Source organism: Flavobacterium aquidurense, assembly GCF_002217195.1.
In the GTDB taxonomy this organism is placed as follows: domain Bacteria; phylum Bacteroidota; class Bacteroidia; order Flavobacteriales; family Flavobacteriaceae; genus Flavobacterium; species Flavobacterium frigidimaris.
Window position 1 is genome coordinate 1 of the sequence record NZ_MUGR01000043.1, and the last position, 115,343, is coordinate 115,343.

Consider the following 115,343-nt stretch of genomic DNA (forward strand, 5'->3'; position numbering starts at 1 on the left):
TTGTTTTGAGACGGCTCCTTCTTTGTTGTCTTTTTTTATCATTCGTTGCCTTCAACGGATTTTAGCCCGTCACCAATGTGTATTTATCGCACCAGTTTGTCATTTCGAGTAACGAGAAATCCTTGCAAGTAGCTCCGTTCCTAATAGTCAATCTTTGTAGAGTTTCTTGCGAGGATTTCTCGTTACTCGAAATGACAAGATTGTCAGGAAATTCAATTTTAAATAAAAAAGCTATCCAAAAATATTTTTCGGATAGCTTTTTTTATTTCTTATAAAAATTATTGTGATCAATATAGTCCCAGACTTTAGGAGGTAAAAGTGGTTGAATATTTTTTCCTTCCTTAATGCTGTTTCGGATAAAAGTAGAAGAAATCTCAACAATTGGCGCATCAATAATATGAACCTTAGGATGCGATTTTAATTCAATATTTTCTTCTCCTTCAGAAATTCTCGGATAAACATAAATGTCATAGTGTTCCAAAAGAACTTCATAGTTTTTCCATTTATGCAGTGTTTTCAGATTGTCTTCACCCATAATCAGTGAAAAATCATGCGTTGGGTACTTTTCATGCAAATGAACCAAAGTATTTACCGTATAATTAGGCTGAGGTAATTTGAACTCAATGTCTGAAGGATTAATTTTTGGATAATCTTCTGTAGCCAGGTAAACCATTTCTAATCGTTGATGATCGTCTAATAATGTAGCTTTCTTTTTTAACGGATTATGCGGCGTAACAACCATCCAAATCTGATCTAAATCGGCAAACTCCGCCATATGATTGGCAATAATTAAGTGGCCAACATGAATGGGATTATACGTTCCGAAATAAAGGCCTATCTTCATAAAAGAGATTTTTTCATAATTCAAATAGTAATTGTTCTATTTAATTATGCTGTGGTATTAAAAAATAGCTTAGTAACGATTCTTTTTTGAAATCAAATAATCAATAGAGAATTTACCGCTTCCGGTAACCAAAAGAAGCACATAAAACAGTAAATACAGAATTCCCATTTCTTTTACATCGATTGGGTCAGCACCATGAATAACAAATACAGCAACCAGCATTGTAATTATTAAGGGCAGAGTGGCTAATCTTGTGGCTAAACCAATGAAAAGAAAAAAGGAGCACACTACTTCTGCAAAAACTGCAAGAGTTAAAGAAGCTGTTTTTCCTACTCCAAGCGGGTCAGGAAATTGAATTTCACCTCCTGCTAAAAGCATGTTCAGTTTAGATAATCCGTGAGAAATCATTAAGGTTGCAATAGCTATTCTAATGACAAGAATGATGATACTCAGGTAATTTTCGTTTCTTTTTATTTCAAATAAATTAATCATAATACAAATATTAATAGCAGTTTACATCCAATGCTAACGATTGTTTTTGTAAAATAGTATTGTTTATGGGGTCTTTAATCCTTATTTACGAAAGCTTTTACCAATTGATACGCTTCTTCTTTTGCTGTATCTAAATCGTAATTTTTGATAATTGTATCAAATTGTGGCGCAGTCGCTAATTCAACAGAGGCTTTTGCAATTCGCATATTGATTTTGTCATCACTTTCAGTAGAACGTTCTTTTAATCTGCGTTTCAATTCATCTACACTCGGAGGTTTTACAAAAACAGCCAAAGTCTGATCCGGAAATTTGTGTTTGATACGCAATCCGCCGGCAACATCAATGTCAAAAATCACGTTTTTGCCCAAAGCCCAGATGCGTTCAATTTCCGATTTTAAAGTACCGTAAAAATTATCGCGGTACACTTCTTCCCATTCCAGGAAATTTTCGGCTTTAATGTGTTTTTTGAATTCTTCCAGCGAAATAAAATAATAATCTTTTCCGTGTTCCTCTTCTCCGCGTGGGTCGCGTGAAGCCGCTGAGATTGAAAATTCTAAATTTAAATCCTCTTTCCCAAGTAAGTGTCTTACTATAGTTGTTTTTCCTGATCCGGATGGTGCAGAGAAAACAATTAATTTTCCTTTGTTCATTAATTTATGCTTTAGGCTTTAAGCAGTACGCTTTAAGCTTTATTCGTTTCGTTTTTCTGCCTATAGCCTATAGCTTAAAGCGTATTGCGTTTACAACACATTCAAAACCTGTTCCTTGATCTTTTCCAATTCATCTTTCATCATCACCACCAATTTCTGCATTTGAGCATGATTCGATTTAGAACCCATAGTATTGATCTCGCGACCCATTTCCTGAGTAATAAAACCTAATTTACGACCATTGGCTTCAGTGCCTTTTATAGTTTCTAAGAAATAATCTAAATGGTTCGTTAAACGCACTTTCTCCTCAGTAATATCCAGTTTTTCTAAATAATAAATCAATTCCTGTTCGAAACGATTTTCATCCACATTTACTTTCAATTCAGAAATTGCAGTCTGCAAACGGTCTTTGATAGCCTGAACGCGTTCCGGATCAAGAGCCAAAGCATCATTCATATATTGACGGATATTTCCAATTCTTAAGTTGAATTCTTTCTCAAGAGATTCACCTTCGTCTTTTCTAAAGGTTAAAATGTTTTGTAATGCCTCTTCAATGATTACCTGAATTTGTTCCCAATCGTTTTCATCGATTTCCTCGCGTTCCGTTTTTAGCGTATCAGGCATACGAACCGCCATTTTCATTAATTCAGTTTCATCGGCATCAGGATAGACCTCCTTTAGCTGAGCAATGTAGTTTTTTACAACAGGTACATTTACTTTAGTCGAAGTCTGTTCAGACGTACTTTCGATGTAAATTCCGAAATCAATCTTTCCTCTTTCTAATTTTGTAGAAATCTGAGTTCTTAAACCTAATTCCATTTCGCGATAAAGCGACGGCATTCTTACGTTCAGATCGAGACCTTTACTATTTAAGGATTTTACTTCAACGGTAATTTTTTTTGTAGGCAATTGCAAAGAAGCTTTGCCAAACCCTGTCATAGATTGTATCATATAATTGAGTATAAAGGCGCAAAGATAAATAAAACTTTGCTGTGTTGCGCTGTAATTCGCTAATCTGTTTTATGCTGAACGACTTAAAGTTTTTTTGCCACGAATTTCACGAATTTACACGAATTTAATTAGTGCGAATTCATTATTTCTCTTTTGCCACAGATTAAATGATTTTATAGATTTTACCAATCTGTGTGAATCTTTTTAATCTGTGGCAACTTTTAAGCTCAACAAATAATTCGTGTAAATTCGTGAAATTCGTGGCTAACTTTTTATTTTTCTAAAGCTTTCGTCACTTGCAATGTCACAGGTTGTGTATTACCAATGTAAATTTTCTCATCAATAATAAAAACCGGACGACTGATAAACGTATAATGTTCTAAAATGTATTTTTTGTAATCGTCTTCCGTTAAAGACTTATTTTTTAAATCCATCGATTTATATAATTGTGCTTTTTTGCTGAACAAAGCTTCGTAACTTCCTGCAAGCTTATGCATTTCCTCCAGTTCTGCTTCAGTAATAGGATTTTGTTTGATGTCGTGAAAAACCAGATTATTGTCTTTAGGCAAACTTTTAATAATTTTTCGACACGTATCGCACGAGGCTAGGTAATATACTTTATTCATTGTTTTTAATTTAAGAGACTACAAAGAAAATTCATTTAAAACTGAAAAATGCCTAATTTTAGAAAAAAAAATAAAATTATGAATTCAGTTTTTGAAGTACAAAAAACTATTAGAGCAATTCTGTCGAAGGTTTTAGATCATCATTCATTAGAGCAATTGAATAAAATTCCGCAAGGGTTTAGTAATAATTTGATTTGGAATATTGGGCATTGCATATCATCCCAACAAGTTCTAATTTATAAGTTATCCGGTTTGCCAACAATGGCTTCAGATGAATTTATCGCCAAATACAAAAAAGGGACTAAACCAGAAGGTGATGTTTCGCAAGCTGAGGTCGATGAAATCCGAAGATTGCTTTCTGCAACTTTACATCAGACAGAAAAGGATTTCCAGAATGAGGTTTTTGTTGATTATCATGAGTATACTACAAGTCTGGGTTTTACGCTTAAAAATATAAACGGAGCTTTAGATTTTAATAATTTCCATGAAGGAATTCATACCGGAATTATAATGAGTATTAGAAAGTTTGTTTAAAAGAAAATCCCGTCGCGCTATTGCTTGACGGGATTTTTTTATTCTACTATAGTTTCGATTGTTACTTTCATAGCGCCGGCACCTTTGTTTTTGGCGATTTCCATAAAAGCTCTTTTCGATAAGTCAAGTTCTCTTGTTTTTACAAACGGACCACGATCTGTGACTTTAACGATGACAAATTTTCCGTTAGCTTCATTGGTTACTTTTATTCGGGTACCAAATGGCAGTTTTTTGTGTGCTGCGGTATATTTGCTGTTATTGAATTTGATTCCGCTAGCTGTTTTTTTTCCGTTAAATCGGTCTGCGTAGTAAGAAGCGTGGGCATTCTTTTTATAAGGCTTTAATTTTAAACCTTTGTCTGTAAATACAGAATCAACCGGAAGGGCAAGTATGTCTGGTTTTACCATTTTTACTGTATCCAGAATGATTTTTGGTTTAGGTTCTGTTGTTGGTTTTGTTTGACTTATGACATAAGTGAAACAACTTAAAAAGGTTATGGTTAGTGTTGTGAGTATAATGTGTTTTTTACTTCTCATGGGTTATTCTTTTTTCAGACTTGGGGAGTTTGTACAAATAATATGCCGAGATAAAAAAAGCCCTATGATTTTAGGGCTTTAATTGGTTTTTAGAACCATAAGTTCCATGGAATTCTACTTAAAATAAGTAATAATCCTAATCCGTAATAGATAGCAAAAGTTTTAAATTTAGCTTCGCTATTAAGTAATTTTTTATGTTTTGACCATCCAATAGTGATCAGGGCGATCGCTATAAGGTTGATTAACGGGTGTTCTAAGGAAGTAAGTCTTAATTCTGCGTTAGACATTTGTCCAAAAGCGGCTTTCCCTAATGGAGACACAAAATAAAGAATCAAGCCAACTAATAATTGGGTATGCGTTCCGATTAAGGCGAACAATGCAATTTTGCGGTCTTTAGCAGTAAAATCTTTTTTTGATGTTACACCAATGATAGCATTTACAACTGCAACTAATAAAAGTAAAAGTGCTAAATAAGCCCAGCCAGAATGGAATTTTTGTAGAAAATGGTACATAAATTAATTTTTTTGTTGAAACAAATATAGCAAAAAAGGCATAAAAAAAACGGCATTAGACTAAAAGTCAATGCCGTTTTTTGGTATTTATTTAGATTCTAAATATTAGAAATCGTAACGTAGAGTAAAGTTCCATGTTCTTCCAAATCCGAAGAATACTTGATTCACGTTAGCAACCCCATTATAAAGCATTCCGTTTGAAGCGTAAGTTCCTTTTGATCCAACTGGTTGTCCAGTAGCGACAGGAAGATTATCATCAGCAAAAGTATTAGTTCTGGACTCAGCAATGTAAATTTTGTCAAGAACGTTATTTACGTTCAATCTGAAGTTTAAAGATTTGTCTTTGTTTTTACCAGTTAACATTTTGTAAGAGAAACCAGCATCCATCAGTCCGTAAGAAGGCAATTCTAATGCTCCTTTATTAGTTGGAGATGTAAAGTTTACCGGGCTTAATCCAGCATATAAATTACCATTGTAATTGTAATTAGCATCAACAGTTACTCTTGTTACAACTTCGTAAGAAGCTCCTAAAGAGGCAGTCATTTGTGCAGCATCACCTACTTTTACTTTGTCCATGTATACAGTTGCTGCAGTATATCCTGCAACCGGAGTATTGTCTGACTGGTTGTAAGCATTTACAGTAGCATTTCCTTTGTATTCCCAGATTCCGTAAGAGAACATACCTGTAACTTTTAATCTGTCAGTAATGTTTGAGCTACCTTCAAATTCAATTCCAGAGTGAACTTCGTTAAGACCTACATATTCTGTGTAAGTTGAGTTAGCAACAACAGTTGCTGAAGCTGGAAGAGCGTTACCTTTTAAGTATCTGTCATTCCATGTAGTATTGTAAACGTTTACCGTAGCGTTAAAGAATCTTGAACGGAAACCGTAACCAGCTTCAAATCCAGTGATTTTCTCGTTAGTAAGATTAGGGTTTACAGTAGATTTGTTGTTTGGATAAACTGAGTTAAAGAACGGTTGTCTTGAGTAGTATCCAGCATTAACATAAACATTGTTTTTCTCGTTGATGTTGTAGTTAGCTCCACCTTTTACGTTTCCACCTGTAAGGTTTTTGTAAGGAGTAGCTGCTAAAGGATCAGTTGATGTGTAAACAAAATTATCTTCTCTTTTGTATCCTTGTTGTGATATAGCTCCCTGAACGAATGCTGTTAAGTTGTCTTTAGCATATTCTAATTGAGTAAATACACCGTACCATTTTACATTACCAGTACTGTTGAATGAAATTTTCTCATAATCTTTCTTTTGGAAAACATTCCATTGAACATCAGTATCGTAAGTTGTAGTCAGATGTCTACCAGCTGGTTTTTGATCAGCAATAAAATTGTCATAATACTCACCTCCACCTAATAGGTTGTTCAAAACTGTATAGTGGTATCCTTTGTAAGTTCTTCCGTCAAAACCAAAATCTAAAGTCAATGTATTAGATAATTTTTTGTTTAAGTTGATTACTGCACCAAACCAGTCATGAGAGTTGATAGATGAAGTTTGTGAAATACCAGAAGTATTAGTGTTTGTTTGCGGGTTGTAATTATTTACATCTGAACCTGCATTAAAGTAAGAACTGTTTTGGTAAACACCACCAATTTGTTGTCTTTGTTGAAGACCAGTCATTCCTCCAATAGTAACTGGCTGACCAGCATTATAAGCATAGATTTTATCATAGTCTACTAAACCGTCCGGAGTTCTGAAAGCTACAAGGTCATTGTATCCTTTTCCTTTAATTCCTCCAGATGCACTAGCTCCTGCACCACGTCCCATAGAAGCATAAAGAACAGAAGAAAGTTTAGTTGTTTCGTTGATTTTATAATCCCAGTTGAAAGAAGCAACAGGTTTGTGGTAGTAATTTTTTCTGATGTTATATTCAGAACCATTCAAATATCCGTTATCAGCATTGTATCTGATGTTTGGATCACCATTATTACCATATTGTTGGTAAGTAGCAATTGTAGAAGCAGTAGATCTTTGGTTGTGCCATTGTGGAGCACCAGTTACAGTAAGTTGAAAGTCATGTTTACCGCTTTTGTTTGCATATCCTAAAGCTACATAATAGTTAGAACCTTCAAATTGAGTTCCGTTAACGTAACCATCTCCCATTGTTTGAGATAACAAGATAGAAGCAGAAAGACCGTTGTCTAATTTTCCAGTGTTGTATGAACCCTGAATTTTGAAGTTTCTTCCGTTACCAAAACCAGAAGCGAAAGATCCGCCTTCTTTTTTGTCAGAAGATTTTGTTACAATGTTAATAGTTCCTCCAACTGAAGGAGTTGCAAGTTTAGAAGCTCCTAAACCTCTTTGAACCTGCATAGCAGATGTTACATCAGATAAACCTGCCCAGTTACTCCAGTAAACAGAACCGTTTTCCATGTCGTTAACCGGCATACCGTTGATCATAACAGCAATGTTGTTTTGGTTAAAACCACGAATGTTGATTCTTGAATCTCCAAAACCACCACCTGATTTAGTAACATATACTGAAGGAGTGTTTCTTAAGATCTCCGGAAATTCCTGAGTTCCTAATTTTTCCTGAATTTCAGCAGCTTTAATTGTAGAAACTGCTACAGGAGTTTTTCTGTCTTTTGCAATATCGACAACTGTACTTTTTACAACAATTTCGCTTAATTCGTTTGAATTAGAAGTTAAAACGATTGTTCCTAAGTTAGTAGTTGTGCCACCAGATACTGAAAATTTTACAGTTTTGTTTTCGTAACCTAAAAAAGAAATAACGATTTCTCCGGTACTTGTTGTTGCGCTGAGAGTAAATTTACCATCAAAATCTGTAGAAGTAGCAGTTGTAGATCCTTTGATCACTACGTTTGCTCCCGGTAATGAACCACTACCGTCGGTAATCATACCTGTAATTTTTCCTTGAGAAAATGCGGTTGAAACAATCATGAACAATAGTCCAGTGAGTAACCAATTTTTCATTGTCTTCATTTGTTATTTAGTTTATTGTTTTTGGCAAAATTATAACATTTTAATCAGATAGTGTTATCAAAATGTTAAGAAAAATAAGTTTTATCTAATGTGTTGCGCATTAAAATGATTTTTTCTTTTTTTGTTAAATAAAATAACGATTTTTTGAATTTTTGAGCCTATAATTTGTTAAAATCGTAATGATTCATATTGTCTTGTAGTGCTAAACTTGCAATAATCAGTGCTTTAGGGGTATTTCGGGGTATATTTATACGAAAAAACGCCTTAATTTCTGTTAAATCAAGGCGTTTCAGTTTGTTGCGAAAAACTTTTTATTATGTTTTATTTATTCTTCAGGAAGTGATGGAGTAAAAATGAAGTCGAGCTGTCATGATTTTCCACAGTCCTGGTGTTAATTTCATGTAAAATAGAGTTAGCTAATTGTTTTCCTAGTTCAACTCCCCATTGATCAAAGCTAAAAATGTTCCAGATCACACCCTGAACAAAAATTTTGTGTTCGTATAAAGCGATTAATGATCCTAAATTTTTAGGAGTTAATTGCTGAATTAAGATAGTATTCGTTGGTTTATTTCCGGCGAAAACTTTAAATGGCAATAAGTAAGATGCCTTTTCTGCAGCAAGTCCTTGTTTGTCGAATTCAGCCTGAACTTGTGCTGCTGTTTTTCCGTTTAATAAAGCCTCTGTCTGTGCAAAAAAGTTAGACATCAGTTTATCGTGATGATCTTCGTTTCCGTATAATGGTTTTACAAATCCAATAAAATCAGTCGGGATTAATTTCGTTCCCTGGTGAATCAATTGAAAAAAGGCGTGCTGCGAATTGGTTCCCGGTTCTCCCCAGATAATAGTTCCGGTTTGATAGTTGACCGGTTTTCCGTCGCGGCCAACACTTTTTCCGTTGCTTTCCATAGTGGCCTGTTGCAAATAAGGAGCCAGTTTAGATAAATATTGTGTGTAAGGAATCAAAGCTTCGCTTTCAGCACCAAAGAAATTATTGTACCAAACGCTCAATAAAGCTAAGATTACCGGAATGTTTTCGTCGAATTCTGCCGTTTTGAAATGTTCGTCCATTTCGTTGGCACCTTTCAATAAATCATTATAATTATCAAAACCAATTGCAAGACTGATGCTTAAACCAACAGCGCTCCATAAAGAAAATCTTCCTCCAACCCAATCCCACATCGGGAAAACATTGTCCGGATTGATTCCAAATTCAGTTACTTTTTGAATGTTGGTAGAAACTGCCACAAAGTGTTTTGCAATATCTTCCTGAGAAGCTGATTTCAAAAACCATTCTTTAATCGTTTCTGAGTTGGATAAGGTTTCCTGAGTAGTAAAAGTTTTAGAAACAATAAGGAAAAGTGTTGTTTCAGGGTTCAGCTTTTTAATTACTTCATTAACATGGTCACCATCGACATTCGATACAAAATGAAGATTCAGGTGGTTTTTATAAAATTGTAAAGCTTCAACTGCCATAACCGGTCCAAGATCAGAGCCTCCAATTCCGATATTTACTACATCAGTAAAAGTCTTTCCTGTAAAACCTTTTCTTTCTCCCGAAATAACTTCGTGGCTGAATTGTTTGATTTTATTTTTTACTTCATAAACTTCTGGAATTACATTTTCTCCGTCAACTTTTATCACTGCTGATTCCGGTGCACGTAATGCCGTGTGCAAAACTGCTCTGTTTTCGGTCTGGTTGATAATTGCTCCGCCAAAATATTGGGCAATCGCATCCTTTAATCCAATTGAATTGGCTAATTCTAATAAAAGAGAGATGGTTTCCTGGCTGATATTGTTTTTAGAATAATCTACCAAAAAGTCATTCCATTGTAAATTGAATTTTTCAACACGGGTATTATCTTGTTGAAAAAGTTCTTGTATCGTAGTTTCGTGAATTGCGTTATAGTGATTTTGCAGATTTTTCCACGCTTCAGTCCCGGTTGGGTTTGTTGTGTTTAAAGCCATTTTATTTGTTTAATTGAGAATGTGGTTATAAAAAACAAAAATACTGAAATTAGTTTTAATAGGGTATGGGTTCACAATTATATAACAAATAGTTACGAAAACGATTTATGGACTTTTGGTTTTTGATTTTGTGGTTATGATAACAGCGCCATCATTTTCTTTGTCATTATATACGATGCGGCTACTGTTTATGTTTAAAAAATCAAAACTGAGTATTTCGTTTTTTTTGAGAGGTAATAGAATCGTGTCCCGTTCTTTGTTGTATTCAAAAGGAATTCCGTTGATTACAATTAAGGGACATTCGCCAATTTGATCTTTCTTAAAGGCATTGTTGACCAATTCTAATGCGAAATATTTGTTTTCTTCTGTGTCATTTAGAATAAAAGCCTTTGGTTTAGAGCATGCAATTGTTAGTGCTGAAGAAAGTAGTAAAAGAGCTCGTTTCATTAAGAAGTGATTGGGTGGGATATTGTTTTGAAATAACGTTTTTTTTACCAAATCTTCCACCATGGTTTTTTATTAATTTCTATTGTTTTCTTAACAATATCAATCTCTATTCTTTTTAATGGTTCAGTTTTAATTTTAGAATCATCAAAAAATAGTTCTCCAGTATCATTCATTCCAATAGGAGGTTTTGTTCTTTGTTTCCAGCTTTCAGTTTGTAATTCCGGAATTAAATCTAAATCAATTTTATCACTGAATTTTTTTCGTGCTTTTTCTATGATTTCTTCTTCTAAGTTTGAAGTTGAATTTTTTAGAAGTAATAAAGCATTATCGGGAATGTTTAAAAGAAGGACCTGTGTTTTGTTTTGGATTTTATAAACATCCAATACTTTAAAATAAGCAATAGTATCTAATAAAAAGTGACCGATTTTTGCCGAATCAGGATTGAATTTCGATAAATCTTTTGGATGGGCACTTGCAATTAAATACCTTAAATTGCCCGAAAGTCCTCCACCCATAGAAGTCATATCAGTAAAACCTTTTTCCTGAATGATTTGTCCGGTTCTGTAATTTGAAATTAGATCGTCAGAAAGAGTAGTGTCTCTGTAAAATAGTTTTAAGCCAGAAAAAGTTTCATTATAAATTGCTTTAAGACGAGCGTTTTTCATAATTCTTCTATTTTTAGAATTGAATTTTTAATACAAAAATTACAAATTCCCAATACTATCCAGTTCTCTTTTCAGCGGCTCGATTTGTTTCATAAAACGGGTTCTGTCATTTCCTGTCAAAGATTCTCCCGTTGGTAAGTTCAGTCTTAGGGCATCAACCTGAACTCCGTTTTGCCAGAAACGGTAGCAAACGTGTGGTCCGGTTGCTAATCCTGTGCTTCCTACTAATCCAATAGTTTGACCTTGCGTTACTCTTTGTCCTCGTTTTACTAAAATTCTGGACATGTGTAAATATTGAGTAGAGTAAGTTCCGTTGTGTTTTACCTTTACAAAGTTTCCGTTTCCTGCTGTATATCCTGTTGTTTCTACCACTCCCGAAGCAGTTGTTGAAATTGGTGTTCCTGTTGGTGCAGCGTAATCAGTTCCTTTGTGCGCTTTCCAGGTGTGCTGAACCGGATGAAACCTGTTTGCAGTAAATCGGGAAGTGATTCTGCTAAACTTGATTGGTGTTTTCAGGAAAAAGTTTTTCAGTGTTTTTCCCTGATCATCATAATATTCTACTTTTCCGGAAAGGGTGTCTTTTTTAAAGGGGAAAGCATATATTATTTTTCCTTTGTATTCAAAAAATGCCGCTTCCAGGTCTTCAACGCCATCATAGGTTTTGCCATTTATAAAGCGTTCTGTAAAAATTAAACCATAACGGTCTCCCTTTTTTAGTTTGAAGAAGTCAATAGACCATGAGAACACTTTTGTGATTCTGCTCGCTAATGCTGCTTCTACACTTTCGTTGCCTAAAGTTTCAGACAATGAACTTTTTAAAACGCCGCCAATGATTTTGCGTTTTAGAGTAACCGGTTTTACTTTTTTGTAAGCTTTTGCGATACTGTCTCTAAAGTCAACAACGTAATAAGTCAGTGCATCCGGCTGGTAAATAAAAACCTGAAGTTTATTAGTTTTGTTTTTAGAACGAAGAAGAGTGTACGGTTTGTGATATCGAATCGTTCTTACGTTGAAAGAATCCTTGATTTGCTCAACGACATCAAAAATTTTCTTGTCGCCAATATTTTGACGCTGTATAATAGAGCCAAAAGAGTCTCCTTTTTTTATCGTGTCATGAAGAACATTAAAATCAGCATAATTAAATCCAAATTCTACTTTTTTTGCTTTTGGTTTAGTGACTTTAATCTCAACTTTTTCAGCGGTTTTATTACATGAAAATAGTGAGAATAATATAATTATCAGTACGAATGCTTTTTTCAAACTTTTAAATTTTTTCAGGAAATTAAATGGTTGTTTCGTTTCCCCAATTGTACAATTCATCTTCGGTCCACAATTTAGGAAAAAAGATGCGTCTTTGGTATTTTGGGTGCATATATTTTTGCCAGTCACTACCTCCCGTCGCTTCACCATTGCCTTTACCGCTTTCCAGAATATATTTTCTTGCGGTATTCAGATGTTGCATTACCCAGGTAATGTTCACGGTTTTATCATAATGGCGCATAGCCTGAATTAGTTCCTGGTTTTGTTGGTCTTCGATAGGTAATTGCGTGAATTTTTGCCAGATATTTTTGGTTTTAAACGTCGCTATTTGTCTTAAAAACTGACCTTTGTATTTCTTTTCGAATTCCTGAAGTAAATACGATTTTTCTCCTGTCTGATAATCTTTTCCGGCAGCCTGCCAGTACAAATGCTCAAAGCTCGTTTCTAAATCCGTGTTTTCGTCAAAGTTTTCTTTGTATCTGCGATCTGTTAGATTGATTACGTCAGTCGAAGCAAATTCTATTAATCTGTATTGTGCGCTCTGAAAACCACTGGCAGGAGTCAGTGTATTTCTAAATTTCATATATTGATCTACATCCATTCCGTTTTCCATAATGCTGAAAGAATTCGTCAGCATATCAAAATATCGGGTGATTCTTGATAATCTCTCGCTAAAAAAAGCAACCTGAATATTTTCGGCGTCTGCTATCTGGTCAATTTCCCACAGGATCATTTTAAAAATCAATTCGTTTACCTGATGGTACATGATAAAAACCATTTCGTCAGGAAGCGTCGTGCGTTGTGTTTGTAAACTTAAGAGCGCATCAGTTTGAATGTAATCCCAATAAGTAATTGGTTTTGACCAAAGTAATCCTTCTAATTGAACCTCAGTTTTTTGATTTATAGCTTGGAATTTAAGGTCAATTTCTTTTAAAATTGATTCTGAATGATCAGTAGGGTTCATTATTTTTTTACTTTAAATGGATTTTTTAATCCTTTATATTCGTCAAGATCGGCTTTGAGTGATCCCACTGCCAAATCTGCTTTTATTCTAACCGGAACTTTGTTGTCGTCGTCTGTGATCCAGAGTGTTACACTTTCTTTTTCTTTAAAAACTCTTCCTGTTTGTACCAGAGGTTTAAACATCATGGTAGAAACGGTTCCAAATTTAGTTGTAATATCTTGACGGCCTACATATTTTAACTTAAATTTTGTGATTTCGTCGTCAAAAAACATATCAATTGTTACCGCTTCGCCTGGTTTAAGTTTGTCGATAGTAGGATGATTTCTCAGATAGTAAAAAGACGAAATAATGTCCTGAACATTATCCGTTACCATAATTGTTTTTTCGGTTTTACGCTTGTAGTCTTTTACTAAAACCTTGTTGTCGTTTTGGTTAAAAAAACCTTCTTGGTCTTTTGTGTAGCCGCCTTCGTTAATTTTTCGGACATAACGATACGGATTTCCGGTTTGTTTGTCAAAATAACTTTCGTATACATCTTCTACTTTAAAGAAAAATTTTGACATTCCGGTGGTATAACCTTTGCCAACAGCATGAAATACTTTTTTATTGCTTATTGTAGCGTCTTTTATTTCAAGTGTGGCATAACCTGCGTTTACAATTCCGTAGTGAATTCGGAATTTAAAGTATTCCCCAGTGTCAAAAGAATCTTCCTTCTGAGTATCGAAACTAAGGGTCGTGAGAATTAACATGATGAGGATTAATTTTTTCATAGTACAATTTTTACATTTCATTATAAAGATAAAGAAATGCAAATTCTATTCCAAATGTACCAAAACAAAAAAACTCAGTCAAGGAATGACTGAGTTTTTATGCTATTAACTAACCAAAAAACTATAAATTATGAAATTTATATCAATTCAGAAGGAAACCACCCCTTCTTGATTTGCGAGTGCAAAGGTATGTGGAAAGTTTAAAAAATAAATAGCAAAATTCGAGTTTAACATAACATTTGCATAAAAACCATCGTTTTATAGAGAATTTTTCTGCATAATGCAAAAATATTGCGATTTTACAATGTACCTCTCAATTCTTGTTCTCTTTCAATTGACTCAAAAAGGGCTTTAAAGTTCCCTGCGCCGAATCCTTTTGCTCCCATTCGTTGAATAATTTCGAAAAAAAGCGTTGGTCTGTCCTGAACCGGCTTGGTAAATATTTGTAATAAGTACCCATCTTCATCCGCGTCTACCATTATCGCCAGTTTTTCGATTTCATTTATATCTTCTTTCATCATTCCCATGTGTGCGCCCAATCTTTCAGGAATTGCCTGATAGTAGGTATGCGGCGGAGCAGATAAAAATTCGACACCTCTTGATTTTAAATCAGAAACGGTTTTGATAATGTCATCTGTTGCAATGGCAATATGCTGGATTCCCGGTCCGCCATAGAAATCTAAATATTCTTCGATTTGTGATTTTTTCTTGCCTTCTGCCGGTTCATTGATTGGGAATTTAATCCTTCCGTTCCCGTTTGACATTACTTTACTCATCAAAGCCGAATATTCAGTATTGATTTGTTTGTCATCGAAGGATAAGAAATTCACGAATCCCATAACATCTTCGTAAAATTTTACCCAGGTATTCATTTCGTTCCAACCCACATTTCCTACCATGTGATCGATATATTTTAATCCTGTTGGTGCCGGATTATAATCTGATTTCCATTCTTTATAACCCGGTAAGAAAACACCGTTGTAGTTTTTTCTTTCTACAAAAATATGAACGGTTTCTCCGTACGTGTAAATTCCGGAACGAACCACTTCTCCAAATTCATCTGATTCTACTGTTGGTTCCATAAAAGAACGTGCGCCGCGCTTCATAGTTTCTTCATAAGCACTTCTGGCATCTTCAACCCAAAGAGCAGCAACTTTTACTCCGTCACCGTGTTTTTTTAAATGCTCATTTATTGGAGAATCTGCATTCAAAGGGGTCGTTAGAACAATTCTTATTTTGTCTTGTTTCAAAACATAAGAAGCTTTGTCTCTTACTCCTGTTTCTAATCCGGCATAAGCCAATGATTGATAACCAAACGCTGTTTTGTAATAATGTGCCGATTGTTTTGCATTTCCTACGTAGAATTCTACATAATCTGTTCCTAATAAAGGAAGGAAGTCTTGTGCTCCTTCGAAGATTTTTTCTAATCCGTATTCTACTGATTTTACTTCTTTACTCATGATAAGTCCCCTAGCCCCCGAAGGGGGAATTCCTATTAGGGGTAAATAGGATTTTAGTTATAAATATTTTAATCTTAGATTCTTTTTAATCGTGTCAAGAATTTTTAATTCCCCCTTCGGGGGTTAGGGGGCTTCCGTCCAAGACTTATAGTATTGCCCATCATCTAATCCCATTGCTTCTTCTGTAACCATAAGTGGCCTGAAAGTATCAACCATAACAGCTAATTCGTGGGTTTCTTTATGACCAATACTGCGTTCCATTGCGCCAGGCGCCGGACCATGCGGAATTCCTTTTGGGTGTAAAGTGATATGTCCCTGCTCGATATTATTACGGCTCATAAAGTCGCCGTCTACATAATACAGGACTTCGTCTGAATCTATATTGCTGTGATTGTATGGTGCCGGAATTGCTTTCGGGTGATAATCGTAAAGTCTTGGGCAGAAGGAACAAACGACAAAAGTGGCCGTTTCGAAAGTTTGATGTACCGGAGGCGGTTGGTGAACGCGTCCCGTTATTGGTTCGAAATTATGAATCGAAAATCCGTATGGAAAATTGTATCCGTCCCAACCCACAACGTCAAAAGGATGTGTGGCATATACTACTTCGTGAATCATGCCTTCTTTTTTGATTTTAATTAAAAAATCACCTTTTTCGTCGTGTGTTTCCAGTTCATTAGGCAAAATAAAATCACGCTCGCAAAATGGAGAATGTTCTAAATGCTGACCCGACTGGTTTTTGTAACGTTTTGGCGTGTAGAAAGGAGAATACGATTCTACGTAAAAAAGCCTGTTTTCTGTCGTTTCAAAATCTATTTGATAAATAATACCTCTTGGGATAATCAGGTAATCACCATATTCAAAAGGAATGTTCCCTAACATGGTTCTTAGTTTTCCTTTTCCTTTATGAATGAAAAGCATTTCATCGGCATCGGCATTTTTATAGAAATAATTTCGAAGCGATTCTTTTGGTGCGGCAAGTCCAATGATGCAGTCTTTGTTGACTAGCATGGCTTTTCGGCTGTCTAGAAAGTCGTTTTCAGGTTTTAATTCAAAACCTTTAAAAAGTAATGATTTTATGTTTTTTCCGATTGCAATTTTGGGTTCAACGGAATAAGAATTTAAAATTTCTTTAACCTGCGTTGGTCTGTGAACATGATAAGATAGTGAGGAATGTCCGTGAAAACCTTCGGTACCAAATAATTGTTCGTAATAAAAACCTCCGTTAGGCTTTTCGAATTGGGTGTGTCTTTTTTGAGGAAAGTTTCCGAGTTTATGATATAATGGCATGGCTTTTCAATTAGATAATTTGTAAATTAGATAATTCGAAAAATTTGAATTGTGTGAACAGATAATTATATCAATATTGTAATTGACTAATTATCTCAATTCGGTAGTTTTACTCAGGATTTCTCTTGATAAGGAATTGAAGATACTCTAATAAACCTGTCCATTTTGTTTTCATTATAACAAATGTCGTAATTTTTATTGATTTAAATTATATATTATATCAATTATTAACGTTAAAAAAATGCGAAAGATATTTTTTAGTATAAAATAACGGGATCTTTATGAAAGTGCTTTTTTAATGTATTTGTATCAGAATTGGAATCCGATACTGAACCAAGTAAAGCTTTTAGACATTTCCGGAGACCATGATTGTTTGATCTCAATTGGGCCAATTATGGTTTCTAACCCGTAACCAACCGCATATCCTGAATATTTAGGCATTGAAACCCAGTCAACCGTTGTAAAAATATCGTCGCCTAAATTGGCGAAATTAGCTGAAAGGTTGACATGATTCTTTTTGAAAATTTCGTAATCTAAAGTAATGTCGGTTTTAATAAAGCTATTTCCGGCAATACTTAAAAAGTCATATCCGTAGAAATAATTAAAATTATTTATTTTACTGTAACCATAACCTCCTAATATAAAATCGAAAAACGGTACACTGTCACTACCAATATTAAATCCGGCATCAGCTCCAACTTTAATGGTTGCTTTTTTGAATAAAGTTTTGGCAAAAGCGATTTCAGCCTTTGCGATCGAGAAAGGTTTGAATTGTTTCGTGTAATCTGAAGATGCTAAATACGTTTGTACCTCTCCGGAAAAATACAATCCGGAATGCGGATAATATTTATTATCAAAAGAGTCGTATTTCAAATAACCAAAAAGACTTACATAGTTGCTCTTCTCGATAATGTTTTCAGCGTTAGCAAGAGTTGGTGAGTTTATTTTCAGGTATTTATACTCAAGACCACCACCCATTAAAAATTTCTGGACAAAAATCGTTTGGAAATACGCCTGGTTGGTAATGTCCATAAAGTCGACATTAATCAAATTTACATTTGGATTTTCCTGGAATAAATTGCTGATGCTGGTTGTAACATTACGATTGAACTGATTCATTCGGGATCTGAAACCGAAACTAATATTAAAACCATTTTCGACATAATAGTTAAAGTCGTATCTGAAATTATCACCCAGAATAATATCAAGTGACGTAATATCATTTTTCAGGAATGTTTTTTTATGCGTCAGATTCAATAAAATGGCACTTTTGTAAAGTCCGTCATAATGCAATCCCAGTTTTAGATACGTCTGTGTTGGATTTTCTTTCAGGACAAGATCGAGATCGTCCTGGTTTTCGTCCGGTTCTAAACAATAAGAGATTGCACTAAAGTTTTGAGTAGCATTCAGATTGTTGATTCCGGTTTTAAGATCATCGTAGGTAATCGTGCTTCCGGGTTTAAAACGAAGTTTTCCGCGAATGTATTCTCGTGTATAATTGTCCAGTATTTCGCTGTTTATTTTTTTGATTTCTAAGGTGTCAGAAGCAATTTTTAGTTTTGGTTTTTTATAAAAATTGTTTTCGTTTGATAACGTTTTGATTTTTTCGTAAACGGCAAAAGCAGCTTCTTCTCCTTTTCGGATAATTTCTTCTCCTTTGTCAAATGAAATAACGCCATAGTCACGAATGTCTGGTTTGATATAAACATCCGTGTCTTTTATTTTGCTTTTCATTTTATCAATCGACTGCAGATTGGTAATCTGAACTAATATTCGGGTAGCATTTTTAAGGCTTTTTCGACTCAGTAAATCATCCTGAACATCAACACCAATAATAATGTCTGCACCAAGATTACGCACTTCTTTTATAGGATAATTGTTAACCACACCACCATCAACCAATAAATTCCCGTCGATTTCTACAGGCGTAAATAACGAAGGAAATGCGGCACTTGCCATCATGGCCTGGACCAGATTGCCTTTGTTCAGTAAGACTTCTTCGCCGGTTTCGATATTGGTACCAATACATAAAAACGGGGTTGGCAGTTTATTGAAATCGCGTACATGACGTACATTTCGGGTAAGGCTGCTTAATAAATTATAATTGTACATTCCTTTTGAAAGTGCCTCAGGAATTCCCACCCTGAAATTGCTGAAAGGCAAAACAATGGCATACAATTCATCATTTTTTTTACCGTAGAAGTTTTTGGATGAACGCGGAATATAATCATTAATAAGTTCATCAAAATTGGTTCTTTTAAAAATAGAATCAATTTGAGAGGCATTGTAACCAGAAGCATAAAGACCTCCAATGATAGATCCCATACTTGTTCCGCCAATATAGTCGATTTTAATTCCGGCTTCTTCCAGAACCTTCAGAACTCCGATATGTGCAAATCCTTTTGCGCCACCGCCACTTAAAACCAGTCCAATTTTAGGTCTTTTGGCTTCGTCTTGTTTTGCTTTTTCGATATTTTCCTGTGAAAAAATATTTTGTGGATTTAATAATAAAATCGTGAAAAGAGCCAACTGCACACCCCAGATGGAAATGGAAAACTGCGAGTGACAAATTGATATTTTTTCCTGTAAAAAAAGAGCAACTTTAGAGGCTCCTTTTTTTAAAGTAGAAAAAAATCGATTTGACCGAGTATTTGAAATGGACAGCTGGATTTGGTGCATAAAAATAGCTAGTTGGTTTTGTAAAAGTCGACAATTTTTTTGGCTTTTGATGCACCAATGACCTCGGATATTTCTTTTTCGGTGGCCAATTTCAATCTTTTAACACTTTTGAAATGTTGTATTAACGTGAGCATCGTTTTTTCGCCTATTCCTGGTATACTTTCTACAGACGAATTAAGTGCTGCCTTGCTTCGTTTATCGCGATGAAAGGTAATTCCGAATCGGTGCGCTTCGTTTCGCAATTGCTGAATTACCTTTAATGTTTCGGATTTTTTATCGAGATATAACGGGATTGAATCTCCGGGATAAAACAATTCTTCGAGGCGTTTTGCGATCCCGATAATAGCAATTTTGCCCCGTAATTCTAAAGCATCGATACTTTTTAAGGCAGCAGAAAGCTGTCCTTTTCCACCATCAATAATAATAAGCTGTGGCAAAGGCTGGTTCTCGTCTAATAATCTTTTGTAGCGACGGTAAACAATTTCGGTCATTGAAGCAAAATCGTCAGGGCCTTCAACGGTTTTTACGTTAAAATGACGATAATCTTTCTTGCTTGCTTTCCCATCTTTAAAAACCACACAGGCTGCTACGGGATTTGTTCCCTGAATATTCGAGTTATCAAAACATTCTATATGTCGCGGTTCAACCGGCAAACGCAAGTCTTTTTGCATTTGCGCCATGATGCGATTTGTATGTCGGTCCGGATCTACGATCTGCAATTGTTTGAGTTGTTCAATTCTGTAAAACTTAGCATTACGAATCGATAAATCGAGAATCTGTTTTTTATCGCCAAGCTGCGGGACGGTTGTTTTGATGTTTTCGCCCAAATTCATTTCGAACGGAACAATGATTTCTTTTGATAGTAACTGAAAACGTTCGCGAAGTTCTATAATCGCCAGTTCTAATAGTTCTTCGTCCGTTTCGTCCAGTTTTTTCTTCATTTCTAAAGTATGCGAGCGAATAATTGATCCGTGCGAGATCTGAAGAAAGTTGACATAAGCGGCACTTTCGTCAGATACGATCGAAAAGACATCAATATTGGTGATTTTGGGGTTTACAATCGTTGATCGCGATTGATAATTCTCGAGAACTTCTATTTTTTCTTTGATTTTCTGTGCTTCTTCAAAACGTAAATCCTGAGCATATTGGTTCATCAGTCGCTTAAAATCTTTCATACTTTCCTTGAAATTTCCTTTTAGGATTTCGCGGATTGCATCGACTTGTCTTTGGTATTCTTCAAGAGGTTCCAAGCCTTCGCAAGGGCCTTTGCAATTGCCAATATGATATTCGAGACAAACTTTGAATTTGCCGGAATCGATATTTGATTTACTTAAATCATAATTGCAGGTTCGCAAAGGATACAATTCTTTGATTAACTCCAGAATAGTATGTACGGTTTTGAAACTGGTATAAGGTCCAAAATATTCAGAGCCGTCTTTGACCATTCGTCTGGTCGAAAATATTCTCGAAAAAGGTTCTCTTTTAATACAAATCCAGGGATAACTTTTGTCATCGCGCAGTAACACGTTATAACGGGGCTGCAGGGTTTTGATTAAATTGTTTTCTAACAAAAGCGCATCGGTTTCGGTAGGAACGACGATGTGTTTTATGGTTACAATTTTCCGGACCAATACATTTGTTTTGGCCGTATCATGAATTTTATTGAAATAGGAAGAAACCCTTTTTTTTAAATTTTTGGCTTTTCCAACATATAAGATCTTTCCCTCTTTATCATAATACTGATACACACCGGGATTATCCGGCAAGGTTTGAATTTGAAGATCTAAAGACGGTTTTTGCATTCTGTTTTATTTCTGAAGTACCTGAAAAGCATTTTTAAAAAATCGTTCTGATTGTATGAAAAAAGCTTAACACTGATTTAGTTTCAAATTTACGAAATCAAAAGAATAATTTCTATATTTAGATTTTATAATTCTATATGAAAAACAGTACACCCTTGGTTATTTTTGGCGAATCGATTTTGCCGGGAGAAAACAAAACAATAAACGTCGAAATTGCGAGGTTGCACACCACCACAAAACTTAATATTCCGGTTATTGTGCGTCGGTCAAAGATGGAAGGTCCGGTAGTTTTATTCTCTGCAGGAATTCATGGTGACGAGATTAACGGAGTTGAAGTAGTGCGTCAGATTATCAGCAAAAAGATCAATCGTCCTGCAAAGGGAACTATCATTTGCATTCCGATTATCAATATGTATGGTTTTGTGAATAAATCCCGTGAGTTTCCGGACGGAAGAGATTTGAACCGCGTTTTTCCGGGAAGTAAAAAAGGTTCTTTGGCCAGTCGTTTTGCGTATCATATCGTAGCAGAAGTTTTGCCGATCATAGATTATGCAGTCGATTTTCATGCCGGAGGTGCAAGCCGGTTCAATGCGCCGCAAATTAGAATTACCGAGAATAATCCTGAACTGAAAGTTCTGGCGGATGTTTTTAATGCGCCGTTTACGTTATATTCTAAAAATATTAATGGTTCTTTTAGAAATACCTGTGAGAAGGCCAATATAAAAATGCTGCTTTTTGAAGGCGGAAAATCATTAGACATTAATAATGTGATTGCCAATGAAGGTGTAATGGGAGTGAAGCGTTTGCTGCATTACCTGAACATGCTGGATCCGAAACAAGTGGTCGAAAAAGCGCATGATCCTTCTATTTATATTAAAAATTCGGTTTGGCTGCGTGCTAAATGTTCCGGTTTGCTGCACGATTATAATCTGATTGGCAAGTTTGTGACCAAAGGAACTATTTTGGCCATTATTACGGATCCGTTTGGTAAATTTGAGCAAAAAGTAAAAGCACCGCATGACGGATTCGTCATTAACGCTAATCATTCGCCTATAGTTTATGAAGGCGATGCGATTTATCATATGTCTAAAAACAGCCCTGAAAATGCCGACGAATAAAAAAGAATTACGACTGCACTATAAAAATCTTCGCAAAGAACTTTCTCCAGATGCGCTTGAAGAAAAGAGTTTGGCGATAGCCAATAATCTGATTCAATTGCCCATTTGGAATAAAACTTATTATCATGTTTTTTTGCCTATCGAAGAACATAAGGAAGTAAACACAGAATATGTTCTGCATTTGCTTTCCGGAAAAGACAAAGAAATTGTAGTTTCGAAAAGTGATTTTGAAACTCGCGGAATGTCGCATTTTTTATTAACGGATAATACCAGAATCAAAAAAAACGAATACAATATTCCGGAACCTGTAAACGGATTGTCTGTTCCGTCAGCAACTATTGATGTGGTTTTTGTACCCTTACTTGCATTTGATCTTCTGGGAAATCGGGTAGGTTACGGGAAAGGTTTCTACGATAAATTTTTAGCAGAATGTAAACCGGAAACGGTTAAAATAGGACTTTCTTTCTTTGAAGCAGAAGATAAAATAGAAGATGTTTTTGAATCTGATGTGAAACTGGATTACTGCGTGACTTCTCTGAAAATCTATACTTTTTAGTTTCTTACCATATAAGTGGTATAAGAAAATATCAAACGAAGTGGTTTTTAGAGCCATCCTGATAGCGATCGGGCGCAAAGAAATCAGGCCTTTTTTGGGCTGATTTTACGTTCGCGAAGAAAACTTATCTCACTTATTTTTTACCACAAGCTTACACTTTAGTTTAAATGAAACTTATATCACTTATATGGTGAATCGACTTTAGATGAAGCTTATTTTTGATTGAAAAATATTTAACAGGAATCTTGGCATGCAATTTGGATTGCGGGAATTACAGATAATTTTCTTAGTACATCCGGAATGCTAATTATTATTTGAGAAAAAAAAATCATTTACTAATTCCTAAAATTTATTTTAAAATGAAAAATAAACCTTTTTATTTGTTGGCATTCCTATTACTGATTGTGGTGAGTTGTAAAAAACAATATGAAGCCACAGAAGATTATGCCGCAGAAGCTACAGATATGGCAGTTACTGCTACTGATGCAATTCCCGAAGAATACATTTCAGATCCTAATACTGAAAGTTATACAGGGCTTGAAGAAAATCCTTTCGAATCTCCTCAAAAATCTCCGCTTTCTACTTTTTCTATTGATGTCGATAATGCTTCTTATACCAATATCAGACGTTTTATTAATGAAGGGCAACAAGTACCTAAAGATGCGGTTCGCGTTGAAGAGATGGTGAATTTCTTTAAATACAATTATCCACAGCCAGCGGGGCAGCATCCGTTTTCGATCAATACAGAATTAAGTGATGCTCCCTGGAATAAAAACAGTCAGCTGCTAAGGATTGGCTTGCAGGGGAAAAATATCCCGATGACCAATTTACCAGCTTCAAATCTGGTTTTTCTAATAGATGTTTCGGGTTCCATGAGTGAGCAGAACAAACTTCCGTTATTAAAAGAATCCATGAAGATTTTGGTAAAAGAGCTTCGTCCTCAGGATAAGGTTTCGATTGTAGTTTATGCAGGTTCAGCAGGTGTTGTGCTGGAACCAACTTCGGGCGATAATAAGGACGATATTTTAGATGCTTTTGATAATCTAAGTGCCGGCGGAAGTACAGCTGGAGGTGAGGGAATAGAACTGGCTTATAAACTGGCACAGCAAAATTTTATTAAAGAAGGAAATAATAGGGTTATTATAGCCACTGACGGTGATTTTAATGTTGGCGCGTCAACAGATGCCGACATGGAAAAACTAATTGAAGAGAAAAGAAAATCGGGTGTCTTCTTAACGGTTTTAGGATACGGAATGGGGAACTATAAAGACAGTAAAATGGAAATACTGGCTGATAAAGGAAACGGAAATTACGCGTATATTGATAACATTCAGGAAGCAAATCGTTTTCTAGGAAAGGAATTCAAAGGTTCGATGTTTGCGATTGCAAAAGATGTAAAAATTCAAATCGAATTTAATCCCAAACATGTTCAGGCTTACCGATTAATAGGATATGAAAACAGAAAATTAAAAGCAGAAGATTTTAAGAATGATGCTATTGATGCGGGAGAATTAGGAAGCGGTCATACCGTTACTGCTTTGTATGAAATTATTCCGACAGGAGTTGAAAGCAGTTATGTTCCCTCTGACTTAAAATATACAAAAGTTAAAAAAGACGAATCTAATTATAGTGATGAACTGGCGACCATTAAATTTCGATATAAAAAACCTGATGGAGCTACAAGCATCGAAATGGTCAATACAATAGAAAATAAAAAAGTGACACTGGACAAAAGTTCTTCAGATTTTAAGTTCACAACCGCTGTTGCATGGTTTGGATTGAAATTGAGAGATTCAAAGTTTATAAGTAATACTTCGGGTTCTGATATAAAAAGCTTAGCCAAATCAGGAATATCAAATGATGAAGACGGTTATAAAGCAGAGTTCGTAAGACTTGTTAGCGCTGTAAACTAATTTCAAATTCCAAAAAAGAAAATCCCAAATTCCATTGTTGTCATGGAGTTTGGGATTTTTTATTTTAAGGTTTAAAAACGTTTATTTTACTTCTTTAATGGTCGAAGCATCAATCCAGCCTTCAGTTCCGTCTGTTAGTTCGATTTTCTTCCATTGTCCAACAGTTTCCATAACATAGACTTTTGCTCCTTCATGTAGTAATAAAATGGCGGCACCGCCTTTTTGCGGTTCACTGCGAACTTCACTTAATTCAGCAAAAACAATCGCCGGACGATCATTATTATAGTGATCTCTTTCTGTTATTCCGGCAGAGACACTTAATAGTAAAGCGACCAAAAGAACAAACATTCCAATAAAATAAATTCGTTTTGAAAGTGTAAGCTGTGAGAAATAGTATCCAATAAAACTCAATAAAAAGGCAAATGCAATTCCGATAGAAATTTTTGCCCAGGTATTGTAATCAAAAATTCCTGTAAAGTTCTGAATCAGTTTTGCAAAACCTACTTTCGGGATTTCTTTGATTTCATCAATCGTTAGTTTTTTAGCAAATTTCAGGTTGTTTAAAACGTCAGGATCGTGAGGTTTCAGAACCAGCGCTTTCTCATAGTTATAAATTGAAGGCGCCACTTTGTTGAGTTTGTAGTAGGAGTTTCCTAAGTTAAAATACAACTCTGCAGAATGCTGTTTGTCTTCTTTGATAATACTTTCATAAACATCAACAGCCTGCTGGTATTGTCCCTTTTGGTACAATGCATTTCCTTTTTCGAAGCTGCTTTGAGCAAAGAAAACCTGTGAGATTAATAAAAAAAGATATACTATATTTTTCATTTTATTTTTGTTAAACCGTATGGGATTTTAAAATCCGTCGGTTAGATTTTTTAAACTTAGTAAAGAACTTTACGATCTTAAAATCAGCTCAATCTACAAACCTTTTCTTAGCGCACTTTGCGGTAAAATTAGTTTTTGTTAAACAATTTGCTTTTCTAATTCTGAAATGATCAAAACAGCTTTGTCGAAATCCTGTTGAATCGAAGCGCTTGACGCCGGAGCATAACGGGCAAACTCGCAGTTTTCTGTCAAATTAATGAAATTCTGAACAGATTCCGGATTTGCATTTCGGGACAATAATAACTCGCTAATGTTGTCTTTGCTCATTTCTGAGGTTTCGATATGCAGTTTCGCTTTCAGGAAATTGTGCATCGCTTTCTCTAAAGCAATATAAAACAGTTCTTTGTTTTTAAGTTGTCTCTTCGCTTCAGAAAGGTATTTCTTCGCGAGTTTATTATTCATCCTAATTCGGTTTCCTGTCACGTCACCATCGATTGCTTCTTTTCGTTTTTTGCCTAGAACAATAATTGGCAGAATCACGAAAGGCAGGAATAATAAAATATAATACAAATTAGAACCATAAAAATCATTTTTGGCTATTGAAACTAAAATGGTTTTCGGTTTAATATATTTGAATTGTTCTGTTGGCGAAATTACGTTTTTAGTAGCAGTTGGATTTGCTTCAGCCAGCGTTGGGCCATCTAAAACATCTACCATAATCTCAGGTGAAGTTATCGTTTTATAAGACCCCGTATTCAGATCAAAATAAGAAAACTGCATTGCTTTTATTGCATACTTCCCTTTATATTGTGGAACTATAGAATATTTGTCTGTAATTTTTCCTGACATCCCCGAAAGTGAAGTTGTCACTTGTTCATCATGAACCGGATCGTACATTTCTAAAGCATTTGGTACTACAGGTTTTGGCAGGCTAAACAATTTCATGTTTCCGTTTCCTGAAGCACTAACGATTAAATCAAGGCTTTCTCCGCTTTTAAGTGTTGTTTTAGATGGCGTAACGGTAAAGTTAAATCTACCTACAGCGCCACCAAAACCATCTGGTTTGGTCGCTTCCGGAAGTGGTTTTACGTTAATTGTTTTTGCACCCGCTGATACAACCCTGTTATCGTCTGATAAGATCATTTGGCCATACATATCACGACGATTTGAAGGCAATTGTACGCCAATATCCAGTGAAAGCGGTTCGATAGTAAGTCTTCCTGATTTTTGAGGATATAAAATAGTCTTTTTCAGGATAACGAAATAACATCTTTGTCCCTGAAAAGTTCCTTCTTCAGTAGACAATTGTTTGATATCGATATTCTGATTCCAGAAATCGTTGTACTTAGGTTTCGCTAATTCTTTAAAGCCGGTAACATTAATGTTGTTAAAGTATAATTTATAAACCACAGTAATTGGTTCATTCAAATACGGATTTGTTTTTGAAATTTCGGCAATAAGGCTTAGCGTTTCATTTGGCATACCTTGTGGCCTGCTGTTGTCATAAGGATCTCTTTCCTGTGCAACGGCATTTGTAACTACTATTTTTATGGGAGCAGTTTTATAAACCTGCCCATTAAATTCAATCGAAGCTTGTTTGATTGTAAAGGTCCCTTTTTGATTGGGCTGTAAAATATAAGAATAGGCTTTCTGAAAAGAACTTCTTCCGTTTACCCAGGACTGACTTACTTGCTGACTTGGTCCGCCAACAATTCTAAAGCCCTCAAATGAAGGCTGGTCAAAGTTATCGCCATCAACATTCATGATAAAGTCAATGCGTAACCTTTCGTTTACTCCAAGCGTGTTCTTGCTTACTTTGGCTTCAAATTGAACTTGAGCCATAAGCCCTTGAAAAGTGAATAGTAATAGAATTAAATATCTTTTCATTAATTGTTTTTCAGTGTTTTTTACGTTAACTGTATAATCGTTAATTTGAATAATCGCCTCTACAATTAAACAAATTAACGATTATACAAATAAACCAAATTTTACCAGTCTTTCTCTGTTTTTCTAGGATTTCCTTTTACTTTTTGAGCGTTTACTTTATCCTGAATTTTCTTTTCTTCGTTGTTTACGGCATCTAATAAATTTTGAACGCGATCTTTAGAGATTCCTCCGGGCTGTGGTTTTGGTTCTCCTTTATTGTCCGACTTATCATCTTTCTTCGGATCGTCCTTGCCGTCTTTTTTATCCTTGTCTTTATCGCCTTTGTCGTCTTTTTTATCTTTGTCCTTATCCTTGTCTTTATTTTTATCCTTGTCCTTGTCTTTATCTTTGTTTTTATCCTTGTCTTTGTCCTTATCCTTATTTTTGTCTTTGTTTTTATCGTTTTTTGGAGGGTTTTCTTTTAACTTTTGTTTTGCCAGAGCATAATTATAACGTGTTTCATCATCGGTCGGGTCGTTACGCAAAGCTTCTTTATAAGCTTCTACTGCTTGTGTATAATCTTTCTCTTTCATGAAGACATTTCCTAAATTGTGAAATGCCTTATGTTTTTCAGGTCTTGTTTTAGCATTTTTTATCGCTTTTGTGTAGGCGAACTTCGCTTCAGAAACCTGATTTTGTTTGTAAATCGTATTTCCTAAGTTATAAGGAGCAGTGACACGTTTTGGAAATTTTGATTCTGAAATTCTGTAATTGGCTTCAGCATCAACAAATTTATTCTGCTTATATTCTTCATTGGCATCAGGCAATGTCTTGTCTTTCTCCTGAGCTGAAACCGCCAAAGAGAACGTTAGTAAAATATAAAGAAGTAAATTTTTCATTCTAATGTTTTTATTTTTTTTGTTCCGAATTTCTAATCTGAACAATTATTTCTTTTCGTTGAATAAATTCAACTCTTTTATCCAATTTGTTTTTCTTTCTAAAAGGAAGATATCAATAAACAACAGCAAGAAGGCAAAACCAATGAACCATTGAAATTGCGATTGAAAATCGGCCATTTGAGTAGCTTCAAATTCTGTTTTCTGAATGTTGTTTAAGGCATTTTTTACATATTCTAAAACTTCCTTCGTACTTCCGCCATATACATAACCGCCTTTTGTGGCTTTTGCAATGGTTTTTAGTCCTTCCTGATTGAGTTTTGTAATAACCGTTTGTCCGTTTTGATCTTTCTGATAACTTCTGACTACACCATTTTCTTTTAATGGAATGGTAGCTCCTTTTTCAGTTCCGACACCAATGGTAATGATTTTCATTCCTAGTTTGTTGGCTTCTTCAGCTGCCGCCGATGCACCTTCAGAATGATCTTCACCATCAGAAATTAAAATCAGTAATTTGCTGGTTTTGCTCTTTTCATCAAAATAAGTAGCAGATAATCTGATTGCCTCGTCAAGTGATGTTCCTTGTGATGAAACCATGTCCGGAGTCATACTCTGCAGGAACATTTTAGCAACGCTGTAATCGGATGTAATGGGTAAAACAGGAAAAGCACTTCCGGCATATGCTACAATTCCGATTCTGTCACTTCCCAGATTGTTGATGATTTGCGAAACCAATTGTTTGCTTTTCTCTAAACGACTTGGCGCGACATCCTCTGCAAGCATACTTTTAGAAACGTCAACAGCAAAAACAATGTCGATACCTTCACGTTTTACCGTTTCCATTTTAGTTCCAATCTTCGGATTTACCAACCCAATAATCAAACAGGTAAGTGCCAGAAGGATTACGCATAATTTTAATACCGGCTTAAAAACAGAGCGTTCAGGGCTCAGTCTTTTTACCATTTCGAGATCACCAAATTCGCGTTGTTTTTTTCTTTTCCAATACATATTGAAAAAGAAAACACACACCACAATTGGGAGTAGTAATAAAAGGTATAAATATTTTTTTTCGTCTAATTCCATTTTTAGTTCTAGTTTTCAGTCGCAGTTTTCAGTCGCAGTTTCAGCTGTAAACTGTAAACCGTGACTGCGACTAAAATATTATATAAAGCTTCTGTAAACCGTATTTCTTAAACCTACTTCCAACAATAATAAAAAGGCTGCCAATAAAACGAAACCTCTGTATTTTTCGTCATAATCATAGAATTTTAATTCCTGGATTTCGGTAGTTTCTAATTTATTAATAGCATTGTATATTTCGGCTAATTTATCATTACTGGTAGCCCTGAAATAAGTTCCATCGGTTTTACGGGCAATGTTTTTCATTAATTGTTCGTCGATTTCTACTTTTTGCATTTTGTATAAAAATCCTCCGTTTGGTGCGTAAGCGTATGGAGATTCTGCCATTCCGTTTGTACCAATTCCAATTGTGTAGACTTTTATACCATATTGTTTTGCAATATCAGATGCTGTTTCCGGTTCAATAAATCCTGCATTATTAACACCATCTGTCATCAGGATAATAACCCTGCTTTTTGCTTTACTGTCTTTAAGACGGTTTACAGCAGTTGCCAATCCCATTCCAATTCCGGTTCCGTCTTGTAAAACCGTATCGTATTTAATTCCTTTTATGGCTTCAAGAATAATCGCTTTATCACTCGTAACCGGTGTTTTGGTATACGCTTCAGAAGCGTACAGAACCAATCCAACCCTGTCATTAGGCCTTTCTCCAACAAAATCTGCGGCTACTCTTTTTAAAGCTTCCATACGGTTAGGCTTTAAATCTTTTGCCAGCATACTTCCTGAAACGTCAATTGCCAAAACAATATCAATTCCTTTTGTGGTTTTAGTCTGACTGCTGATATCAACAGTTCTGGGTCTTGCCAGTGCAATAATTAAAGAACTTAGCCCTAAAATCCTAAAAACGTATAAAGCAGGTTTTAATTTTGTTAACAGCGATTCGCTGTTTTTGAAACCCTGAGTCGAACTCATTTTTAAGGTAGCCGATTGCTGGTTGCGCTTCCAGAAAAACCAAGCGATTGCAATTGGAATTAATAGAAACAACCAAAAAAATTCTGGATTTAAAAAAGTTATCTTATTCATTAGTTGCTCGCTTTTCTAAGTTCAACAGAATTTAAAATTCTAGTCGTAATATCATTGGCATACGTATCGCCCTCTTCGTGTATAATCAAAATTTGTTGTAATCCCTGATCCTGTTTAAACAGTAAAAGTTCATAATAAGCCTTTGTACTTGTTTTGTCAACAGGGTTTAAGATCGTCATTGTTCCATATCCTTTAACTCCCTGAATGCCTTGGCCTGTCTGGAAATCTTCTTGTTTTACAATAATGTTTTGCCCACCCTGAGATTCAATAACTTTTAGAGAACCCTCTAAAGCTTTTGCTAAATCTATTTCGGTTGGGGTTTTAAATTTACTTGTAGAAACGGTTACAAAGAAATTGTCTACCATACTTCCGTAGGTAAATAACTGCATCTCTTTGATTAAAGCCATTGTTTCTTTTGGAAGCACTTTTTGCGTATCCATTCGTTTAAGAACCTTTGGAGTTTCAATTAAAACACCAGGATTTCCGTATTCACTTTTTACCCATTCGCCTTCTAATAATTCTTTTGATGCATTGCCCAGAACATTATCTTTTACAAATTTGAAACCTTTTGTAGCGATAAAGAATGCAGTTACAGCAATGATTAAAAACAGAACCGTTCCTGCTGCAATGGCAATACGTTTGTTGCGTTTTTTTAATAATAACAGCTTAATCTGTTTTTGCTTTTGCGCCTCATTCAATAATTGATCTTCTTCTTCAGCCGGAACTTCCGTTGGGATTGCATTGTCAAGTGTCAGGATTACTTTCTGGATTTTATTTCGATCTTCGGTAATTTCAAATTCAAGAGGTTTAGATTTCGCAAATTTCACCAAATCGGCCTGACGTAAAACACGTTCTAAATTCTCAACAGTTTCCGGTGTTAGTGTCATCTTCTTTTTAGTAGAAGCGTTTCTGATGGCCTGAATCAATTCAGAAGTAGTGCTTTCCATTGCAGGAATATGAATGGCTTCTTCAATATAGTTACGGGCAATATCCGTCAGTTCACTATAATATTCTTTGATTTCGCCTTTTTGAACCAGTTCTTTTTGCTCCAGATTGTTCAGCAAACTAGTCGCTTTTTCGATCGGAGTTTTATAAACTTCTTCTTCAATTTTTTTCTTTTGATGTTTTTTAACGTACCAGTACACAAAAGCTCCAATTCCAAGAATTACGACTAAAGCTAAAATGTATTTCCACCAGTCACCAATACCATTGTCTGGCGCAGTAATGTCTTTGATGTCGTACATTTTCTGTTGCAGTGTGTCTACTTTGACATTCGCAACTTCAACGCGAATAGAATCGGTTAGGAAAGGTTTTTTGTCAATTAGAATTTTGATACTTGGAATGGTATATTTTCCGGAATCAAATTGTGTTAAACCGTATTTTTTGATCAGTTCATAAGTGTCATTTTTCTTCACTGTATCAATTGGATAGGATTGAATTACCTCAAGTTGTCCAATGGTTTTTAATTTCGGAAAAACAACTTTCGACTTTGAGCTGACCACCGTTTTAAGCGTTAGCTTAAATTCGGCTCCAATTTTATTTTTTGTAGTATCAATGCTCGTCTCGACCTGTTTTTGCTGAGCAAAAATAGCTGAGGAAAGTAAAAATAAAAAGATGTAAAACTTTAATTTCATTTGATTTTTTTGATTTCAGATTTTATTCTAAAATGAATGCTTAAAAATGGCACGCGGATGACGCAGATTTAAACAGATTTTATTTTTGGATGCTTAAATTTTTTAAAATCTAATATTCTAATAATCTAAGAAGTCTAACGATCTAAAATTATCTTGACTTGAAATAGCCCAGTAATTTGGTTACGTAATTTTCATCAACTCTTGTGTTTACAACTCCAGCCCCAGATTTACTAAATATATCTTTGAAATAATTGACTCTTTCGTGATAATGTTTTTCGTAATTCATTCTCACTGTTTTTGAGCCTGTATCAACCAGTTGAATTTTTCCCGTTTCGGCATCAAGCATTGTTACCATTCCTAAATTTGGGATTTTTTCTTCGCGGATATCATATACACGAACTCCGGTAATATCGTGTTTTTTAGAAGCGATCTTTAATGTTTGCTCATAATTTTCAGACATAAAATCAGAAATTACAAAAACAATCGCTTTCTTTTTCTGAGTTCCTGACAAAAATTTTAACGCGGCTCCAACATCTGTTTTTTGGCTTTTTGGTTCGAATTCGATCAATTCACGAATGATTCTCAAAACATGCGAACGTCCTTTTTTTGGCGGAATATACAATTCTACATTATCAGAAAATAATATTAAACCAATTTTGTCATTATTTTGTGTAGCCGAAAAAGCCATCGTTGCCGCAATCTCGGTGACGATGTCTTTTTTAAATTGACTTTTTGAACCAAAACCTTCTGAACCTGAGATGTCAACCATTAACATCATGGTCAATTCACGTTCTTCTTCAAAAACTTTTACGTGGGCTTCGTTATAGCGTGCCGTTACATTCCAATCGATGTTACGAATGTCATCGCCGTATTGGTATTGACGTACTTCACTAAAAGTCATTCCTCGTCCTTTGAATGAAGAGTGGTATTCTCCCGAAAAGATATGATTGCTCAGTCTTTTGGTTTTGATTTCTATTTTTCGTACTTTTTTTAAAAGCTCTTTTGTATCCATTTTATTTGTTTAAAGTTTAAAAGTTTCAAGTTTCAGGTTTGCTTTACAACAACCTGAAACTTGAAACATTAAACAAATTTTTAAGGTACTTCAATCTCGTTTACGATTTTGTTGATAATGTCTACAGAAGTAATGTTTTCGGCTTCAGCCTCATATGTTATCCCAACTCTGTGACGTAAAACATCATGTACAACTGCACGAACATCTTCCGGAATTACATATCCACGACGTTTGATAAAAGCATAACATTTTGCTGCAACAGCTAAATTGATACTTCCACGTGGTGATGCTCCAAAACTAATAAGAGGTTTTAAGTCTGCCAATTTGTACTTCTCTGGGTAACGAGTAGCAAATATGATGTCTAAGATATATTTTTCGATTTTTTCGTCCATGTAAACTTCACGAACAGCTTCCTGAGCACGTAAAATTTGCTCTACAGAAACTACGGCATTTACTTTTTCGTAAGATCCTTTTAGGTTTTGACGAATTACAAAACGCTCTTCATCAATTTTTGGATAATCAATTACGGTTTTAAGCATAAAACGATCGACTTGCGCTTCCGGAAGTTGGTATGTTCCTTCTTGCTCTACCGGGTTTTGAGTTGCAAGTACTAAAAACGGACGATCTAATTTGAAAGTCGTGTCGCCAATTGTTACTTGTTTTTCCTGCATCGCCTCCAAAAGTGCCGACTGAACTTTGGCCGGAGCACGGTTAATCTCATCGGCAAGGACGAAATTAGCGAAGATTGGTCCTTTTTTTATTGAAAATTCGTTTGCTTTGATGTTATAAATCATCGTACCAACAACATCGGCAGGTAATAAGTCGGGAGTAAACTGAATACGGCTGAACGAACCTTGCACTGCTTGCGACAAGGTATTTATCGCTAACGTTTTCGCTAATCCCGGAACACCTTCAAGCAAAATATGCCCTTGTCCAAGAAGTCCAATTAATAAACGCTCGACCATATGTTTCTGGCCCACAATAACTTTGTTCATTTCCATTGTAAGAAGGTCTATAAAAGCACTTTCTCTTTCAATTTTTTCATTTATCGCTCTAATGTCTAAAGTCGTTGTATTTTCTTCCATATAAATATTTTTAAAACCTTTTTAAAACAATGATTCTTATGTCTTACTTTTGAGAGTGCAAATTGAATATTTTTTGAGAAGTAAGATGTTAAAGAATGGTTAAAACTTCGACCAACGACCTAATTTTAAGGACTAATTGTGAATCTATTTTTATATTTTTAAGAACTTTGATGATTATGTTTCAGAAAAGCATATTTATTACCAAAAATAACGCAATACAACCATGAGCAAAACAGCATTATCGCCTATAATTTCGGGCACTATGAATTGGGGAGTTTGGGATAAAAACCTTACAACTAAAGAAATGGAAAACCTGATACAACTTTGTATCGAAAACAAAATTACAACTTTTGATCACGCAGACATTTACGGATCTTATACCACAGAAGCTGATTTTGGAAAAGCATTTCACAACAGCAAAATTTCAAGAGAAAAATTACAATTAATTACCAAATGCGGCATTCAGATGATTGCTGAAAAACGTCCGGAAAACAAAATCAAACACTACGATTATTCTAAAGAATATATAATTTGGTCCGTTGAAGAATCACTAAAAAAACTGAAAACAGATTATGTTGATGTTTTCTTATTGCACAGGCCAAGCCCGCTAATGCAGGCAGATGAAATTGCAGAAGCAGTTGAGAAATTAAAATCAGAAGGGAAAATTGTTGATTTTGGACTTTCGAATTTTACAAGTTCTCAAACAGAACTGATCCGTCAGAAAACAGAAGTGAGTTTTAATCAGGTGCAATTTTCAGCTACACATTTTGAAGCAATGACAGATGGAAGTTTAGATTATATGCAGACACACGGAATTCGTCCCTTATCCTGGAATCCGCTAGGAACTGTTTTTAGGGAAGATACCAAACAAACACGCCGTTTGAAGAAACTGCTTGCAGACCTGGTTCAAAAATATGGTTTTGGTTCAGACACACTTTTATTGTCCTGGATTTTAAAACATCCGGCAGGAGTAATTCCAATTGCGGGAACAGTAAATATTGCCAGAATTCAGTCGCTTATGAAAGCCGTAGAATTAGAAATGGACAAAGAAGACTGGTTCGCCATCTGGACAGAAAGTATGGGCGACGACGTTGCTTAAAGATTGCATCTTGAAATGATACGATTAGAAAAGTTTGATAAAGGAGATTATCCGCTATTAATTAATAGCATTAAAGATGCCCGTGAATTAATGCAATTTGCAGGACCGGAATTTATTTTTCCTTTGACAGAAGAACAAATAAAGCAATCACTTTCAGACAAAAACAGAATTGCTTTTAGCATTGTTAATGTTTCTAATGATTCGGTTATCGGACATTGTGAAATTTGTTTTAAAGACAGCTTTGCAAATCTGGGGCGGATCCTGATTATGGATCAGGCACTTAGAGGAAAAGGAATTGGAACGCAAATAGTGACTTTGCTTCTGGAATTTATTATTAAAAATAGTGAAGAAAAGAATGTTGAGCTAAATGTGTTTGACTTTAATTCAAGTGCCATCAAATGCTATCAAAAGATTGGTTTTGTTATTCATCCGGATAAGAAATTTGTCAGGGAAATGCATAATGAAACGTGGATAGCCTTAAATATGAGATTGAATTTAGACAATTGGATCAGAAAAGATTAAAATTTTTTTTTTGCCACAGATTGAAAGATTCTCACAGATTATAAATCATTTTAATCCATTTAATCTGTGGCAAAAAACTTTTAAAATAAAAATAGTAGAATGAAAAAAACAGTTTTAATTACTGGAGCCACAAGCGGAATTGGAAAAGCAACCGCACAAATTATGGCTAAAAATAACTATAAAGTGGTTCTTTGCGGAAGACGTAAAGACCGCCTGGCTGAACTTGAAAAAGAACTTTCGGTTTTTACCGAAGTACATTCTCTGTCCTTTGATGTCAGGGATAAAAAGGATGTTCTGGAAAGTATTAATTCTTTGCCGGGAGCATTTTCAGATATTGATATTTTGATCAACAATGCAGGAAATGCTCATGGTTTAGACCCAATTCAAACCGGAGATTTAGACGATTGGGATGCGATGATCGATATTAATGTAAAAGGACTTTTATACGTTTCGAAAGCGGTAATTCCGAAAATGACAGCTAAAAATTCCGGACATATTATCAATATAGGTTCAACAGCCGCCAAAGAAGTGTACCCAAACGGAAATGTATATTGCGGAACAAAACATGCAGTGGATGCTATTACAGCAGGAATGCGAATTGATTTGAACCCTTTTAATATTCGTGTTGGAGCCATTCATCCCGGAATGGTAGCGACAGAATTTAGCGAAGTGCGTTTTAAAGGAGATATCGAAAGAGCTTCGAATGTTTACAAAGGTTTTGATCCCTTGCAGGCAGAAGATATTGCAGATATCATTCATTTTGTAGTCTCAAGACCGTATCACGTAAATATTGCCGATTTGGTGGTAATGAGTACGGCACAAGCATCGTCGACAATTGTTAAAAGAGGATAACTTAGATTTTAGACTTAATTAGACTTCTTAGATTTAAACAATCAAAATAATCTAAGAGGTTTGATATTTAAAAGTCCAATAAGCTAAGAAGTCTACAAATCTAACTTTCTAAGAAGTCTAAAAATAATGATCAACAAGCGCCTTTTAATAAAAAATTTACTTGCTCATAACGATGAGAGCAGTTTTTATGATAAAAAAAGGCAGTTGAACTTGCATTCACGTGAGGGCAAAGGGAAGTTTCTAAAACACATTTGTGCGTTATCAAATTCAAATCCAACCAATAATTCGTATATCGTTGTTGGAGTTGAGGATCATGACAACGAAATTGTTGGTGATGATTTTTTTGATGATAGCCGAATCCAGAATCTTGTCAATGCTTTTCTGGAAAATCCGCCTAAAATCCAGTATGAAAATGTTCCTTTCCCAAATCTTCCAAAAGATAAAGTTGTAGGATTGGTTACAATTAAGCCCAAGAGTAAAGTATCCTATTTCAAAAAAGGAATCCATACAACTCCGGCAAATAGTGTTTTTATAAGGCGTGGCAGTAACTCTGTTCCTGTTGAAGGTGAAATCGAGAAAAATTACCAGAATACTGAAACGGTAATCGGAATCGAAAATAGTTCCCGGAACAGTATTCAGTATACGCTGGATGGCGTAATCGATTTTATGAATTTCAGGCACAAAGACATGTCGCCTAAATACCATGTTTTTAAAGAATTATTTGTGATTTGCTGGGCTGGAGTTCCTCATAAATCCCGTGATAAAACTTTCTTGTCGCGTGTTGATATCGAGTTAATCAACGAACAGATTAAACTTTTTTATTCGGCTCAGGATGTGGTTACGATTGTTTTTGATGATGATAGTTTCACGATAACTGAATATGTTCCACTTGGGCTAAATGATAAAACGAGTTATTATCCTTTAGAGAAACAAACGATTCATTTTTTTGATAACGGTTATTACAAGATTGATCGCGAAATGCTTTTTCAGCCTCCGGAATTCAACAGGAAAATGTTGTATCATATTTATAATGCGAATACGGCGTTGCTTCAGAAACTGCAAAAAGGCATTGCTTTATCAGATCGTGAATTAAAAGATCTCGAAAATCTTCCGTCGACTTTTATGATTTGTTATCTGAATGGTTTTGATGATGCCAAACAAAAACTTATTGATGCCAAACTGCTTTTGAAACCTTTTGGAAATATCTATTTATCGTTTAAAGAAGCGTTACGGATCTTGAGAAAGATGAAATATGATTTTCAGGAAGGAGCTAAATAAGGCTCAAAGGTTCAGAGTAACAAAGGGACAAAGGTTTTCTGTAGAGGCGCACAGTAGTGGATCTAACACAAAGATCTTTTTTGAATGTGAAGATTAAATCTATTGATATTTCAAATACTTACTGATTGTAGCGTAAGGAAATAAAATCTCTTTTGCGCCATCAGCATACGAAGCCGCTTCGTATGAATTGTAATATAAGAGTAAACCCTGATTAGTATAGAAAATATTCTGTGGCAACTGAAACTTGTCGTTTTCGAACATTAAACCCGTCGCATTAATATTTGATGTTGCAGGAATTTTATATTTTGCCCTGAATTCTTTTTCGGCGAAAGCCTTAAATTCTTTTTCGTTTTTGAATATTGCGTTCGTCGAAATTGTTTTTCCTGTTTTAGGATCAAACAATAAAGATCGGAATCCCTGGTATCCATGAGCGCCACCCGTAAAAGTATAATGGTCAATTTTTATATTTATAATCTGATCGGATTCAAACTCAACGGTTCCTTTTATTTTTGCTTCCCAGCCAAAAGTTTCAGAAGGAAATTTTTTGTGCATTTCTTCAAACGAAGAGATAAAAGATGCTGCCAGACTTTTATAATCATTTGCTTTTGACGGATCTTCCTCAAAATAAACAATTTCTTTTATAACAGTGAAAACCTTTTTATTGATGCTGTCGGCTACAACAGGAATGTTTTTTGCGACAGGAACAGCAATAATAATTTTAGGACAATCTTTTTTGCAGGGAATAGCAGATTCTTTTTCAAATGTCTCAATGTCAAATGAAAGTTCTTTGTGGCAACTTGTGAATGCTAAAAGCAAAAAGGCGGATAAAATATAATGTTTCATGTCAAAAAGTGTTAATTATATACAAAGGTAAGAAGTTGTATCAGGATTAAAATAAATTAAACGGTAAATTTGTACCACGTTTAAGCATTTAAAATTTGTAATAATATGAAATTCAATACTAAAGTTATACATGGCGGTCAACATCATGATCCAAGTACAGGTGCAGTTATGCCTCCTGTGTATCAAACTTCAACTTTTATTCAGACCAGTCCAGGGAAACCTTTGTCGGATTATGAGTATAGCAGAGCCTCGAACCCAACTCGTACGGCTTTAGAAAATGCTTTGGCAAGTATTGAAAATGGTACTCGTGGATTGGCGTTTTCATCTGGTTTAGCAGCGACAGATTGTGTTTTAAGATCTTTTAAAGCCGGAGATGAAATTATAGCAATGGATGATTTGTACGGAGGAACTTACAGAATGTTTTCCCGCATTTATAAAGATTCAGGAATTAAATTTCATTTTGTTGATATGACTGATATCGAGAAACTGAAGTCATTAATCAATGAAAATACAAAACTGATTTGGGTTGAAACACCAACAAATCCGTTAATGAAATTGGCAGATATCCAGGAAGTGGCAAAAATAACTAAAGCGAATAATATTTTATTTGCTGTAGACAATACATTTGCAACACCATATTTGCAAAAACCACTTGATTTAGGAGCAGATATCGTTATGCACTCGGCAACAAAATATTTAGGAGGACATTCTGATGTTATTGCGGGAGCTTTGATTGTAAAAGATGAAGCTTTAGGAGAGCAATTGCATTTTCAGCAATTTGCAACTGGCGCAACACTTGGACCAATGGACAGTTTCTTGGTTTTAAGAGGAATCAAAACACTTTCGTTAAGAGTGCAGAGACATTGCGAAAATGGAGAAAAAGTAGTGGAATATTTAAGCAATCATCCGAAGATAAATACAGTTTATTACCCGGGTTTAAAAAGTCATCCGTTTCATGAAATTGCTAAAAAGCAAATGAAAGCTTTTGGCGGGATGGTTTCTTTTACTTTTAAATCAGGTAAAAAAGAAGATTCTATTGCGTTTTTAGAAAAACTGAAAGTTTTTACACTGGCAGAATCTTTAGGCGGAGTAGAATCTTTGGCCAATCATCCGGCTTTAATGACACACGCATCTATTCCGGCAGATAAAAGAGCTGAAGTGGGTATTACTGACGATTTAGTCCGATTAAGTGTTGGTATCGAAGATGCCGAAGATTTAATTGCAGATATTGAGCAAGCCCTCGCATAAAAATAGAAAGCCCCAACTCTAAAGAATTGGGGCTTTTCGTTTATTTTTATTTGAAATTCTAAATATAAAGCCCGATTAATGAATTTTTATTAAAAATATTAAATTAATGAATATAACACTGTCAAATTACTGTAAATTAGCGAACCTGAAACGTATATTTTTCAGATCAGTTATATAATAGATAAAAGTGCTAAATGATATTTAAAAAATTATTTTGAAAATAGCCATTTAGAGTACATTTGCCTCGAATAACGAAAACGTTTTCTTAAATATTAATAATCTAATAATCATGTCACAAAGTATTGCCGCTTTTATGGATTCGGTTAGCGAAAAAAACCCGAATGAATCAGAGTTTTTACAAGCAGTTTTAGAAGTTGCCGAAACGGTAATTCCTTTTATTGAAGAAAATAAAAAATATCAGAATAAAATGCTTTTAGAGCGTATGGTTGAACCTGAACGTGTTATCATGTTTAGAGTAAACTGGTTAAGCGATAAAGGCGAAATTCAGGTAAACAGAGGATATAGAATTCAAATGAACTCTGCCATTGGGCCTTATAAAGGTGGTTTACGTTTTCATCCGTCAGTTAATTTAAGTATTTTAAAGTTTCTTGCTTTTGAGCAAACTTTCAAAAACAGTTTAACAACATTGCCAATGGGTGGTGGGAAAGGTGGTTCTGATTTTGATCCAAAAGGAAAATCAGATAACGAAATTATGAAATTCTGTCAAAGTTTTATGACAGAGCTTTCAAGACATATTGGTGATAATACGGATGTTCCGGCTGGTGATATTGGAGTAGGCGGCCGTGAAATTGGTTATATGTTTGGTCAGTATAAAAGATTAAGAAATGAATTTACCGGAGTACTGACAGGAAAAGGAATTCAGTATGGAGGATCATTAATACGCCCGGAAGCTACAGGATACGGAACAGTTTATTTTGCTCAGAGTATGCTGGAAACAAAAGGAGACAGTTTTAAAGGGAAAACGGTTGTGATTTCCGGTTCAGGAAACGTTTCGCAATATGCTGTAGAAAAAGCCAATGAATTAGGGGCAAAAGTAGTTACACTTTCTGATTCTAACGGATACATTTATGATGCAGACGGAATTGATAATGAAAAGTTAGCTTTTGTAATGGAGCTTAAAAATGAATTAAGAGGCAGAATCAGCGAGTACGTGGCCAAATATCCTAATGCAAAATATGTAGAAGGAAAACGTCCATGGGAAGTTAAATGTGATGTTGCCTTGCCTTGTGCGACTCAAAACGAACTGGATGGTGAAGAAGCTAAAGTTTTAGTGGCTAACGGATGTATTGCTGTTGCAGAAGGAGCAAATATGCCATCTACACCGGAAGCGGTTACTGCTTTCTTAAATGCTAAAATTTTATTTGCTCCCGGAAAAGCATCTAATGCCGGTGGTGTTGCAACTTCAGGGCTTGAAATGTCACAAAATTCATTGCGTTTAAGCTGGTCTTCAGAAAAAGTGGATCAAAGATTAAAAGAAATCATGTTGGCAATTCATGCTTCATGTGTAAAATACGGTTCAGATAAATCAGGATATGTTGACTATGTAAAAGGAGCTAATATTGCAGGATTTGTTAAAGTTGCAGACGCTATGCTTGCTCAGGGTGTAGTATAAGCTGTAGCTAAATTTTTCAGATGCCTTCATTTGTCTTTGTAAAAGATGTTTGAAGGCATCTTTATTTTTAAATAAAGAAAAATCACCAACTCATTAGTGGCAATTAGTCGAATTCGTGTTTATTTTGTACTTATGTTCACAGGTTAGAGTAACTTCAGGAATAATATTTAAAATCTAATTTTGTTAGTAAAAACCAAAGCAATAGTAATCTCATCGTTGAAATTTCAGGAGAAAAGTTTGATTGTAAAATGTTTTACACTTTCAAACGGCCTGAAATCTTATTTCGTGCGTGATGCTTTTTCGAGTAGAAAAGCCAGCCAGAAAATTGCTTATTTTCAGCCTTTGTCGATTCTCGAAATCGAAGCCATGCATAAAAATAAAGGTACATTAGAGAATTTCAAAGAAATTAAAGCGGCAGTTCCATTTCAAAGCATTCATACAGATATTGTAAAAAGTACAATGGTAATGTTTTTGTCTGAAATGCTGCATTATTCTATTCAGGAAGAAGAGAAAAATGAATCGCTTTTTATTTTTTTAGAAACTGCGCTGATCTGGTTGGATCATCATGACGAAATTTCTAATTTTCATTTGATTTTACTTTTAGAAATTACAAAATATCTAGGTTTTTATCCTGACATATCAGAAATTGATTTGCCTTATTTTGAAATGAACGAAGGTGTTTTTACACTTTTTCATGGTTTGAGTGCACTTACGGAACACGAAACAAATTTGTTTAAAAAACTAATAGATTTAAAGTTTGATAATGTTCAAAAAGTCTTTCATGTGATCGAGAGACAGATTTTATTGAAAATTCTGATCGATTATTACAGTTTTCATTTAGACGGTTTTAAAAAGCCAAAATCCCTCGATGTTTTAAAAGAAATATTCTCTTAAAACGATACCTTTTTTAGTAATCAGATATTCATAAAATAAAGACTGTTTGAGATGTTTTGAATCCTCTTTTTTTTTTTATAAAAGTTAACAATCAGAATTGATTGGTTTTTGGTTTATTAACTCGATTTTTTGAGATTAGTACCGGAAACTAATCAATTCTTTTGTTTTTGTATCTATTATCTCAACAAAAGTTTGTGAAATTTCAAGAAATAGATGGTCAATAATCCAAAATTCCTTACTTTCGCACCTCGTTTAAGAAAAGGATAAAATGAGCACAAAATTTACTGAATACAAAGGACTTGACTTGCCAGCGGTAGCGTCAGAAGTACTTGATTTTTGGAAGGAAGAAAATATATTTGAAAAGAGTGTAACTACTCGCGAAGGTGCAGAGCCTTTCGTATTTTTTGAAGGTCCGCCTTCAGCAAACGGATTACCGGGAATTCACCACGTGATGGCACGTGCAATTAAAGATATTTTTTGCAGATATAAAACTCAAAAAGGTTTTCAGGTAAAAAGAAAAGCCGGTTGGGATACGCACGGATTACCTGTAGAATTAGGTACTGAGAAAGAACTTGGAATTACAAAAGAAGATATTGGTAAAACAATTTCTATCGAAGAATATAACGAAGCGTGTAAAAAAACCGTAATGCGTTATACTGACGTATGGAATGATTTGACCGAAAAAATGGGATATTGGGTAGATATGGAAGATCCGTATGTAACGTATAAACCAAAGTATATGGAGTCTGTCTGGTGGCTTTTGAAACAAATCTATGATAAAGGTTTGTTGTACAAAGGATACACGATTCAGCCTTATTCTCCTAAAGCAGGAACAGGATTGTCTTCTCACGAAGTAAATCAGCCAGGAGCTTACAGAGATGTTACAGATACTACGATTGTAGCGCAGTTTAAAACATTGCCGGAAACATTGCCAGGCTTTTTACAAGGTTTTGGAGATGTTCACATTTTGGCCTGGACGACAACTCCCTGGACATTGCCATCAAATACTGCTTTGACAGTTGGTCCAAAAATCGATTACGTTTTAGTAAAAACTTTCAATCAATATACTTTTGATCCAATCAATGTTGTTTTGGCTAAAAATTTAGTTGGAAAACAATTCGGGAAAGGATTTTTCTTAAGCGAAGACGATGCTGATTTTGACAATGTAAAAGAAGGTGATAAAAAACTTCCGTATAAAATCTTAGCAGAAGCAAAAGGAATTGATTTAGTTGAAATTCGTTACGAGCAATTATTGCCATACGTATTACCTTATCAAAATGCTGAAAATGCATTTAGAGTAATCGCGGGCGATTTCGTTACTACCGAAGACGGAACCGGAATTGTACATACCGCTCCAACTTTTGGTGCAGATGATGCTAAAGTAGCAAAAGAAGCAAAACCGGAAGTGCCGCCAATGTTGGTTCTTGACGAAACAGGAACAGCAGTACCGCTGGTAGATTTACAAGGGAAATTCACTTCGCATTTAGGTGAATTGGCTGGTAAATACGTGAAAAACGAATATTATGATGCAGGACAAGCTCCGGAACGTTCTGTTGATGTTGAAATTGCTATTCGATTAAAAGAAGAAAATAAAGCCTTTAAGGTAGAGAAATACGTGCACAGTTATCCACACAGCTGGAGAACTGATGAGCCGTTATTATATTATCCACTAGACTCCTGGTTCATAAAAGTAACCGATGTAAAAGATAGAATGTTCGACCTGAACGAAACTATCAATTGGAAGCCTAAGTCTACTGGTGAAGGACGTTTTGGAAACTGGCTGAAAAATGCCAACGACTGGAACTTATCTCGTTCTAGATATTGGGGAATTCCGTTGCCAATTTGGAGAACAGAAGATAAAAAAGAAGAAGTTCTTATTGGTTCTGTTGAAGAATTGTACAATGCGATCGAAAAATCTATCGAAGCAGGTTTTCAAAAAGAAAACCCGTTCAAAGGTTTTGAAATCGGAAATATGGCTGAATCCAATTATGATTTAATCGATTTACATAAAAATGTAGTTGATGCAATTACTTTAGTTTCGGCTTCCGGACAACCAATGAAACGCGAAAGCGACTTAATTGATGTTTGGTTCGATTCAGGAGCAATGCCTTACGCCCAATGGCATTATCCTTTTGAAAATAAAGACAAAATTGACGAGAACAAAGATTTTCCTGCGAATTTCATTGCCGAAGGTGTCGATCAGACTCGCGGATGGTTTTATACACTGCATGCAATCGGAACTTTGGTTTTTGATAAAGTAGCGTATAAAAACGTAGTTTCGAACGGTTTGGTTTTAGATAAAAACGGAATAAAAATGTCTAAGAGTAAAGGGAATACAATTGATCCTTTTAAAACCATTGCAGAATACGGTCCTGATGCCACACGTTGGTACATGATTATGAATGCAAACCCGTGGGACAACTTAAAATTTGATTTAGAAGGAATTGCTGAGGTTCGCCGTAAATTCTTCGGAACATTATACAACACGTATTCGTTCTTCTCATTATATGCCAATATCGATGGGTTTAAATACGCTGAAGCGGAAATTCCATTAAACGAAAGACCAGAAATCGATCAGTGGATTATATCTGAATTACATACATTAATAAAATTTGTTGATGAATGTTACGAGGATTATGAGCCAACGAAAGCTGCAAGGGCTATTTCTGACTTCGTTCAGGAAAACCTGAGTAACTGGTACGTTCGTTTATGCCGTCGCCGTTTCTGGAAAGGAGAATATGCTCATGATAAAATTGCAGCGTATCAGACGCTTTATACTTGCTTATTAACGATAAGTAAATTAAGCGCTCCTATCGCTCCGTTTTTTATGGATAAATTATACCGTGATTTAACAATTTCTACAGAAACCGAGCAATATAGCAGTGTTCACTTGGCTGAGTTCCCAAAATTTGTCGAAAACTTTGTTAATAAAACGTTAGAAAGCAAAATGCAGAAGGCGCAAACCATCTCTTCTCTTGTTTTGTCACTGCGTAAAAAGGAAATGATTAAGGTGCGTCAACCTTTGCAAAAGGTAATGATTCCGGTACTTGACGAAAATCAAAGAGTTGAAATTCAGGCTATTTCTGAGCTGATAAAAGCAGAGGTAAATGTTAAGGAAATCATACTATTAGATGATGACTCCGGTATTCTGGTAAAACAAATTAAGCCTAATTTTAAAGCATTAGGGCCTCGTTTTGGTAAAGATATGGGATTGATTTCCAAAGAGATACAGTCTTTTTCTGCAGATCAGATCAATCAATTAGACAAGCAGGGTACGTTAGACATTGTTATTGCTGGAAATAGTGTAACTTTATCATTAGAAGATGTCGAAATAACATCTCAGGATATTGAGGGTTGGCTGGTTGCAAATTCAAACGGAATAACAGTTGCGCTTGATATTACAATTTCTGAAGAATTGAAAAACGAAGGTATCGCAAGAGAATTAGTGAACAGGATTCAAAACATCCGTAAAGATTCCGGATTTGAGGTCACGGATAAAATTAAAGTTCAGATAGTACGAAGCGGGATTTTAGAAGAAGCAATTCTTAAGAATGAAGACTACATTAAGTCTGAGACATTAACAGATGAATTGGTTTTTGTAGCCGCATTAGAAAACGGCACAGAAATTGAATTCGATGATATAAAAACAATGATATTAATTTCAAAATAATATAAATACCATGACAGATGAAATTACAAGATACTCTGATGCTGATTTAGCTGAGTTCAAAGAAATAATTCAAAATAAAATACAAAAAGCACAAGCAGATCTTGATTTGATTAAAAGTGCTTATATGAATGATTTGAATAACGGAACAGATGATACTTCTCCAACTTTTAAAGCATTTGAAGAAGGAAGCGAAACAATGTCTAAAGAAGCAAACTCACAGTTGGCTATCAGACAGGAAAAGTTTATCCGCGATCTAAAAAATGCATTATTCCGTGTTGAAAATAAAACATACGGTATTTGTAAAGTAACTGGAAAGTTAATTGGCAAAGAAAGGCTGAAAATCGTTCCTCATGCTACAATGAGTATCGAAGCTAAGAATTTGCAACGATAAACAAATACTTAATAAATAAGCGCTCCTTTTAGGGGCGTTTTTTTGTTTAATCTTTTGCGAAAATGGGTTTAAGGAGAGTCGTAGAGCTTTTGAAAGAATTTAATTGCAATTTCTCTGAGGAATTAGAAATTGTATTTGCTTTTTTTGTAAGAAGTAAAAAACGTCTGATTTGGGGCAACGAATACTTTTTAAAATTAGAACTATCCTAAAGCAGATAGCTCTAATTTTAAAATAAACTAAAAAAATTAAGCTAAGTTTTTCTCTAACTCTAACTTGTGTTTTCTTAAAACAGCTCTGGTCATTCCTAAATTTGCCTTAGAAGCATCTGCGGCAAGATAAATCATGAATTTTTTGTTTGGAGAAATGTCGATAATGTGAATTTGATTCGAAAGTGTAATTAGGATATCTTCAATGTCCTGATTTAAATTTAAAGCTTTTACTGCACTTAGTTTTGCCTTTACAACCTCAAGATTGTAAGCTGCTGCAAGTTCAGGGTCAAAACCAGGATCAACTGTTAGATTACCAAAGCTTAGGCCGGATTCGATTTCAGTTACTGCAACAGCTATAAAGCCATTTACGTTGGTTTTCATTTCGTTTAGAAACACATTTAAAAAGTCGTTACTCATAATTCAGGTGGATTTTTGGGTTAATGGATTTATGTTATTTTAATAGGGAATTCTTACTTAATTCTATGGCCGCCTCTTCAGTCGAGCGCATTAATAAACCCAGATTGCTTCCGTCTTTTGAAAAAGCAATAATAAAATTGGAACCGCTTATTTTGTTTCCAATCACAACCCCTTCAGAAGTTTTTAAGAAAAGCTGTTTTAAAGCCCCCTTGTCTAAATCAATTAAGAATTTTTCACTCATGGATAAAATTGCAGCACTCATTGCAGCAACGCTGTCTCCGTAATCTATGTTTAAAGATGTGATTAGTTTTCCTTTTCCATTTAAGATTAATGCCGCAGAAGATTTAGTAGTAATCAGGAAGTCGTTGAGAGTAGATGTGATTTCATTCATATTTGTAGGATTTGGGAGAATTGTTAAAATTAATGTATTTTGATGTCTATTGTTAGAAAATATTGCTTTTAGATCTAAACAAGTGTTAATTTTTACTAACAAATATAAATTAAATTATGTATTATTGTAATACCAAATCATGAATAATTTTATTTATTTAACATAAAAAACTTACACAATGGCTAAAGTATTGAAATTCAAAGACGTTAACTCTGATGTGGAGAGTAGAATGAGAGATTTTGAAAAAATTCGTATTAAACTTAAAACCGATGTAAAAAAGGCTGAAGCCAAGAGAGCTTCGGCAGGAAAAGAAGGGAAAGGTTTGTTTAAATCTATTTCTGATTTTTTTGCTGATAGTCCGAAAAAACCGGCTCAGTCAGCTGCAAAAAAATAAACCTTTTGGCGGTGAATGCAATAAGTTAACACATCTTATTTGTGTTAGGAAAGAATTAACGCTCCTTAGGGGGCGTTTTTTTTGATTAAATTGTTACTTTTGCCCATCAAAATTTATTAAAATGTCATTACGAAAAGCGTATTTCCTTATATTTTTAGTTTTAATTGTCGATCAGCTTTCAAAAATTTATGTAAAAACAAACTTTGCTTTGGGTGATGAAGTAGTAGTTTTTGATTGGTTCAGAATACATTTTATCGAAAATGAAGGAATGGCTTGGGGAACAAAAATACCGGGACAATACGGGAAATTGATTCTAACTGTTTTTAGGATTTTTGCTGTTTTCGGGATTGCTTATTGGTTGTCTGATTCGATCAAGAGGCGTCATTCGTCCTATTTGATAGTTGCCATTGCGCTTATCTTTGCCGGTGCGGCAGGAAATATAATAGATTCTGTTTTTTACGGAGTTATTTTTGATGACAGTAATGGTAATCTTGCAACGCTTTTTTCGCCTGAACCTTACGGTACCTGGTTTCATGGTTTAGTAGTAGATATGTTTTATTTCCCGATATGGAGAGGGACATTGCCTAATTGGTTTCCTGTTTGGGGAGGCGAAGATGTTTCTTTTTTCAATGCTATTTTCAATGTTGCTGATATGGCAATTTCTACAGGAGTTGGAATTTTACTGGTTTTTAATAAAAGAGTATTTCCTAAAACCGCATAATTATTTTAAAATTTTCAAAAGAATAAATTCCAAATTCCAATATTCTATGCGGTAAAAAGCATCAAACATTGGAATTTGGAATTTTTGTTTTTTGGACTCTGAAAATTTTACATTATTGGGGTTTAATATTTATTGTGCTACTTTTACAATATAAAACTAAAGTTATGCAAAGTCCGTCCTTTTCTCTTTATGATGCCTCCGCGGGTTCAGGAAAGACCTATACTTTGGTTAAGGAATATCTTAAAATTATCCTTTCGTCTTCTAAGAATGATGCTTATCGAAATATTCTGGCGATAACTTTTACCAATAAAGCGGTTCATGAAATGAAAAGCCGTATTGTAGGGAGCTTGTCTGAATTTGCAAAAGAAGAACCTTCGGGAAAAGCAATGGATTTAATGGAGGATCTGTCTCGTGATACAGGTCTTTCTATTATTAAAATGAAAATAAAATCGCAAAGTATCATTAAGCATCTTATTCATAATTATGCCGCTTTTGATATTTCTACAATTGATAAGTTTACGCATAAAGTGATTCGTGCTTTTGCGCATGATTTGAATTTGCCAATGACTTTTGAGGTAACTCTGGATACGGAGAATTTATTGGTAGAAGCCGTTGATGCGATTATTGCGCAGGCGGGTCAGGATGAAACTTTGACAAAATTGCTGATCGATTTTACGATGGAAAAAACCGACGATGATAAAAGTTGGGATATTTCGCGTGAAATTCTAGATACAGGAAGATTGGTTCTGAATGAAAATAACCGAAATGAAATTTCTCATTTTCAGGATAAATCGATCGAAGAGTTTGTTGCAATAAAAAAGAAAATGCTGGCGCTCTGCAAAGATCTTGAGTCTGAAAATGCAAATTTTGCTGCAGAAGCGCTCTTGCTAATTGATAAAAACGGAATAGATTTAAAATCATTCTCGCGTGGAACCTTTCCGAATCATCTGGAAAGCATTCGTGACGGGAAATTCAATCCCCGAAATAAAACTTTTCATGAGTTCGATGATATTGCGATTAATAAAACAGCCAAGGACAAAGCGTTAATCGAAAATATAATTCCGGAACTGCTTCAGATTTTAGGGAAAATTTATAAAAATTTCGAGAAAAGAGATTTTTATAAAGCATTCCTGAAAAATATTACGCCGCTTTCTCTTCTGAATACAGTGAGTAATGAATTGGCAAAAATACAATCTGAACAAAATATCTTATCGATCTCGGAATTTAATGCTATAATTCATCGCGAAATTCAGAATCAGCCCGCGCCATTTATTTATGAGCGTATCGGAGAACGTTATCGCCATTTTTTTATCGATGAGTTTCAGGATACTTCAGAGATGCAGTGGCAAAACCTGATTCCGTTAATCGATAATTCGCTTTCCGGTTTAGATGATTTTGGAAATAAAGGAACTTTGATGATTGTAGGCGATCCAAAACAATCTATCTATCGTTGGCGAGGCGGAAAAGCAGAACAATTTATAGAATTGAGCAAAGGTTTAAATCCGTTTAATAATCCGGATAAAGAGATCATGCACTTAGATACCAATTACAGAAGTTATAGTGAAGTAATTGATTTTAATAATGATTTCTTTAGGTTGATTTCGACAGAGTTTTCTAATGAAGATTATAAAGATTTGTATGAAAATCATAGTTTTCAAAAGTCAAATTCAAAAAAAGGAGGTTATGTGAATATTTCATTTCTTCCAATAATGGAGAAAAGTGATTTTGGAGACGAAGAAGAAGTGGTTGAAAAATCAGATTTGTATGTTTTGGCAACTTTAAATACAATTCAGAACGTACTTCGTGAAAGTTTCGAATATAAGGATATTGTGATTCTGACGAGAAAAAGAGATCAGGGAATTGCAATTGCAAATTATTTAACAGAACAAGGTGTTCCGATTTTGTCTTCAGAAACATTGATGATTCAGAATGCTGTTGAAGTTCGGTTGATTGTTCATTTGCTGAAATACCTTAATAATAGTGCTGATCTGGAATCAAAGGCTAATTTTCTTCATTTTTTAGCGTCAAACAAAGAGCTTGAAATGCCGGTTCATGATTTTATTGCAAAAGGAATGGCGCAAAAGATTGAAGTTGATTTTGAAAAATGGCTTTTGACTTTTGATGTTGCTCTTTCTTTTGAAAATGTTCGGAAAAAATCACTTTATGAAGCGGTAGAAGTTATTATTTCGAAATTTATACCTCTTTCTGAAGGAAATGCGTATGTTCAGTTTTTTCTGGATATTGTTTTAGAACGAGATATTAGAAATCAGGCCGGAATTGCTGATTTTCTGGCTTATTGGGATAAAAACGGGGAGAAATTTAGTATTCCGTCTCCGGAAGGGATTAATGCAGTGCGCATTATGACGATCCATAAATCAAAAGGATTGGAATTTCCGGTGGTGATTATGCCTTTTGCCGAAGAAGATTATAATCGTAAGCCAAAAGATAAATTATGGCTGGATACTGAAGATGCTAATCTGGATGTTCCAAAAGCGTTGATTGATAATAGCAGTGCGGTCGAAGGTTTTGGCGAAAGTGCTTCGGCAGTTTTTAATTTAAAAAAACAAGAAGAATTACTTGATAATATTAATGTTCTGTATGTGGCATTGACACGTGCAGAAGAACAATTGTATGTGATTTCACAATCTTTGAAAGAAAGAAAAGATGGAGAATTCCCAAGTAATATGGCTTCTTTTTTTATTAAATATCTAATTCATAAAGGAGTGTATGATCCTGAGAGGCTAGAGTATGATTTTGGAAATAGGATAAGGCTTTCATCGCCAACAAAATCAGCTGATTTGGTAAAAACAATACCTGTTGTTTCAGAAGTTTTAAATCCAAAAAATATTAAGATAGCGCAACGTGAGGCCTTGATGTGGGGAACGCATCAGCAGGAAGCAATTGCCTACGGAAACATAATTCACGAGATTTTGGCTTTTGTTAAAGATAAGTCAGACGTTGATTTGGCGATTACAAAAGCAATTGAAAACGGTCTGATAAAAGTGGATCAAATAGATATGGTGTTAAAGTCCCTTCAGGAAATTGTGCATCATCCCGAGTTGAGTGTTTGTTTTGATGGGAATTATACCATTTTGAATGAGCAGACAATAGTTCAGAAAGAAGGTCGAATTTTGAAACCTGACCGAATCGTTTTGACTCAAAGTAAAGAAGCTTATCTTTTAGATTATAAAACGGGAGCTGTAAATTCAAAATACACCCAGCAAATCCAGGAATATCAGGATGCGATTGAGGATTTAGGGTATAAAGTGTTAAAAAAGGCATTGGTATATATAGGAACAGAAATCGATGTAGTAAATTTGTGAAGAAATTAATCAGGTGTTAAATTGAAATTTGGGTTTTAAGAAGTCTAAATTGTTAATTTTTAACGTTTTAAATAAATAAAAAATGTACGGTAAAATAAAGGAACATTTGCAAAGTGAGTTGCAGACAATTGAGGAGAATGGAATTTTTAAAAAGGAGCGAATTATAACTTCTGCACAAGATGCTGAAATTACTATTTCGACAGGAGAAAAAGTCCTGAATTTTTGTGCCAACAACTATTTAGGTCTTTCGTCGCATCCTGAAGTGGTTCAGGCAGCAAAAGATGCCATGGATACTCATGGTTTCGGAATGTCATCTGTGCGTTTTATTTGTGGAACTCAGGATATTCATAAAACATTAGAGAAAAAAATTGCTGATTTTTACGGTACTGAAGATACAATTCTTTATGCTGCGGCTTTTGATGCTAATGGTGGTGTCTTTGAACCTTTGTTAGGAGAAAGCGATGCGATTATTTCAGACAGTTTAAATCATGCTTCTATTATTGATGGTGTGCGTTTGTGTAAAGCGGCACGTTATCGTTATGAAAATAGTAATATGGAGGATCTGGAGCAGCAATTAATTAAGGCTAATGAAGCCGGAGCTCGTTTTAAATTAATTGTTACTGACGGTGTTTTCTCAATGGATGGTCTTGTGGCACCTTTAGATAAAATTTGCGATCTGGCAGATAAATATGATGCAATGGTTATGGTAGATGAATGTCATGCTGCCGGATTTATTGGTGCAACTGGTAAAGGTACGCTTGAAGCAAAAGGCGTTATGGGAAGAGTTGATATCATAACCGGAACCTTAGGTAAAGCTCTTGGAGGAGCTATGGGCGGGTATACAACAGCCAAAAAAGAAATAATAGAATTGTTACGTCAGCGTTCAAGACCTTATTTATTCTCGAACTCACTTGCTCCGGCTATTGTTGGAGCTTCTATTAAAGTTTTTGAATTATTAGAAAAAGATACTTCTTTACGAGATAAATTAGAGTGGAATACGAATTATTTTAAAGAAGGAATGAAAAAAGCCGGTTTTGATATCATTGATGGAGACTCCGCGATAGTTCCGGTGATGTTATATGATGCAAAATTGTCACAAACAATGGCTGATGAACTTTTGAAACAGGGGATTTATGTAATCGGATTCTTCTTTCCTGTTGTGCCAAAAGACAAAGCGAGAATTAGGGTTCAATTGTCGGCTGCACACACCAAAGAGCACTTAGATAGGGCTGTAGAGGCCTTTATAGTTGTTGGACAAATGTTAAAAGTTATATAATTCCCACTTTGGTTAAATTTTTGTAGGTTTTTTTTAACATTTCATTTTGTATTTAAAAAATTTGGTGTTACTTTTGCTTGTAATTAACTAAATTGTAATTAAAAAAAATTAAGTATGAAACATCTTAACAAACTTTTAGTTGCTGTGATGATGGTGATGGGTTTAACTTCTCACGCACAAGACAGTAACAATCCATGGGCTATCTCTTTTGGAGTTAATGCCGTTGACACTAGAACCAGTTCTGGTGCAGGAAGTGGTTTCTTTGATCAACACTTTTCTCAGCCATTCGCTGCAAAAGACAACTGGAATATTCTTCCATCTCTATCTTACATTGGTGTGTCTAGATATGTAGGTAGTGGTTTTTCTGTTGGTTTACAAGGATCTGTGAACAAAATTGATAAATATGTTACTTTCAACCCATCTGCTCCAGGGCATGATTCAAGAGGTAACGTAGTAACTAATCCTGGTGATTTGATGTATTACGGAATTGATGCTACTATTAAATATAGCTTCCAGGAATTAATCAAATCTAAAGTAATCGATCCTTCGTTATCTGTTGGTGGAGGTTATACTTTCTTCGGAGATAGCAGCTACGGAACTGTAAATCCAGGTGCTGGAATTACTTTCTGGTTTACAGATGCTATTGGTCTTGAGCTTGCTACAAGATACAAATGGTCAGTTAGTGGAGACAGAGAAGATGCTGCTGGTGTTCCAGACGCTCCATCTCATTTCCAACACACTGCAGGTCTAGTTTTCAAATTCGGAGGTAAAGATACTGACGGAGACGGAATCTACGATAAAGATGATGCTTGTCCAGATGTTGCTGGTTTAAAACAATTCAACGGATGTCCTGATACTGACGGAGACGGAATTGTTGACGCTAGTGATGCTTGTCCTACTGAATTTGGTTTAGCTGCATTAAACGGTTGTCCAGACAGAGACGGAGACGGAGTTGCTGATAAAGATGACGCTTGTCCAGATGTTGCTGGTTTAAAACAATTCAACGGATGTCCTGATACTGACGGTGACGGAGTTCCAGACAAAGATGACAAATGTCCTACAGTTGCTGGTCCTAAAGAAAATGGTGGTTGTCCTTTCTTAGACGCTGACAAAGATGGTGTAGCTGATAAAGATGATGATTGTCCTACAGTTTACGGTCCTGCTTCAAACAGAGGTTGTCCTGAAGTTACTACTGAAGCTTTAGAAGATCTTAAAGTTCAGGCAAGAGCAGTTTACTTTAACTCAGGTAAAGCTACTTTCAAAGCAGGAGATAAAGAAACTCCAGCTAGATTAGATGCAATTAAAGAAATCCTTAAAAACTATCCAAACGCGAAATTCTCTATTGAAGGACACACAGATAGTACAGGTTCTGCAAAAATCAACGACAAGTTATCTAAAGAGAGAGCTGAAGCTGTGATGAATGCATTAATCCAAAGAGGTGTTAATCCAGAAAACTTAGAAGCTAAAGGATTTGGATCTTCTCAACCAGTTGCAAGTAACAAAACTGCTGCAGGTAAAGCACAAAACAGAAGAACAGAAATTAGACACATTGGTTCTAAATACCAAGGTAAAATCTAATTTACTTTCTAAATAAATACTAAAAGCCATTCTTAATTGAATGGCTTTTTTTATTTTTATCAAATGATAAATACTTCTTTTCTCGGAAAAATTGCGACTGTAATAATTCAGGATTATTCAACTAAATTAGTTCAGACAACTATAGTGTTGCCCAATAAAAGAGCTAAAGTTTTTTTGATTGAAGCGCTGAAAAATGAAACTCATCATACAATCCTTTCTCCTGAAATCATTAGTATCGAAGACTTTGTGCAAGATGTCGCTTCGATACGATCTATAGATGCAATTGAACTTTTGTTTGAGTTCTATGAAGTGTATTTGTCCGTAACCGAAAAACAAAATCAACAGTCATTTGAGTTATTTGCCAATTGGGCAAAAACACTTTTGCAGGATTTTAATGAGATTGATCGCTATTTATTAGATCCAACTCATGTTTTGTCTTACCTAAAAGACATTGAAGACATTAAAAAATGGGGAATAGAAGTCGAAAATAGTACCAAACTTCTTGAAAACTATATTGATTTCTGGAAACTTCTTCCCATGTATTATGACGCTTTATACAATCATTTGCTGAATAAATCAGTGGGATACCAGGGATTAATTTACAGAGAGGCGGTTAATAATCTGAATCACTTTTCGAATACCCTATCAGATCGGACATTTATTTTTGCAGGTTTTAATGCTTTAAACGCTGCAGAGGAAAAAATAGTGCAACATCTTTTAGCTTCGGATCATGCTAAAATTTATTGGGATGTTGATCAAACTTTTCTTAATGATCCCTATCATGATGCCGGGCTTTTTGTGCGACGTTTTAAGGAAAGCTGGAAACACTATAAAACGAATATTTTTGAGTGGATTGTAGATGATTTTTCGCAATCTAAAAATATTCAGGTAATAGGAACACCTAAAACTATTGGTCAGGCAAAATTAGCGGGAAGTATTATCGAAAATATCATTAACGAAGACCCTGCAACATCTCTTGATAAAGTGGCTATTGTGCTTGGTGAGGAAAATTTATTAATGCCAGTACTGTATTCATTGCCGTCTTCTGTTGGAAGCCTGAATATCACGATGGGGTATTCCGGAAAAAACAATCCATCACAGATATTGATTGCTAAATTATTTAAAATGCATACCAATGCACTTTCCCGAAAAGGAGAGAGTTATGTGTTTTACTATAAAGATGTACTAGATATTTTAACGCATCCATTGGTGGAGCCTTATGCCAATGCCAGAAATTTAGTGAGGATTATCAAAGAGAATAATTATACTTTTATTACCCACAATCGAATTATAGAACTCAATTCAGATCATTCGCAGTTATTTAAATTGTTGTTCCAGAAATGGGAAAGCGGATCAATTGCGGTTCTTGAAAATGTCTCGGCAATTTTACTTTTGATAAAAGAAAATTTCAGTAATGACAATGAAGAAGAAAAGATTGCAAAAGCATTTGTTTTTGCTGTTTTTAAAGTGATAAATAAATTGATTAATTATTATACCCAGCACAATCATATTGATAATATAGATACTTTGCATGCCATCTATAAACAAATTATAGATGTTGCCGAAGTTTCGTTTGAAGGGGAGCCTTTGCGTGGACTTCAAATTATGGGGGTTCTGGAAAGTCGTGTTCTGGATTTTGATACTGTAATCGTAACTTCTATGAATGAAGGAAAGTTTCCAGCAGGAAAATCCCAGAATTCATTTATTCCTTATGATGTAAAAAGAGAATTAGGCTTGCCGACTTTTAAAGAAAAAGATGCCATTTATACCTATCACTTTTATCATTTACTGCAAAGGGCTAAAAATATTTATCTTATTTATAATACTGAAAATGATGGATTGGATGCCGGAGAACGAAGCCGTTTTATAACGCAATTAGAAGTAGAGAAACAAGCTAAACACAATCTGAATTTCGATATTTATAATCCGGTATTGCCTACATCTGCCTATCAGCCTATGGTTGTTGCGAAATCTGATGCTGTAATGGAGCGTTTGAAAGAAGTTGCAACTGTTGGTTTTTCACCTTCGGCGTTAACGAGCTATATTCGGAATCCTATTGAGTTTTATTTTCAAAAGATCCTTCGTATTCGGGAGGTTGAAGAGGTAGAAGAAAATATTGCACTAAACACTTTAGGGACTATAATTCACGAAACCTTAAAAGCTTTGTACGATCCTTTTGTTGGCAGGTTTATTTCTGAGGCTGATATCGAAAATTGTTTCAAATTGCTGGATGAGGAAGTTTTGAGACAATTTAAACTAGTGTATAAAGAAGGAGAAATTAAAAAAGGCCGTAATCTTTTGGCTTTTGAAGTGGCAAAACGAAATGTTTCTAATTTCCTGAAAATGGAATTAGAGGCTATAAAAAATGGAGATGCAATTAAAATTATAGCGTTAGAAAAGACTTACGAACGTAAATTGATTCATCCCGGTTTGCCGTTTCCGGTTTTAATTAAAGGAAATGTCGACAGAATCGAACAGCGTAACGGAAAAATTAGAATTGTCGATTATAAGACCGGTAAAGTCGAAAAAACAAATGTAGTACTGAAGTCTTGGAACGGATTGACACAGGAGCTTAAAAACGATAAAATCATTCAGGTTTTGGCTTACGCGTTTATGTATGAGAATGAAGCTGCCGGTTTGCCAATTGAAGTTGGGATTATTTCGTTTAAAAACTTAAAATCAGGTTTTCTTCCTTTTGGATTTAAAGAAGACAAAGAGTTGGACTCAACGGTTACAAATGAAATTCTGAAGAGTTATGTAGAAGAGATTGTCGTCTTGCTGACAGAAATTTTTAATGTTAATACTCCTTTCGAGGAAAAAATAAACTAAATGATCAGAAAGTTAAATAACATCTTTGAATTCTTTAAAACTACTTTAGTTATCAACTTGTCGGTTTGTGCTATTGCTGTTTTATTGACCGGTTTTGATTATTTCTTTACCGTGTTTCTGAGTTTTGGTTTTTTGATGAGTGTTGCTTTTAAGGAACTGTATCGCAAGAATGACTATTTGTTTTATTCGAATAACGGAATCTCTAAAACGAGACTTTTGATTTTTAGTTATCTTCTGACTATTTGTGCTACACTTTTAATTGGCCTTGTAACTTTTTTAATAAAAAGAATATTTTGAAAAAACACATTTTAGAAGTTGATGGAATTCAAAAAAAGTTTAACGAAAGAATTATCCTTTCTGATGTGTATCTGAAATGTGAAACATCTGAAATCATTGGTTTACTAGGAAGAAATGGTTCCGGGAAATCGACTTTATTGAAGATTATTTTTGGCATTGAATCAGCTCCTAATAAATGCATTCGAATTGATTCTGTTTCGAAGAATAATGAAAATAGCTTGTCGAAAGAAATTAGTTATTTGTCGCAGGAACAATTCATCCCAAATCATTTGTCTGTAAAAAAGGCAATTTTATTATCGATCGATAAACAAAAAATAACATTTTTCTATGAAGATGAATTTATTCAGTCGATTTTGAACAAAAGAATACATCAATTGTCTGGTGGGGAATTGCGGTATCTTGAAATTAAAATAGTCCTTTTTAATCCCTCAAAGTTTGTGCTGCTTGATGAACCTTATAATGGTTTGTCGCCAATAATGGCAGATGTGGTCAATGAATTGATAAAAGTAAATTCTGCAGGAAAAGGAATTATTGTTACCGATCACAATTATTTGAACGTAATCAGAATTTCGACTCAATTAGTACTGATTAAGGACGGTAAAACTCATTGTATCAAAGATAAAGCTGAACTTGTTGACAAAGGTTATCTGACCAGTTCAGCTTTTTTATAGATATCTTTTTAGCTAAAGATCTTTTTGAAAAAACCTTTTTTTGCGCGTTCTTCTAAAGCTGGATTATTTATGTTTTCGTTCTGATATTATTTCAAAACTATAATTTTCGCCCCCAATAATGAGAAAAAGACTGTTCATTTAGAACAGCCTTTTTTATTTTTTAGAGTGGTCGAATTATTCGAAAAAATCAGATAATACAGCTTTCAATTCCTCTTTGTTTTCAATCTGGCTCATGTGTCCGTCTTCAAAAGAAACCAGTTTTGCCATAGTATTTTCGATTTGGGTAATGCTTTCCTCGTAATTTAAAACGGGATCTTTTTTGCCTAAAATCAACAGAACCGGAAATGAATTCTTTTGCAAAAGCGACGCTCTGTCTTTTCGCACTTTCATTCCTTCCAGCGAAGCCACAATTCCCTGCAAAGGAGTTTTTAACGCCTGAACCTTTGCTTCTTCAATTTCTTCAGTCAGTCTGGCCCTGTTGTTTTCGCTGAATAAGTTGCCAATAGCAAGATTTACGAAGTTGACATAATTTTGTTTTACTGCTTTTATAGCGCGATTTCGGTTTATTTTTTTCTCGTGACTGTCTGCTTTTGATGTAGAATTGAGCAGAACCAGTTTATTGATGTTCTTTGGGAATAATTCGGCGAAAGCCAAGCCAACATAACCACCCATAGAATGACCAACAATTGTTGCTTTTTCGATGTTTAAATGTTTTAAAACTTCCTGAACAACATTCGCATTATCCTCCATAGAATGCACATATCCCAAAGAATCAGATTCGCCGTGACCCAATAAATCGATCGCAATAACGCGATATTGTTCAGAGAAAAGAGCAACATAATCCTTCCACATTTTTTTGTTTTCCAGAAAGCCGTGAAGTAGTACAATTGCAGTTCCCTGGCCTGAATCAGTATAAGAAATCCTGGTATTTTTATATAAAATATTTTTCAAAATGATGATTTAAATTTAAAGTACAAAGATAAGAAAGCGTAAACTATATGAGTGATATAACTTCATTTGAGTTAAAAATAGTACCTATCGCGTTCAACTTTACGCTGATATTTAAACCATATAAGTGATATAAGTTCATTTTAGTTTAAAAAAAAGTTATTCGGTTCACTTTTATGACAAATATTCAAATCATATAAGCTTATGTGAGTTTAAAAAAAAAAACATAAAGATTATTATTTAAATGAACTTATATGACTTACATGGTTAAGAAAATTCGGTCACTTGAACTGTTTTTAAGAACATTAAATGATTTTGTTATTTTAAATTAGTCTTAATTATATTTTTTATTGCTTTAAATTCTATATTTTTGCGTTATTATATTTTATCAGAATGGCATTAGTTAGTGATTTGACCACCAAAGTATTATTTGAAACCGAAAAAGGATACAGTTATCAATGTGATTTGACCAATAGTATAATTATCAATTTTGTTGATACGGTGTCAAGTTATAAAATTCATGATTTTTTGATTTTTCAAAGAAAGGTTAATAGCGTTGATATTCTCAATATGCTGTATGACTTATCTGATCAGTCAGATGCACAGTTGATTGAAACTACTAAAAGAAATTTCTCCAGAAATCTTACTATCTGCGAAATAGTTCAGTTAAGAGATTTATTAAACGGAACAAAATTCACCCTCACTTTACATTCTTTGCTTTGCAATACTGTCAACGTAGAGCTTATTTAGATTCTTACTTAGATTAAATCCAAATTTTAAGGCATTTAGAGCTGCCTTCTATAATTTTTGTAATTTTACATGGATAAAAACAAAGGTTATGAAAGATTTACTAAGAACAAGTACTTCATTAGTTGAAGGAATAGAAAATATATTGAACTTACAGGCAAAAATAGAAAGCGACGCTTCTAATAAATATTTAGCTATGGCTGCATGGTTAGATAGAAATGGTTATGCAAATACAGCATCTTATTTGTACAAGCAAGCCGAAGAAGAAAGAGAGCATTTTCTAAAAGTTTTCAAATATATTACAGATATGGGAGGGATTGCAGTTACGCCATCTGTTCCGGAAGTGCAGCAGGAATTTGCTTCTTTTAGAGAAGTATTTGAAATTGCTTTGCAAAACGAAATTGCAGTTACTCAGGCGATTAATAAAGTAATTGCAAAATGTAGAGCTGAGAATGATTACGCTACAGAAGATTTTATGATGTGGTATGTAGCTGAGCAAAGAGAAGAAGAGAAAAATGCAAGAAGAGCTTTAGAGCTTTTTGAACTGATTAACGGAAACGAAGCTGATGGCAAATTTCAATTGGATGTTCAGATTTCAAAAATCGGATAGATATCGATTTATTATAAAAAAAAACAAAGCCCTTAATTTTAATATTAAGGGCTTTGTTTTTTTATCATGGTTTATTCATTCATCAAACTTTCGATTTCATCTGCTTCAACCGGAATGTTGCGCATCAGGTTAAAAGGTTCTCCTTTTTCCTGAACCACAACGTTGTCTTCTAAACGGATTCCGAATTTTTCTGCCGGAATATAAATTCCTGGTTCAACCGTAAAAACCATATTGGCTTTCATAGGTTCGTGAAGCAATCCGTAATCGTGCGTGTCAAGTCCCATGTGGTGAGACGTTCCGTGCATGAAATATTTTTTGTATGCTGGCCATTCCGGATTTTCGTTCTGAACATCGGCTTTGTCCAGTAAACCTAAACCAAGTAATTCTGAGGTCATGATTTTACCTACTTCAATATGGTATTGTTTCCAAAGTGTTCCCGGAGTCAACATTTTTGTAGCTTCGTTTTTTACTCTCAAAACAGCATTGTAAACTGCTTTCTGACGATCTGAGAATTTTCCTGAAACCGGAATCGTTCTCGTCATATCGCTGGAATAATTAGCATATTCAGCCGCAACATCCAATAAAATTAAATCTCCGGCTTTGCATTGTTGGTTATTTTCGATATAATGCAAAACATTTGCGTTATTTCCCGAAGCAATAATTGGCGTATAAGCAAAACCTTTAGAACGGTTACGAACGAATTCGTGAATCAATTCGGCTTCGATTTCATATTCTGTAACATTTGGTTTTACAAACGACAACAATCTGCGGAAACCTTTCTCTGTAATATCGCAAGCTTGCTGAATCAAATCGATTTCTTCGCTTTCTTTTACAGAACGAATGCGCTGCAAAATCGGGTTGCTTTTCGCTACATTGTGTGCAGGATAACGCTCTTTCCACCATTTTACAAAACGAGCCTCGCGAGTTTCTGTTTCAACACTTGCGCGGTAATGCTCGTTGGTGTTGATGTACATCGTATCTGCATACGTCATCATTTCGTTCAACACTTTATGAAAATCCTGTAACCAATAAACGGTTCTGATTCCTGAAACCTGCAAAGCGTGTTCTTTACTTAGTTTTTCACCTTCCCAAACTGCAATATGATCGTTGGTTTCTTTTAGAAAAAGAATCTCTTTTTGGCTCTCATAAGGCGCATCCGGAAACAAAAGCAAAATACTTTCTTCCTGATCAACACCACTTAAATAAAAAATATCCCTGTGTTGCGCAAATGGCAAAGTACTGTCTGCACTAACCGGATAAATGTCATTTGAGTTAAAAACGGCAACACTGTTAGGTTTCATTTCTGCCGTGAATTTTTTGCGATTTTTTACAAAAAGAGCGCTGTTTATTTGATGATATTTCATAATAATGTGAGTTTTGAACTTCGAATTTCAAAAATAGTGATTTTTACAGAAGTGACATAAGATTGATTTATTAAAGTTTTCTTATTTGTTTTAGGTTTGCCACGAAGGCACAAAGGCACGAAGTTTTTAAACAAAGTAGTTCCGCCAAGTAAACCTAACAGGTTTTAAAAACCTGTTAGGTTTGTCGAAGATTGACTTTTTTGCACAATGTTTTCATCCCGATAGCGCGGATTTGCAATCCGTGCCCGTAACAATTTGTAAAAAACTATAAACATAAAAAAAACCGAAGCATCTAAAACTTCGGTTTTTCTATAAATATATCTTTCGCAGAAATTATTTTTTCTCGCTCAATAACTTCTCCAAAAAAGTCACTTTCTCTTTTTCAGCTTCAACCAATCTTTCGTAAAGCTTTTTATTCTCTTCAAAAGCTTCAATAAGTTTATCTAAAGGATTAAAAGTACAGTTGTTATTTTTAATCGAAGAAGAATCATTATGATAAGTATTCCCAATAATATTAAAAACAGCTTCTTCAGAAAAATTCTTTATTACTTCGGCAGGAACTCCCAAAGCTTTGGCAATTGCTTTTAGTTTTTCTTCATCAACAGTTTCGCTTCCTTCAATACTAGAGATAGTTTGTTGACTTACGCCAATTGCATATGCAAGAGCTTCCTGTTTCATGTCTCTAAGCTCTCTGATTCGGCTAATGTTTCGGCCTATGTGTTTTGGTTTTAGTGCTGTGCTCATAATTCAAAGATATTTAAAATTCTTTTACGTTTTTTGGTTTTGGTAGAAAACAAGTATGTACTTGTGAGATACATTTTACAAATTGTTTTCAGGATTGTAAAAATACAATTTTTCTGACTATTTGTGATTTCGAAAAAAATAATTGTATCATTTTTTATCATTGCTGCCAATGACAAGATTTTGTAATATTATTGTATCAAAAAACAACCAAAGGTTATGACCATACAAAAAGCAATCCCAAGCGACCACGAAATCCTGACCCAAATCACCAAAAAATCAAAAGCATATTGGGGATATTCTAACGAACAAATCGAAATTTGGGCTCAATTTCTAACGGTTTCTAAGGAATATATCGAAACTAATCCGGTTTATAATTTAGTTGCTGAAGACCAAATTGTAGGGTATTATTCCTTCTTCCACGAAAGTGAAAATACTATAAAACTGGATAATCTTTTTGTTTTGCCTGAATTTATAGGGAAAGGATTCGGGAAAGTACTAATGAATGATTTTCTGCTTCGAATAAAAGATCAAAACGTTCAAAAAATAGTGCTAAATTCTGAACCAAATGCTGAAATATTTTATGCTAAATTCGGATTTATAAAAGTGGGACAAATTGAAACTTCTATTAAAGATCGATATTTGCCTGTAATGGAGTTGAGAATTAATTAATGCACAGTTATAATTTCTTTTCATTAATTAAGAAATCTTTAAAATCCTTTAATCTGTGGCATAAAAAATGGCACAGTTTCTAATAAAAAATAAAATGCAGCATTCAGTTTTTAAATTAATAACAATAAAAGAAATCAAAACGCTATATTCATTTCTAATCGATCACGAAGGATTTGATTATTTTGATGAATGGGAAGATCAGGATTTGTTTTTGGTTTCAAATGAAGATATGACTTTTGAAGGTGATTTTTATTTAGATCTTTATGAAGATAAAGAGAAAAAATGGCTTGGCAAGATCTTAAATCTTCCATTAAAGGAAATTGAAAAAATAAGATTCGAAGGAATTTTAATAAACGGAAATTTTTCTGTAAACGGTACAATTATAAATGCTGAAGGCGATTATGGGCCTTATGTTTATGTTAACGGAAATGTTGATTGCCAAAGTCTATTATTAGGAGGTTCGTATGTTGAAATAAATGGAAATGTAAAAGCCAAAGAAGTAGTGATGACTTCATATAATCATGGTAATTTTAAATGTTCGGGAATTATTGAAGCTCCTGTTTTTATAGTCGAAGATCATTATACCACTTTTGCAGAGCGAAAAAATGACTTGTTTTATTATAACGATAAAACGGATGATTTTGATCCGAAAAGTGCTTGCGAATATGATGATGATCTTGAAGAGAATATTATCTCGAATGAATTGCGCAAACATCTTAATAATCCGTTAATAGAAACTTTTGAAGAGTTTAAACGTGAATTAGAAAACGGCGAATTAGTTTTAAAACAAAATAATCCGCCTGCAAAAACGTATGAATATTGGCAAAAACGAGTACTGTCGAATTATCGTGATTTAAAGTTAGTTCCATCCCAATATAAAACAAGAGAATTGTGCGAGTTGGCGTTGAATATCACATTTCACGCTTTGGATTATGCTGATCCGGAATTTATTACGCCGGAACTTTGCGAAAGTTTAGTTATTAAAAATGGTTTTGCAATCCAGAAAATACCCAGGAGATTCATAACAAAAGAACTTTGTTTTAAAGCTGCCCAAAGCGGAACTCTGATTTCGTTGATTCCAATTGAATTTTATTCGGAAGAATTGATAGTAACGACTTTTAAAAACGGTAAACACGAACCGAATATTAATGATGTTCCGTCTGAATTTATTACAGAAACCTTACTTGAAGAATATGTGAAATTGGGTAAAGGTTTATGGCTAGATAAAGTTTGCAAAGACAATGGAAAAGATAAATTATCGATCCTGAAACGTGTAATTGATTCTGGAATAGAAAATCTTGATGCTGTTTTTGGAAATCATTTTAGTAAAGAAATTGTAGAATATGCTTCTTCTGTTTATAATAATGAAGAAAATAAACCAGAATGGAATAAGTACGTTCGAAAATATAAAGTTAAATTTGAACGTCTGGATTTAAAAGAATATCTGTAAAACAATACATTAGTTTTGAGATTGATTGTAAAAAAGATTGTAACGAAATATAACATAACGAATAACCTATTTATAATATGAAAATTATTTTGACTTTTGTTTTACTTGCTTTTTTTATTTCCAGCCATGGACAAGATAAAGTTCCGGTACCAAAGAAGTTTAAAACAGACACATTTGCTCTATTAGATCTTTGTGGAGACGTGAAAACCGTAAGTTGGGTTTCCTGGAATTATATGGCTAGTGGTAACGCTTCAAACATTTATAAAGGATATTATAAAGGAACAATTGATTTCTGTGATTTGAAATTTGACGAAAAAGGAGCCATAGTAACTTCTAAATATTTAAATAAATCTATTCAAACCTATACCTTTAAAAATGATACCTATAATATTAAGGATGAAAGTGTATTGTTAGATTCTACTTCAACAATAAACATAAAACAGTTTTCTTATTATTTAAATTATAAAAAGTTGATAGTGGATGATAATGCATTAAAACTTATTGATGAAATTTACCAATTTAAATACAATGAGGAAGGGGATTTAGTAGAGAAAATATGTTTTGAAGAAAAGAAATATAAATCGCTTTCATGTCATATTGTATATGAATATGTCTACGATAAAAACAATAATTGGATAGAAAAATCAGTATTTGATATGGAAGATGGTAAAGTATTGACATTGAAAACGAAAAGACAAATTGAATATATGTGAAACTAAACATTGTGATTATAATGAAATTTAAAGCAATGCTATTATTGTTAGTCATTTTACTTTTTTTGATAAGCTGTAAAGAAGTTCCCGCATCGATAAGATTAAAAATTGAATTTGAAAATAAGCTAAATCATGATCTCTCTAAAATTTACGGTATTCAGGTCTATAAAGATGGGAAAAAATTCAAAGAATTTAGTGCTTTTAAAAAGCCATTTATTGAAGAGGAAATTACTTTAGATAGTTTAACAAATGGAACCTACAAGTTTGTTTATGAAAATTTAGTTAATCAGACTTTACAGAAAACAATCGAAGTAAAAGAGAATAAGATTTATAGTGTTTCTATATACCCGGATTATTCTAATTATAAAGATTTTACAAGTAAATCATTTGTTAGGAATCTGGAAGAAAACCAAAAAGTAGAATTTTATTTTGAAAGTTTAGGCTGTTTTCATTCTGCAAAAGAGAGTTTGGTTATTACTAAAAAAGAAAAAGTATATTATGCTGAAAATAAGGGAGAATCTAAAAAGCTAAATAGTGCGCAATTAGATGCTATAATTAAGATGGAATGTGAATTAGCGCTTATAAAATATGGAGGCTGTACTACATCAGATCATTATATCATCAAATCTGGGAAACAAGAAAAAGAATTCTATGATGAGACCTGCAAGTGGAATGGGTGGAAAAATATGTCTAAACAAGTTAATTTAATTTAGAATATACTTGGAACAATAGAATTATGAACTCAAAAGTAAAAATTAGAAAAGTAAAGCAAGAAGATCTTGATTTTGTCTACAAAGCAATTTGTGAACTTGAAAATGAAGTTTTAGATGTTGAAGTTTTTGAGAAAATTTTTAATGAAAATATTTCGAATCCAAACAATCTGTATTTAATTGCCGAAAATGAAAGTGAAGGTGCAGGCTTTATTAGTTTTCATACGCAGAATCTTTTGCATCATTGCGGTTTGGTTGGTGAAATTCAGGAGTTTTTTATTCATCAAAACTATCGTGGTCAGGGAATGGGCCGTTTACTGATAAATGAAATTAAAGATTTTGCCAATCAGAATAATTTGAAAAGTATAGAGGTTACAACAAACAAAAGACGTGTAGAAAATGTATTGATTTATGAAAATTTTGGTTTTAATTTATCGCATAATAAGTTTACGATTTATAAGTAAGTATCTGGTCGTGAAAAGATAGAACTTAAAAAAAAACTGCTATCAATAAGATAGCAGTTTTAATCTATTGATGATTATACTGCTGAATATTCCATACAGGTACTGCCATTTGCTGTTTTGTATAAATACCAGCCACATGAGTTTACTGCATAAAAAGAGGCTTCTTGACCCTTACATAGCGGCCATGGTTCGCAAGGTCTGCCATTACCACCGTCAATTGATTTCAATTCTTCTTTTGATAATTTTTGCAATTTTGATAAATTTTGTAAATTTTTCATAGGTAATTTGTTTTTTGGGTTTTCCTACTCTATAAGTTTTTCGGATACGACTTTGATAAAATTACAAATTATTTTTAAATAAATACTTACAGAAATACTTGTAATCTTAATTTGTTTTTTTTAATACGGTATAAAATTCTTCTTTTTAAAAATTGGTTTGTGCTATTTTACTTCTTTTGTGTTTTTACCAATCGTTGATCTAGAAAATAAGTGGAAAACTGATGAATCTTACTTGAAACAAGTTGAATTAAAGTCTAATATTGTATAGTAATAATCGCTTTAAGAAAAAATGAAACAACTCAACATATCCATAAAACATAATCTAATAATAGGTTTGCTTATTTCGTTATGGATTTTTGTTTTTGCCTTTATCATAAGACCTTTTGATGACGGCACTTTAAATTTTCAATCTTGGTTTTTAATGAGTACTGGGTTTAGTTTGATGGCATTTTTATGTTATGGGGTTCTGATATTTCTTCAAAAAAGGATTTACGATAAAATCTCAAAATGGAGTATAAAGTATGAAATAGTCAGTTTGTTATTTTTTTATGTGATCTATTTTATTGGAATTTATACGTATTATAAAAGTCCAATTTTAAATGGCGGTTATAGTTTTGCTGAATTTTTCTCTACGATTTTTATCAAAGTTGCCTTGATTTTAACCCCTGTGATTACTCTGGCAAGAAGATATTTGATTAAACTGATTCCTTTGCAGGAAGATATCTTGACTTTTAGAGGAGAAAATAAATTAGATGTTTTAAAAATCAAAAAAGAAGATTTGGTTTGTGTTTCAAACGCTCAAAATTATGTCGAGATTTTTTATATCGAGAACGGTAAACTTGTGTCAAAATTGATACGTTCTTCACTCAAAAAAGTTCAGGAAGATTTTGATTTTTTAATGCAGATACATCGTTCTCATTTAATAAATCGGGTGCATTTTAAGTCCTGGAGAAACCAAAATACAATAATTCTAACCCAAATAGAACTTCCCGTTTCCAAAAATTATAAAGAAACTTTGTTGACATTATAATTCCGTACCTAAAACCGATAGTTTTGTACCAAAATCAATAAAACAGGCTGTTAAGAGAGTTCTCGAGATTAGTTTTGTCTCATCAATTTAAAACATAAATTATGACAACAAAACAGCTTTGCCTTCTCGGATTATTATTTTTCCTGATCAGTTATTTATTCTTTTCAAAAGTCTTACCGGACTTTCAGTTACCAATTGATTTTGCACATTGGTTTAATCTTATTGGTGCCTGTTTGTTGTTATCTTTTAATGATGTATTTCCTAAAAACAGATTCAATTTTGTTGCTTCGATTGTCACGGCTTTTGGAGTTATTGCGCATATTGGGCTTTGTACGATAGATTTTATAATGTGGAGTTTTGGTAATAATGAAGTTGATAAAGAAGTATTGAGTAGCCAGATTACTAATACACCTTCTGTTTTTTACCCGTTTGTAGTCATTGGGCCTTCGTTGCTTTTTGTTGGTTTGGCGATACATGCGTTTAGTTTTATTAAAACATGTACTGTAAGTTCATTAATGGTTATTCTTTCTGCTCCGGCAATAGGTTTTTCGTTTTTTGTTTTGAAAAATGGAGTTTATATGTTGTTTAGTTGTGTGATTTTTGTCCTGGGATTGGGTTTGCTTCTTTGTAGAAAAGATATTAGAAGTAGCTGAAAGAATTGAAATTCTGGTTTTAATTTGTATTTTCGTTTGAGTGAAACATAACAATGAATAAATATCTAACATATCTCATTTCGCTCTTTCTGGCTTTTGTCGTGATTGCGAATGATGGTACTTTAGATTCTTATTCAAAATCGGCGAGTTATTATCAGTCTGCTTTTATTACAATCAGAACAGAACTGGATTTTAAAAACTCCCGTTCGTATTTCTTTAATGCGGTTATTTTAGGACTAAAAACGGTATTTTTAGTTCCTTTAATTTATCTTCAGCTAAAAACTGTATTTAGCTTTCAGGTTCAGGTTTTTCTGAAACTGCAAACACTTCTTTATCAAAATCTAACTTCGTTTATAAAACAATCTGTTTTTGTAAATGAAGCAATCACTTCAAATAATTGCTGTAAAAGTTTATACAACGCTTAGTTTGTTCTAAGCCTTTATGCGCTTCAACGCATACGATGATAAAATAATGTCTAATCATTTATCATTTTCAAAATGTATAAACACAAAAAACAAAAACGTTTAGAGCAATCTAAGCGACCACTTCATTGGATAAAAAGAAAACTAATTGTAATAATAACCGCCTTTATGCTCGGAATGTCAAACGGAATGAACGTGCATGATGAAGCGCTTAAAGGAAATCAAAATTATACTGAACAGCATAAGAAGGATTAAATGTTTTTCTGCAAAAAGATCTTTTGAATATACAGTATGTCCTCCTGAGCGAAGTTGAAGGATATGTACGAAATTAACACAAAGAGATTTACATTGTCGAGTTACTTGCGTGTCCTTCGACTTCGCTCAGGAGGACAAGATTGTGCTAATAAAAAAAACCGAAGCAATTCTGCTTCGGTTTTTATTGGAATTTAATTAATCCATTTATAATATCTTGCCCCAATTAAATTAGGGATCTCTTTTTCAATTCTGTCTAAAACCCATTCGTTTTTTGGTGTTCTGATACTTTGTTTTTGTTCCTTTTTATGAAGTTTTTCATAAGTTTCAAAACCAATTTCTATACTTTCTTCGAGGTTTTCAAAAAGTTTGATTTTGGCTAAAGCCGATTGCCATTCCGGTTGAATTGTTCCTTCGAATACTTTTGATTTCGATCCGCTTCCGTAAGCCAGGAATCCGAATTTAGTTCCGGCAACTTCTTGTTTGGTGTCGTAATAATGAGCCAAAGTCGATAATAATCCCATGAAAATAGATCCGGTATAAAGGTTCCCTATTAAAGACGAAGCCAATTCTGCGGGCTGTAATTTCCCGGTTACGAATTTTCTGTATTCATCGGATTTTCCAACCTCTTTGATTTTAGTTTGATAATCTGCAGGTTCGGTATTTTTTGCAATGATTTTATCAGCGTGATCTAAAGCATAAATTTCAGATAACATTCTGCGTCCCTGAAAAGAATACGGCAGGTGCATGATGATGCTGTTCCAGGAATTGTATAAAGTTTCGGTTGTGTTTTTTAATTTTTTAAAGGAAAAGTAAGCGTTTCTCGTACGATCCATATAACATTGATTCGAATATTGACCATCAAAAACCGGTTGGTCTTTATGGATTTCGATTTCGGCTTCTAAATTGTCAAACCAAGGGTCGTTGTTCTCATTTTGTGTAATCGCTTGTTTTGAGATAGTTCTGTAAGGTTTGAAAAAGTCGAAAACACCTTTTGTGCTTGTTGCCCAATTGTCATCAAAAGCAATAATTCTAGGGTTCGAAGTTACAAGCATTGCCAAAGCTCCGGCGCCTTGTGTGTACTCTCCGGTCGAGTTCAAATCGTATTTTGCAAAATCAGTAGTAACGACAATTGCTTTTTTAGCTGGATTCAGTTTTACAAAATCAATGCAATTTTGCAAAGCATCAACGCCGCCAATACAGGCAAAAGTAAAATCGACTACATCACATTCGGCAAGAGAATCTTCTCCAAATTTTTGTTCCATTAAGCTGATTAAGAAAGAACTAATAGGTTTCGAGCTGTCGATTCCGCTTTCAGTTCCAACATAGATTCGGCTAATTTCGTTTAGATTGATTTCGTTGTCAAGAATTAGTTTAGTCAAAGCGTTTGCTCCAAAAACTACAGCATCCTGATGAACATCCGGTAAAGTCATTTTGATAAGTCCGAGACCTTTTTCTAATTTTTCAGGTTCTATATTTCTGGCAATGGCCAAAGTTTTTATGGGTAAATGTATGTTGGCTACGTCAAAAGAGATAGCGTCAATTCCTGTTTTCATTCTGATTTTTTTTGAAGCTGATAAAGGTAAAATTATGCTATTAGAATTTACTTGTTTTCCCTGATTAAAATCGCTGTAGCGTTTATTTTTGAGGAAAATAAATCAAAAAGGGGTCAAAAATAATAATTTGGTAATTATATAAAAGCCAGAAAATGGTCAAAATGGCTTGTGAAAAAAATCTATTTTCTTGTTTTTAAATAATTTGCAATAATATTGGGCAAAGCTCTTTAAAATGATTATAAATAACAACGAAATGGTTGTAGTTCATGTCTAATTGCTTTATTTTTGTATAATTTTTTAAAACAAACTACTTAAACAATTATGGCACAATCTGCACTATTGAATGCTTCCATCTTAAAGAAAGTGGCTATGGCTCTTTCGGGAATATTCTTAATCACGTTTTTAGCGCTGCATGTTTCCTTAAATTTTATTTCTATTATTAGTGTAAATGTTTTTAACGAAGCATCTCACTTTATGGGATACAATCCGCTGATTCAATATGTAATGCAACCAGTTTTGGCAATCGGGGTAATTTTCCATTTCGTAATGGGATTTGTATTGACTGCACAAAATAGCGCTGCACGACCAATTGCGTATGCAAAGTACAACGGAGCGGCTAACGCTTCATGGAGTTCTAGAAATATGATTATTTCTGGATTGGTTATTTTGGCTTTCTTAGGATTGCATTTTTATGATTTCTGGTTTCCTGAAGTTACCTATAAATATATTGCAGGTACAGCACCGGATGCTACAAGGTATTACACTGAATTAGTTCACAAGTTTCAAAGCCCTGTTCGTACAGGATTGTACTGTGTTTCTTTTATTCTTTTAGGATTTCACCTTTGGCACGGATTCAGTTCTTCTCTTCAATCAGTGGGAATGAACAATAAGTATTCTCGATTTTTAAGTAAAATCGGTTATGGGTTTGCGGTTGTAGTACCGGCACTTTTCGTCATAATCGCATTATTTCATCATTTCAATCAACATAATTAATATAAATTATAATGGCATTAGATTCAAAAATTCCACACGGCCCAATATCGGACAAATGGACAGATTATAAAGATCATATTAATTTAGTAAACCCTGCAAACAAACGTAATTTAGATATTATTATTGTTGGTACAGGTTTGGCTGGAGGTTCAGCTGCGGCTACTTTGGCAGAGCAGGGATATAACGTAAAAGCATTTTGTTTTCAGGATTCACCTCGTCGTGCGCACTCTATTGCAGCACAAGGTGGTATCAATGCGGCAAAAAATTATAAAGGTGACGGTGACTCGGTTTACAGATTGTTTTATGATACTGTAAAAGGGGGTGACTACCGTGCACGTGAGGCAAACGTTCACCGTTTGGCTGAAGTTTCTGCTAATATTATTGACCAGTGTGTGGCTCAAGGGGTGCCATTGGCTCGTGAATATGGTGGATTGTTAGATAACCGTTCTTTTGGAGGAACTTTGGTTTCCCGTACTTTTTACGCACAAGGACAAACCGGACAGCAATTATTGTTAGGAGCTTATTCTGCAATGAACCGTCAGATTGGTCGTGGAAAAGTAAAAATGTACAACCGTCACGAAATGCTTGACATTGTTATCGTGAACGGAAAAGCGAGAGGTATTATCGCTCGTAACCTTATTACAGGAGAAATAGAAAGACATTCTGCTCACGCAGTAGTAGTTGGTTCAGGAGGATACGGAAACGTATTTTTCTTATCAACAAACGCTATGGGAAGTAACGCAACAGCAGCTTGGAAAATTCATAAAAAAGGAGCGTTTTTTGCAAATCCTTGCTATACACAAATTCACCCAACATGTATCCCGGTTTCTGGAGATCACCAGTCAAAACTGACTTTGATGTCTGAATCGTTACGTAATGACGGTCGTATTTGGGTTCCTGCAAAACAAGAAGATGCAAAAGCGATCCGTGAAGGAAAGAAAAAAGCAACTGATTTATCTGAAGCTGAGAGAGATTATTTCTTAGAAAGAAGATATCCTGCTTTTGGTAACTTAGTACCTCGTGACGTTGCGTCTCGTGCTGCAAAAGAAAGATGTGATGCTGGTTTTGGAGTTAACAAAACCGGAGAAGCTGTTTACTTAGATTTTGCCGCTGCAATCAAACGTTACGGAACTGAAGAAGCTTTCGTAAAAGGTTTAGATGATAAAGATGCTGCTTTGGTAACAAAATTAGGAGCTGAAATCGTGAAGAGTAAATACGGAAACTTATTCCAGATGTATTACAAAATCGTTGATGAAGATCCTTATACAACACCAATGATGATTTACCCTGCGGTTCACTACACAATGGGTGGAACATGGGTTGATTATAACTTAATGACTACAATTCCCGGATGTTTCTCAATTGGAGAATCTAACTTCTCTGATCACGGAGCAAACAGACTTGGAGCTTCTGCTTTGATGCAAGGTTTAGCTGATGGATATTTCGTATTGCCTTATACTATTGGAGATTATTTAGCTCCGGATATTAAAATGGGAGAAATTTCTACAGATTTACCAGAATTCGTAGCAGCAGAAAAAGAAGTAAAAGATCAAATCGATAGATTTATCAATAATAAGGGAACTCATTCTGTAGATTATTTCCACAAGAAATTAGGAAAAATCATGTGGGATAAAGTAGGTATGGCTCGTAATGCGAAAGGTTTAACTGAAGCTATCGAAGAAATTGCCGCTTTACGTGAAGAGTTTTATAAAGATGTAAAAGTTCCTGGAAGCGCTAACGAATTTAATCAGGAATTAGAGAAAGCGACACGTGTTGCCGATTTCTTAGAGTTAGGAGAATTGTTCGCAAAAGATGCATTGCACCGTAATGAGTCTTGTGGAGGTCACTTCCGTGAAGAATACCAAACAGAAGAGGGAGAAGCACTTCGTGATGATGAAAACTTTGCATACGTTGCAGCCTGGGAATACAAAGGAAAACCAAGTGATGCCGTATTACACAAAGAACCTCTGGTTTACGAAAACATTAAATTAGTTCAAAGAAGCTACAAATAAGAATTTGGTCGAAAGCCCAAAGTCTTAAAGTCCAAACGCAAAATGTGTCGAGCGACTTTCGACTTTCGACTTTATGACTTTCAAACTAAAACAGTATGAAACTTACATTAAAAATATGGCGTCAGAAAAACGCCCAGGATAAAGGGGGAATCGTTGATTACCCAATCGACGGAATCGAACCGGATATGTCTTTCCTTGAAATGCTTGATGTTCTTAACGAACAATTGATCAACAAAGGAGAAGAGCCGGTAGCATTTGACCACGATTGTCGTGAAGGAATCTGCGGAATGTGTTCATTATTCATCAATGGAGAAGCACACGGACCAGACAGAGGAGTTACTACTTGCCAATTGCACATGCGTATGTTTAAAGATGGTGACACGATTTTTATCGAGCCATTTAGAGCAAAAGCTTTCCCTGTAATTAAGGATTTAGTGGTTGACAGAAGTTCTTTTGACAGAATTCAGCATGCAGGAGGATTTATCTCGGTAAATACTTCAGGAAATACAATTGATGCCAATACAATTCCGATCAACAAACATGATGCAGATAAGTCATTTGACGCTGCTGCTTGTATTGGTTGTGGAGCTTGTGTTGCAACTTGTAAAAACTCATCTGCAATGCTATTCGTTGCTGCAAAAGTATCTCAATATGCTTTATTGCCTCAGGGTAAAATCGAAGCTGTTGATCGTGTATTAAACATGGTGCACCAAATGGATCACGAAGGTTTTGGTAACTGTACCAATACCGGAGCTTGTGAAGTAGAATGTCCTAAAGGAATTTCTCTTGAAAATATCGCACGTATGAACCGTGAGTATTTATCAGCAAGCTTACAAGGATAATCTAAAAAACACACTTTTAGTTTTATATAAAAAAAGGATCCGCATATCGGATCCTTTTTTTATTTGCTATTCATAATACAATTGTGAAGCACTTATCTCTTGTTTTTCCTTTCCTTCCTGTTGAATAAAACACGTTAAAGTAGTTCCTCCAATCTGATCAAAATAGCTAATATTTAGTTTATGGAAACCTTTTCCGAGTTGTACAGCTCCATAAGCTTCGTTGAGCCAGTGAATACCGTCGTTATTGACTACTAATTCATTGTCGATAAAAAGCTTCGATCCGTCGTCTGAAAGCGTCGAAATCGTGTAATTTGCTGTTTCGTGAATATAGATGTATCCGTCGAATTTTAAGCCGATATAACGCTCTGTTTTCGTTTTCCATTTTTCACTGCTTATCGTACCTTCGAAAATACCTGAATTAATGGGCTTTATTAATTCCAAATCCTGAACTTGCTGAAATAATGTTCCTCTATAATAATTAAACTTTAAACCTTTCTTAGTTGGTTTTATGGCTAAGGCCGGTTTTAAATCTGAATTTCGAACTATTATTTTATTGATAGAACTTCTTCTTCCGCTTGGGCTGATCTGAACTGTTTTTATGGTTCTGAATTCTCCTTTCGGAATGTTTATCGTTACAGGTTTGGTGTAAAGCTCCGCCGTTTCATCAGGATTATAACCGTCAATGGTATAAAAAATTTGTCCGTTTTTGATGGTTGGTTTTAAATCCAGAACATATTTTGATGCGATTAGTGCCGTTTCATCTGCTCCAAAAGGTGTTGGAACTTTGTACAATCGTTTCTGTGCTTCCAGTTTTTCTAAATGATACGGAATTTGATTCAGAATAAAATGATTGTAATTTTTATTTTGAGGTTGCGTCCAGGCAATTTCAGCCAAAGCAAATACACGAGGATAAATCATATAGTTTAGTTTCGCCGGACTCGTCAAATATTCTGACCAGAGATTTGATTGAACTCCTATAATATATTTTTGCTCTTCGACGGTTAAACTATCAACCGGGGTTGGGTTGTAGTTGTACATTTTTTCAACCGTCGTTAATCTTCCAATTGTTAAAGGTTCATTCGGTGAATAGCCTTGATTATAATCCAGATAGAGCACCTGTTCCGGATTCATGATAACATTGTGTTTTTGTTTTGCTGCGGTAATTCCTCCCGATTCACCTCGCCATGACATTACAGCTGCGTTTGGCGCGAGTCCGCCTTCGAGCATTTCGTCCCAGCCTAAAATTTGTCTTCCGTGTGCGTTTAGAAATTTCTCAATTCGGGTGGTGAGGTAGCTTTGTAATTCATGTTCGTCTTTTATACCTAAAGCCGCAATTCGCTTTTGACAATTCGGACATTCTTTCCATTTTGTTTTTGGGCATTCGTCACCGCCAATATGAATATAGGTACTTGGGAACAAAGCCATAACTTCAGTCAAAACATCTTCTAAAAAAGTAAAAGTTTCTTCTTTTCCGGCACAGAAAATATCATCAAAAACGCCCCAATATTCCACCACTTTATAAGGACGATCCGGAAAACAGGATAAATTCGGATAAGCCGTAACAGCTGCGGTTGCATGTCCGGGCATTTCGATTTCCGGAATGATATTCACATAATGATCTTCGGCAAATTTTACTACGTCTTTGATTTCTTCCTGAGTATAAAAACCTCCGTATGGATTTCCGTCAAAAAAATATGGCGATCTTTCGAATTTATTACCCACTAAAGTTTGGGCTCTTTTAGAACCTACTTCTGTCAGTTTTGGATATTTTTTGATCTCAATTCTCCATCCCTGATCGTCTGTTAAGTGCCAATGAAAGTGGTTTAGCTTATAGCTGGACATTTGTGCGATAAAATCTTTTATAACATCGACAGAGAAAAAATGACGGCAAACATCGAGATGAAGTCCGCGGTAGCTGTATCTGGGCTCGTCTTCGATGGTCACGCAAGGCAATTTGACTTCCTGATTTTTTGGTTGGTTCGGTAAAAGCTGCAACAAACTCTGAACCGCATAAAATAATCCTTCCTCACTTCCGGTAACGGTGATCTTTTTTGGAGTAATAACAATTTTATATGCTTCTTTTTTTAAGGATTCAGCCGGATTTTTAGCAATGAATAAAACTTCAATGTTGCTTTTTTTGTTTGAAGTATTGGAGTTTATAGCCGACTCAAAGATGTTTGCCGTTTTTTGTTCTTTGGTGCTGAATTTATTCTTTTCAAAAATAACTTTGATCTTTCCGTTTAAACGAATACTGTCTCCGGTGGTTTTATAGAAGTTGGGAGCGGGGATAATAAAATTGTTGCCAGAAGAATTTTGTGCATTCGTAAAAGAATAACAGAGTAGTAAAAGGAGAAATATACTTTTTTGCATGGTTGCTTTTTTGGTTGTTAAACAAAAATAGAGTTTATAGATTGAGTTTGCATTTTTTTTGCAAAAGGAATTTATGCTTAAATGTCTTTAAAATAGATGAATTAACTTTTTTATTACTTTGTGTTATAATTTGTTTCGCAATAATATTGCATTTATTGTTTACATTTGCTTTCAACAAAAATGAATTTGCATGAATAATGATAATGAAGTGGTAAATTACACCAAGGAAGAACGTAAAAATCTTATTTTAAAGGAGATTAACTTGCATACCCGTGTAAGTTTTGAAACGCTTTCGGCTAAATTATTTGTTTCAGAAGATACTGTGAGGCGTGATATTAACGAGCTTGAATCAGAATCTTTATTGATTAAAGTAAAAGGTGGTGCGATGACAAAAGCTTATCACCATGCTTCTTCTAATAATCAAACTTATGCAGGGGAATCCAAACAAATTATTGCGCAAAAAACCTTAGGTTTACTTCATGACGGAATGGTTTTGTTAATTGGCGGCGGAACAACCATTCGTGAATTCATTCGCTTGATTCCGGATGATTTAAATCTGACCATTTTTACTGTTACCGTTTTATCTGCTGTTGAACTTCTGGATAAACCCAATGTTAAAATTATCATGATTGGCGGCAGTATTTCTTCTTACAGCCAAATGTGTGTGAGCGGCGATGTCTACAATCAGTTGGCGAATATTAAAGTTGATTTATTAATATTAGGAACCAATGCTTTAGATATCGAAGGTGGTTTCTCAGACTCTGATTGGGAAACCGTTCAGGTAAAAAAAGCAATGATTCAGGCTTCTGAAAAAACCGCTATTTTGACTATTTCTGAAAAATTAGATACAGTCCTAAAAATGAAAATTGCCAACTTATCTGAGGTTGATTATGTTGTCACGGAAGTTGATCCAAACGACGAAAAATTACAAGCGTATAAGAAGGCAGTTCCCAGTTTAGTTTTTCTTTAATCCCAATTTTTCATTAAAAAATTAATCCAGTTCTGGTGAAAGATTTTATCTAAATCTTCATCAGAATAGCCGTTGTTTTTAAATATCAGAACCAGTTTTTGCAAATCGGCAATCGTATCTAAATCGTATGGCCCTTGTTCTGTACCAAAAGCGCCGTCAAGATCTGAACCTACACCAATATGATTGGCATTTCCGGCCAGCTGGCAAATGTGATCCATGTGTTTGAAAACGGATTCAAGATTACAGTTTGTGCCTTTTGGTGTTGAAACCCCTCTTTGCCAATTCGGTACTAACATCCACGCGTCTAAAGCCCCGCCAATAACAGCCCCTCTTGAAATTAAAGCCTGAATCATTTCGTTGCTATATTGACGGTTACGATCCACCAGACTTCTGCAATTGTTATGACTTGCCCAAACGGGTCCGTTATAATGATCCAAAGCTTGCCAAAAAGCATCGTCGCATAAATGGGTTGCATCCAGAATAATATTCAAACGCTCCATTTCTTTCAATAAATCAAGACCATTTTGATTCATTTTTCCCGTTGCGTCTGTTCCGTTGGCGTAACGTCCTGGTCCATAATGTGCAGGACCAATCGCGCGTAATCCGTAATGGTGCGCTTTTTCTAAATACGAAACATCAATAATAGAATCCGCACCTTCCAGACTCAAAATATAACCAATTGGTTTTTTATCGTTAGGCGTTCCGTCATTCCATAAATCAATTTGTTTCAGCAATGATTTTTTATCTGTAATGGCAGTTATTTCTCCGGCTTCTTCCATGGCTTTGTACCACGCCAATTGTCCCTGAGTTTGCGCCCAGGCTTGTTCAGGAGAATTCCAACCCGGAATAATACTGTCGGGTTTTACAAATCTTGCAATTTGAGTCGCGACTACAATACCAATGTTTCCTCTTCGCAAATCAGGAAATGAAACTGTGGCGCGTTCGCGATCCGGTTTGTCGGTCATTCCTTTTTCGAGATGACGTAAAGTAGGTACGTCATTTCTTAAATCTCTGTTCCATTCCATCGCATTCATGCTCAGGTCTAAATGGGCGTCTATTATAAACATAGTATTTTTTTTAAGGCACAAAGGTCTAAAGGTTCAGAGGTTCTCTACAAGTGTTATTATGAGGTCTATTCTCTTTCTTCTTCGCTCTGTTTTCTATTCTTTTTTCTTTATTCTCCTTTTCTGCTGCTAAATATTAATTTTTCTGCTTCGGGCAGCAACTTGCCATTGATCGCAAATTTCATGCGCTGCATTGACCACCTGAACCGAATCGTAAAGGGCGCAAGTTGGGCAAACATGATATGGTTGGGCATAAATCGTGTCGCCAATAACATACTCGTTTTTTCCCCGATTTTCTACAATCAAATGTTCTTCTGAATGCGAAATCGGAATTAAATTTTCATCATTTAAAATCACTAATCTTTTATCGATCGGGTTTTCTGATGAAACGGCTTTGTATCCAATATCAACACAAAGCGTTGTATTTGTTGGTTTTGAAATCACCGTTCCTACAATAACCAAAGCGGGTTTAAATTCCTGTTCGGGTAAATTGGTCTGATAATTAGAATCCCAGAAAACAAAAGTTCCCGGGCTGCATTCTACATTTTTTTGAGTGGCATAAAACGGAAATGTATTCGAACCTCCGGCAACAATTTTTAATTCGTAATCCAGCTTTTTATTAATAGCTTCAACTTCTTCATTAATGCTAAAAAATAAGTTGGAAGCTGCAGCTGTTCGTTCTTCGACATCGCCTTTCAAATGGCCGTCATAAATGTGAATTCCGGCAAAATGAATATTCTTTAAAGGAAGAATTTCATCGATTAAAGCTTTCCAGTTTTTATGAATCGAAATTCCGGTTCTGTTCATTCCGGTATTCAAATCCAGATAAACTGTAAGTTTTAAATGGTTTTTCTCCGCGATTTGATTTAAGGCTTTCGCCGAATCAAGGTTATCAACTATAGTCGAAAAAGCAGTATTTGGATATTTTTGAATCAAAGCAATCCATCTTTCTTTTTTAGCGCCAACAGGCTGATAGGCGAGAAGTACATCCTGAATTTCGTGTATTGCTGCGAGTTCAGCTTCGGCAATGGTGGCGCATTTTATTTTATTGATGTTGCAGGTTTTAAACAAATCCAGAATCTCACCAATTTTATGTGTTTTGATGTGTGGTCTCAATTTTTGAGTGTCACCATTTACAGATTCAATCAAACGGTCGATATTGGCCTGAATACGATCTTGGTAAACAGCCAAAAATGGCGTATCAATGCTGATTTCGGAATTAATTTTCCACCAATTGTTTTGCATAACTTAGTTTCTTATTTTTTCTACTACATCAATTAAACTTTGAAAAGCCTGAAGGGATTGCTCGTAATTTAAGTTCAAAAGCATTTCTTTCGAAAATAAATTAGAACCAATTCCCACGCAAACTACTCCGGATTTGAACCAGGATTTCAAGTTGTTTTCTTCTAAAGTTACGCCTCCGGTTGGCATTATTTTCAAATTCGGGAAAGGTGCTCTAATGGCTTTTACATATCCCGGACCGCCAATTTTATCGGCAGGAAAAAGTTTTACAATTTCGGCTCCTAATTTATTAGCGTGCAATATTTCGTTTAATGTCGCAGCTCCTGGAATCCAGTAAATGTTATTTTTGAGGCAATAGTTTCCAATTTCCAGATCAGTATGAGGACAAACGATACAATCTGCACCTAACTGATGAAATGTTTCGGCATCAGCGACACTTAAAATAGAGCCAACAGCTATTTTTACATTTAAATTGTTTTCCTTTTTAAAGGCTGCCATTTGAGTAAAAACTTCTTTTGCATTATCTGCTCGAGCAGCAAACTCTATAATTTTTATGCCAGCATCAGCCGCCGATTGTAATACTATTTGGGCGGTTTCAATGTTGATTTGTGTTACTAACGGAAGTACACCTTGCGTTTTTAATATGCTGTACATTTTCTTATTTTATCTATTAATTCTATTACTTGAGCCGTTTTTAATAAAATGACTTATTTCGTCGCGATTTGTTATGGCAAAATCTCCGTGAATACTTTGTTTGATTACGCCGCAAGCTGTTGCCCATTCAATGCATTCCTGTCCGGATAATTTATTCGATAATCCGTATAACAATCCTGCGTTGAAAGCATCTCCGGAACCAATCTGATCCGTTACAACGTGTATTTTATGTTCTTGTGTCTGGTAGAAGTTGCCTTCATGAATCAGTAATCCTTTGTATAAATGTGCCGGGCCATCTGATTTTCTAAAACTCATGGCTAATGTTTTTAGAAAAGGCATCTTTACTTTTAATAATTCGAATGTTTGCTGAAAACGATTTTCATCAGATGCTGTAGGATCCGTTTTGATTCCGAAATAAATTTCAATCGCATCAAGATCAGCAACTGTGATTGTGCTGTATTGAAGTAAATCCGGCATGATTTCAGACGGATGTTTTCCGTATTGCCATAATTTTGATCGAAAGTTAAAATCAGAAGAAATTGGAATTCCTTTTTTGTGTGCCGTAAGAATGGCTTCTTTACAAACTAAACCTGCTTCGTGAGAAACTCCCGGACTGATTCCGGACCAGTGAAAATGCGTAACATCGGCGAAAGCCAAATCCCAATTTATTTGATCTTTTTGAATTGTTGCGAAAGACGAATTGCTTCGGTCATAAATTACCTGCGATTGCCTGATTTGATTTCCGGCTTCGACAAAATACAATCCCAAACGTTCTCCGCCATAAACGCATTTTGAGGTATTGACTTTGTATTTCTGAAGTTCGTTTACCGCCAGTTGCGCCAAATCATTTTGTGGTAATCTTGTAATATAATCGGTTTGAATCCCGAGTTGAGAAAGTAAAACACAAACATTTGCTTCAGCACCGCCAACGTGTATTTTTATTTCATTGGCCTGCGTAAACCGGTTTCCATCCGCAACATTCATCCGAAGTAATAATTCTCCGAAAGTTGCAATTCTTGTTTGTGAGGTATTTGTATTCATGGTTGTTGTTTTTTTTGCCACAGATTTCACAGATTAAAATGATTTATTAACCTAACGCTTAATTGTTTTAATACATAGAAACATAGTTTTTGTAGCCGCATAGTAGGCGTTTCACTTGCATTAATACACATATAGCTCTGTGTAAAAGCGAGCTTTTTAAATGTTCTCTAAATAGGTTACAATAAAATCTATGTTTCTATGTGTTTAAATTTTTTTGCTACAGATTAGTTCTAACCTCGAATTCTACAAATTTCCACAAATTAATTTTTACGTACTGATTTGTGAAAATTCGTGAAATTCGTGGCAAAAAAGAAAATAATCCTTTTTAATCATGTAATCTGTGGCATATCTTTTTTAATATAATTCGAAAACAGCTTCAACTTCAACAGGAATATTGTCCGGTAAAGATCCCATTCCTACGGCGCTTCTTACGCCAATTCCGTTTTCTTGTCCCCACACTTCAGCAAACAATTCACTGCAGCCGTTGATTACGTAAGGATGTCTTAGGAAATCGCCATTACAATTGACCATTCCTAAAACTTTTATAACACGTTTTACTTTATTCAGGCTTCCAAAATTGGTTACAATTGTAGAAAGCATTGTTAAGCCGACTTGTCTCGCTGCTAATTTTCCTTCTTCGATATCCATATCATCGCCAATTCGGCCAATGATCAGGGATTTGTCGTCATTAACAGGCCCGTGACCTGAAAGGTATAAATATTTACCATCAACTAAATAAGGTTTATAAATACCAAGTGGTTGTGGTGCCGGTGGTAAGGATAAGCCTAATGTTTCAAATTTTTCTTGTGGTAATAAATTCATGATATTAATGTATTATAGAGTTTAAAATAAAAACGAAAATAATTCCTAAAACAGATACTAGAGATTCCATGACAGTCCATGATTTGAATGTATCTTTCAGGCTGATATTAAAATATTCTTTGAACATCCAAAAGCTTGGATCGTTGACGTGGGAGCACATTAAACTTCCGGCTCCTACAGACAAAACCAATAAGTTAGGGTCGAGTCCGGTGGTTTGTAGTAAAGGTAATAAAACGCTGGCAGTCATTAATCCGGCTGCTGTAGCAGAACCCACACAAACGCGTATGATTGCCGCCATCATCCAGGCCAATAAATACGGATGAATGTTTATTTGTGTTAAGGCAGCTACTATAGTTTCGTTTACACCGCTTACGATCATGACTTCTTTTAAACCTCCGGCTCCACCAACAATGAGAACAATCAGAGCGACATCTTTTATCGCAATGGCATAATCATCCATTACTGATGTGATGCTTCTGTTCATTCTGATTCCAAGAGTGTAGGTACAAATCAATAGAGAAATCAGCATAATCATGCTTGGTTCCCCAACTGTTTTACAAATATTTACTACAGTTTCATTTTGAGAAATCATAGGTAATATTGACGTCACTGTTAATCCGAAAACCGGAAATAAGGCAGAGAATAAACTTAGGGAAAAACTAGGTTGTTTGCCTTCGTTTTCGATTTCTTCGACATTCAGGATTTCATGATCCGATTCGGTTTTGATGTTTTTCAATAAATTCGAAAACAACAAACCCGCAATAAAAATGGTCGGAATCGCAATGATGATTCCGTAGACTAAAACAAGTCCGATATCAGCATTTAAAATACTGCTTAAAGCCATTGGAGACGGATGCGGCGGCAAAAAACCGTGTGCTACTGAAAGCGACGCCAGCATTGGGATTCCCAGATATACTTTTGAAAGTTTAAATTGATGGGCTACTGAGAAGATCAAGGGTACTAACAAAACAAATCCAACACTATAAAAAAGTGGTATCCCAACAATAAATCCGGTAATCATTAAGCCAAGGCGAACGTATTTTCTGCCCGTCCATCCCATAACAGTTTTGGCAATAACATTGGCGGCACCTGATGAAACGGTAAGTTTACCAATACAGGTCCCGAAAACGATAATCAAAGTGATAGATCCTAACATTTCTCCCAAGCCTTTTTGAACGGTTTGTGACAAAGTAGCAATTGGCAGTCCTAAAAACAGACCTGCTAATAAAGCTGTTATGATAAAGGCAATAAACGGATTTATTTTAAGCCAGGCTATCTGAATGATTAAAAACGCAATGCATGCCGTAAGAATTAAAATGCTCATTTATTTTTTGTATTTATTTATCCCGGTTAACGATTGAGGTTTTTAATTTGTGCCGTTAGGTACGTAATATTGGTAGTCATTAGGTTTGAAATTCGTTGGCGTGCCGTAGGTACGCAACAAAACAATGATTATCGCGTACCTACGGCACGCCGGATATTCTGATTCATGTTTGTTCTCTACCAATATTAAGTGCCTAAAGGCACATTTTAATTCTTTAATTATTGTTTATCCCACCACATTCTGGTTGTAAAACTATCTTCTCCCTGACGTTTAACCGCTTCAGCTAAGTTAGCAGAATTCACTGAATATTCACTGGTCGAGTATTTCAAACGTCTTGGAATTGTGCCATTTGTAACATTGCCCGGAAAGTTTACAGGAACTAAAACAGGATAACCCGTTCTTCTCCAGTTGGCGTAAACCTCTTCTTCATCTACAAATAAGGCAACATAAATCTGAGTATGAATCTGACTCATTTTAGCTTCAAAAGATCCTGCCGCGTTGTACGGATTAAGGGTTAAATAAGCAGTTGCATCTGTAATAGCATACGCTGCGCCGTAAATTCCCATGTTTAGGAAAGAAGCTTTTACTCCTTTTTCATATAAATCTTTGTCGGTTTCATTGGTGTACCATCCTCTTGCTGCAGCTTCGGCTAAATATAAATTTGTTTCGGCATTGCTTAAAAGTACAAGTGGCGCATCGTATTTAAAAACAGTACTTTGATTCGGCTCAGAATAAGTGCCTTGTTCCACTGCTGTTGGAGCTGTTTTTGTTCCGTTAGGGAAACCTTTCTGAATGGCAAGAGAAGTATTTTGTGTTGTTCCTTGCCAAACACCTGAATAAACACTGATTCTTGGATCGGCAGTATTTTTTAATAAATCAATGAACGTTTTGGATAATTTTCCTCCTTCAACATTTTTTTGCCCGTAAGATCCCGCTGTAAAATCTTGTCTTCTGGCATCAAAACCAACCGGGTTTTTATTGAAATCATTTGGTCCGTCAGTATAATCCATGATCGCATTATCACTTCCGTTCAAAATTACTCCGCCGGCAATGGCTTTAGTTACCCATGTTTTTGATAAGGCAGGATCAACTTTACTTAATCTTAATCCTAAGCGAAGCATTAAAGAGTAAGAGAATTTTTTCCATTTTGCGACATCCCCGTCATAGATAAAATCAGCTTTACCAAAACTTGGTTTGGCAGGATCTAATGCAATGGCGGCTTCATCCAGTTCTTTTAATAAATCTTTGTAAATGAATTCCTGAGTGTCATATTTTGGAAGAAAAACTTGTGACGTAATTGCTTTTGCAGCATCTGAATATGGAATGTCTCCATATAAATCTGTTGCTTTATGATACAAATAAGCTTTCCAGATTCGCGCAATATTTAATTTATTACTATCATTTGGATTTGCTTTTAAGGCATTAATTACAATTTCAGTTTCATTTAAAGCTGTTGGATAGAGCTGATTGAAATAGGCTGAAAAGTAAACTTCATTGCTTAAATATTTATCTCCAACGCCCGAAGCTTCTTTATATGTAGCATAATGCTGAATCATTCCGCCACATTCCAGAATGTTGGTGAAAAAGTAATTATTATTCAGGCCGTCCAATTGTGCTTTACTGAAAATGTAATTCGGATTTGGTTTGTCAACCACATTCGGGTTGGTATTTATTTCTTCAAAATCCTTGGTACAGGATGACATACTTCCTAAAAGTATTCCTGCGATATATAAAATGGTGATCTTTTTCATGTCTTTTAATTTAAAAATTATCAATTAAGTGCGTTTAAAATTTGACATTTAAACTTAAACCGAAACTTCTGGTTTTTGGCACTCCAAATTGTTCTACACCTTGTGCATTTCCTGCACTAAATACAGATTCCGGATCTACGTTTGGTGTTTTCTTGTAAAGAATGAATAAGTTTCTTGCTACAAATGAAACAGAAGCACTTTGAAGTTTTGATAATCCTTTTATTCTTTGAATTGGAAGGTCGTAACCAAGGATTACCTGTCTTAGTTTTACAAAACTTGCATCATAAATAAAAGTGGATGAAATGTTTCTTAAGCCATCATAATACGTTCTTAAGTTTTCAGGAGCAATCACCATATCAACCGGATTTCCGTTTGTGTCAACACCTTTTATTGGTAAACCGTTTTCGCGGCCTTCAAGCGTTAATTTTGTTAATCCCATACGAGTTCCGTACAAATCAGTTCCGGAATATAAGCTTCCTCCAAATTTACCATCGATCAAAAAGCTGAATGAGATGTTTTTGTATTTGAATTCATTGCTGATTCCTGCTGCCCAGGGATGCACTCCCTGACCTAATTCCTGAAGAGGTCCTTGTGCTACGGTTGCTGAACCGCCGCTTACATTATAAACTGTATTTCCGTTTGCATCTACACGTGGTTTGTATCCTTTTATAATACTATATGGACGGCCAACATCACTTGTTATCGTTACATATCCGTTTACGGCAGTTGCCATAGTAATAGAATTCAGCTGATCTGTAAGCGCTTCAACTGTATTTTGGTTATAAGATCCGTTGAAACTTGCATCCCAGGAGAAATTTTCAGAATTAATGATTTTTCCACTCAATAAAAATTCAACCCCTTTGTTTCTCATTTTTCCAAGATTCAATAAAGCGGTGCTTGATCCTGAAGCGTTAGAGATAGTAGTTTCGACAATATCATTTGTGGTAGCACGGTTGTAAAATGCTAAATCAAGATTTAAGCGATTGCGGAAAAATCCTAAATCCGTACCAATCTCAAATGTTGTAGAAGTCAACGGACTTAAAGTTGGATTTGGCACTCTGGAACTTGTTGGTCCCTGCAATTGCTGACCGTTATGTCCGCCCTGAACCATAGAATACGATTGATTCAATGCATAAGGATCCGGTGTTGCGCCACCCACTTGTGCCCATGAACTTCTTAGTTTGGCAAATGAAATAAAGTCAGGCATTGTTACGATATCAGATAAGATAATGGCGGTTCCAACCGAAGGATAAAAGACAGTATTGTTTTCTTTAGAAAGCGTAGAAAACCAATCCTGACGGCCTGTAATATTTAAAAATACAATATTTTTATAGTCAAAATCTGCGGCTCCGTAAACTGAATTTGTTTTTGTTTTTCCGTACGGATAGCTATAGGTAAGCGTTGATAAATTACTGATGGCATAAAAATTATCTAAGACAAAATTAGAACCTTCAAATCTGGTTTCGTCTCTTAGATTGGTACGCGAGTTCACTCCGATTAAAGCATTTAAAGAGAAATCATCAATGATATTTTTCTTCGTATAATTAAGAATAGCTTCAGAATTCAGATTGGATATTTTAACTCTTGAACCTTGTGCATATCCAACGGGATTGTTTAAAGTCGTTTTTGGGATGTATCCGAAGAATTCATAATCTGTAAAATCCTGCCCAATTCTACCCTGAAGAAATAATTCCGGTGTAAAGTTCAGTTTTACATTCAGCATTCCGATAAAACGATTTTTAGTATCGTTATTTTTAATTTTATTAACCACAAAATAAGGGTTTGTTGCTACTGCAACCGGATTCCATGCTTCTTCAATTCCATTTTCGTCATATCCGGGAGCAAGATTTCTAATGTCAACCGTATTAGCGATCATATAAGTTCCCCAGTTTGGGTTTGCTTCAGCATCAGATACTGTGGTTCTGTTGTTTGATTTTTCTAAATTGTATTGTGCCACAACATCAAATTTCAACCAGTTTGTTAAGTTTACATTACTGGCAATATTGATGCTTTTGCGGTTAAAATCAGAGTTGGGTACAACACCTTTATTCTCCATGTTTGAAAACGAAAGACGTCCCGTTGCTTTTTCATTTCCTCCTGATAAAGCAAGGGAATTGATAAAAGTTGTTCCTGTGTTGTAGAAATTTTTAATGTTGTTTTTCTGTGCAACATACGGTCTTGCCACGCCATCAAACTGAACAACGTCCGTTCCGTCAATTTTAGCTCCCCACGACCAGCGGCCGTCAGCAATGGCTTCTGCCTGATTGGTTGGTTTTTTTCCATTTGCCCCTGAGCCGTATTCATACTGCCAATCTGGTATGATCGATGGTGTTTCGAAAGTAAATGAAGTATTATAATCTACCCCAATTCCTTTTTGAGCAGCTCCTCTTTTCGTCTGGATCAGGATAACCCCGTTTGCAGCATTTGCGCCGTATAATGCAGCGGCAGTTCCACCTTTCAAAACGGTTATGGTTTTAATGTCATCAGCATTGATAACAGAGGTTCCGTCACCTCGGTCAACATTTATTCTTGTTGATCCCGGTCCGTTGCCAATTCCAGGTAAGTTCAGTTGTGTATTGTCAATTGGTAAATCATTTACCACGTACATCGGCTGGTTATTTCCGTTTAGCGAACCATTTCCTCTAATAACAACCCTGCTTGAACCATTTGGTCCGGTTGCCGTACTGCTCACGTTTACACCGGCAATTTTTCCCACTAAGGCATTGGCGATATTGGTTTCCTTGGCTTTTGTAAATTCAGTTCCTTTCAATTCTGTAACTGCATAAGCAACAGATTTGCTGCTTTTTTTAACTCCTAATGCAGTTACCAAAACCTGATCTAAAACATTTTCAGCTGATTTCAGGTTAATAATTAAATCCTGTGTATTGTCTAGTTTATATTCTAAAGTGGCGTAACCCATGTAGCTGATGATGATGTGAGTTTCATTTTCCGGAACATTGAGTTTAAATTTTCCGTTTTCATCTGTTATAGTAGCTATTTTGCTATTGCTTTTGGAGTAAATTGTTGCTCCGGCAATTGGCATTCCGTCGTCCTGACCAAGTACCTGGCCCGAAATTTCCGTCTGATTGCTTTTTTGTTCAAAAAGGTGCTTTTTAATTGCGGTCTCTTTTGCATTTGCTGAGAAGATCATCCCCCCAATAAACACTAATGAAATTAGCTTTGTTTTCATAATTCTGTGGTTTTCATGTTTTTTTTGGTTTTTATTGGCGATCAAATATAAAAATTTATTTTTCACATTTGCATATTTTTTGCATAAATAGCATATTTTTTGCAATATTTTTTCGTGAAGTATTTTTAATATCTAAAATACGGGCTGTTTTTCTTGGTGTTTTGAGAAAATTTTGCAGATTATGCTTTTTTTAGGAAAATCTATTTTAATCTTAAAATTCGTATTTTTGAGAGATGAAAATAGCACTTATTCAATCGGATCTTTACTGGGAAGACGCTTCTAAAAACAGAAAAAGCTTTGAATCGAAAATAAATCAGATCGATTCAGGAGTTAATTTAGTCGTGCTTCCCGAAATGTTTTCAACAGGATTTACCATGAACGCGCCAGAAGTTGCTGAAACCATGCAGGGGGAAACCGTGTTGTGGCTGCAATCTTTAGCCAAACAAAAAAACTTTGCCATTACGGGAAGTTTAATTATTCTGGAGAATGATAAATATTATAACAGAATGTTATTTGTTTTTCCGTCCGGCGAAATTCAGCATTATGACAAGCGTCATTTGTTCTCGCTTGCCGGCGAAGATAAATGCTATACCAGCGGGAACGAAAAGGTAATCGTAGAGTATCTGAACTGGAAGATTTGTCTGCAAGTTTGTTATGACTTAAGATTTCCGGTTTTTGCGAGAAATGTCGAAAATTATGACTTGCTGTTATATGTGGCCAACTGGCCAAAAGTACGCACCAATGCCTGGGACTCTTTGCTGAAAGCAAGAGCCATCGAAAATTTAAGTTATGTCGTTGGTGTAAACAGGGTAGGGCTCGACGCCAATAATTACGAACACACAGGACATTCGCAAGTAGTTGATTTTTTAGGGAATTTTATTCTGGAACCTCAAGAAACAGAAGCTGTCTTTGTTGTTGAACTAGACAAAGAAGTCATGTTGGAAACTCGTAAAAAGCTCGATTTCTTAAGTGATAAAGATATATTTGAGGTTAAAATCTAGAATGCTTTTCTTTTCTTGGCATCCTCTTTTTTCTTCTTATCGACTAGTTTCTTCTCAACTTCAGGATTAAATGGAACGCTTAGATCAATGGTTTCATCTACATCCCAGTTTGTTCTGACATCGACTTCTTTTTGGTAATAAAACACCTCTTCAGAATAGGTTTTGTTGAGGAAGTTACCTGCGTCGTACATTTTGTTTTTATTGTCGTCGTAGATTATTCTCACCGTAAAAGCTTCAGGTTGTAATAAGTCAAAGCTTATTTTTGTGCTTTCTTCAGAATACGCACTGGCCAGTACAACATCTCCTTTTTTATTGGTGATCTCAACAATTATCGGGTAGCGTTTTACGTTTCGCAGATTCAATACCAGGTTTCCGTAATCAGCATATTCTTTTGTAGTTAATTTATAAGCAAGCGTGTCGTTTGTCTTTTCGTAAAAATCAGTCAAAGCGCCCGGGAAAAAGGTAATATTATATTTGTCGACCGGTTCTTTTTTGAAATCTACATATAATTTTTGTTCAAACTCGTCGTATTCTGTCGTAAAATCTACCGCTACAGAATCTTTGTTGACCAATCTGATTTTTGATTTGTCAAATTTTACCAATGGTGTTGCTGATTCTAAGGTAAATTTATCCCTGAAATTCAGAACTCCGTTTTGTAATGCAGTAATATTAAGAGTGTCTTTCTTTTGATCTTTGATCTTGAAAGTAAACTTTTTGTTGTAATTGTCCTTGCTGATTTCCATTGCCAGAGAATCTGCTTTTATTGGCTTGAACCAAACCTGCAAAGAGTCTTTTTTAGGAAAAGCGGTCACAATAGTTTCTAAAACATCGTTGTTGTGTTTAAGGACAATTTTAGGTTTAGAAAGTTTAAAGTTTTGTTTGCCTTCATAAGGAAGGTATACTCTGTTTCCTGATGCCTGAATGGGTTTGAATGCTTTTAACGGAAGCGTTTCTTTGAATAATTCCAATTCAAATACAGTGTCATTTGGTACAGTAATGTAATGTTTAAGAAATCCAATTTTATCATCTTTTGGATTGTATCGGTTGTTTGCACCTTTGTCTTTTAGTGCAACCAGCAGGTATTTTCCGGCTTTTAGATTTTCTAATTTAAAAGTTCTTAAACTGTCTAAAGTATTCGTAATATATCGTGGACTTTGTTTGTAGATTAGAGAATCTTTATACGTGTCATTTACCTCATACAGCATCACTGATACAAAATTGTCTACGTTTTTTTCATACGCATCTTTAATTTGTCCGCTAATCGAAAGTGAATCAATATAAGACCCTGTCGAGAAAATATATTTGAACTGATTGATTGCGTTTCCTTCGTTATTGTCTGCAATACTTTGGCCAAAGTTAAAACTATAGGTAGTGTTGGGCTGTAAAGTATCTTTTATTTTTATGGTAATAACTTTACTTGCTGTAGTTGGCAGGATCAACGGCTCATGTTTCATTGGAGGTGAAATAATAAGCTGTTTGTTTAAGTTTTTAAGTTTTACATATTCATCAAAACCCAGAATGATTTCGTTTCCTTCAAAGTTCGTGCTCATGTTTTTTGGCGAGCTGTATTTTAAAACCGGGGCAAGAGTGTCCTTTAGTCCGCCGGTAATGCTGCCTCGTTTGGCGCAGCTCAACATTAAAAATACAAGTAAAAAGGCAATATATCTGAAGTTGTTTTTCAACATAACGGTTTCTAAATTTGATTGCACAAAATAACGATTATATTTGCTTTAATTGAAATTTTTTATCCATTTATTAGGATTTACAGCTTTGGTATCGTGCTATTTTTTTTGAATTTGAAATCACCGACAGGATATAATTTCTTACTTTTGGTTTTAAATATAATTTTTCCCGGTTTTGATAAGAAGATTTTTTGTTGGTTTATTATTTTTTTTACTGATTTCCTGTGGTAAAAATGAAAAGCCAATTGTTGCTTTTTATTATTGGAAAACCATCTTTAAGTTGTCTCCTGCAGAGAAAGAAGTATTGCGGGATAATAAAGTTAGTAAGCTCTATATTCGCTATTTTGATATTGGTTTACATCCTGAAACGCAGGATCCGATCCCAATGAGTCCGATTCGTTTTCAGGAAAATGCAGCAAATTTTGATATTGTTCCCGTAGTTTTTATCCAAAACAAAGTCATGTCATTGCCTCGTCTTAATATCGATGATCTGGCTCAAAAGACAATTCGCTTAGTCGAAGAAATGAATGCGAAGAACAAAATCGCTGTTGAGGAAATTCAGATTGATTGCGACTGGACTTTGAAAAGTAAGGACAACTATCTTAGATTTATTGAGCAGTTTAAAAAACTTTCGAAGAAAAAACTTTCGGCAACGATTCGTTTGCATCAGGTCAAATATTTCAAAAAAACGAAAATCCCAAATGTCGATTCCGGAGTTTTGATGTATTACAATATGGGAACTATTGCAAATGATTCCCTGAATTCTATTTATAGCAAAAAAGTGGCGGAACGGTATCTTAAAAGTTTAAAGAAATATCCGTTACATCTTGATTTTGCTTTGCCTATATATTCCTGGGCGATTCATATCAGAGAGCAGAAAGTGATTGGTCTGCGTTCTAAACTGAATGTAAATGAACTGAAAAAAGATGCTAATTTTGAGAAAATCGGAACGATATTTTTCAAAGTAAAAAAATCCAATTATAAAAACGGAGTGTTTTATGAAGAAAATGACTTGCTGAAAATAGAAGCAATTTCTTCAGAAGATTTAATAGAAATGGGCAACGATTTAGACAAGAATCTGGTTCATGCCCCAAGAGAAATTATATTTTACGATTTAGACGAATTCAATATTAAAAACTATGAAAAGAATATTTTTAAGCAAGTTATTTCTTGTTTCTAGTGCGGCTTTGCTTTCTGTATACGGAATAATTCATGCTTGTGGCGGAGGTGATGATTGGGATTTTTTTAGCGCTAATTCAAACTTTACACCGGAAACATTTGCAGACAAGTCCTATTCGCCGCTTTTTTTATCAGGAGATATTTTTTACGGAATTGGCTTTGACACCCAGCACAATTCCAGATTTAATGAAGATATAAAATCAGATTGGAGTACATATCTGAAAGGAAAAGCTGATGCTGCCACAATAGCTTATTTTTTAATTGGTGAGGAAACCACAAGATATTCTTCGGAGAAAGGAGCGCCCCAGAATAAAACGGATATTACACAGCTTCATGTTTTTTTTAAGAATAAAAAAGAGAATCCAACTTCATTAAAATGGGGAAAGAAAATCAATTTGAAAGACGATAAAATTAAAAGTTTTATCGAGTTTTTGTATTTGGCTCAAAAGATAGAAACGGTCTCTGTTAATACTGATTACTGGAGTTATGATCCTGTTGTGGCGAAAACTTTTGATGATCTGAAAATGATTCAGTCTATCGAAAATGTTTACAATACAACTTCAGATTCATTTCTGAAAAACAGGTATTGGTTTCTTACTGCGAAAGCCTGTTTTTATAGCAGTAACAAGAAAAAAACAATTGAGTTTTTTAATAAAACAGAAGCTTCAGTGCCTAAAAATGTTTTGTATTACCGTGCACTTTCTTATGTTGCGGGTATAAATCATCAGCAGAAAAAATATTCTACCTCTAATTATTTATATGCACAGGTATTTGATAAATGCCCGGAATTGAGAATTGTTACGGCTTATAGTTTCCGTCCGCAAAATGACGCCGATTGGAATAAGTCTCTGGCAATGGCTAAAAATAATAAAGAAAAAGCAGCGCTTTGGGCGATTCATGGCTATTATAAAGATGAAAGTCAGGCAATAGGAAAGATCTATGAGCTGGATCCTAAAAGTGAACATCTGAATTATTTGTTAACCCGTTTAGTAAACGGTCAGGAACAGGCAATTAATAATTCTTTTGAAGTAAAAGTGAAATCGGATGATTACAGTTCGCCGGTTGTGAAGCAGACTGTTGCCGAAAACAGAGTGGAAAACAAAGCGAAGATTAATACTAAAGCTTTTGATCTGGTCGCTAAAATTGCCGCCGCAGGAAATACCGAAAAACCGTATTTGTGGGATATCTCATTAGGGTATCTGCAGACTTTGAAAGGAGATTATGCTGCTGCCGATATCAATTTGAATAAAGCAGAGAAAACATTACCAAAAACTGAATTGGCGACTTATCAGTTGCGCTTGCTTCGCTTTGTGAACAATATGAGTAAAATTGACAAGCTGACGGATAAAAACGAAAAAACAATTTTAGCCGATTTGAACTGGCTGTATCAGGAACTTCCTAAAACATATAAAGGACAGGAATTCCGTTATCAAAATGCAGCACAATGGAGCAAGAATTATTTGGCTGCTTTGTACAGAGCAAAAGCAAATCCTGTAATGGTAGAGTTGTTTGGTGGCGATGCTCATGCAAATTCCTATTATTGGGGCGGAGGAAATGCGTTTTATGATAATGAGAAGAATTTATCAAATATGAAAACATTTTTGGCTAAGTCAAATAAAACCGAAATCGAGAAAATTGGAACTGGGATTTACTATCTGAAACTAAAAGATATCAATAATTTTCAGGCAGTTCAGGCAACATTCAATAATAAAATTCCTGAAGCAATTGCGTTTATACAACAGGCAGATTCAGTTCAGTATTATACCTTTTTAGGAAATCCGTTTAACGGAAATATCAAAAATTGTCATGATTGTGATCATAAGGCGTATCAGAAAAAGAAATATACACAACTTGAATTTTTGAATACCATAAAAGCAATGCAGGATAAGCTGGCTCAAAAAGAAGATGTTTATACAAATAGTTTGTTGTTGGGAAATGCGTTCTATAATATTACTCATTTCGGAAATGGCAGAACTTTCTATGAAACCAGTATCGTAGGTTACGGTTCAAATCCGTATTCGTTTAGAGATTCAATGAAAAAGATGATTACGAACTGCGATGTTCCAAGAATGTATTATCAAAAAGCATTGGAAGCGGCCACAACAAAAGAGCAAAAAGCAAAATGTACTTATATGCTGTCAAAATGTGAGCGAAACGAGTATTATAATACTAAATATAATAATTTGAAAAACTGGTGGGAAGCAGATGATGATAAAATTAATTTTCTTGCGTGGAGTAATTTTAAAACGTTGAAAAAAGAGTATTCGGATACCAAATATTATCAGGATGTAATTGCGGAATGTGGTTATTTTAATACTTATGTAAATCAATAAATTATATTCAGGATGGTAAATAAAATAGAACATATCGGGATTGCAGTAAAAAACATCGATGATGCCAATGCATTGTTTGAAAAAATGCTGGGTGTTCCGTCTTATAAAATGGAAGCGGTTGAAAGTGAAGGTGTTTTGACTTCTTTTTTTCAAACCGGAACCAATAAAATTGAACTTTTGGTAGCGACAAATCCTGAAAGTCCCATTGCGAAATTTTTAGAAAAAAAAGGAGAGGGAATTCATCATATCGCTTTTGATGTTGAGGATATTCATGCCGAGATAGCCCGTTTAAAAAACGAAGGTTTTGTACTGATTAACGAAGTTCCGAAGAAGGGAGCAGACAATAAATTGGTGGTTTTTCTGCATCCAAAGAATACAAATGGGGTTTTGATAGAGCTTTGTCAGGAGATTCGATAAAAAAATCTCTTTTGAAGATGCGAAATAAGAGGTTGAAAATCAATTATGTTCTGAAAAGACGTGTTATTATTTGAAATTAAATAGAAATCATATCCCAAAATATTTGGAGTGAATGAAAAATAGTAGTAATATTGCATCCTCAAACCGGTCCTATAGCTCAGCTGGTTAGAGCACCTGACTCATAATCAGGTGGTCCCTGGTTCGAGCCCAGGTGGGACCACAAGAAAAAAGCCTTTACAGTAATGTAAAGGCTTTTTTTATGGAAAAAGTTTTTTTTCTTATTTGTTTATCGAATAAAGTCGGGAAATGTATTTTCCAACAACGTCAAATTCTAAGTTGATTTTTGTTCCAACTTCGAAGTTTTTAAAATTCGTGTTTTCAAAAGTATACGGGATAATCGAAACACTAAATTCGTTTGTCTTAGAGTTTACAACCGTAAGACTGACTCCGTTTACCGTTATCGATCCTTTTTCGATCGTAATATTGCTGAGGTTTTTGTCGTATTCAAAAGTGTAGTTCCAGCTTCCGTTTGCTTCTTCGATTTTGCTGCAGGTTCCGGTTTGGTCTACGTGGCCCTGTACAATATGTCCGTCAAGACGGTCGCCAAGCTTCATTCCTCTCTCCAGATTTACAATATCGCCAACTTTCCAGTCGCCAATATTGGTCTTCGAAATAGTTTCTGCGATAGCGGTTACCGTATAAAGCGAATCTTTTATGGCTACAACCGTCAGGCATATTCCGTTGTGCGAAACACTTTGATCTATTTTTAATTCATTCGTAATGGAAGCATCGACTGTAATGTGAAGATTGTTTTGATCTTTTTGTATTTCATGAATCCTCCCAAGGGTTTCTATAATTCCTGTAAACATTGTTGTTTTATTTTACTAAATTTGCACATCAAAATTAGTAATAAATAACCTGAGCTCATGAATAAAAAAGCAGAAAATATAATAGTTGGAATTTCAATTGGAGATTTAAACGGTATTGGAAGCGAAGTTATACTTAAAACATTCGAAGATTCTCGTATGTTAGAAATGTGTACACCGGTTATTTTTGCCAATGCCAAAATTCTTTCTTTCGTAAAAAAGAGTTTTACCTCTACGGTCCAGTTTCACGGAGTGGATAAACTTGATCAGGTTGTACCCGGAAAAGTAAATGTATTCAATCTTTGGAAAGAGGGCGTTGATATTAATTTGGGAACAAATGACGAAAAGATAGGAGAGTATGCTATAAAATCGTTTGTTGCGGCTACAAAAGCTTTAAAAGAAGATTTGATAGATGTTCTGGTTACGGCTCCAATTAATAAATACAATATCCAGTCAGAAGATTTTAAATTTCCCGGACACACTGATTATTTAGATCAGGAATTAGAAGGTAGTGCTTTGATGATGATGGTTCAGGATAATTTGAGAGTTGGTTTGCTAACGGATCATGTTCCTTTAAGTGAAGTTTCTTCGCATTTGACAGAAGAATTAATTATAAGAAAAATCGAAACCGTAAGAAAATCATTAATTCAGGATTTTAGTATTGTAAGACCTAAAATTGCTGTTTTAGGTTTGAATCCGCATGCCGGCGACGGCGGTGTGATTGGTAAAGAAGATGATTTGGTTTTAAAGCCCGCGCTAAAGAAAATATTCGATGCCGGAACGATGGTTTTTGGACCTTTTCCTGCAGATGGTTTTTTTGGGAGTGGTCAATATGAAAAATACGATGCTATTGTGGCAACGTATCACGATCAGGGATTAATTCCTTTTAAGACCTTGTCTTTTGGAAAAGGAGTTAATTATACCGCTGGTTTAAATAAGATCAGAACTTCGCCGGATCATGGCACAGCCTATGATATTGCCGGAAAAGACATGGCAGATTACAATTCATTTAAAGAAGCGGTTTATCTTGCAATAGATATTTTTCACTCGCGTAATCAGTACGAAGAGATGACCCAAAAACCACTTAAAATAAAAGAAAAACAGTTATAAACAAAAAAAGGTGAATAAGATTATTAGTTTTATAATAATTTTATATCTTTGCACCCCAATTCAGGTATCTGATTTTTAGATACGAGTTGGTGAAATTGATGTTGAAATGAGCAAAACAAAAGAATTTTTAATTCCTTTCATAGGGTTAAAGCTAGGAAAACACCATTTTGAGTATCAAATAAGTAACATGTTCTTTGAGAACTTTGATTACGATGAATTTCAAAGTTCAGATATCAAAGTAGGTTTAGTTTTAGATAAGAAGAGCAACATGTTAGAGTTGGAGTTCAAACACAAAGGAACTGTAAATGTACCTTGTGATCTGACAAGTGAGGATTTTGATTTGCCTTTAAAAGGGAAAATGAAGTTGATTGTTCGCTTTGGAGATGAATTCAATAACGATAACGAAGAGTTGCTGATTTTGCCACATGGAGAGCATGAAATAGATGTTGCACAATACATTTATGAAATGATTGCCCTTTCAGTGCCGCTAAAACGAGTTCATCCAGGAGTAAAAGACGGAAGTTTGCAAACTGAAGCCTTGAAAAAACTAAATGAACTAACAGTCAAAGAAACAAAAGAAGAGAGTAAACAAGAAGAAGATATTGACCCGCGTTGGGACAAATTAAAGAAACTATTAACGGATAAATAATATAGTAAAATGGCACATCCTAAGAGAAAAATCTCGAAAACAAGAAGAGATAAGAGAAGAACACATTATAAAGCTACTGTAGCTCAAATCGCTACATGTCCTATTACTGGAGAAGCACATTTATACCACAGAGCTTACTGGCATGAAGGTAAAATGTATTACAGAGGGCAAGTTGTTATCGATAAATCTGTAGCGGTTGCTTAATACGTTTTTGTAAATTATACTGGAACTCTCACATAGTGAGAGTTTTTTTTGTTGGTTATAATTTTCTGTTTTTAAGAAAATAGATACAAATTCGCTTTGTTTTTTTTTGTAATTTTCAAGTCTTTTAAAAATTTTTCAAATCGTAGTATTTGAAACGAAATAATAGAATATAATGAATACAATCACAGCCGCAATTACCGCTGTTGGAGCCTATGTTCCTGACTTCGTTCTTTCGAACAAAGTTTTAGAAACAATGGTCGATACCAATGACGAATGGATTACTACTCGTACTGGAATAAAAGAAAGAAGAATTTTGAAAGATGCTGATAAAGGAACGTCGTTTCTTGCCATAAAAGCAGCACAAGATTTAATTGCGAAAGCAAATATTGATCCTTTAGAGATTGATATGATTATAATGGCAACAGCTACAGCAGATATGCCGGTAGCCTCTACAGGAGTTTATGTTGCAACAGAAATTGGAGCTACAAATGCATTTGCATATGATTTGCAGGCCGCATGCTCAAGTTTTTTATACGGAATGTCAACTGCTGCAGCTTATGTGCAGTCAGGGCGATACAAAAAAGTATTATTAATTGGTGCTGATAAAATGTCATCGATTGTAGATTATACAGACAGATCTACTTGTATTATTTTTGGAGATGGAGCAGGAGCTGTTTTATTCGAACCAAATTATGAAGGTTTAGGTTTGCAGGATGAATACTTACGAAGCGATGGTGTAGGACGCGATTTTCTTAAAATTCCTGCCGGAGGTTCTCTAATACCAACTACAGAAGAGACCGTTAAAAATAGACAACACAATATTATTCAGGACGGAAAAACCGTTTTTAAATATGCTGTAACCAATATGGCTGATGCAAGCGAATTGATCCTGAAAAGAAACAATTTGACTAACGAAGATGTTAACTGGTTAGTGCCACATCAGGCAAACAAACGTATTATTGATGCTACTGCAAGCAGAATGAATCTTGAAGATTCAAAAGTATTAATGAATATCGAAAGATATGGTAATACGACTTCGGCTACATTGCCATTGGTATTAAGCGATTTTGAACACCAATTCAAAAAAGGAGATAATATTATTTTTGCCGCTTTTGGTGGTGGATTCACTTGGGGATCTATTTACCTAAAATGGGCTTACGATAAGAAATAAATTAAAACTAAAAACAAATCATTATGGATTTAAAAGAAATTCAAAACCTAATCAAATTTGTAGCAAATTCGGGAGTTGCAGAGGTTAAGTTAGAAATGGATGATGTAAAAATCACCATCAGAACAACTTTAGAAGGAAATGTAACAGAGACTACTTATGTACAACAATTGCCTGCTCAGGCTGCATTGCCGCAAGCAGTTGCTCCTCAACAAGCTCCAGCTGTTGTAAGCGTAACTAGCGAAGCATCTGTTCCAGCAGAAGATTCTAAATTCATTACTATTAAATCTCCAATAATTGGAACTTTTTACAGAAAACCATCTCCGGACAAACCAGTATTTACTGAAGTTGGAAGTGTTATTTCTAAAGGTGATGTTCTTTGTGTAATTGAAGCAATGAAATTATTCAACGAAATCGAATCAGAAGTTTCAGGTAAAATTGTAAAAATTCTTGTAGACGATATGTCTCCTGTAGAATTTGACCAACCTTTATTCTTAGTTGATCCATCTTAATTTTAGATCGTTAGATTGTTAGGTTTTCAGACTTTTTTAAAAGTGCTTAAAATCTAATTATCCAATTATCTAATTATCTAATTATCTAATTTTAAAAAGATGTTTAAAAAAATATTAATTGCGAATAGAGGGGAAATTGCACTTCGTGTAATTCGTACATGTAAAGAGATGGGAATTAAGACTGTAGCGGTTTACTCTACAGCTGATGCAGAAAGTCTACATGTTAAGTTTGCTGACGAAGCGGTTTGTATTGGTCCTCCTCCAAGTAACTTATCGTATTTGAAAATGTCAAATATTATTGCTGCTGCAGAAATTACAAATGCAGATGCAATTCACCCGGGATATGGATTTCTTTCTGAGAATGCTAAATTCTCAAAAATTTGTCAGGAACACGGAATCAAATTTATTGGTGCTGCTCCTGAAATGATCGATAGAATGGGAGATAAAGCTTCTGCAAAAGCGACTATGAAAGCTGCAGGAGTTCCATGTGTACCAGGTTCTGAAGGATTATTAGAATCTTTCGAACAGACACAACAATTGGCCAAAGAATTTGGTTACCCGGTTATGCTTAAAGCAACTGCCGGTGGTGGTGGAAAAGGAATGCGTGCTGTCTGGAAAGAAGATGAGTTGTTGAAAGCATGGGAAAGTGCACGTCAGGAAGCTGCTGCTGCATTTGGAAATGACGGAATGTACATGGAGAAACTTATTGAAGAGCCACGTCATATCGAAATTCAGGTTGTTGGAGATTCATATGGAAAAGCATGTCACCTTTCTGAAAGAGATTGCTCTGTACAACGTCGTCACCAAAAACTAACTGAAGAAACACCTTCGCCATTCATGACAGATGAATTGCGTGCTGCGATGGGAGAAGCTGCTGTAAAAGCTGCTGAATTCATTAAGTATGAAGGAGCCGGAACAGTAGAATTTTTAGTTGACAAACATAGAAATTTCTATTTCATGGAAATGAATACCCGTATTCAGGTAGAGCACCCAATTACAGAACAAGTAATTGATTACGATTTAATTCGTGAGCAAATTATGGTAGCTGCCGGAATTCCAATTTCAGGTAAAAACTATTTACCGGAATTACACGCTATTGAATGTCGTATTAATGCTGAAGATCCTTATAATGATTTTCGTCCTTCACCAGGAAAAATTACTACACTTCACATGCCGGGAGGTCACGGAGTTCGTTTAGATACTCACGTATATTCTGGTTATACTATTCCGCCAAATTACGATTCAATGATTGCTAAGTTAATTACAACTGCACAATCCCGTGAAGAAGCGATCAGTAAAATGAGAAGAGCTTTAGATGAATTTGTCATCGAGGGCGTAAAAACTACAATTCCTTTCCATAGACAATTAATGGATGATCCAAGATATATCGCAGGAGATTATACAACTGCATTTATGGATACATTTAAAATGAAACCTATAGAAGAATAATATAAGGGCTGTCAATTTCGACAGCCTTTTTTGTTTAATACATTATATGTAGTAAATCCGACAGGTTTTTTAAAACTGTCGGATTTTTTGTTTAATTGATAATGACTTATTCGTTGAAAACCAATATTGCTCTGAGCGAAGTCGAAGGTTTGTAGGGTGAAAAGGTTTTAATTGAAGCAGTATTTTGTGTTTTAACCCATATTATTAACCCGACAGGTTTCTAAAACCTGTCGGGTTTGTTGTTCAAAAGACCTAAGTAAACACTATTTGTGTGTACTTTTTACACAGTATTTCAGGAAATTACACACTTTTCTGTAAATCGAATTTTTGGCACATTGGTGATAAAGCCTTTAAAAATAAGGGATTACAGGGTTGTGGGAGGAATGTTTGAGTTACGGCATAATAATTTCATTATCTAAAGCGTAAACAACTATTAAATAATTAAAATATACACATTATGAAAAATCTATTTTTATCAGCCGCAATTGTTTTAGGAAGTTTAACTTCATTCGCTTCAACTACTCCTATTACAAATACTATCGTAAAAACGATTTCTATTGAAGATGAATACACGGAAATCAAATTAGAAGAATTACCAGCCGCTATCGCAGAGTCTTTGAAAAAAGCATATCCGGATGCTGTAATTACTAAAGCATACAAAAACGAAAAAGCAGAATATAAACTAGATGTTACAGTAGGTGACAAAGTAGGGAATCTTTTTGCTAATGCAGATGGTTCTTGGATTAAAAAATAATCAAAACCATTTAAAATCAATTAATTAACTTTACATTTAAAAAATATATATTATGAAAAATTTATTTTTATCAGCCGCAATAGTTTTGGGAAGTTTAACTTCATTTGCTTCAACTTCTACAATTACAAATACAATCGTAAAAACAGTTACAATTCAGGACGAGTATACTGAAATTAAATTAGAAGAATTACCAGTTGCAATTACAGATGCTCTTAAAAAAGCGTATCCGGATGCAGTACTTTCAAAAGCATACAAAAATGCAAAATCAGAGTATAAACTTGATGTTGCAGTAGGTGACAAAGTAGGATCTCTTTTTGCTAATGCAGATGGAACCTGGATTAAAAAATAATTAGAAATTAACCGTAAAAAACTATCACTATGAAAAAGTTAATATTATCGGCAGCTATCCTGTTAGGAGGGGTGTCAATGCAAGCAGGAAATGTAGCCGTGACAAGTTCAATGGTTCAATCAGTAAACATTCAGGACGACTATAAAGAAGTTGATGCCGTACCGGCAGCTATTAAAACAGCGTTAGACGAAGCTTATCCAGGCGTAAAATTGGATAAAGCATATGTTAATGACAAAAAGGAGTATAAAATAGAAATCACTGTTAGAGGTGAAAAGTCTACTGTTTATACAGATGCTACTGGTAAAATCCTTAAAAAATAATTAAGTAACCCATAAAAACTATTATTATGAAAAAGTTAATCTTATCAGCAGCAATCATTTTAGGAGGTTTGTCAGTTCAGGCAGCTAATCCTGTAGTGAAAATGTCAATGACCCAGTCAGTGACAATTCAGGATGAATTTACTGAAATTGGTGCAGACGCTGTTCCGGCAGCCGTAAAAACAACTCTCGAAAAATCTTTTCCAAATACGAAACTAGAAAAAGCGTATAAAAACGAAAAGAATGAGTACAAGTTAGAGATCTCCAGTGGTGACAAAAAGTATACTGTATTTACAGATGCTTCAGGTAACATCATTAAAAAATAATTTTTAAAGATCGCCTTATGAAAAAATTAATCTTATCAGCAATAATAGTTTTAGGAAGTTTGTCTTCGTACGCAAGTATTGAGGCAGCTCCCGCACAAACTAAGACGGTTGTTTCTGCTCAGGCAGAATATACAGAAGTAAGTGCAGATGCTGTGCCTGCTGCTGTAAAAACCGCGCTGCAAACTGCTTATCCGGGAGCAAAACTGGACAAGGCATTTGTAAATGAAAAAAAAGAGTATAAACTCGAAATATCGGTTGGTGACCAAAAGGCTACTGTTTTTTCAGATGTCAATGGCAACTGGTTGAAGATATAAATTAGGTGAATTTAGATTTATGTTTTTGGTGAAAAAGAGATTGCGATATGCAATCTCTTTTTTTTTGCATAATTTTGTGAAAAGACAATTTTAATAGTCTTATTTTAGCAAAAAAGTCCCTAAAAACAAATGCCAAAGATATTACTGATAGAAGATGATATATCGTTCTGTAAATTATTAGAGAAATTTCTAGTAAAAAAAGAATACGACGTAACAATTGCTTTCTCTGCTGCCGAAGCCAGATTAGCGATCAAAAAAGAATCCTTTGATTTGATTTTGACTGATCTTCGTTTGCCTGATTCTGATGGTATTGGATTGATGTCGGAAATTAAAACTTCATATCCCCAGGTACCTGTGATACTTATGACAGGATATTCTGATGTGAATACTGCCGTTAAGGCAATAAAAAATGGTGCTGCTGATTATATTTCAAAACCCTTTAATCCGGATGAGGTTTTATTGGTTATTACCAATGCTTTAAAATCTTCAGAAACAGAAGAAGAAATTCCTGTAAAGGAAAAAAAAGCAGCTAAAAAAACAACTTCAAATACTGAAAACGAGTTTGTAAAAGGAATTTCTGTAGCCTCAAAAAAGTTATTAGACCATATTCATCTGGTAAGCCCTACCGATATGTCTGTTTTGATTATTGGAGAAAGCGGAACAGGAAAAGAAATTATTGCCAAAAGTATCCATCAGCAAAGTTTAAGAAAGAACAATAATTTTATTGCAGTCGATTGTGGAGCTATTCCAAAAGAATTGGCGGCAAGTGAGTTCTTCGGACATCTGAAAGGATCTTTTACAGGTGCTATCAATGATAAAATGGGTTATTTTGAAGCGGCTAATGGCGGAACTCTTTTTTTAGATGAAATTGGTAACCTTTCGTATGAAAATCAAATACAGCTGTTAAGAGCGCTTCAGGAACGAAAAATTAAACCTGTTGGAAGTAATAAAGAAATTAACGTTGATATCCGAATTATTACGGCTACCAATGAAGATTTGCGTGAAGCGGTTAAAAATGGTGATTTCAGAGAAGATCTGTACCATAGAATCAATGAATTCTCGATTGAATCCCCTTCATTAAAAGACAGGGACGAAGATTTGATGGTTTTTGCTGATTATTTTCTGGAGAAAGCCAATCAGCAATTGAATAAAGATATCATCGGATTCTCGCCGGAAGTAGTTACTATTTTTCAGAATTACAACTGGCCGGGAAATTTACGTGAATTGCAAAATTGCGTAAAACGTGCGACACTTTTATCGCAGGGAGATTTTATCAAAAGCGATGTTTTGCCTGCTGAATTTTTTCAGATACAGAAACAGCCACAAGGTTCGAATGGTAATTTTTCATTATCAGAAAACGAAAAAGAAGCAATTATCCATGCTTTGTCAAAAGCGCAGAACAATAAATCTGAGGCAGCAAAATTGCTTAAAATTACCCGAAAAACACTTTACAATAAACTAAAGCAATATAATATAGATTAAGTTATTTCTTTGTTTAAAGCTGTAAAAAGCAGATCTGTTTTTGATTTTAATACTTTAAAAAGATCTTTCAGATCAGAACTTTCAAGATTTTTATTCTCTAAAACTTTTAAAATGTCACCAATTTCACGTGCCTGAATTTGTTTGAACATTGGGGCAATCCGGTGTGCAATAGAGTTGATTTCTGTTATGTTTTTTTCTCCAATGGCAGTTTCTAGTAAAATCAGGTTTTCTTTACTGCTTTCGATAAACGATTTCAAAACTTCCTGTAATGCACTATTATCATTGCCTAAAAACTCGTTTAAGGTTTCGATCGAGTACAATTTAGAACTTGTTTGTTCCTCCTCTTTATTAATGTTAGCATTGGGTAAAGTATCATTTTCTATAATAAGATGAATCGTTTCCAACAGTATTTTTGGCGAATAGGGTTTTTGTATCACAGTTGTAAAACCTGCTTCGCTATAAACAGCGGCATCCAGATCTGTTCTTCCGGTCAAAGCAATTACAGGCTGGTTTTTATAGGTTGAATATCCGGAACTTTTTAATTTTTTAAGGAACATAAAACCATCCATTTCCGGCATTTGTATATCGGTAATCACAAAATCAAAATTCGTGTTCTGAATTGCTTCCAATGCTTTTGCAGCGCTGTTAAACGATAATACCTGATGTTGTTCCTGTCGTAAAACACCACTTGTTAAATTCAAAAGATTGATATCGTCGTCTAAGACAATAAAAGTTTGCTTTTTAGTAGTGCCAATGACAGGTTTTTTAATCTCAGGAATTGTATTTTGGCTATTGTCCAACTGCAGCGGAAGTTCAACCTCAAAAGTACTTCCTTTTCCAAAAGTGCTTTCCAGTTTTAAATCACCTCCTAAAATCGCTATGATCTTCTGGCAGATTGATAATCCCAAACCAGTTCCGCCATATTTTTTTTCAATATTTTCATTCGCCTGGGCAAACTCTTCAAAAACTAATTTTTGGTTGCCTTTTTCGATTCCAATTCCGGAATCCTGAATCCTAATCACAAATTTCTCATCGCGATCCGTTGTATAAGCACTGATTTTTATAAAACCTTCTTCCGTAAATTTATAGGCGTTTCCTATCAGGTTGCTTAGGATTTGTTTCAGTCGGAACGGATCTCCAACAATTCTCGTATTCAGTTTTTCATCGACATTAATAATAAGGTCAATGTCTTTTTGTTTGTAAACGGTTTGAATGCTTTTAGCTACTTCGTCGATAATTTCGGGCAATAAAAACGGAACTTTTTCAATCGTAATTTTTCCGGCTTCAATCTTAGAAAAATCCAATAAATCCTGTACCAGCTGCGTAATGTATTCTGATGAGTTTTTGATGTTTTTAATAAAATAAGACTGTTTGGTGTTGACATCTGAATTGCCTAATAGTTCAGAATATCCCACAATAGTACTCAAAGGTGTTTTTAAGTCGTGACTAACAGTTGATATTAATTGTTCGCGGCTTTTTAGCAAATTCTTCGTTTTAAAGTTCGCGATTTCGAGCTGTTTTTTGTACAATTGAGATTTAGAATAATCGCTCACAATTAAAAATGAAAAGAACAACGTTAATACCAAACCAACAATAGCGGAAACGGTGACAATTTCGTTGACTTTTTTAAGCGATTTTTCTTTTAATGAATTGTTCTTTATCGAGTTGATGATAATTTCTCTCTCGATAATGCGAAGTACTTTTCGGAGCTGGTCTGAAATGGCAATTTCGTTTTTTAGTAATTTATTTTCTTCAAAATTTAGGGATTCTTTTTTCTTTTCCGCCTTTAGTTTTACATTGCTAAGCAGTTTTTTTGAATTGGCTAAAATCGAGTCAGATGCTTGTTTGCTCAGCGTATTTGTGCTGTCGTCCGGAATATTTTGATTGAGGTAATCAACATATTTCTGCAAAACATTACGTTGGTAACTCCCCAATTGATTTGGATTTTTATTGAAATCCTGAAGCTCTAATTTTCGGAGTTTAAACTCCATTTTAGTAATTTCATCAATAGCCGTATTCACCGAAACTTCGTCGTCGGCTTTGTTTTTTATAGTCTTTAATTGTCTGATGTTTTTCGTTTTTTCAGACAATAAATAAGTAACACTATCCAGTAATGTTTTTTGATATTGTGTAGTGACAATTTTTTTTAAAGTATCGATTCTGTTTTTTAAAGAGTCAGTTTCGATAAGGTAACTTCTAAAGTCTTCTTCAGAATTCGTCTGGATTGTTTTTCTGGCTAAACTTTCTGTTTTATATACATTCGAAAACAGTTTACTAACTCTAAGAATCTTAGTTTTTTCGAACGCAATTTTATCTTCTAATTTATTATAAACGACATTTTCAGCATATAAAAACCATCCAACCGTAACAACCAGAGCCAGTAAAGCAACATAACTGAATAAAACTTTGAGTGCTGTATAACTTTTTTTGCTCTCCATAGATTCTTATTGTGGGGATTTGGAAGTTTTATAATGGGAAATTGCTGCAATTTATTCAAAATTTCTCTCTTAGAAATACAAATTACTGCTAATCTTTTACATAATTAAAAGGTCTGAAAAACAAAATAGCCGCAGATTATATAAAATCTACGGCTATTTTTATGTTTAAATTATTCGATTATAGTGTCTCGTCTAACCATTTGAAAAATTCACCTTGCCAAACCTGAGCATTTTGTGGATGTAAAACCCAGTGATTTTCATCCGGGAAATACACAAATCTCGATTTGATTCCTCTTAACTGAGCTGCCTGAAAAGCTTCTTGTCCTTGTCCAATTGGTACACGGTAATCTTTTCCTCCCTGGAAAATCAAGATAGGTTTATTCCAGTTTTGCACCAAAGTTGCAGGGTTAAAAGTCGTATACGCTTTTTGCGCTACAGCATTGTCCTTTTCCCAATAAGCACCACCAAAATCCCAGTTGTTAAAGAAAACCTCTTCAGTAGTTCCCAACATACTTACCGTGTTGAAAACACCGTCGTGAGCAATAAAAGTTTTGAAACGGTTTTTGTGAATTCCAGCCAGATAAAACACTGAATATCCTCCGTAACTTGCACCCACACAACCCAAACGGGATTTGTCTACATATTTTTCTTTAGCCACATCGTCAATTGCAGAAAGGTAATCGTCCATAACCTGTCCGCCCCAGTCTTTACTAATTTGTTCGTTCCATTCTACACCATGTCCTGGCATTCCACGACGGTTTGGCGCTACCACCACATAACCTTTAGCAGCCATTAATTGAAAATTCCAACGGAAAGAATACGATTGTGTCAACGCAGATTGTGGACCTCCCTGACAGAATAATAAAGTTGGATATTTTTTAGAAGCATCAAAATTTGGAGGTAAAATTACCCAAACCAACATTTTTTTACCGTCAGTAGTCGTCACATAACGTTTTTCTGTTTTGCTAAGTGCTAATGTTTTATAAGTTTCTGTATTAACATTAGTCAATTGTTTCCATGAATTTTTCTTTAGGTTAAAAGAATAAATTTCCGGAGCGTGGTTCATGTCATTTCTTGTTACGATAATATCATCACCTGCCAAACCAACTAAATCATTTATGTCAAAATCTCCATTTGTCAACTGACGAACCTGAATCGCGATTCTTGTTAATCCCGGGAAGTTTACCGTAAACAATTGTTTTGTTCCGTCAACCGCAGCTACAAAAAATACGTTTTTGCCATCTTTACTCCAGATAAAACTATCTACAGTTCCGTCCCAGTTTGCAGTTAAGTTAGTTTTGATTCCTTTAAATTCAACAATAATATCATTTTTATCCGCTTCATAACCGTCACGTTTCATTTGCAGCCAGGTCAAATTTCCTGTTGGAGAAAATTGTGGCGCCGTGTCGTAACCTAAATTACCTTCGGTTCTGTTGGTCGTTTTTTGAGTTTCTAAATTGTACTCATAAATATCTGTGTTGGTAGAAATGGCATATTGCGTTCCTGCTTTTTTCTTGCATACATACAAAATGCTTTTCCCGTCAGGAGACCAGATATAATCTTCGTCACCGCCAAAAGGTTTTTGCGGAGAATCGAAATTTTCACCTTTCAGGATGTCAATTCCTTTTGCACCTTCTTTGTTTTCTTTGTAAAAAACGTGGTTAAATTTACCTTCGTTCCAGGTATCCCAATGACGATAATCTAAACCATCGTAGATCTGAGCGTCAGATTTGTCCAGTTTCGGGTAGAAATCTTTCCCTAAAACCTTGTCAATTTTTACTTCTTCATTGTACACTAAAAATTTTCCGTCAGCCGAAACATTTTTGTCGGACAGAATTTCTTTTGTGTCTTTAATTTCAGTTGCATTTCCGCCATTTACAGGCACAATGTAAAATTTAGAAGACGATTTGTTTTCTTCGATCGAAGGAGTCGAAACCTTAAAAACAACATTCTTCGCATCTTTTGAAAGTCCAAGAGCACTCACTCTTCCTAGTTTCCATAACAATTCCGGAGACATCACATTCTGTCCGATAGCGTTTAAACTCATCATTATTAAGGTTGTAAATAATACTTTTTTCATAATAAAATTCTAATATTCGTGGGGCTAAAAATACGAATATAATTTAGCAAGTAAATGTTAAAAAGTACTAAACCATATAAGTAATGTAAGTTCATTTAAATTTAGTTTCGAAACATTTAATTTTTAATCTCACCATTAAGATATTAAGAAAAATTAAGTGCTGCTTCTTAATCTAACTTAATTACTTAATGGTTAAAAAAATAAATATTTAATGTTTGTTATTAGACATTATATTTTGAAATAATTATTATTTAAAGCTTAATTTTCTTAATATCTTAATGGTAAAAAAGAAAACATTTAAATGAACTTACATTACTTACATGGTTCGAAAAAATCATTATTTTTATAAAAAATTGACAAATGGATTTAAGTTACTGGGAACTTAAAAATTGGTTCACAAATGTTGATTATACCATTGTGGGCAGTGGCATCGTAGGATTACATGCTGCATTGCGCCTGCGCGAAAGATTCCCGGCGGCGAAAATTCTGGTGTTAGAAAAAGGAATGTTGCCGCAAGGCGCAAGTACCAAAAATGCGGGTTTTGCCTGTTTCGGCAGTCTTTCTGAAATTATGGAAGATCTCAAAACGCATTCAGAAGAAGATGTAATAAGTCTGATCGAAAAGCGCTGGAAGGGTCTGCAATTACTTAGAAAAAGATTAGGAGATGCTGCAATTGATTTTAAGCCTCATGGCGGATATGAATTGTTTCTGAAAGAAGAGGAAAGCGGATTTAATGAATGCATTTCAAGATTACCTTTTATAAATGATATTTTGAAACCGCTTTTCAAAGCCGACGTTTTTACAAAAGAAACAGATCGTTTTGGTTTCGGAAATACTGAGGAATATTTGATCTTTAATCCTTTTGAAGCCCAGATCGATACCGGAAATATGATGCAGGAATTGTTAAGACAGGCCGTTTCTGAGAATATTTTAATACTCAATCAGCAAACCGTAACCTCTTATGCTGATCTGGGCAATCAGGTCGAAATTGTGCTGAGCGATTTTAGTTTTAAATCTAAGAAAATACTTTTTGCGACAAATGGTTTTGCAAATATTATTACAAAAGGCGCTGTGCAACCGGCAAGAGCTCAGGTTTTAATTACAGAACCTATTAAAAATTTAGATATCAAAGGTACTTTTCATCTGGATCGGGGCTATTATTATTTCAGAAATATAGACAACAGGATTTTACTTGGCGGCGGCAGGAACTTAGATTTTGAAGCTGAAAACACAACCGAATTTGGACAGACGAAAATTGTACAAAATAAATTGGAGGATTTACTTAAAAATGTAATTTTACCAAATCAGGATTTCCGGATTGCCCATCGTTGGAGCGGCATAATGGGAATAGGAAACAGTAAAAATCCTGTTGTTGCCCAACTGTCTGAAAACGTGTTTTGTGGAGTGCGTTTGGGCGGAATGGGAGTCGCAATTGGAAGTATAATAGGAACAGAATTAGCAGATTTAATATAATGGGAGTAACCAAAAAACCGATACCAAAAACAACAACCGCAAACAAACCGAAACCAAAACCTAAAGCAGCACCAAAAAAAACAAACCGCTCTTTTGGCGATAAAGTAAAAAGGTTTTTTATTAAACTGTGCCTGTGGTTTTTTGGAATCTCGATCGCGTCTGTCATATTCTTCAAATATATTCCGGTACCTTTTACGCCGCTAATGATAATTCGTGCTATCGAAAATAAATTAGATGGTAAAGAAGTTTTCTTTGATCACGATTGGGAACCTATCGAAAAAATTTCGATGAATCTGCAAAAAGCCGTTATTGCCAGTGAAGACGGAACTTTCTTAAAGCACAATGGTTTTGATTTTAAAGCGCTTCAGAAAGCATATAAAAGCAACGAACGCGGACGCCGTATTCGTGGCGGAAGTACAATCTCACAGCAAACAGCAAAAAACGTATTTTTATGGCAGGGAAAAAGTTATTTCCGTAAAGGTTTAGAAGCTTATTTTACTGTTCTGATAGAAGTCATTTGGGGTAAAGAACGTATTATGGAGGTTTATCTGAACAGTATCGAAATGGGAGATGGCGTTTACGGCGCTTATGCCGCAACAGAACATTGGTACCGTCGTGATGCTTCAAGTCTGACGCCAATGCAGGCCGCCGGGATTGCAGCAATTTTACCCAATCCAAGAAAGTTTAAAGCAACAGGATCTTCGAGTTATATTAACAGAAGAAAAGAAAGAATTGTTCGTGAAATGCGCTCTGTTGGCAAAATAAATTACCATGCGAAATAAAAAATCTTTTATTGCGCTTCTGGTATTGACATCGGCTTTGTCTTTTGGACAGGCGAAAACTACCGAAATTGGTTTAATTACTGACAACGATTTATATACATCGTCTAAAAATGATATGTATTATACCAATGGTTTAGAGCTTTTTTACCGCTTTTTATCAAAGAATGAAAACCCTAAAATCAATAAGAAAATCACCGAATTTCGTATCGGGCAATACATTTATAATCCGAGATTTATTAACGAAGCTGCAGTCACGATTAATGATCGCCCTTTTACCGGATATCTTTTTGCCGAAGCCGGAAGAAGCTTTTTTTACCAAAGTGAATCTGTTTTAAAAACAGACTTTCAGTTGGGTTTCATGGGACCCAATGCATTAGGCAAAGAAACTCAGGAAAGCTTTCATCATATTATTGGGTATAAAGAAGTATTTGGCTGGGAAAATCAATTGCATAATGCTTTTGCCGTTCAGGCGGATGTGATGTATTCGAAAAAAATGTTTCCTATGAAACACAATGATTTTATCGATCTTCATTTTCAGTCCGAAGCCAATCTGGGAACTATCTTCGACGGTGTTTCTACAGGATTCCTGACCAGAATTGGTTTCAAAAAGTTACTCCCGATTTACGATTCGAATTTACACGACGCATCCGTAAGTTTTCAGCCGCAATACAATATCAGGGAATTTTATTTCTATGCGATGCCAAGTGTCAATTATCAGTTTTATGACGCTACGATTCAGGGAAGTATGTTCAGTAATACAAGTCCGCTGACTTTTGATTTAGAGCCGCTTCGTTTTAATGCAGAGTTTGGATTAAAGTACAGACACAACAACTTCAATATGTCGTATTCTTTTATATATAGAGGACGAGAGCTAAAAGATCCGGAAACCAATACCAATTCAGGTTATTTTTTCGGATCGATTCGGTTTGGGTATTTGTTGAAATAGTTTTTTTTAAGGCGCTAAGGTTCTAAGATGCTAAGATCCTAAGTTTTTTAATCTTAAATCTTTTCGAATGGGAAATAAAAGTTAGTTGGAGTTAATCAATAATGTCAAATATGATGAAAAAATTAAATAGATTAGCGCAGCCTGTTTTTCTTGTTTCGTTATTGATTCTTCTCTTAAACGATTTGATACTAAAAACGGTTTTTCATAATTATTTCACCGGAAAGTTATCTGATTTTGCAGGGCTACTTGTTTTTCCGTTTTTTTGGAGTGTCCTTTTCCCAAAAAGAACCAAAGAAATTCATATCGCTGTTGCTTTATTTTTTATTTTCTGGAAAAGCCCTTTTTCAGAAAGTTTTGTCAATCTTTTTGGTTTCTACCGAATTGTTGATTTCTCAGATAATATCGCCTTGGTAAGTATTTTGGTTTCGTTTTGGTTATTAAAGCAAGAATCTGTACTATATAAAGTTCAGCCCGTTTTTCTGAAATTGATTTTTCTTCTTTCTTGTTATTCTTTTATCGCTACCACAAGAGAACCGGAGCCTTATAAATTTGAAAATGAGTTTTTATATCTGAATTTGAAAAATGACTCTGATAAAAAAATAGTGATTGACATAGACTTTAAATTTTCTGAAGAAGAAATTACTTTTTATAAAAATCAGGAAATTAAAACTGCTTTAGCGACTCACAAAAAATTTATTAGTGAATACGGAGAAGAATATAAATTGGTTTACGATCCATCAGATTCGATACGAATTGTAAAGGAAATAAGTGATGAATGGCAATTACGGCAAAAAAACAATATCGCTGAACCATTTGTTTTAGATAAAGGTACTGAGCAATCTATTGTATTGCCTTTGCACGCTAAAGATACATTAGTAGGTTTTCCTAAAGATTTTAAAATTTCAATTTTAGACCGTAATTGGAAACCGCTAAAAAGCTATAATAAAAAAGATTTTTTTAGTAAAATAGAAAATAAAGGATTAAATGAATTCTCACGAAGAGAATCCTTCAATTTGACTTTTGGAAAGAAAAAAGAACCATTCAATATTGCTGACTGTTATGGTAAATGGGAATCTGGCGGAAAAGGCGATTTTAATAAAATGGAAATCAATTCTGATTATTTTGTAGACGACAGCAATGGCGAAGTTTATGATTGTAGCTACAAAAATGATTCTATTTGGGTGCATTATTCCAGTCGTAAATGGTATTTGGGAATCGTTAAAAAAGTAACAAAAGATCGTCTTGTAATTTCCTGGGACAACAAACCGGATCAGGTTTATGCAAAGTCAAAGAAACCTACGATTTTGGCGAAATAGGTTTTGGGATATTTACGGGTTTGTTATGTATACAAAGCTGCAAAGTTTCTCCGCAATCTTGTCCTCCCGAGGAACGAGGGATCTCCGCAAGTAACTCGACAAATAAAAGTAATGTATTGTTGGAGGCATTAAACAGGTATAAATACCTAATAGATTGTGTTTGTAAAACAGTAATTTTCGACGATCTTGATTTAATTTTAAAAATATGGTTTTCCGTAAAAGGAGGTGTAATTAAAATAAGATATTTGAGATGCCTTAAAGTAATGATTTTTAAAAACTTATAAATCGATTTATTTTCATTAGTT

103 protein-coding genes and 1 tRNA gene are annotated in these 115,343 nt (G+C 34.8%); 57 read left to right on the forward strand and 47 right to left on the reverse strand.

The window, feature by feature from the left end; translation table 11 throughout:
• Positions 1–262 precede the first annotated feature (262 nt).
• The 5 genes from nadD to B0A67_RS20315 form a co-directional block, all read right to left on the reverse strand.
• Positions 263–844: a nicotinate (nicotinamide) nucleotide adenylyltransferase gene (gene nadD / locus B0A67_RS20295; RefSeq protein ID WP_072964297.1), complete on the reverse strand. Its 582-nt coding sequence runs from the start codon at positions 842–844 to the stop codon at positions 263–265.
• A 69-nt stretch (positions 845–913) separates the two neighbouring features.
• Positions 914–1,336 (reverse strand): DoxX family protein, encoded by a 423-nt coding sequence (locus B0A67_RS20300; protein WP_072964296.1) that lies wholly within the window; start codon positions 1,334–1,336, stop codon positions 914–916.
• Between the two features lie 74 nt (positions 1,337–1,410).
• Positions 1,411–1,986: a guanylate kinase gene (gene gmk, locus B0A67_RS20305; protein ID WP_072964295.1), complete on the reverse strand. Its 576-nt coding sequence runs from the start codon at positions 1,984–1,986 to the stop codon at positions 1,411–1,413.
• 90 nt (positions 1,987–2,076) lie between these two features.
• Entirely contained in the window at positions 2,077–2,937 is an 861-nt protein-coding gene (locus B0A67_RS20310; RefSeq protein WP_041518608.1) for a YicC/YloC family endoribonuclease, read from the reverse strand.
• A 272-nt stretch (positions 2,938–3,209) separates the two neighbouring features.
• Positions 3,210–3,563, reverse strand: coding sequence for an arsenate reductase family protein (locus B0A67_RS20315; RefSeq protein WP_072964294.1), 354 nt, complete (start codon positions 3,561–3,563; stop codon positions 3,210–3,212).
• 78 nt (positions 3,564–3,641) lie between these two features.
• On the opposite strand from B0A67_RS20315, the gene B0A67_RS20320 reads away from it, so the two are divergent.
• Positions 3,642–4,097 carry a DinB family protein gene (locus B0A67_RS20320; protein ID WP_072964307.1) on the forward strand — a complete coding sequence of 152 codons (456 nt, stop codon included), beginning with the start codon at positions 3,642–3,644 and terminating at the stop codon, positions 4,095–4,097.
• A 38-nt stretch (positions 4,098–4,135) separates the two neighbouring features.
• Here the strand turns inward: B0A67_RS20320 and B0A67_RS20325 are convergent, their stop codons facing one another.
• From B0A67_RS20325 to uvrC, 13 genes are all read right to left on the reverse strand, one after another.
• Positions 4,136–4,633 carry a septal ring lytic transglycosylase RlpA family protein gene (locus B0A67_RS20325; RefSeq protein WP_072964293.1) on the reverse strand — a complete coding sequence of 166 codons (498 nt, stop codon included), beginning with the start codon at positions 4,631–4,633 and terminating at the stop codon, positions 4,136–4,138.
• Between the two features lie 89 nt (positions 4,634–4,722).
• Positions 4,723–5,145 carry a hypothetical protein gene (locus B0A67_RS20330; RefSeq protein ID WP_072964292.1) on the reverse strand — a complete coding sequence of 141 codons (423 nt, stop codon included), beginning with the start codon at positions 5,143–5,145 and terminating at the stop codon, positions 4,723–4,725.
• A gap of 105 nt (positions 5,146–5,250) precedes the next feature.
• Positions 5,251–8,100 carry a TonB-dependent receptor gene (locus B0A67_RS20335; protein WP_072964291.1) on the reverse strand — a complete coding sequence of 950 codons (2,850 nt, stop codon included), beginning with the start codon at positions 8,098–8,100 and terminating at the stop codon, positions 5,251–5,253.
• A 321-nt stretch (positions 8,101–8,421) separates the two neighbouring features.
• Positions 8,422–10,065, reverse strand: coding sequence for a glucose-6-phosphate isomerase (gene pgi, locus B0A67_RS20340; protein WP_072964289.1), 1,644 nt, complete (start codon positions 10,063–10,065; stop codon positions 8,422–8,424).
• Positions 10,066–10,170: 105 nt separating this feature from the next.
• A complete protein-coding gene (locus tag B0A67_RS20345; RefSeq protein ID WP_072964306.1) occupies positions 10,171–10,512 on the reverse strand; it encodes a hypothetical protein in 342 nt (113 codons plus the stop codon).
• Positions 10,513–10,556: 44 nt separating this feature from the next.
• A complete protein-coding gene (locus B0A67_RS20350; protein WP_072964287.1) occupies positions 10,557–11,177 on the reverse strand; it encodes a hypothetical protein in 621 nt (206 codons plus the stop codon).
• 39 nt (positions 11,178–11,216) lie between these two features.
• Complete coding sequence (locus B0A67_RS20355; protein ID WP_072964305.1) at positions 11,217–12,437, reverse strand: M23 family metallopeptidase; 1,221 nt, start codon at positions 12,435–12,437, stop codon at positions 11,217–11,219.
• A 22-nt stretch (positions 12,438–12,459) separates the two neighbouring features.
• Positions 12,460–13,401, reverse strand: coding sequence for a tryptophan 2,3-dioxygenase family protein (locus B0A67_RS20360; RefSeq protein WP_072964285.1), 942 nt, complete (start codon positions 13,399–13,401; stop codon positions 12,460–12,462).
• Positions 13,401–14,171, reverse strand: a complete 771-nt coding sequence (locus B0A67_RS20365; RefSeq protein WP_072964304.1) for a DUF3108 domain-containing protein — start codon at positions 14,169–14,171, stop codon at positions 13,401–13,403. Before B0A67_RS20365 ends, B0A67_RS20360 begins: the two co-directional genes overlap by 1 nt.
• A gap of 299 nt (positions 14,172–14,470) precedes the next feature.
• A complete protein-coding gene (gene hppD / locus B0A67_RS20370) occupies positions 14,471–15,631 on the reverse strand; it encodes a 4-hydroxyphenylpyruvate dioxygenase (RefSeq protein ID WP_072964283.1) in 1,161 nt (386 codons plus the stop codon).
• A 123-nt stretch (positions 15,632–15,754) separates the two neighbouring features.
• Positions 15,755–16,918 carry a homogentisate 1,2-dioxygenase gene (locus B0A67_RS20375; protein ID WP_072964281.1) on the reverse strand — a complete coding sequence of 388 codons (1,164 nt, stop codon included), beginning with the start codon at positions 16,916–16,918 and terminating at the stop codon, positions 15,755–15,757.
• A 309-nt stretch (positions 16,919–17,227) separates the two neighbouring features.
• Positions 17,228–19,597, reverse strand: coding sequence for a patatin-like phospholipase family protein (locus tag B0A67_RS20380; protein ID WP_084074627.1), 2,370 nt, complete (start codon positions 19,595–19,597; stop codon positions 17,228–17,230).
• Positions 19,598–19,605: 8 nt separating this feature from the next.
• On the reverse strand, positions 19,606–21,399 hold the full coding sequence (uvrC, locus tag B0A67_RS20385) for an excinuclease ABC subunit UvrC (protein WP_072964279.1): 1,794 nt from the start codon (positions 21,397–21,399) through the stop codon (positions 19,606–19,608).
• Positions 21,400–21,536: 137 nt separating this feature from the next.
• On the opposite strand from uvrC, the gene B0A67_RS20390 reads away from it, so the two are divergent.
• The 3 genes from B0A67_RS20390 (at position 21,537) to B0A67_RS20400 (ending at position 24,986) form a co-directional block, all read left to right on the forward strand.
• Positions 21,537–22,517: a succinylglutamate desuccinylase/aspartoacylase family protein gene (locus tag B0A67_RS20390; protein WP_072964278.1), complete on the forward strand. Its 981-nt coding sequence runs from the start codon at positions 21,537–21,539 to the stop codon at positions 22,515–22,517.
• Complete coding sequence (locus B0A67_RS20395) at positions 22,504–23,073, forward strand: 5-formyltetrahydrofolate cyclo-ligase (protein ID WP_072964276.1); 570 nt, start codon at positions 22,504–22,506, stop codon at positions 23,071–23,073. Before B0A67_RS20390 ends, B0A67_RS20395 begins: the two co-directional genes overlap by 14 nt.
• 359 nt (positions 23,074–23,432) lie before the next feature.
• A complete protein-coding gene (locus tag B0A67_RS20400; RefSeq protein ID WP_072964302.1) occupies positions 23,433–24,986 on the forward strand; it encodes a vWA domain-containing protein in 1,554 nt (517 codons plus the stop codon).
• Between the two features lie 81 nt (positions 24,987–25,067).
• Here B0A67_RS20400 and B0A67_RS20405 read toward each other — a convergent pair whose 3' ends face one another.
• The 8 genes from B0A67_RS20405 to B0A67_RS20440 all read right to left on the reverse strand — a co-directional run bounded on the left by B0A67_RS20405 (position 25,068) and on the right by B0A67_RS20440 (position 34,470).
• A complete protein-coding gene (locus B0A67_RS20405) occupies positions 25,068–25,814 on the reverse strand; it encodes a tetratricopeptide repeat protein (protein WP_072964273.1) in 747 nt (248 codons plus the stop codon).
• A 138-nt stretch (positions 25,815–25,952) separates the two neighbouring features.
• Positions 25,953–27,701, reverse strand: a complete 1,749-nt coding sequence (locus tag B0A67_RS20410; RefSeq protein ID WP_072964271.1) for a BatD family protein — start codon at positions 27,699–27,701, stop codon at positions 25,953–25,955.
• A gap of 101 nt (positions 27,702–27,802) precedes the next feature.
• The gene (locus B0A67_RS20415; protein WP_072964270.1) at positions 27,803–28,579 is read right to left on the reverse strand and encodes a tetratricopeptide repeat protein; all 777 of its coding nucleotides are present in this window, start codon (positions 28,577–28,579) and stop codon (positions 27,803–27,805) included.
• A 45-nt stretch (positions 28,580–28,624) separates the two neighbouring features.
• Complete coding sequence (locus B0A67_RS20420; RefSeq protein WP_072964268.1) at positions 28,625–29,659, reverse strand: vWA domain-containing protein; 1,035 nt, start codon at positions 29,657–29,659, stop codon at positions 28,625–28,627.
• A 78-nt stretch (positions 29,660–29,737) separates the two neighbouring features.
• The gene (locus B0A67_RS20425; RefSeq protein ID WP_072964266.1) at positions 29,738–30,739 is read right to left on the reverse strand and encodes a vWA domain-containing protein; all 1,002 of its coding nucleotides are present in this window, start codon (positions 30,737–30,739) and stop codon (positions 29,738–29,740) included.
• Positions 30,739–32,373, reverse strand: coding sequence for a hypothetical protein (locus B0A67_RS20430; protein WP_072964264.1), 1,635 nt, complete (start codon positions 32,371–32,373; stop codon positions 30,739–30,741). Before B0A67_RS20430 ends, B0A67_RS20425 begins: the two co-directional genes overlap by 1 nt.
• Before the next feature lie 148 nt (positions 32,374–32,521).
• Positions 32,522–33,385, reverse strand: coding sequence for a DUF58 domain-containing protein (locus B0A67_RS20435; RefSeq protein WP_072964262.1), 864 nt, complete (start codon positions 33,383–33,385; stop codon positions 32,522–32,524).
• Between the two features lie 80 nt (positions 33,386–33,465).
• The gene (locus B0A67_RS20440) at positions 33,466–34,470 is read right to left on the reverse strand and encodes an AAA family ATPase (protein WP_072964260.1); all 1,005 of its coding nucleotides are present in this window, start codon (positions 34,468–34,470) and stop codon (positions 33,466–33,468) included.
• 223 nt (positions 34,471–34,693) lie between these two features.
• Between B0A67_RS20440 and B0A67_RS20445 the strand changes: the two genes are divergently transcribed.
• The 4 genes from B0A67_RS20445 to B0A67_RS20460 all read left to right on the forward strand — a co-directional run bounded on the left by B0A67_RS20445 (position 34,694) and on the right by B0A67_RS20460 (position 38,221).
• Entirely contained in the window at positions 34,694–35,569 is an 876-nt protein-coding gene (locus tag B0A67_RS20445; RefSeq protein WP_072964258.1) for an aldo/keto reductase, read from the forward strand.
• 15 nt (positions 35,570–35,584) lie between these two features.
• Entirely contained in the window at positions 35,585–36,091 is a 507-nt protein-coding gene (locus B0A67_RS20450; protein WP_072964256.1) for a GNAT family N-acetyltransferase, read from the forward strand.
• A 99-nt stretch (positions 36,092–36,190) separates the two neighbouring features.
• A complete protein-coding gene (locus tag B0A67_RS20455) occupies positions 36,191–36,943 on the forward strand; it encodes an SDR family NAD(P)-dependent oxidoreductase (protein ID WP_072964254.1) in 753 nt (250 codons plus the stop codon).
• Between the two features lie 126 nt (positions 36,944–37,069).
• Entirely contained in the window at positions 37,070–38,221 is a 1,152-nt protein-coding gene (locus tag B0A67_RS20460) for an ATP-binding protein (protein ID WP_072964251.1), read from the forward strand.
• A 99-nt stretch (positions 38,222–38,320) separates the two neighbouring features.
• Here B0A67_RS20460 and B0A67_RS20465 read toward each other — a convergent pair whose 3' ends face one another.
• Positions 38,321–39,064, reverse strand: a complete 744-nt coding sequence (locus tag B0A67_RS20465) for a DUF3298 and DUF4163 domain-containing protein (protein WP_072964249.1) — start codon at positions 39,062–39,064, stop codon at positions 38,321–38,323.
• Positions 39,065–39,169: 105 nt separating this feature from the next.
• Here B0A67_RS20465 and B0A67_RS20470 point away from each other — a divergent pair, with 105 nt between their 5' ends.
• The 5 genes from B0A67_RS20470 to B0A67_RS20490 all read left to right on the forward strand — a co-directional run bounded on the left by B0A67_RS20470 (position 39,170) and on the right by B0A67_RS20490 (position 46,900).
• Complete coding sequence (locus B0A67_RS20470; RefSeq protein ID WP_072964247.1) at positions 39,170–40,312, forward strand: cystathionine gamma-synthase; 1,143 nt, start codon at positions 39,170–39,172, stop codon at positions 40,310–40,312.
• Between the two features lie 289 nt (positions 40,313–40,601).
• Complete coding sequence (gdhA, locus tag B0A67_RS20475; protein ID WP_072964245.1) at positions 40,602–41,945, forward strand: NADP-specific glutamate dehydrogenase; 1,344 nt, start codon at positions 40,602–40,604, stop codon at positions 41,943–41,945.
• A 180-nt stretch (positions 41,946–42,125) separates the two neighbouring features.
• On the forward strand, positions 42,126–42,839 hold the full coding sequence (gene recO / locus B0A67_RS20480; protein WP_072964243.1) for a DNA repair protein RecO: 714 nt from the start codon (positions 42,126–42,128) through the stop codon (positions 42,837–42,839).
• 268 nt (positions 42,840–43,107) lie between these two features.
• The gene (gene ileS / locus B0A67_RS20485; protein WP_072964241.1) at positions 43,108–46,509 is read left to right on the forward strand and encodes an isoleucine--tRNA ligase; all 3,402 of its coding nucleotides are present in this window, start codon (positions 43,108–43,110) and stop codon (positions 46,507–46,509) included.
• A 10-nt stretch (positions 46,510–46,519) separates the two neighbouring features.
• Entirely contained in the window at positions 46,520–46,900 is a 381-nt protein-coding gene (locus tag B0A67_RS20490) for a TraR/DksA family transcriptional regulator (RefSeq protein WP_072964239.1), read from the forward strand.
• A 245-nt stretch (positions 46,901–47,145) separates the two neighbouring features.
• On the opposite strand, the gene B0A67_RS20495 is transcribed toward B0A67_RS20490, so the two are convergent.
• On the reverse strand, positions 47,146–47,526 hold the full coding sequence (locus B0A67_RS20495; protein ID WP_072964236.1) for a hypothetical protein: 381 nt from the start codon (positions 47,524–47,526) through the stop codon (positions 47,146–47,148).
• 34 nt (positions 47,527–47,560) lie between these two features.
• Positions 47,561–47,917, reverse strand: a complete 357-nt coding sequence (locus tag B0A67_RS20500) for a roadblock/LC7 domain-containing protein (protein WP_072964234.1) — start codon at positions 47,915–47,917, stop codon at positions 47,561–47,563.
• 178 nt (positions 47,918–48,095) lie between these two features.
• Between B0A67_RS20500 and B0A67_RS20505 the strand changes: the two genes are divergently transcribed.
• The 8 genes from B0A67_RS20505 to B0A67_RS20540 all read left to right on the forward strand — a co-directional run bounded on the left by B0A67_RS20505 (position 48,096) and on the right by B0A67_RS20540 (position 59,006).
• The gene (locus B0A67_RS20505; protein WP_072964232.1) at positions 48,096–48,311 is read left to right on the forward strand and encodes a hypothetical protein; all 216 of its coding nucleotides are present in this window, start codon (positions 48,096–48,098) and stop codon (positions 48,309–48,311) included.
• Positions 48,312–48,432: 121 nt separating this feature from the next.
• Entirely contained in the window at positions 48,433–49,032 is a 600-nt protein-coding gene (locus B0A67_RS20510) for a lipoprotein signal peptidase (RefSeq protein ID WP_072964230.1), read from the forward strand.
• A 164-nt stretch (positions 49,033–49,196) separates the two neighbouring features.
• The gene (locus B0A67_RS20515) at positions 49,197–52,355 is read left to right on the forward strand and encodes a UvrD-helicase domain-containing protein (RefSeq protein ID WP_072964228.1); all 3,159 of its coding nucleotides are present in this window, start codon (positions 49,197–49,199) and stop codon (positions 52,353–52,355) included.
• 82 nt (positions 52,356–52,437) lie between these two features.
• Positions 52,438–53,631: a glycine C-acetyltransferase gene (gene kbl, locus B0A67_RS20520; protein WP_072964226.1), complete on the forward strand. Its 1,194-nt coding sequence runs from the start codon at positions 52,438–52,440 to the stop codon at positions 53,629–53,631.
• A 114-nt stretch (positions 53,632–53,745) separates the two neighbouring features.
• A complete protein-coding gene (locus B0A67_RS20525) occupies positions 53,746–55,209 on the forward strand; it encodes an OmpA family protein (RefSeq protein WP_072964224.1) in 1,464 nt (487 codons plus the stop codon).
• Positions 55,210–55,272: 63 nt separating this feature from the next.
• Positions 55,273–58,038, forward strand: a complete 2,766-nt coding sequence (locus B0A67_RS20530) for a PD-(D/E)XK nuclease family protein (RefSeq protein ID WP_072964222.1) — start codon at positions 55,273–55,275, stop codon at positions 58,036–58,038.
• Entirely contained in the window at positions 58,039–58,335 is a 297-nt protein-coding gene (locus B0A67_RS20535) for a hypothetical protein (protein ID WP_072964220.1), read from the forward strand.
• Complete coding sequence (locus B0A67_RS20540; protein WP_072964218.1) at positions 58,332–59,006, forward strand: ATP-binding cassette domain-containing protein; 675 nt, start codon at positions 58,332–58,334, stop codon at positions 59,004–59,006. The genes B0A67_RS20535 and B0A67_RS20540 overlap by 4 nt, the downstream gene beginning before the upstream one ends.
• A gap of 174 nt (positions 59,007–59,180) precedes the next feature.
• Here the strand turns inward: B0A67_RS20540 and B0A67_RS20545 are convergent, their stop codons facing one another.
• On the reverse strand, positions 59,181–59,957 hold the full coding sequence (locus B0A67_RS20545) for an alpha/beta fold hydrolase (protein WP_072964216.1): 777 nt from the start codon (positions 59,955–59,957) through the stop codon (positions 59,181–59,183).
• A 390-nt stretch (positions 59,958–60,347) separates the two neighbouring features.
• Here B0A67_RS20545 and B0A67_RS20550 point away from each other — a divergent pair, with 390 nt between their 5' ends.
• Entirely contained in the window at positions 60,348–60,704 is a 357-nt protein-coding gene (locus tag B0A67_RS20550; protein ID WP_042565526.1) for a hypothetical protein, read from the forward strand.
• Positions 60,705–60,792: 88 nt separating this feature from the next.
• Positions 60,793–61,311, forward strand: coding sequence for a ferritin (locus B0A67_RS20555; protein WP_072964214.1), 519 nt, complete (start codon positions 60,793–60,795; stop codon positions 61,309–61,311).
• Positions 61,312–61,382: 71 nt separating this feature from the next.
• Here the strand turns inward: B0A67_RS20555 and B0A67_RS20560 are convergent, their stop codons facing one another.
• Together B0A67_RS20560 and B0A67_RS20565 are read right to left on the reverse strand one after the other, a co-directional pair.
• Positions 61,383–62,675, reverse strand: a complete 1,293-nt coding sequence (locus B0A67_RS20560; RefSeq protein ID WP_072964212.1) for an aminopeptidase P family protein — start codon at positions 62,673–62,675, stop codon at positions 61,383–61,385.
• 333 nt (positions 62,676–63,008) lie between these two features.
• Complete coding sequence (locus tag B0A67_RS20565; protein ID WP_072964210.1) at positions 63,009–63,419, reverse strand: helix-turn-helix domain-containing protein; 411 nt, start codon at positions 63,417–63,419, stop codon at positions 63,009–63,011.
• Positions 63,420–63,635: 216 nt separating this feature from the next.
• Between B0A67_RS20565 and B0A67_RS20570 the strand changes: the two genes are divergently transcribed.
• The 5 genes from B0A67_RS20570 to B0A67_RS20590 all read left to right on the forward strand — a co-directional run bounded on the left by B0A67_RS20570 (position 63,636) and on the right by B0A67_RS20590 (position 67,425).
• Complete coding sequence (locus tag B0A67_RS20570; protein WP_072964207.1) at positions 63,636–64,088, forward strand: GNAT family N-acetyltransferase; 453 nt, start codon at positions 63,636–63,638, stop codon at positions 64,086–64,088.
• Between the two features lie 67 nt (positions 64,089–64,155).
• Positions 64,156–65,538, forward strand: coding sequence for a bactofilin family protein (locus B0A67_RS20575; protein ID WP_242671002.1), 1,383 nt, complete (start codon positions 64,156–64,158; stop codon positions 65,536–65,538).
• A gap of 77 nt (positions 65,539–65,615) precedes the next feature.
• Complete coding sequence (locus tag B0A67_RS20580) at positions 65,616–66,251, forward strand: uL4 family ribosomal protein (RefSeq protein ID WP_072964205.1); 636 nt, start codon at positions 65,616–65,618, stop codon at positions 66,249–66,251.
• A gap of 20 nt (positions 66,252–66,271) precedes the next feature.
• Entirely contained in the window at positions 66,272–66,964 is a 693-nt protein-coding gene (locus tag B0A67_RS20585) for a hypothetical protein (RefSeq protein WP_072964203.1), read from the forward strand.
• Between the two features lie 23 nt (positions 66,965–66,987).
• Positions 66,988–67,425, forward strand: a complete 438-nt coding sequence (locus B0A67_RS20590) for a GNAT family N-acetyltransferase (protein ID WP_072964201.1) — start codon at positions 66,988–66,990, stop codon at positions 67,423–67,425.
• Between the two features lie 74 nt (positions 67,426–67,499).
• Here B0A67_RS20590 and B0A67_RS20595 read toward each other — a convergent pair whose 3' ends face one another.
• Complete coding sequence (locus B0A67_RS20595; RefSeq protein WP_072964199.1) at positions 67,500–67,703, reverse strand: hypothetical protein; 204 nt, start codon at positions 67,701–67,703, stop codon at positions 67,500–67,502.
• 289 nt (positions 67,704–67,992) lie between these two features.
• Here B0A67_RS20595 and B0A67_RS20600 point away from each other — a divergent pair, with 289 nt between their 5' ends.
• The 4 genes from B0A67_RS20600 to B0A67_RS20615 all read left to right on the forward strand — a co-directional run bounded on the left by B0A67_RS20600 (position 67,993) and on the right by B0A67_RS20615 (position 70,063).
• Positions 67,993–68,733 carry a LytTR family DNA-binding domain-containing protein gene (locus tag B0A67_RS20600; protein ID WP_072964197.1) on the forward strand — a complete coding sequence of 247 codons (741 nt, stop codon included), beginning with the start codon at positions 67,993–67,995 and terminating at the stop codon, positions 68,731–68,733.
• A 101-nt stretch (positions 68,734–68,834) separates the two neighbouring features.
• The gene (locus tag B0A67_RS20605; protein WP_072964195.1) at positions 68,835–69,386 is read left to right on the forward strand and encodes a hypothetical protein; all 552 of its coding nucleotides are present in this window, start codon (positions 68,835–68,837) and stop codon (positions 69,384–69,386) included.
• A 53-nt stretch (positions 69,387–69,439) separates the two neighbouring features.
• Positions 69,440–69,811, forward strand: coding sequence for a hypothetical protein (locus tag B0A67_RS20610; RefSeq protein WP_072964193.1), 372 nt, complete (start codon positions 69,440–69,442; stop codon positions 69,809–69,811).
• 72 nt (positions 69,812–69,883) lie between these two features.
• Positions 69,884–70,063 carry a hypothetical protein gene (locus B0A67_RS20615; protein ID WP_072964191.1) on the forward strand — a complete coding sequence of 60 codons (180 nt, stop codon included), beginning with the start codon at positions 69,884–69,886 and terminating at the stop codon, positions 70,061–70,063.
• A gap of 191 nt (positions 70,064–70,254) precedes the next feature.
• Here B0A67_RS20615 and B0A67_RS20620 read toward each other — a convergent pair whose 3' ends face one another.
• The gene (locus tag B0A67_RS20620) at positions 70,255–71,616 is read right to left on the reverse strand and encodes a hydroxymethylglutaryl-CoA synthase family protein (protein WP_072964189.1); all 1,362 of its coding nucleotides are present in this window, start codon (positions 71,614–71,616) and stop codon (positions 70,255–70,257) included.
• A 321-nt stretch (positions 71,617–71,937) separates the two neighbouring features.
• On the opposite strand from B0A67_RS20620, the gene B0A67_RS20625 reads away from it, so the two are divergent.
• From B0A67_RS20625 to B0A67_RS20635, 3 genes are all read left to right on the forward strand, one after another.
• A complete protein-coding gene (locus B0A67_RS20625; protein ID WP_072964187.1) occupies positions 71,938–72,609 on the forward strand; it encodes a succinate dehydrogenase cytochrome b subunit in 672 nt (223 codons plus the stop codon).
• Between the two features lie 11 nt (positions 72,610–72,620).
• Positions 72,621–74,621, forward strand: coding sequence for a fumarate reductase/succinate dehydrogenase flavoprotein subunit (locus tag B0A67_RS20630; protein ID WP_072964185.1), 2,001 nt, complete (start codon positions 72,621–72,623; stop codon positions 74,619–74,621).
• 95 nt (positions 74,622–74,716) lie between these two features.
• Positions 74,717–75,463 (forward strand): succinate dehydrogenase/fumarate reductase iron-sulfur subunit, encoded by a 747-nt coding sequence (locus B0A67_RS20635; RefSeq protein ID WP_072964183.1) that lies wholly within the window; start codon positions 74,717–74,719, stop codon positions 75,461–75,463.
• Between the two features lie 66 nt (positions 75,464–75,529).
• On the opposite strand, the gene B0A67_RS20640 is transcribed toward B0A67_RS20635, so the two are convergent.
• Positions 75,530–77,833, reverse strand: coding sequence for a family 20 glycosylhydrolase (locus tag B0A67_RS20640; protein WP_072964181.1), 2,304 nt, complete (start codon positions 77,831–77,833; stop codon positions 75,530–75,532).
• Positions 77,834–78,023: 190 nt separating this feature from the next.
• Here B0A67_RS20640 and B0A67_RS20645 point away from each other — a divergent pair, with 190 nt between their 5' ends.
• Positions 78,024–78,803, forward strand: a complete 780-nt coding sequence (locus B0A67_RS20645; RefSeq protein ID WP_072964179.1) for a DeoR/GlpR family DNA-binding transcription regulator — start codon at positions 78,024–78,026, stop codon at positions 78,801–78,803.
• Here B0A67_RS20645 and B0A67_RS20650 read toward each other — a convergent pair.
• The 8 genes from B0A67_RS20650 to B0A67_RS20685 form a co-directional block, all read right to left on the reverse strand.
• Positions 78,800–79,870, reverse strand: coding sequence for a dipeptidase (locus B0A67_RS20650; protein WP_072964177.1), 1,071 nt, complete (start codon positions 79,868–79,870; stop codon positions 78,800–78,802). The genes B0A67_RS20645 and B0A67_RS20650 overlap by 4 nt on opposite strands.
• Positions 79,871–79,996: 126 nt before the next feature.
• Positions 79,997–81,112, reverse strand: coding sequence for a D-TA family PLP-dependent enzyme (locus B0A67_RS20655; RefSeq protein WP_072964175.1), 1,116 nt, complete (start codon positions 81,110–81,112; stop codon positions 79,997–79,999).
• Positions 81,113–81,115: 3 nt separating this feature from the next.
• Positions 81,116–81,763 carry a beta/alpha barrel domain-containing protein gene (locus B0A67_RS20660; protein WP_072964173.1) on the reverse strand — a complete coding sequence of 216 codons (648 nt, stop codon included), beginning with the start codon at positions 81,761–81,763 and terminating at the stop codon, positions 81,116–81,118.
• Between the two features lie 9 nt (positions 81,764–81,772).
• On the reverse strand, positions 81,773–82,804 hold the full coding sequence (locus tag B0A67_RS20665) for a sugar kinase (RefSeq protein ID WP_072964300.1): 1,032 nt from the start codon (positions 82,802–82,804) through the stop codon (positions 81,773–81,775).
• A gap of 354 nt (positions 82,805–83,158) precedes the next feature.
• The gene (locus tag B0A67_RS20670) at positions 83,159–83,626 is read right to left on the reverse strand and encodes a RidA family protein (RefSeq protein ID WP_041518541.1); all 468 of its coding nucleotides are present in this window, start codon (positions 83,624–83,626) and stop codon (positions 83,159–83,161) included.
• Positions 83,627–83,630: 4 nt separating this feature from the next.
• On the reverse strand, positions 83,631–84,950 hold the full coding sequence (locus tag B0A67_RS20675) for a GntP family permease (RefSeq protein ID WP_072964171.1): 1,320 nt from the start codon (positions 84,948–84,950) through the stop codon (positions 83,631–83,633).
• A gap of 218 nt (positions 84,951–85,168) precedes the next feature.
• Positions 85,169–86,701 (reverse strand): SusD/RagB family nutrient-binding outer membrane lipoprotein, encoded by a 1,533-nt coding sequence (locus B0A67_RS20680; RefSeq protein ID WP_072964169.1) that lies wholly within the window; start codon positions 86,699–86,701, stop codon positions 85,169–85,171.
• 34 nt (positions 86,702–86,735) lie between these two features.
• On the reverse strand, positions 86,736–89,891 hold the full coding sequence (locus B0A67_RS20685) for a SusC/RagA family TonB-linked outer membrane protein (protein ID WP_072964299.1): 3,156 nt from the start codon (positions 89,889–89,891) through the stop codon (positions 86,736–86,738).
• 233 nt (positions 89,892–90,124) lie between these two features.
• Here B0A67_RS20685 and B0A67_RS20690 point away from each other — a divergent pair, with 233 nt between their 5' ends.
• Positions 90,125–90,892, forward strand: coding sequence for an amidohydrolase (locus B0A67_RS20690; RefSeq protein WP_072964167.1), 768 nt, complete (start codon positions 90,125–90,127; stop codon positions 90,890–90,892).
• On the opposite strand, the gene B0A67_RS20695 is transcribed toward B0A67_RS20690, so the two are convergent.
• Complete coding sequence (locus B0A67_RS20695) at positions 90,889–92,577, reverse strand: Ig-like domain-containing protein (protein WP_072964165.1); 1,689 nt, start codon at positions 92,575–92,577, stop codon at positions 90,889–90,891. The two genes, B0A67_RS20690 and B0A67_RS20695, sit on opposite strands and share 4 nt — an antisense overlap.
• A 172-nt stretch (positions 92,578–92,749) precedes the next feature.
• Here B0A67_RS20695 and B0A67_RS20700 point away from each other — a divergent pair, with 172 nt between their 5' ends.
• From B0A67_RS20700 to B0A67_RS20715, 4 genes are all read left to right on the forward strand, one after another.
• Entirely contained in the window at positions 92,750–93,754 is a 1,005-nt protein-coding gene (locus tag B0A67_RS20700; protein WP_084074625.1) for a hypothetical protein, read from the forward strand.
• The gene (locus B0A67_RS20705; RefSeq protein WP_072964163.1) at positions 93,714–96,086 is read left to right on the forward strand and encodes a hypothetical protein; all 2,373 of its coding nucleotides are present in this window, start codon (positions 93,714–93,716) and stop codon (positions 96,084–96,086) included. Before B0A67_RS20700 ends, B0A67_RS20705 begins: the two co-directional genes overlap by 41 nt.
• A gap of 12 nt (positions 96,087–96,098) precedes the next feature.
• Positions 96,099–96,503, forward strand: coding sequence for a methylmalonyl-CoA epimerase (gene mce / locus B0A67_RS20710; protein WP_072964161.1), 405 nt, complete (start codon positions 96,099–96,101; stop codon positions 96,501–96,503).
• Between the two features lie 146 nt (positions 96,504–96,649).
• A tRNA-Ile gene (locus B0A67_RS20715) sits at positions 96,650–96,723 on the forward strand.
• 58 nt (positions 96,724–96,781) lie between these two features.
• Here the strand turns inward: B0A67_RS20715 and B0A67_RS20720 are convergent.
• The gene (locus B0A67_RS20720) at positions 96,782–97,372 is read right to left on the reverse strand and encodes a riboflavin synthase (protein WP_072964159.1); all 591 of its coding nucleotides are present in this window, start codon (positions 97,370–97,372) and stop codon (positions 96,782–96,784) included.
• A gap of 57 nt (positions 97,373–97,429) precedes the next feature.
• Between B0A67_RS20720 and pdxA the strand changes: the two genes are divergently transcribed.
• The 12 genes from pdxA to B0A67_RS20780 all read left to right on the forward strand — a co-directional run bounded on the left by pdxA (position 97,430) and on the right by B0A67_RS20780 (position 106,003).
• On the forward strand, positions 97,430–98,479 hold the full coding sequence (gene pdxA / locus B0A67_RS20725) for a 4-hydroxythreonine-4-phosphate dehydrogenase PdxA (protein ID WP_072964157.1): 1,050 nt from the start codon (positions 97,430–97,432) through the stop codon (positions 98,477–98,479).
• A 106-nt stretch (positions 98,480–98,585) separates the two neighbouring features.
• On the forward strand, positions 98,586–99,128 hold the full coding sequence (locus tag B0A67_RS20730) for a YceD family protein (protein WP_072964155.1): 543 nt from the start codon (positions 98,586–98,588) through the stop codon (positions 99,126–99,128).
• A 9-nt stretch (positions 99,129–99,137) separates the two neighbouring features.
• On the forward strand, positions 99,138–99,332 hold the full coding sequence (gene rpmF / locus B0A67_RS20735; RefSeq protein WP_007137315.1) for a 50S ribosomal protein L32: 195 nt from the start codon (positions 99,138–99,140) through the stop codon (positions 99,330–99,332).
• A gap of 172 nt (positions 99,333–99,504) precedes the next feature.
• Complete coding sequence (locus B0A67_RS20740) at positions 99,505–100,503, forward strand: beta-ketoacyl-ACP synthase III (protein WP_072964153.1); 999 nt, start codon at positions 99,505–99,507, stop codon at positions 100,501–100,503.
• A 23-nt stretch (positions 100,504–100,526) separates the two neighbouring features.
• The gene (gene accB / locus B0A67_RS20745; protein WP_072964151.1) at positions 100,527–101,012 is read left to right on the forward strand and encodes an acetyl-CoA carboxylase biotin carboxyl carrier protein; all 486 of its coding nucleotides are present in this window, start codon (positions 100,527–100,529) and stop codon (positions 101,010–101,012) included.
• Between the two features lie 99 nt (positions 101,013–101,111).
• The gene (gene accC / locus B0A67_RS20750; protein WP_072964149.1) at positions 101,112–102,461 is read left to right on the forward strand and encodes an acetyl-CoA carboxylase biotin carboxylase subunit; all 1,350 of its coding nucleotides are present in this window, start codon (positions 101,112–101,114) and stop codon (positions 102,459–102,461) included.
• A 457-nt stretch (positions 102,462–102,918) separates the two neighbouring features.
• Complete coding sequence (locus tag B0A67_RS20755) at positions 102,919–103,215, forward strand: hypothetical protein (protein ID WP_072964147.1); 297 nt, start codon at positions 102,919–102,921, stop codon at positions 103,213–103,215.
• Positions 103,216–103,267: 52 nt separating this feature from the next.
• Positions 103,268–103,564, forward strand: a complete 297-nt coding sequence (locus B0A67_RS20760) for a hypothetical protein (RefSeq protein ID WP_072964145.1) — start codon at positions 103,268–103,270, stop codon at positions 103,562–103,564.
• 29 nt (positions 103,565–103,593) lie between these two features.
• Entirely contained in the window at positions 103,594–103,884 is a 291-nt protein-coding gene (locus B0A67_RS20765; RefSeq protein WP_072964143.1) for a hypothetical protein, read from the forward strand.
• A 26-nt stretch (positions 103,885–103,910) separates the two neighbouring features.
• The gene (locus B0A67_RS20770; RefSeq protein WP_072964141.1) at positions 103,911–104,207 is read left to right on the forward strand and encodes a PepSY-like domain-containing protein; all 297 of its coding nucleotides are present in this window, start codon (positions 103,911–103,913) and stop codon (positions 104,205–104,207) included.
• A 17-nt stretch (positions 104,208–104,224) separates the two neighbouring features.
• Entirely contained in the window at positions 104,225–104,521 is a 297-nt protein-coding gene (locus B0A67_RS20775; protein ID WP_072964139.1) for a hypothetical protein, read from the forward strand.
• 129 nt (positions 104,522–104,650) lie between these two features.
• Positions 104,651–106,003, forward strand: coding sequence for a sigma-54-dependent transcriptional regulator (locus B0A67_RS20780; RefSeq protein WP_072964136.1), 1,353 nt, complete (start codon positions 104,651–104,653; stop codon positions 106,001–106,003).
• Here the strand turns inward: B0A67_RS20780 and B0A67_RS20785 are convergent.
• Positions 106,000–108,441, reverse strand: a complete 2,442-nt coding sequence (locus B0A67_RS20785) for an ATP-binding protein (RefSeq protein ID WP_072964134.1) — start codon at positions 108,439–108,441, stop codon at positions 106,000–106,002. The two genes, B0A67_RS20780 and B0A67_RS20785, sit on opposite strands and share 4 nt — an antisense overlap.
• Positions 108,442–108,619: 178 nt before the next feature.
• Entirely contained in the window at positions 108,620–110,521 is a 1,902-nt protein-coding gene (locus tag B0A67_RS20790) for a S9 family peptidase (protein ID WP_072964132.1), read from the reverse strand.
• Between the two features lie 360 nt (positions 110,522–110,881).
• Here B0A67_RS20790 and B0A67_RS20795 point away from each other — a divergent pair, with 360 nt between their 5' ends.
• The 4 genes from B0A67_RS20795 to B0A67_RS20810 all read left to right on the forward strand — a co-directional run bounded on the left by B0A67_RS20795 (position 110,882) and on the right by B0A67_RS20810 (position 115,038).
• On the forward strand, positions 110,882–111,994 hold the full coding sequence (locus tag B0A67_RS20795) for an NAD(P)/FAD-dependent oxidoreductase (protein WP_072964130.1): 1,113 nt from the start codon (positions 110,882–110,884) through the stop codon (positions 111,992–111,994).
• The gene (gene mtgA / locus B0A67_RS20800; protein ID WP_072964128.1) at positions 111,994–112,776 is read left to right on the forward strand and encodes a monofunctional biosynthetic peptidoglycan transglycosylase; all 783 of its coding nucleotides are present in this window, start codon (positions 111,994–111,996) and stop codon (positions 112,774–112,776) included. The genes B0A67_RS20795 and mtgA overlap by 1 nt, the downstream gene beginning before the upstream one ends.
• Positions 112,766–113,722, forward strand: coding sequence for a lipid A deacylase LpxR family protein (locus B0A67_RS20805; protein WP_072964126.1), 957 nt, complete (start codon positions 112,766–112,768; stop codon positions 113,720–113,722). Before mtgA ends, B0A67_RS20805 begins: the two co-directional genes overlap by 11 nt.
• 110 nt (positions 113,723–113,832) lie before the next feature.
• On the forward strand, positions 113,833–115,038 hold the full coding sequence (locus B0A67_RS20810; RefSeq protein ID WP_123887443.1) for a hypothetical protein: 1,206 nt from the start codon (positions 113,833–113,835) through the stop codon (positions 115,036–115,038).
• The last annotated feature ends 305 nt before the right edge of the window (positions 115,039–115,343 follow it).

Coding starts and splice junctions, on each gene's coding strand:
- B0A67_RS20405 (WP_072964273.1), bottom strand. CDS start 25,814: ATGAAAAATATAGTATATCTTTTTTTATTAATCTCACAGGTTTTCTTT.
- B0A67_RS20625 (WP_072964187.1), top strand. CDS start 71,938: ATGGCACAATCTGCACTATTGAATGCTTCCATCTTAAAGAAAGTGGCT.
- B0A67_RS20395 (WP_072964276.1), top strand. CDS start 22,504: ATGCCGACGAATAAAAAAGAATTACGACTGCACTATAAAAATCTTCGC.
- B0A67_RS20345 (WP_072964306.1), bottom strand. CDS start 10,512: ATGAAACGAGCTCTTTTACTACTTTCTTCAGCACTAACAATTGCATGC.
- B0A67_RS20790 (WP_072964132.1), bottom strand. CDS start 110,521: ATGAAAAAAGTATTATTTACAACCTTAATAATGATGAGTTTAAACGCT.
- B0A67_RS20645 (WP_072964179.1), top strand. CDS start 78,024: ATGAATAATGATAATGAAGTGGTAAATTACACCAAGGAAGAACGTAAA.
- B0A67_RS20500 (WP_072964234.1), bottom strand. CDS start 47,917: ATGAATGAAATCACATCTACTCTCAACGACTTCCTGATTACTACTAAA.
- B0A67_RS20580 (WP_072964205.1), top strand. CDS start 65,616: ATGAAAATTATTTTGACTTTTGTTTTACTTGCTTTTTTTATTTCCAGC.
- B0A67_RS20365 (WP_072964304.1), bottom strand. CDS start 14,171: ATGAAAAAATTAATCCTCATCATGTTAATTCTCACGACCCTTAGTTTC.
- nadD (WP_072964297.1), bottom strand. CDS start 844: ATGAAGATAGGCCTTTATTTCGGAACGTATAATCCCATTCATGTTGGC.
- B0A67_RS20465 (WP_072964249.1), bottom strand. CDS start 39,064: ATGAAACATTATATTTTATCCGCCTTTTTGCTTTTAGCATTCACAAGT.
- B0A67_RS20495 (WP_072964236.1), bottom strand. CDS start 47,526: ATGAGTAACGACTTTTTAAATGTGTTTCTAAACGAAATGAAAACCAAC.
- B0A67_RS20525 (WP_072964224.1), top strand. CDS start 53,746: ATGAAACATCTTAACAAACTTTTAGTTGCTGTGATGATGGTGATGGGT.
- B0A67_RS20300 (WP_072964296.1), bottom strand. CDS start 1,336: ATGATTAATTTATTTGAAATAAAAAGAAACGAAAATTACCTGAGTATC.
- B0A67_RS20550 (WP_042565526.1), top strand. CDS start 60,348: ATGGCATTAGTTAGTGATTTGACCACCAAAGTATTATTTGAAACCGAA.
- B0A67_RS20605 (WP_072964195.1), top strand. CDS start 68,835: ATGACAACAAAACAGCTTTGCCTTCTCGGATTATTATTTTTCCTGATC.
- B0A67_RS20415 (WP_072964270.1), bottom strand. CDS start 28,579: ATGAAAAATTTACTTCTTTATATTTTACTAACGTTCTCTTTGGCGGTT.
- B0A67_RS20630 (WP_072964185.1), top strand. CDS start 72,621: ATGGCATTAGATTCAAAAATTCCACACGGCCCAATATCGGACAAATGG.
- B0A67_RS20670 (WP_041518541.1), bottom strand. CDS start 83,626: ATGAATTTATTACCACAAGAAAAATTTGAAACATTAGGCTTATCCTTA.
- B0A67_RS20315 (WP_072964294.1), bottom strand. CDS start 3,563: ATGAATAAAGTATATTACCTAGCCTCGTGCGATACGTGTCGAAAAATT.
- B0A67_RS20470 (WP_072964247.1), top strand. CDS start 39,170: ATGAAATTCAATACTAAAGTTATACATGGCGGTCAACATCATGATCCA.
- B0A67_RS20330 (WP_072964292.1), bottom strand. CDS start 5,145: ATGTACCATTTTCTACAAAAATTCCATTCTGGCTGGGCTTATTTAGCA.
- B0A67_RS20765 (WP_072964143.1), top strand. CDS start 103,594: ATGAAAAAGTTAATATTATCGGCAGCTATCCTGTTAGGAGGGGTGTCA.
- B0A67_RS20555 (WP_072964214.1), top strand. CDS start 60,793: ATGAAAGATTTACTAAGAACAAGTACTTCATTAGTTGAAGGAATAGAA.
- B0A67_RS20705 (WP_072964163.1), top strand. CDS start 93,714: ATGAAAAGAATATTTTTAAGCAAGTTATTTCTTGTTTCTAGTGCGGCT.
- gmk (WP_072964295.1), bottom strand. CDS start 1,986: ATGAACAAAGGAAAATTAATTGTTTTCTCTGCACCATCCGGATCAGGA.
- B0A67_RS20445 (WP_072964258.1), top strand. CDS start 34,694: ATGAGCAAAACAGCATTATCGCCTATAATTTCGGGCACTATGAATTGG.
- B0A67_RS20535 (WP_072964220.1), top strand. CDS start 58,039: ATGATCAGAAAGTTAAATAACATCTTTGAATTCTTTAAAACTACTTTA.
- B0A67_RS20755 (WP_072964147.1), top strand. CDS start 102,919: ATGAAAAATCTATTTTTATCAGCCGCAATTGTTTTAGGAAGTTTAACT.
- B0A67_RS20665 (WP_072964300.1), bottom strand. CDS start 82,804: ATGAATACAAATACCTCACAAACAAGAATTGCAACTTTCGGAGAATTA.
- B0A67_RS20560 (WP_072964212.1), bottom strand. CDS start 62,675: ATGAAATATCATCAAATAAACAGCGCTCTTTTTGTAAAAAATCGCAAA.
- B0A67_RS20775 (WP_072964139.1), top strand. CDS start 104,225: ATGAAAAAATTAATCTTATCAGCAATAATAGTTTTAGGAAGTTTGTCT.
- B0A67_RS20600 (WP_072964197.1), top strand. CDS start 67,993: ATGAAACAACTCAACATATCCATAAAACATAATCTAATAATAGGTTTG.
- rpmF (WP_007137315.1), top strand. CDS start 99,138: ATGGCACATCCTAAGAGAAAAATCTCGAAAACAAGAAGAGATAAGAGA.
- B0A67_RS20675 (WP_072964171.1), bottom strand. CDS start 84,950: ATGAGCATTTTAATTCTTACGGCATGCATTGCGTTTTTAATCATTCAG.
- B0A67_RS20680 (WP_072964169.1), bottom strand. CDS start 86,701: ATGAAAAAGATCACCATTTTATATATCGCAGGAATACTTTTAGGAAGT.
- B0A67_RS20390 (WP_072964278.1), top strand. CDS start 21,537: ATGAAAAACAGTACACCCTTGGTTATTTTTGGCGAATCGATTTTGCCG.
- B0A67_RS20510 (WP_072964230.1), top strand. CDS start 48,433: ATGTCATTACGAAAAGCGTATTTCCTTATATTTTTAGTTTTAATTGTC.
- B0A67_RS20655 (WP_072964175.1), bottom strand. CDS start 81,112: ATGCAAAACAATTGGTGGAAAATTAATTCCGAAATCAGCATTGATACG.
- B0A67_RS20430 (WP_072964264.1), bottom strand. CDS start 32,373: ATGAAATTAAAGTTTTACATCTTTTTATTTTTACTTTCCTCAGCTATT.
- B0A67_RS20490 (WP_072964239.1), top strand. CDS start 46,520: ATGACAGATGAAATTACAAGATACTCTGATGCTGATTTAGCTGAGTTC.
- kbl (WP_072964226.1), top strand. CDS start 52,438: ATGTACGGTAAAATAAAGGAACATTTGCAAAGTGAGTTGCAGACAATT.
- B0A67_RS20530 (WP_072964222.1), top strand. CDS start 55,273: ATGATAAATACTTCTTTTCTCGGAAAAATTGCGACTGTAATAATTCAG.
- B0A67_RS20335 (WP_072964291.1), bottom strand. CDS start 8,100: ATGAAGACAATGAAAAATTGGTTACTCACTGGACTATTGTTCATGATT.
- B0A67_RS20615 (WP_072964191.1), top strand. CDS start 69,884: ATGTATAAACACAAAAAACAAAAACGTTTAGAGCAATCTAAGCGACCA.
- B0A67_RS20595 (WP_072964199.1), bottom strand. CDS start 67,703: ATGAAAAATTTACAAAATTTATCAAAATTGCAAAAATTATCAAAAGAA.
- B0A67_RS20460 (WP_072964251.1), top strand. CDS start 37,070: ATGATCAACAAGCGCCTTTTAATAAAAAATTTACTTGCTCATAACGAT.
- mce (WP_072964161.1), top strand. CDS start 96,099: ATGGTAAATAAAATAGAACATATCGGGATTGCAGTAAAAAACATCGAT.
- B0A67_RS20720 (WP_072964159.1), bottom strand. CDS start 97,372: ATGTTTACAGGAATTATAGAAACCCTTGGGAGGATTCATGAAATACAA.
- B0A67_RS20810 (WP_123887443.1), top strand. CDS start 113,833: ATGATGAAAAAATTAAATAGATTAGCGCAGCCTGTTTTTCTTGTTTCG.
- B0A67_RS20410 (WP_072964271.1), bottom strand. CDS start 27,701: ATGAAAAGATATTTAATTCTATTACTATTCACTTTTCAAGGGCTTATG.
- B0A67_RS20795 (WP_072964130.1), top strand. CDS start 110,882: ATGGATTTAAGTTACTGGGAACTTAAAAATTGGTTCACAAATGTTGAT.
- mtgA (WP_072964128.1), top strand. CDS start 111,994: ATGGGAGTAACCAAAAAACCGATACCAAAAACAACAACCGCAAACAAA.
- accC (WP_072964149.1), top strand. CDS start 101,112: ATGTTTAAAAAAATATTAATTGCGAATAGAGGGGAAATTGCACTTCGT.
- B0A67_RS20780 (WP_072964136.1), top strand. CDS start 104,651: ATGCCAAAGATATTACTGATAGAAGATGATATATCGTTCTGTAAATTA.
- B0A67_RS20695 (WP_072964165.1), bottom strand. CDS start 92,577: ATGTTGAAAAACAACTTCAGATATATTGCCTTTTTACTTGTATTTTTA.
- B0A67_RS20425 (WP_072964266.1), bottom strand. CDS start 30,739: ATGAATAAGATAACTTTTTTAAATCCAGAATTTTTTTGGTTGTTTCTA.
- B0A67_RS20805 (WP_072964126.1), top strand. CDS start 112,766: ATGCGAAATAAAAAATCTTTTATTGCGCTTCTGGTATTGACATCGGCT.
- ileS (WP_072964241.1), top strand. CDS start 43,108: ATGAGCACAAAATTTACTGAATACAAAGGACTTGACTTGCCAGCGGTA.
- hppD (WP_072964283.1), bottom strand. CDS start 15,631: ATGAGTAAAGAAGTAAAATCAGTAGAATACGGATTAGAAAAAATCTTC.
- B0A67_RS20740 (WP_072964153.1), top strand. CDS start 99,505: ATGAATACAATCACAGCCGCAATTACCGCTGTTGGAGCCTATGTTCCT.
- B0A67_RS20590 (WP_072964201.1), top strand. CDS start 66,988: ATGAACTCAAAAGTAAAAATTAGAAAAGTAAAGCAAGAAGATCTTGAT.
- pgi (WP_072964289.1), bottom strand. CDS start 10,065: ATGGCTTTAAACACAACAAACCCAACCGGGACTGAAGCGTGGAAAAAT.
- pdxA (WP_072964157.1), top strand. CDS start 97,430: ATGAATAAAAAAGCAGAAAATATAATAGTTGGAATTTCAATTGGAGAT.
- B0A67_RS20770 (WP_072964141.1), top strand. CDS start 103,911: ATGAAAAAGTTAATCTTATCAGCAGCAATCATTTTAGGAGGTTTGTCA.
- B0A67_RS20350 (WP_072964287.1), bottom strand. CDS start 11,177: ATGAAAAACGCTCGTCTTAAAGCAATTTATAATGAAACTTTTTCTGGC.
- B0A67_RS20575 (WP_242671002.1), top strand. CDS start 64,156: ATGGCACAGTTTCTAATAAAAAATAAAATGCAGCATTCAGTTTTTAAA.
- B0A67_RS20360 (WP_072964285.1), bottom strand. CDS start 13,401: ATGAACCCTACTGATCATTCAGAATCAATTTTAAAAGAAATTGACCTT.
- B0A67_RS20505 (WP_072964232.1), top strand. CDS start 48,096: ATGGCTAAAGTATTGAAATTCAAAGACGTTAACTCTGATGTGGAGAGT.
- B0A67_RS20585 (WP_072964203.1), top strand. CDS start 66,272: ATGAAATTTAAAGCAATGCTATTATTGTTAGTCATTTTACTTTTTTTG.
- B0A67_RS20400 (WP_072964302.1), top strand. CDS start 23,433: ATGAAAAATAAACCTTTTTATTTGTTGGCATTCCTATTACTGATTGTG.
- B0A67_RS20785 (WP_072964134.1), bottom strand. CDS start 108,441: ATGGAGAGCAAAAAAAGTTATACAGCACTCAAAGTTTTATTCAGTTAT.
- accB (WP_072964151.1), top strand. CDS start 100,527: ATGGATTTAAAAGAAATTCAAAACCTAATCAAATTTGTAGCAAATTCG.
- uvrC (WP_072964279.1), bottom strand. CDS start 21,399: ATGCAAAAACCGTCTTTAGATCTTCAAATTCAAACCTTGCCGGATAAT.
- B0A67_RS20375 (WP_072964281.1), bottom strand. CDS start 16,918: ATGCCATTATATCATAAACTCGGAAACTTTCCTCAAAAAAGACACACC.
- B0A67_RS20610 (WP_072964193.1), top strand. CDS start 69,440: ATGAATAAATATCTAACATATCTCATTTCGCTCTTTCTGGCTTTTGTC.
- B0A67_RS20515 (WP_072964228.1), top strand. CDS start 49,197: ATGCAAAGTCCGTCCTTTTCTCTTTATGATGCCTCCGCGGGTTCAGGA.
- B0A67_RS20760 (WP_072964145.1), top strand. CDS start 103,268: ATGAAAAATTTATTTTTATCAGCCGCAATAGTTTTGGGAAGTTTAACT.
- B0A67_RS20620 (WP_072964189.1), bottom strand. CDS start 71,616: ATGAAAACAGGAATTGACGCTATCTCTTTTGACGTAGCCAACATACAT.
- B0A67_RS20325 (WP_072964293.1), bottom strand. CDS start 4,633: ATGAGAAGTAAAAAACACATTATACTCACAACACTAACCATAACCTTT.
- B0A67_RS20320 (WP_072964307.1), top strand. CDS start 3,642: ATGAATTCAGTTTTTGAAGTACAAAAAACTATTAGAGCAATTCTGTCG.
- B0A67_RS20660 (WP_072964173.1), bottom strand. CDS start 81,763: ATGTACAGCATATTAAAAACGCAAGGTGTACTTCCGTTAGTAACACAA.
- B0A67_RS20380 (WP_084074627.1), bottom strand. CDS start 19,597: ATGCACCAAATCCAGCTGTCCATTTCAAATACTCGGTCAAATCGATTT.
- B0A67_RS20435 (WP_072964262.1), bottom strand. CDS start 33,385: ATGGATACAAAAGAGCTTTTAAAAAAAGTACGAAAAATAGAAATCAAA.
- B0A67_RS20455 (WP_072964254.1), top strand. CDS start 36,191: ATGAAAAAAACAGTTTTAATTACTGGAGCCACAAGCGGAATTGGAAAA.
- B0A67_RS20730 (WP_072964155.1), top strand. CDS start 98,586: ATGAGCAAAACAAAAGAATTTTTAATTCCTTTCATAGGGTTAAAGCTA.
- B0A67_RS20420 (WP_072964268.1), bottom strand. CDS start 29,659: ATGGAATTAGACGAAAAAAAATATTTATACCTTTTATTACTACTCCCA.
- B0A67_RS20685 (WP_072964299.1), bottom strand. CDS start 89,891: ATGAAAACAAAGCTAATTTCATTAGTGTTTATTGGGGGGATGATCTTC.
- B0A67_RS20450 (WP_072964256.1), top strand. CDS start 35,585: ATGATACGATTAGAAAAGTTTGATAAAGGAGATTATCCGCTATTAATT.
- B0A67_RS20690 (WP_072964167.1), top strand. CDS start 90,125: ATGAAAATAGCACTTATTCAATCGGATCTTTACTGGGAAGACGCTTCT.
- B0A67_RS20440 (WP_072964260.1), bottom strand. CDS start 34,470: ATGGAAGAAAATACAACGACTTTAGACATTAGAGCGATAAATGAAAAA.
- B0A67_RS20570 (WP_072964207.1), top strand. CDS start 63,636: ATGACCATACAAAAAGCAATCCCAAGCGACCACGAAATCCTGACCCAA.
- B0A67_RS20565 (WP_072964210.1), bottom strand. CDS start 63,419: ATGAGCACAGCACTAAAACCAAAACACATAGGCCGAAACATTAGCCGA.
- B0A67_RS20650 (WP_072964177.1), bottom strand. CDS start 79,870: ATGTTTATAATAGACGCCCATTTAGACCTGAGCATGAATGCGATGGAA.
- B0A67_RS20640 (WP_072964181.1), bottom strand. CDS start 77,833: ATGCAAAAAAGTATATTTCTCCTTTTACTACTCTGTTATTCTTTTACG.
- B0A67_RS20310 (WP_041518608.1), bottom strand. CDS start 2,937: ATGATACAATCTATGACAGGGTTTGGCAAAGCTTCTTTGCAATTGCCT.
- B0A67_RS20635 (WP_072964183.1), top strand. CDS start 74,717: ATGAAACTTACATTAAAAATATGGCGTCAGAAAAACGCCCAGGATAAA.
- gdhA (WP_072964245.1), top strand. CDS start 40,602: ATGTCACAAAGTATTGCCGCTTTTATGGATTCGGTTAGCGAAAAAAAC.